Origin of the sequence: Saccharothrix luteola (assembly GCF_020859565.1) — a bacterium.
In the GTDB taxonomy this organism is placed as follows: Bacteria; Actinomycetota; Actinomycetes; order Mycobacteriales; family Pseudonocardiaceae; genus Actinosynnema; species Actinosynnema luteola.
The window spans coordinates 1-115343 of the sequence record NZ_JAJHUO010000029.1 but is presented as its reverse complement, the minus strand read 5'-3'; the positions used below and the strand labels follow the sequence as shown (position 1 = coordinate 115343).

Genomic DNA, 115343 nt, shown 5'->3' with positions numbered 1-115343 from the left:
ACCGCGTGCTGCTGGACGGGACGCGGTTGATCGAGGCGATAGCCGAGTCGGCGTGAGCTACCAGGCGTCCTCCGGCCCGTCGTCGGGCAGCGGCACGACGCGGTTCTGGTCGGCGACGTCGGCCGGGTCCGCCTCGGGCACGTCCGGCGGCTCCGGGGCGCTCGCCCGGCCGACGGCGGCCTCCTCGTCGACGATCCCGGCGTCGGGCTCGGGCTCGACGGTCCGCAGCTGATCGGGCACGTCGTTCCACGGCTTCTCGGTCACGGTGATCCTCCACAACGGTGCGGGCAGGACGGTGCCCCGCTGCGACAAGCGTCGCAGCGGGCGGGCGGGTACGACGTCCAGCAGGGGATTCACACACCATCGGGGGACTCAAACCCGTGGTGCTCGCCCAATCGCGTCACGAGACGTGGGTCGACCGAGGGCTGGACGGAGCACGGCCGGTTCCCGCAAGGGGGCGGTGTTCCGGGCGCGCTCGGCGGGTGCGGCGGTTCCGGGTCAGGTGGTCCAGTCGGCGGGCAGGCCGGAGACCGCGACCTTCTCGCCGGTCGCGCTGATGTGCGCGGTCTCGTCGCCCAGCCTGAGGTCGGTCAGGGTCAGCTCGCCCCAGCGCGGGGGCAGGTGCGGATCGGTGGTCAGCGTGCGGTGGGGGACGTGGGGCTCCAGACCGAGGCAGGAGCGGACCAGCAGGAGCGGTGAGGCGCTGGCCCACGCCTGCGGCGAGCACGACGTCGGGTAGGGCACGGGTGGGCTGAAGTCGTCGCGGGAGAAGCCGCAGTACAGCTCGGGCAGGCGTCCGCCGAACGCGGCGGCGGCGTCGAGCAGGCCGTCCGCCAGGCGGTGGGCGAGGTCGACGGCTCCGGGCAGGTGGGCGTAGCGCAGCAGCCCGGCCACCGCGATGGCCGTGTCGTGCGGCCACACGGAACCGTTGTGGTAGCTCATCGGGTTGTAGGCGCCCATCGAGGACGCGAGCGTGCGCAGGCCGTAGCCGGTGTCCATGTCGGGCTCGGCCAGCCGCCGGATCACGGTGGCCGCGTGCTCGTCGGTCGCGATGCCCGACCACAGGCAGTGGGCGATGTTGCTGGTCAGCGCGTCGACCGGCTGCTTGCGGCCGTCGAGCGCGAGGGCGTACCAGCCCCGGTCCGGCAGCCAGAACGCCTCGGCGAACCGGTGGCGCAGCTCGTCGGCGCGGTGGCGCAGGCGGGCGGCGGTGACGTCGTCGCCGAACCCCTCGGCCAGCTCCGCCCGCGCCCGCAACGCCGCGTACGCGTAACCCTGGACCTCGCACAGCGCGATCGCCGGGACGGCCGGTCGGCCGGAGGCGTCGTTGATGCCGTCGGGGCTGTCCTTCCAGCCCTGGTTGACCAAGCCGCGGTCGGTGGCCCGGCGGTACTCCACGAACCCGTCGCCGTCGCGGTCGCCGTACCGGTCGACCCACGCGAGCGCGGCGTCGGCGGCGGGCAGCAGGGAGCGCACCACCTCGGGGTCCGCGCCCCACCGCCAGCACTCGGCCAGCAGCATCACGAACAGCGGCGTGGCGTCGACCGTGCCGTAGTAGTGGTTGCCGCCCAGCACCGCCGTGCTCTCCGGTCCCCGGCGCAGTTCGTGCAGGATGCGGCCGGGCTCCTCCTCGGTCAGCGGATCGACCACCTCGCCCTGGGTCTCGGCGAGGGTCTGCACCGTGCCCAGCGCCAGGCCGACGTCCAGCGGCAGGGCCATCCACGCGGTCAGCAGGCTGTCGCGGCCGAACAGCGTCATGAACCAGGGCGCGCCGGCGGCGACGAACGGCCGGCCGTCGCGCGTCGGGTCGTGGATCCGGAGCGCGCCGAGGTCGCTCCCGGTGCGGCGCAACACGCCCGTCAACACCGGGTCGCTCGCGGTGACGAGGGTGCCGGCCGCTCGCCACGCCCGGATCTCGCGCGCGGGCGCGCTGGCCTCGAACCGCTCGCCGGGGCGGAACCGGGGCGGAACCGGCCGACCGGACACGGTCGGCTGCACGGACACCTCAGTGGACCACCGGCCGCCCGCGGGCACGACCACGTGCCAGCTCAACGCGCCCGGCGCCACCACGGGCTCGGCGGTGGCGGTGACCAGCACCCCGCGCGAGCCGTCCTTCCGGTCGCGCAGCACGAGTTCCGACCCTGCGGCGGTGGCGTCCGCGCCACCGTGCGCGGCCCGGCCCTCCTTGACCGCGAACAGGTCGGCGAAGTCGGCGTCCACGTGCAACTCCAGCCGCACGGCGGTGGCCTCGCGGCCCAGGTTGTCGACCGTGATCGTCTCGCGCATCCCGTCGCCGACCAGCCGTTCGCGCACCAGCAGCAGGGTGCTGTCGGCCAGGCCCGCGGCGGGTGGGCGGCGCAGCGCGAACCGCGCGGCGAACGCCTCCGGGTGCGAGACCGACAGCGGGTGCGGCGGGCGGCCGTCCAGCCGGAGCTGCCACCGCGACACGACGCGCGCGTCGCGGAAGAACAGGCCGTGCGGCGTGCCGGGCTCGATGTCGCCGGCGCCGGTCGAGAGGCAGAACGTGCTGCCCTCGACCAACGTCGTGGTGCCGCCGACGTCGCCGGTGAACGCCGGTTCGCCCGCGTTGAACGGCTCCGGGGGCAGGTCTGCCGTCACGTCCACCACCGCCTCCGGCACCGCGCCCGCCCACGACGCCTCCACCGGCGTCGCGCGGGCCATCGCCTCGATCATCACCACGCCGAACGGCTCTTCCCAACGGATCGGGAGCAGAAGACACCGTGCGGCGGAGAGGGGGTTGCGCCTTTCGGTCGCATCAGCGACGACTGCCGCCACGCCGCCGCAGGCCTGGGGTGGCAGGTCCGAGCACTGCTGGTACTCCTCGACCCGGAGTGCTAACAAAGATCGTGAGCGGTGCGCGACACCCGCCGCCGCGACCACGACGTCGATCACGGGAGAGGCGATGGCGGTGGACGGGGACCTGGTGCCGTTGCGGGCGGACTTCGACGTGGTGTGGCGCGGGTACGACCGCGGCCACGTGCGGCGCTACGTCGAGGGGGTCGAAGCCGAACTCCGCGTGCTCGCGGTCGATCGCGACGCGGCCGAGGCCCGGGCCGACGACCTCGCCAGTCAACTGGAGACCGCCCGCGCGGAGATCCGCGTGCTGCGGGAGCACATCGACCGGATCTCCCGCACCCCGATCGAACCGGACGCGCTCACCGAGCGGTTGCGGCGGATGGCGGAGCTCGCGCACGAGGAGGCGGCCGAGATCATCACGCGGGCGCGGGCCGTCGCCGAGAACCACTGGGCCACCGCGGAACGGGCCGCGGCGCGGGTGCGCGAGCGGTCGGAGCGGCTCGTCGCCGAGCTCGACGCGCAGCGGCGGCAGGCGGAGGCCGAGCACCGGAGGTCGATGCGGGAGGCCGGTGAGCGGATCCTGGCCGTGACGCGGCAGGCCGAGCAGCGCAGGCGTGAGCTCGACGAGCGGGCGGCGGCGGTGCGCGAGGACGTCCGGGTCGACTTCGAGCTGGCGATGAGCGCGCGGCGGGCCGAGTCGATGGCGGCGATGGCCGCGCGGGAGGCCGCCGCCCGGGCGCGGGCGGATCAGCTGGTCCGCGCGGCCGAGGACCACGCGCGGCGGATCGTGACCGAGGCGCGGCAGCGGGTGGACGAGCTGCGCGCCCGCCGTGACCGCATCGCCGCCGGGTTGCGCGACGCGCGGGCGCTGCTGGCCGAGGCGAACCCGTTGTTGCACGCGCCGCTGGACGAGATCCCCACCCAGCGGACGAGGTCGACCCTGCCTGAAAGTACAGCCGAGGCTGTATAGTTCGGCAAGTGCTGACGTGTGAAACGCGCGAGACCGCGCTCGCCCGGCTCGGTCGGGCGTTGGCCGACCCGACCCGGTGCCGCATCCTCGTCGCGTTGCTGGACGGTCCCGGCTACCCGGCGCGGTTGGCCGAGCAGTTGGGCCTGACCAGGTCCAACGCCTCGAACCACCTGTCGTGCCTGCGCGGCTGCGGGCTCGTCGTGGCCACCTACGAGGGCCGCCAGGTGCGCTACGACATCGCCGACCCGCACCTGGCCCGCGCCATCGGCGAGCTGCTCGACGTGGTCCTCGCCGTCGACCCGACGGAGGACTGCGTGGACGACGCGGTGGTCGCACGATGACCGCCGAAACGTCACCGACGTCCACGTCCACGTCCACGTGCGCGGACGGCTGCTGCGCCGCCGAGCCCGCGCCGATCCTGGCGCCGGACCGCCGTGCCGCGCTCACCCGCCGGGTCCGCCTGCTGGTGGGCGCCACGATCACCTACAACGTGGTCGAGGCCGTGATCGCGATCAGCGCCGGCACGATCGCCTCGTCCACCGCGCTGATCGGCTTCGGCCTCGACTCCGTGGTGGAGGTCGCCTCCGCCACCGCCGTCGCCTGGCAGTTCTCCGCCAAGGACCACGAGGCCAGGGAACGGGTCGCGCTGCGCGTGATCGCCCTGTCGTTCTTCGCGCTGGCGCTCTACGTGACGGTCGAGTCGGTCCGCGCCCTGCTCGGCGCGCAGGCCGCCGACCACTCCACGGTGGGCATGGTCCTCGCCGCCGTCTCGCTGGTCGTGATGCCGGTCCTCTCGCGCGCGCAACGCAAGGCGGGTCGTGAACTCGGCTCGACCAGCGCCGTCGCCGACTCCAAGCAGACGCTGCTGTGCACGTGGCTGTCCGCCGTCCTGCTGGCCGGGCTGGTCCTCAACAGCACCCTGGGCTGGTGGTGGGCGGACCCGCTGGCCGCGCTCGTCATCGCCGCGGTGGCGGTCAAGGAGGGCCGCGAGGCCTGGCGCGGCGACCACTGCTGCTGATTCGACGCGAGAGGTCCCAGCGGTCCGGACCCGCGACTTTCACTGAACCGGGATTCCCGGTCCGCCGACCCATTGATTCGGATTCCCCCAGGTCGGCCTGCTCGCGACTCGACCCGCGAGAACTGCTGTCGTCAGGCCTGCACCCGCTCACGGCGACGGCTGGGTGGCCACGGGTTGTGCCGCGCTTCACGCCCATCAACCAAAGTCGATCTTCCTTCGTGACAGAGGGTGTGGTTGAGCAGGCCTCACAGTCACCGAAGGCCCGCATCACCGCACCCTCTGTCGAGTTCAGCCCTAAGAGTGAAGCCGGCTAACCGCAGCAACTCTTGCTACCGAACGTGACGACTGGACCATGTGGATGCAGACCTTTCGGTATCTACACCACGCCAGCAAGCGTGCCGATACCTACCAAAGCGGTAGCCATCGTTCTGCTATCCGGTAACGTGGACCTGCCCCGCCGCGATGTCTACGTTGCCATGTGGCAATATGCCATGTCACGGAGGACAAAATGAGCCAACAGGACACGCCCATCGTCCACCAGCGCCGACTGCGGGCGGAGTTGCGCAAGTTCCGGGACGCGGCAGGGGTAACGCAGAAGCAGGCAGCCGAACGACTCGACTGGTCGATTTCCAAGGTCATCCGCATCGAGAACGGCATTACTAATGTGGGCATCACCGACCTACGTGCCTTACTCGCGCTTTATTCGGTCGTCGACGAGGTCAAGGTCGAAGAGCTCGTCGCCATGGCCAGGGCAAGCCGGAAGAGCGTGTGGTGGACCGGATACCGACAGTTCATAAACCCACAGTTGTACGCCCTCATCGGTTACGAGGCGTCAGCTTCCGCCATCCGCCAGTTCCAAGCACAGACGTTGCCCGGCCTGTTGCAGACGGCAGGCTACGTCCAAGCGCTCGCCATTGCGTTTGACATCGACCCGGAAACCGCGCGGATAGGCGCGGAGATCAGGGAGAAGCGTCAGCAGATCATGGTCGACGAGGGCCCTGACATGGTATTCATCCTGGACGAGTCGATCCTGCGGCGCGGGGTCGGCAACCTCGAAGTCGCGCGTGACCAGTTGCAGCGAATCAAAGAAAATTCCATGCTGCCCAACATTTCCATACGAGTGCTGCCATTTTCGGCAGGCGAACACCCCGGCCTCAGGGGATCATTCTCGATCCTCGACCTCGCACCCGACGGATCCGAACAGGTGCTCGTCCTCGAAGAGCAGTCGAGAGATTACGTGATCCGGGACAACGACGATGAGGTGACCCGACACCTGAACCGATTCGATCAGCTCTTGAAACTTACCTGGAGCGAATCGCGGACACTCGAGTTCATCGACGAATTGATCACCGAAACGACGCACTGAGATCAGCGTCGCGAAATCGCTATTGACCTGGTCGGCCGATACGCGCGGCAGCATTCAGCCCACCTGGTGACCACAATATTGCGGTCGCCGGATCGACCGGGAGTGCACCCGCTCGTTCCGGAGTGATCCCGGCACCTGATCCGATCGCTCAATTGGCGGTAGAGGACCGACCGCCGCAGCGGTTTACTCGGGAAGTACCGGTCAGCACCTGTCTGTCCTTTGCGTCCCCAAGTCCTGGCGGTCACCGCAGGTCAGTACGGCGGGCTTCGGACCGGACAGCTAGTGGAGGGGGCGGTATGAGACGAGTGGGGAAACCGCAACCGGTCGGCACCGATTCCACCGGGTTGTCGTGGTTCAAGAGTTCGGCGAGTGGACCCAACCCGACCGAGACGTTGTGCGTTGAGGTAGCCCACCGGACGAGCGAGGTCCTGGTCCGGAGCTCGCGGAACAGGCAAGGCCAAGTGCTCGTCTTCCCTCGGCAATCGTGGGAAGCGTTCATGGCCGGCCGGGTGACGGGCCAGTGATCCCCCGGCCCTCGCGGGCACAGGGCGAGACCGCTTCACCAACTCCCTCCGAAACCCACAACGGACTGCACTCGTCCTCAGCGGATGCGGTGGTGCAGGCGGGGGTCGTGATCGGAGACGTCAACTTCTTCCACGAGCGCCGCGTCGCGTCCGGTGTGCCGAGACAGCTGCCCGTTCCGCCGCGGTGGCTCGTCGGACGTGCGCGCGAACTCCGCGAGTTCGATGACGCGCTCGCACGCGCACGCGCGAACCAGGAGATGGTGGTCCTGGCGGTCGAGGGCGCCGCAGGAACCGGCAAGACGGCGCTGGCGCTGAGATGGGCCCACGACCACGTCGACGACGAGTTCCCCGACGGTCAGCTGTTCGCAGACCTGGGCGCGCCCTCGGCTCCACGAACAGACGCTTCGACCTTGTCCGTGCTGCACGGATTCCTGGTCGCGCTCGGCGTGGACCCCGGCCTCGCGGGTGGCGACGTCGACACCGCCGCGTCGCTGTACCGCAGCGCCACGGCGGGCCGTCGGATGGTCGTCGTGCTCGACAACGTGGTCCACGCGGAGCAGATCCGCCCGCTGATGCCGGGATCGGCATCGTGCGCGGTGATCGTCACCAGCCGCACCCGGTTGTCGGCCCTTCGGATGACGGGCACCGCCGCGTGCACGCTCGGCATGCTCGGTCGCACGGATGCCCGTTCGCTCCTCAGCCATCACTTGGGTGAGGCCGCCGTGAACTCCGACCCCGCGGCGGTCGACGTGTTCCTGGACTGCTGCGACGGCCTGCCGCTGGCCTTGGCGATCGTGGCGGCACGAGCCGCGGCCCACCCGGACTTCCCGCTCAGGTCGCTGGCGGACGAACTCGACGATATCCCGGCGAGGTTGGACGCGTTGGAAACAGAAGACGGTGGTACCGGTTTGCGCGCTGTGCTGTCGTGGTCCTACGCCGCGCTCGCCGACGATGAGGCGCATGCGTTCCGGATGGCGAGTTCCGCACCGGTCACCGAACTCACCTCCCAGTCGTTCGCGAGCCTGACGGCCGTGCCGCCGCGACGGGCGGGCAAGCTCCTGAGGAGGCTGGAAGCCAGGAACCTCCTGTGGCAGCGGGCGCCGGACCGGTTCGGGATGCACGCCTTGGTCCGCCTGCTCGGCCGCGAACTCGGCTCCGCAGAGGACACGCCCGACGAACGATTCGAGGCCGTGCGACGACTGGTCGACTTCTACACCCGCACGGCGCACGGCGCCGACGCGCTGCTCTACCCGCACCGGGCCGTCCTGGAGCCACCCTCACCCGTGCCGGGCTCCGCACCGCTGACGTTGCCCGACGAGGCCGCGGCGCTCCGCTGGTTCACCGCCGAGCACCAGCAGTTGTTGGCGCTCCAGGAGCACGCCGAGCGACAGGGGTGGCTGGAACACGTGTTCCACCTGTCGCGTTCGCTCGACACGTTCCACCTCAGGCACGCACGTCTGAGCGACAACCTCCGCACGTCGAGGGCGGGAGCGGCTGCCGCGGACCGAATGGGCGGGGCGCGGCCGCGCGTGCTAGCACACCGCCAACTGGGCCGAGCGCTGACGAGGTCGGACCACTTGGAGGACGCCCTGCGGTCGTTGGCACGAGCTTTGGCCGTGGCGGCGGAACTGGGCGATCCGTCGGAGTCCGCGCACACGCATCACGACATCGCCCGGGTCCACTCCCGACTCGCCGACCACAGCCAGGCGCTGCACCACGCCTCCCGGGCGTACGCCCTGTACGAATCGGTGGCGAACCCGATCGGCCAGGCGCACGCGGCGAATGCCTGTGCCAGGTGCCACGCGGAACTGGGCGAACTGGACTTGGCGGAGCGGTGGTGTGAGTCGGCGCTGGAGTTGCACGTCCGCCACGGCAACAGCGGCGGGCAGGCGGTAGCGCTGGACAACTTGGGGTTCATCGCGGAACGCGCTGGTCGACCGGACGACGCCGTGCGCGCGTACCAGCACGCGCTCGTGCTCTGCGAGGAAGTCGGTCACTCCTTCTACGCGCCGGTGGTGGCCGAGCACTTGGGTGCGGCCTTGGCGGCGCAGGGCGTCGACGGCGCTCTCGACGCCCTGCGGCGCGCTCATGAACTTTATGCGGCTCAACACCGCTCGGCGGAAGCCGAACGCGTGCGGAGCCTCGTCAGTTCTCTGACTCGCTGAACCTGTCCGATCGGTGCCGTGCCCGGACGCGTTCGACGACCTCACGCCATTCCCGACGCCGCCACCACCTCCTGCCGGTCAGCTCCCGTTCCAACCGCTCCATCTCCTCGACGGCCGGCAACCGGTGACGGGGGTCGGGGCTCAGCCTCTCGATCACGCGCACGTCCCAGCGGGACAAGCCGTGACCGCGGTCCCTCGCCACCAGGATCCACCGGCACTCCGCCGACCCGCGCTCGAGACCGAGCCGTTCGAAGATCCCCAACGCCGTCCGCACGTCGCCCGTCGTGTCGATGCGCCGGGTCCGGTAGAACACCTCCGCGCGGACCAGGTGCGCCCGGGCGAGCAGTTCGGCGTAGGACGCACCGGACTCCGCGCGCTCGGTCAAGGCGCCGACCGCACTGTCCGCCAACGCCATGGCCTGGCAGACGCGCTTGCGCGCCAAGGCGATCTCGGCGCGGAGGATCTGCAGCTCGCGGTAGTCGCGCACCCGGTCGCGGGCGGGCGACTTCACCGACTTGACCGCCTCGTCCGCCAACACGCTCGCTTGCCGCAGGTTGCGGCGCCCTTGGCCCAGCCGGTACCTCGTGTACGCGATACGCGCCCGCACCACCAAGCACACGCCGACCTCGTCACCGTGGTGCGGCAGGTGCGAGAACATCGTCAAGGACTCGACGGCGAACCGGTCTGCGATGGCCAGGTGCTCCTCGCGGGCATCGGCGTCGGCTTCCTCGGCGAGGCCGCGGTGGATGCGCGCGAGACACCTCTTGCCCAGCGCCACGAGGCTCTGGTCACCGCACTCCACCGCGAGGGCGACGCCCCGGCTCGCGGCCCTCAAGGCGCCGTGCAGGTCGCCACGCCTGCGGAGATACCACGCACGGCCGCAGATGAAGATGCGGGCCTTGACGCGCTTGTCCGCCTCCAGCAGGCCCGGCCCCCGGAGCAGGTCGAGGCACCTGTCCACCACCCGGAGCATGAGGTCGACGTCCCCGGCCGATTTCACGATGCCCTCCACCGCGGGGAAGACCGCGGTGGCGGACGGGTCGGTGTCGAGAGCCGCGAGCCACTCGTCGACGAGCGACCTCGCCTCCGGTGAAGAGGGATCGGCGGTCTCGAGCGCGCGCATGAGGGACACCATCCGCGGCTCGGGACGCGGTCGACCCGGTGCCCCGTCGCACCCCGGCCGCGGCTTCACCCCGGACTGCTCCGGCGTCGGACTTCCTTCCTGGTCCGGCCGACGTCGGGCCTCCCACAACGCCCTCAGGCGATCGAAGAACTCCTGCACCCCGTGCCCGGTCGCGGGGTCGATCTTGGCGATGCGGAGGCGCTTCAAGGCGTGCGGTGCGGAGTCGACCAGGAAGTCGCGCATCGCGACCGGGATTACCGGGCAGTGCTCCAGTTCCGTGTGGTCGAAGAGCTTGCCCAGCACGGCGCGGCTCTCGAACAGCGTGCCCGTGCGCTCCGACGACTCGGACCCGCGACCGAACCTGCGCGTGTAGTCGGGGGACATCACGCAGGCGACCGGGTAGTCCTCGATGTTGTTGGTCATCCACTCCTGGATCGACACCGGGTTCACCATGTCCCGATCCCACAGCAGTCGCGCGTTGTGCTTCGGAGCCTCTGACACGAGGTACTCGGCGAGGGCCTTGCCCTCCGGGTCGTGGGAGTAGCTCACGACACCGATCACCAGTTCATCCAACGAAATCCGCCGCCGCTCCAAGACCGCACCGCCGCACCGGGTGGCCCCTGCGCGAGGAAGACGCGCGGCACCGCGCACCGTCGTATCGGTACGCACCGGGCCGGGTTGAGTTGCCCGTCGGCCTCATCGACACCTCTCTGGTCGTCCACCAAGTGACACCTGTCAGATCGATGACGTCACTTGGAGCTTGTCTTCCTGATTGCTCGCGTCAGGCTAGTAGCTTGATACAACTCACCCTGCGGCACCCCCTGCGGTACGCACCCCGTGCCACAGGTCCACATCGGCACGTTTGCGCAGATCAGGACTGGGAACGCTCCCAGAGCGGGCGGCTGGACTGGATGGATTGTCCAATCTCTGGACTTTGTGTCTAGACTGCGGGCATGACGGCGGATGCGATCCTGGAGGCGCTCAAGGGCGTGGTGCCCGGCTTGGCGGCGACGTTCGGGCGGTCGTGCGAGGTGGTGTTGCACGACTACCGGCAGCCCGACCACTCGGTGGTCGCGGTGGCGGGTGGGGTGACCGGGCGGCGCGTCGGCGGGGCCATGAGCGAGATCGGGCTGGCCGTGCTCGCCGCCGGCGACGAGGCCGTCGACGAGCTGAACTACCTGACCCGCACGCCGGACGGGCGGTTGGTCAAGTCGTCCACGATGCCGTTGCGCGACGAGCACGGCACGGTGTTCGGCGCGCTGTGCGTGAACCTGGACGTGACGGCGTTGCGCCAGGTCGGCGACCTGCTCGCGGACCTGGCCGGTGGTGGGGGCGCGCCGACGGCCACGACGTTCAGCGACGACGTCGAAGAGGTCGTCGACGCCGTGGTGCGCGCCGAGGAACTGGCCCTGGCGAAACCGGTGGCGGGCCTGGGCAAACCCGAGCGCCTGCGCCTGCTGCGCGCCCTCGACCGGCGCGGCGTGTTCCACCTGCGCGGCGCCGCGCCGAAGGTCGCGGCACGGCTCGGCATCTCCCGCGCCTCCCTCTACGCCGACCTGGCCGCGTGCCGGACCGAACCGACCGATGAGGAGCGATGACCCCCTACCTGCTCGTGGACGAGGCGAAGGTGCGGCGCAACGCCGACCGACTGCGCGCCCACCTCGACGCGCTCGGAACCCCCTTGCGCCCCCACGTGAAGACGGCCAAGTCTGTCGACGTGGCCCGGTTGGTGTTCGACGGCGGCACGGGGCCCATCACGGTCTCGACGCTGCGCGAGGCCGAGGCGTTCGCCGACGCGGGGTTCACCGACATCGTCTACGCGGTCGGCATCGCGCCGGCCAAGCTGGACCGGGTACTGGCGTTGCGGCGGCGCGGCGTGGATTTGGTGGTGTTGCTGGACAACGTCGCACAGGCCCGTGCGGTGGCGGAGGCGTCGGCCGCGTCCGGGATCGCGATCCCGGCCCTGATCGAGGTCGACTGCGACGGCCACCGGGGCGGCGTGCTGCCCGGCTCCCCCGACGTCGTGGAGATCGCCGCCGCGCTCGACGGCGCGGAACTGCGCGGCGTGCTGACCCACGCGGGCGAGTCGTACTTCTGCTACACCCGCGACGCCCTGGTGAAGGCGGCGGAGGCCGAACGCGCCGCCGCCGTCCGCGTGGCCGAAGACCTGCGCGCGGCGGGGCACGCGTGCCCGGTGGTGAGCATCGGCTCGACGCCGACCGCGCACGCCGTCGCCGACCTGACCGGCGTGACCGAGGTCCGCGCGGGCAACTTCGTGTTCTTCGACCTGGTGATGGCGGGCATCGGCGTGTGCTCCGTGGCCGACCTCGCGCTGTCCGTGGTGGTCACGGTGATCGGCCACCGACCCGGCAAGATCATGACCGACGGCGGCTGGATGGCCACCTCGCGCGACCGCGGCACGTCCCGCCAGCCGGTCGACCAGGGCTACGGCCTCGTCGCACCGCTGGACGGCCCGCCGTTCGACGACCTGCTGATGACCGACGCCAGCCAGGAGCACGGCACCCTGGCCATGCGGTCCGGCAGCGACCGGCCGCTGCCGGACCTGCCGGTCGGCACGCGGGTCCGAGTGCTGCCCAACCACGCGTGCGCCACGGCCGCGCAGCACGACACCTACCGGCTCGCCGGCGACGCGGGCACGACGTGGCGGCGGGTGAACGGCTGGTGATCTTCCTGTCGGAGGAGGAGACGCGCGCGCTGGTGAGCCGGGAGCTGGCCTACGAAGCCGCCCTCTCGGCGTTGCTGGAGGCGGCGGACGGCGGTGTGCAGTTCCCGGCCGTGGTCGGTCACGGGTCGTCGCCCGCCAACCGGTTCACGGTCAAGTCGGCCGCCGCGGCGCAGGCCGCCGGGGTGAAGATCGGCAGCTACTGGCCGGGCAACACCGAGCGCGGGCTGCCCCGGCACAACTCGGTGATCCTGCTGTTCGACCAGTCCGCCGGCCGGATCGCGGCGGTGATCGAGGCGGGTTTCGCGAACGCCTTCCGCACCGCCGCGGCCGACGCCGTGGCCGCCGACGTGCTGGCCCGCCCGGACGCGCGGTCGTTGGCGGTCTTCGGCACGGGTCCGCAGGCGTGGCACGAGTGCGTGGCGCTGGCCCGGGTGCGCGACCTGTCGGTCGTCCACGTGGTGGCGCGCGACGCCGGACGGGGTGCGCGGTTCGTGGCCGACCTGGCGGCGGAAGGGCTGTCGGCGGTGCTGACCGGGCCCGAGGAGGCGTGCCGGTCGGCGGACGTCATCGTCACGGCGACGACCGCCCGTGCCCCGTTGTTCGAAGCTGGGTGGGTGCGGCCGGGCACGCACGTGGCGAGCATGGGCTCCGACGGCAAGGGCAAGCAGGAACTTCCGGTGGAGCTGCTCGCGTCCGCCCGGCTGTTCTGCGACTGGCCCGCGCAGTCCGTGGCGATCGGCGAGTTCCAGCACGTGCCCGACGCCCGGCCGACGGCGGTGGGCGACGTGCTCGCGGGCCGGGTGGAGGGCCGGTCGTCGCCCGATGACGTGACGGTGTTCGACAGCTCGGGCATCGCGTTGCAGGACCTGCACCTCGGCGTGGCCCTCCTGCGCGCCGCCGGGCTCACCCCGCCGCCGGCTGGGTGATCGTGCGCGTCTGCGGCAGCCCCCTGGTATGTCCATTGTGGATGGGCAAGCGGTGCTGCGTCGACCGCGTGCGACGTGGTTGGCAGGTTCCGGCCGCAACGGGGCAGGTCGCCGGAAACCTGCCACGCTTGACGGCATGACACCATCCACTGTGGACCGGCTGCTGCTCGCCGGTGGGTTGCTCGCCGCGCTGGCCACGGCGGGCTGCGGCCCCGTGTCAGGCACCGCCGTTCCCGCTCCGATGACCAGCACTACGACCACGACGACCACCACCACCACTCCCCCGGCTCCGACCGCCGCGGACGGCGCGAACTACGCGGCCTGCGCGGACGGCACGTGCGAGGTGGCGTTGTCCGGCCCGGTGGACATCCCGCTGGGCGGGGCGGCCGGACCGGGCACGTTCGCCGTGCGCGCGGTGCTGGCGGACGGGATCGAGTTCGAGCTGACGTCGGCCATCGGCGGTGGCAGCGGTTCGCTGAAGGGGCACTGCACGGCCACGTTCGTGCCGGGTGGCGGTGGCATGTCGTGCTCGAACAAGCCGTCACCGCCGCCCGAGCCCCGCGCGGGTGTGCTCGCCGTGCAGATGGTCGGCGTCACGGACGGGACGGCGGTCGTGCGGCTGGTCACCGGGTGACGCGCGGCTCAGCCGAGCTGGTACCCGACCTGCCGCACGGTGTGGATGATCGGCGGCTGGCGCAGCTTCCGGCGCAGTCCGGCCATCAGCACGTCCAGCACGTTGGTCGCGGGCTGCGCCATCTCGTCCCACGCGTGCCGGATGAGGTCGGCCCGTGACACCGGCCGCCCCGCGTTGGCCAGGAGCAGCTCCAGCACCAGGTACTCGCGCCGGGTCAACGTCAGCAGCACTCCGGCGCGCCGCACCTGGCGCGCGCCGGCGTCCAGCTCCACGTCCGCGTGCCGCAGCACGGCGGGCCGCTCGATCTCGCGGCGGTGGCACAGCAGGCGCACCCGCACCACCAGCTCCTCCATCGCGAACGGCTTCACCAAGTAGTCGTCGCCGACCTCCAGGCCCTCCACCCGGTGTCCCACGCCGTCCAGCGCGGTGAGGAACAGCACCGGCACCCGCAGCCCGGCCTGCCGCCGTTGCCGGACGTAGGCCAGGGTGTCGACGCGGCCCGACGTGCCGCGGCCGGGCACCATGCGGTCGAACACCGCGCAGTCGTAGGAGTTGACCGCCAGCGCCTCGTCCGCGCTCGCCAGGTCCGCGACCGCGTCGACCGCGAAACCCGCGCCGCGCAACGACACCGCCACGGCGAACAGCAGGTCCGTCTCGTCCTCGGTCACCAGGATGCGCACCCCACCACCGTAGTCATCCCGCGCGTTGCAGCAGCCAGCCCCGGTCGGCGGCCTTGGCGCCCGCCTGGAACCGGCTGCGCGCGCCGAGGCGGTTCATGATGTCGGCGACCATGCGCCGGACCGTGCGGACGGAGACGTCCAGCCGCGCGGCGGCGGCCTCGTCCGTGCTGCCGGCGAACAGCAGCGTCAGCAGCTCCTGCTCGCGCCGGGACAGCTCGCAGTCGCCGGCCACGTCGTACGCGGCCACCGCCTCCGGCCAGACCCGCTCGAACAGCTCGACCGCCGCGCGCACCACGCTGGGCAGCCGGAACACCGCGACGCCCTGGTCGGCCGGCAGCACGGCCGCGACACCGTCGACGACGACCGCGTCCATCGGCACCTGCGGCAACGTGCGCACGTCGCACGGCGCCAGGGCCAGCGCCGAGGGCCGCAGCGCGTCGGGCAGCAGGACCCGGTAGCGCACGCCGCGCCGCAGGTTGGCCTGGTCGATCCGGCGCAACGACATCCCGCCGGTCGCCATCACGACGACTTCGGCGCGGGCCTTGGCGAGCAGCGCGTCCACGCCGGTCGGCAACACCTTGATCACAGGACACCTCCGATGAGCAGCGAGGCGGCGACGCCCCGGGCGTGCAGTCCATCCAGTCGTTCGAGTCGTACGTGTGCGGAGAGCATCCCGACGGCCGCTTCCACGGCGGCCTCGGCGGCTCCCGCGATGCGCACCACGGCGTCGTCCGCGGTCAGGGCGACGGTCACCGCGACGCCGGGCGCGGCGGTGAGCAGCCAGTCGACGGCGGTTCGGGCGGTCGTGCCCGGCAGTCGGAAGCAGGCCTGCGCGACGGGCCCGCTGTGCCAGTACCGCCAGTCCTCGCGGACTTCCCGGTGCCCGGTCACGTGACCGAGCGCGGCGATGGTGGTGAGCAGGTCCTCTTCGGCGAGCAGGTCGGCGGTCACGCCGCGGCGGCGCAGCTCGCGGCGGGTGCGGCGGGTCGAGTTGCCGAGCACGCGGACGACTTCGTCGTCGTGCCAGAGCTCCGGCGTCCGCTTCGCCTGCACCGCGACCCAGGCCCGTGGCCGGCGTATCTGGCCGCGCCCGACGTGCAGGACTACCCGGACGTCCGGCCCGGCCAGCCCGGCGAGCACGCGGGGTGCGGCCAGCCGTGGTCGCAGCACGGCCACCACCCCGCCGGGCCCGTGCACGTGGTCTCCCTCCACCCACGCGCCGGGCGCGACGACCTCCAACAACCCACCGCCGCGCCGCCGCCGGACCCGGAACGCCACGTACCGCCCGGCCCACTCGGACACCCACCGCCGCCGCCACCGGCCCAACGCCAGGACCAGCACGACCGCCGCGGCGACCCACAACGGCACCGCCACGGGCCACGGCGACCCGACACCGAACAGCACCGCGAGCACGGCGAGCTGGGCGCACACGAACCTGGTCATCGCGCTCCCCCCGACACCCGGACCCGGTTCGCACGACCAGGACCGACGCCCGGCCATACGCCCAGGCGAACGCCCGGCGAGCGGACCGCCCCACCCGAACCGGCCCTGAGGTCCAGCCCGCGCACCACGCCACCGCTATCCGAACCGGCCCTCGTCCCCGAACCGCTGCCCGGCACCGACGACAGCCCGACCGTCCATCCCGAACCGACGCCGAACCCGGCACCGGCACCGGCACCGGCACAGAACCCGCCACCCGAGCCGCCCATCACGCGGCCACCTCCCGTCGCGCCCGAACCAGCTCCGGCCCCGGCTCGACACCCAGCTCGGCGGCCAGGAAGTCGCACACCCGCTGGTACTCCGACAGCGCGTTCGCCCGCCGACCGGCCGCGTGCAGCGCCCGCACCAGCCGCGCCCACGTCCCCTCCCGCAACGGGTCCGCCGCGGTCAGCGCCCGGAGCACGGCGATCGCCTCACCGTGCCTGCCCACCGCCGTGTACGCGTCCGCCAGCCGCTCCCGCAGCTCCCACCGCAGCTCGTGCAGCCAAGCCGTCGCCGTCATCGCCGTCTCCGCCCGCAACTCGGCGAACGGCGTGCCCCGCCACAACTCCAGCGCCGACGTCAGGCAGCCGACGGCCTCCGCACCGGTCACCCCTCGAGACCGGTCCAGCAGTGAACGGGCGACGTCGGCGTCCACCTCGCCCGGCGCGACGTGCAGCCGGTAGGACCGCGGCCTGGCGTCGATGCGCCCGGCGGGCACGACCTGCCGGAGCTGCCAGACGTACGTGCGCACGTTCCGCGAGGCCGACGCCGGGACGGCCTGTTCCTGCCAGATCTCGTCGATCAGCTCCTCTAGGCTGACCCAGGCGTTAGCGTGCAGGAGCAACGTGGCCAGCAGGGTGGCGGGCTTGCGCGGCCCGGCTTGCGGGCCGAGGACTCGGAAGATCACGCCACGAACGATCCGTCACGACACATGAGGTTCTGATGACATGCGGGTGATGGTGGTGGAGGACGACGAGAACCTCCGGGTCGCCGTGGCGGCCGAGCTGCGCGGCTCCGGGCTGGACGTGGACACGGCGGGCGACATCCCCGCCGCCGACCGCGCGTTCGCCCGCACCGACTACGCGTGCGTGGTGTTCGACCGGATGCTGGGCGACGACGACGCCATCGACTACGTCCAGCGGCAACGCGCACGCGGCTGGACGACGCCCGTGCTCTTCCTCACCGCGCGGGACGCGGTCGGCGACCGGGTGGCGGGCTTCGCCCACGGCGGTGACGACTACCTGGTCAAACCGTTCGCCGTCGAGGAGTTGACCGCCCGGGTGCACAAGTTGTGCCGCCGCGCGGGCGTCGGGCGGCCGACCGTGCTGCGGCACGCCGACCTCGAAGTGGACTGCATCCGGCACGAGGTGCGCCGCGCCGGCGTGCTGCTGTCGTTGTCCGGTCGGGAGTTCGCGGTGCTGGAGTACCTCGCCGCGCACGTCGGGCAGGTGGTCACCCGCACCGACCTGATCGAGCACTGCTGGGACGACGAGCCCATGGCCAACGTGGTGGAAGCCGTGATCAAGAGACTGCGCCGCAAGCTGCACGGGCCGGAGCTGATCCACACCGTCCACGGGCACGGCTACCGGCTGGGCGCCGCATGAGCGGCGGCATGAGCGGCTCCGCGGCGCGGTTGCGCACCCTCCGACGGCTGCTCACCGTCCTGTTCACCGCGATGAACACCGCCGGACTGCTCGTGTTCGCCATCCTGGTGATCGAGAACGACGGCGACCAGGGCGTCGACAAGCTCGACGCCGAGCTGCACCGCGTCACCGACGTGGTGAGCCGGCTCATCGACTACGACGACTCGCTGATCACCGCGGACCTCGTGGGCGACCCGGTGAACCGCAACTGCCCCCAGTTCGTGATCCTGCCCGGCGGCGCGACCCGCGAGTTCGGCAGCCACCGCAGCGAACGCACCTGCGTGAACGCCGACATGGGCGTGCTCAGCGCCCTGGCGACCACGGCCGTGAGCCAGGAAGCCCTGGTGACCGGTCCGCGGGACGGCCTGCGGGTCCGCGCCCAGCCCGTGAAGACCGCGGACGGCGAGGTGGTCGGCGCGATCGTCGCCTACACCGACCTCGCCCCCGAACGAGCGCGCCACCTCGGCACGGTGTGGCGCGTGGTGGGCGGCTGCCTGGTCCTGGTGGTCGCGCTGGGCCTCGCCGGGCACGTGCTGTCGGGCCGCGCGATCCGGCCCGCCGCGGCGGCGTTGGAGCAACAAGAGGTGCTGCTCGCCGAAACGGCACACGACCTGCGGACACCGGTGGCCGCGCTGCGCGCCTTGGCCGAGACCGCGATGCGCAACCCCGACCAGCACGCCGAACTGCTGCCGCGCACGGTCGGGCTGGCCGCGCGGATGGGCGGGATCATCGACGGCCTGCTGGTCCGGGCCCGGCTGGCGGCGGGCGTCGAGCACCTCGCGATCCAGCCGATCTGGCTGGACCAGCTGGTCGCGGTGGTGGTCGAGGAGACGCCCGCGCCGGACGTCGAGGTCACCGTCGCCGCCGCGCCGACCATGGTCAACGCCGACCCGACCCTGCTGCAACGCGCGATCGGCAACCTGCTCGCCAACGCCCTGCGGCACGGTCGCCGCCCCGACGGCGACGCGAAGGTGCACATCACGGTCGCGGGTGGCCGGGTGACGGTGGCCGACAACGGGCCGGGCATCGACCCGGAGGCGGCCGAGCGCGTGTTCGACCGGTTCACCACGTCCGGCGCGTCCGCCGGGCTCGGGCTCGCGATCGTGCGCTGGGTGGCCCTGGCGCACGGCGGCACGCTGCGGGTCTACAACGCCGAGGAGGGCGGGGCGATCTTCGAGCTGTCCCTGCCGGTCAGCGGACCGTGAACGTCTCCCACGGCTTGAGCCGCACCCAGTCGTCGTCCACCTGGTACGCGAGGTAGTACGTGTACCGGCCAGGGGCGTCGAACGAACGCCGGAACGTGATCTCCTGCGTGGTCGTGCCGATCGCGTGGTCGCGCACCTCGGGGAAGTCGTGCGAGGTGTTGGTCGAGCGCTGCACGACCTGGACGGTGAGCGCGCGCAAGGTGATCGGCCGGTCGGCGGCGACGGAGGCGCGCACCACGACCTCGTCGCCCGCCTCGGGCAGCCGGGGCTCCAGGCTGAGCGTGGCGACGACGGTCGGCGTCGGCGGCAGGTCGGCGACGGGCACGTCGCGCTCGCCCGTCAGCAGGACCGCGAGGACGAGCACCACTACCAGCGCCGGCACGCCGAGGAGCAGCAGGAACCGGGAACGAGACAAGGGCTGGACCGTTTCTGTATCGGGTGCCATACGCTACGTGATCGCAGACTAGGGGGTCGGTGTTATGGGGATTTCCGCGAAGTGGCGTGGCCGCGCGCCGGTGGCCTTGCTGACCGCGGGCAGCCTCACCGTGGTCGGCTTGGCCATCGGTGGCGCGTCCGGCGTGCCGGAGCTGGAGTTCCTGAAACCGGGGCACTGGGTGCTGAACTCGGCGCTGGGCAAGGTGTTCCACGTCGACGGCTCGACCAAGCAGGTCAACGCCGAGGTCGCCGTGCCGGGCGCCGACCGGGGCAGCCTGGTGGTGCAGAGCGACACCAGCGGCTACGTCGTCGGGCGCGGCAAGTACACCGAGTTCGGCAAGTCGACGCTGCGGGTGGAGGGGACCACCGCCGCGCCGTCCGACGACGAGGTGCCGGTCGCGCTGGAGGTCGCGGGCGGCCCGTACCTGGTCTACCGCGAGGCGGGCAAGGTGGTGCGGCTCGGCACCGACCACGCCGAGCCGATCTCGACCAACGAGCGGCTGGGCAATCCCGTGGCCACCCCCGACGGCACGGTCTGGCTGCACTACACGCAGAGCGGTCGGCTGTGCCGGTTGTCGCCGGGCACGACCGCGCCGTCCTGCCCGGCGACGGTCGCCGAGGGGCACACGGGCGCGCTGTCCGTCGTCGCCGACAAGCCGGTGTTCATCGACACCACGTCCGACACGATGCACCTGGCCGAGGACATGAGCCGGATGAGGCCGCTCGGCGCGGACGTGCCCGACGACGCGAAGATCGGCCCCGGCGACGTGGCGGGCCGCGTGCCGGTGCTCGACCCGAGGGGGAAGCTGCACCTGGTCGACAGCGCCGACGTGGTCGGCGACCGACCGCCGGCGGAGACCGTCGTCGTGCCGCTGGAACCGGGCGACTACAGCGAGCCGCTGTCCACCGGCACCACCGTGGCGGTGCTCGACCAGCGCAACGGCACCCTGCACACCTTCGACAGCACCGGCGGCAAGCACCAGAAGACGCCCGTGCCCGCCGAGCGCGGCACGCCCCGGTTGACCAAGGGCGACGACGCGCGCGTCTACGTCGAGGGCGGCGAGGGCAAGCACGTGCTGGTCGTCGACCCCGAGGGCAAGGTGACGCCGGTGCCGGTGAACGGCACGCGGCTGTCCGCGTCCCGAGGGCAGTCGCCGACGGAGACGACGACCCAGACGACCGACCAGCCGGTCGGCACCCAGCCGCAGGCCCCGCTGCCGACCACGCAGCAGTCGACCCGCCGGCAGACGCCGCCACCGCCACCGGTGGTGCCGGCCAGCCCGCCGGGCGCGCCGGGCGGCCTGACCGCCACGGCGGGCAGCGGCACGGCGTCGCTGGCCTGGGGCGCGGCTCCGGACAACGGCGTGCCGGTCACGGCCTACCACGTCTCGTGGAACGGCGGCGCGGTCACGCTCGGCGGCGGTGAACGCGGCTTCACCGCGACCGGCCTGGCCAACGGCACCGCGTACACGTTCACCGTGGTGGCCCAGAACGCGGCCGGGCGGGGGCCGGGCGCGACGGCGAGCGCCACCCCGTTCCAGGTGCCCACGATCACGATCTCGCGCGGCGCGGACAGCAACGACGGCTGCGAACCACCGGACTGCTCGCTGATCCACATCGAGATGCGCGGGTTCGCGCCGAACACCGACTACGACATCATCCCCTACTCCACCAGGTGGGGGCAGTTCAACACCGGCCACGGCACCCGCACCGACGCGCAGGGCAACAAGACGACCAGCCGGTTCGCCTTCAGCGGTGTCGGCCAAGAGGTGTGGGTGGTCGCCGGTGGCGTCACGTCGAACCGCTTGTACTGGGAGGACAGGTGAACGCGCCCAGGTCGACACTGGCGTACCAGGCCATCGCGGACAACGTGCAGCGCGTCGTGCGCGGCAAGCCCGAGGTGGTGCGGCTGGCCGTGGCCGCGTTGCTGGCCGAGGGGCACCTGCTCGTCGAGGACGTGCCCGGCCTGGGCAAGACCACGTTGGCGCGGTGCCTGGCGCGCAGCGTCGGCGGCACGTGGAACCGCATCCAGTTCACCCCCGACCTGCTGCCCGGCGACGTCACCGGCGTGACCGTGTACCACCAGAAGACCGAGCGGTTCGAGTTCCACCCCGGCGGCGTGTTCGCCAACGTGGTGCTGGCCGACGAGATCAACCGGGGCACGCCGAAGACCCAGTCGGCGCTGCTGGAGGTGATGAGCGAGCGGCGGGTCACGGTCGACTCGACGGCGCACGAGGTGCCGCACCCGTTCCTGGTGGTGGCCACCCAGAACCCGATCGAGATGGAGGGCACCTACCGGTTGCCCGAGGCGCAGCTCGACCGGTTCCTGATGCGGTTGTCGGTGGGGTACCCGGACCTGGCCGCCGAGGTGCTGGTGGTGATGAGCGACGCCGCGCGGGTCGGGCCGGACGACCTCCAACCGGTGATCGACATCCCCGCGCTGCGCGAGGCGATCACCGAGGTCCGCGGCTCGCACCTCGCGCCCGCGATCGTCGAGTACGCCGTGCGGCTCGCCGCGGCCACCCGCGAGCACGCCGCCGTGCGCTGGGGCGCGAGCCCGCGCGGCAGCATCGCGCTCGTGCGGGCCGCGCAGGCGTTGGCCGCGACCGAGGGTCGGCTGTTCGTGACGCCGGACGACATCAAGGCCGTGGCCGAGCCGGTGCTGGCGCACCGGTTGGTGCTGACCCCCGACGCGGAGCTGAACCAGCGGCGGCCCGCCGAGGTGGTCGCGGAGGTGCTCGGCACGGTCGCGGCACCGCTCGCGGCGGGCTGACCGGTGCGGTTGACCCGGCGCGGAGTCGCCGTGCTCGTCGTGGCCCTGCTGTGCGGTGTCGGCGGTTTCCTGGCCGGCTACCCGGTGTTCCAGGCGTTGGCCGGGCTGTCGGTGGGCGCGGTGCTGGCGGCGTTCCTCGTCGCGGCCCGACGTCCGCGCGTCGACGTGCGGCGGGACGTCTACCCCGACCGGGTCGAGCGCGGCAAGCCCGCGTTGGCGCGGCTGGACGTGCGGCACGCGGGCGGCGGCTTCACCGCGCGCGACCGGTGTGGTCCGCACGTGCGCGGCGTGGTCGTGCGGGCGGACGCGGTGTACCGGTACGAGTTGCCGACCACGTCGCGCGGCAAGCACACCGTCGGCCCGCTGGCGATCGAACGCGCCGACCCGCTCGGCCTGGTGCGCAACCTGGTGGACACCGGCGACACGGTGACGCTGTGGGTGCACCCCCGGCTGCACCCGGCGCGGCCGTTCGCGGGCGGCTACCGGCGGCACCACCACGACGGCCCGACCACCGACCAGTCGCCGCGCGGCTCGCTGGACCTGCGCGAGGTCCGCGAGTACGTGCCCGGCGACGAGGTGCGGCTGGTGCACTGGAAGGCGACCGCGCGGACCGGGAAGCTGATGGTGCGCGACTACGCCGACCCCGACCAGCCGCGGTTCACGCTGCTGCTGGACACCCGGCACGCCGAGGGTTTCGAGGAGGCCGTGGAGATCGCCGCGTCCCTGCTGCACGCGGGTGTCGTCGCCGGTCGGCACGGCCGGCTGCTGACGCCGTGCGGCGCGGACGTGACGGTGCGGGGTGGCGTCCTGGGCGCACGGCGGTTGATGGACGAGCTGTGCGTGCTGGAGGTGCGGCCCGGTTCGGCGTTGCCGTCGCGTCCGCCCGGCAGCCTGGTGGTGGTGACGGCGGGTCCGCTGGACGCGATCGCGCCGTTGCGGCCTGATGTCGTGTTCTCGCTCGGCGGTCCCGGCGAGGTCGCCGACGCACGGGTGATCTGGGCGCCGGACGCCGAGCGGGCGGTGCGGCGGTGGAACGAGGCGGTGGGGTGAGCGTGGCCGTGCGGGGATCGGTCGCCGTGTACGCGGCTGCCGCGGTGGCGGGTCTGCTGTTCGGGCCGGTGTTCGGGGTCGGCGCGTTGCTGCTGCCCGTCGGCGCGGCGGTGCTGCCCGCGTTGGGCGTGACGTTGTGGCTGCGGTCGCGCGAGGCGTGGCGCGCGGTGGCGGCGGCCGTGGCGGGGCTGGCGGGGTTGCTCGTGGCGTTGCGCGCCGACCCGACGGCGGTGCTCTCGGGCGTGACCGAGTCGTGGCGGCTGGCGTTGCAGACGACGTGGCCGGCGCGACCGGAGCCCGAGGTCGTCGTGTTCGTGCCGCTGCTGGTGCTGGCCGCCGCGGTGTTCGGGGTCGAACTGCTGCTGCGGCTGCGTGCGCCGCTTGTCTCGCTCGTGCCCGCGTTGGGTGTCGTGGTGTTGAGCCAGGCCTACGCCGCGGCCGGTGGGGTATCGGCGATCCTGGCGGCGCTGGCGTTCGCGGCGTGCGGGGTGGTGGTCGTGGCGCGGGACGTGCCGTGGGCGGCCATCGCGCTGGGCGTCGTCGGCGCGGTGGCGCTGGGTGTGGTGTCGCCGGGTCCGGCCTGGTCGTTGCGGACGGGCGAGTCCGCGCCGCCGGCGTCTCCGAGGGTGGCCAGTCCGCTGGACCTGCTGGCGTCGCGGTTGGCCGACCCGTCGACGCCGGTGTTCGAGTACGCGTCGGCCGACGCGGAGCCCGTCGACCGGTGGCCGATCGCGGTGCTGGACGAGTTCGACGGCGTGAACTGGACGCCTGGCGGCGAGCTGCGCCGGATGGGCGCGGGGCTGCCGGACGGCGTCGGCGGTTCGGTCTCCCGGTCGGCGCGGGTGGAGCTGCTGGGGTCGTTGGGCGGACCCTGGCTGCCGAGCCAGGCGCGCCCGGCCGCGGTGGACGGGGTGGACGCACTGGTCGACCCGGCGCGCGGCACGTTGCTGGCGGAGCACGCTTCGGCGTACACGGTGACGTGGTGGGAGCCTCGGGTCGAGCCGGAAGCGTTGATGGGCAAGGCGATCGACCCGTCCGCGCCGGGCGGGTTGGCCGGTGTCGGCGAGGTGCCCGCCGAGGTGGCGACGTTGGCGAAGGACGCGGTGCAGGGGATGCGGTCGTCGTTCCAGACCGCGTTGGTGCTGGAGCAGTTCATGCGCCGCGAGTACGAGCTGGTGACGTCGGGGAACCTCCCGGTCGGGCACGGTTGGCCGCAGTTGGAGCGGTTCCTGCTGGCCGACAAGCGCGGGACGAGCGAGCAGTTCGCGGCCGCCTACGTGGCGATGGCGCGGGTGCTGGCCATCCCGGCGCGGCTGGTGGTCGGGTTCGCCGGGTCGGGTGACGGGTCGGTGGTGCGCAACGGTGACGCCATGGCGTGGCCCGAGGTGGCCGTGGCGGGCGTCGGGTGGGTGGCGTTGGACCCGACGGGGTCGGCGCGGGTGTCGTCGGCGTCGGCGGGGTTGTCGGAGGTGACGGAGGAGGCGCGCGATCAGCTGCCGCCGGTGGAGGACTTGGCGCCGCCCATGCTGCCGCCACCGGGTGACGACGACGCCGACCAGCCGGTGCGGGTGCCGTGGGTGGCGTTGCTGTGGCTGGTCGTCCTGCCGCCGGCGGGGTGGTTGGTCGGCGTGCCGCTGGTCGCCGGGGTGCGGTCGTGGCGTCGGCGGCGTTCCGGGACGGTGGCGGACGCGTGGGCCGAGGTGCGCGACCGCCTTCGTCGGCACGGGGTGGCGGTGACGTCGGCGATGACGGTCCGGGACGCCGCGGTGGCCGCGCGGCCGGTCGTCGACCGGTCGACGGTGGAGGCGCTGTCGGGCCTGGCGATGGCGGTGGACGCCACGATGTGGTCGGGTGCGCCGGTCGACGCGCGGGCGCACGCGTGGGCTTCGGCGCGGGCGGTGCGGTCCGGATTGGCGCGCCGTCCCGTGAAGGCGCGGTTGCGGGCGTTGTTCCGGTACTGAGCTACCTGCCGCAGACCGCGTCGCGGATGCCCTTGGGCTCGCTGACGTAGACGTTGTCGCGGTCGGTGCCCTGGACCTCGAAGCAGTACTTGCGGCCGGGCTCGACCGGGACCTGCGTGGTCTGCTCGCGCCCCTGCACCGTGGCCCGGTTGGGTTGTCCTTCGGGCGCGACGATCACCACGTAGTCCAGCTTCGCCGAGCTGCGCCAGGCGAGCCGCACCTGGTCACCGGTGTCCTCGACCACTTCCAGCTCGATCTGCACCGCGCCGTTGCCGTCGGGCGGGTTCATGGTCGGCGCCGCGGGCGCGGGCGGTGGTTCGTCCTCGCCGAGGAGGAGGAACGGCGCGGCGGCGAACAACGCCAACGCGCCCACGACGCCCGCCACCAACCCGAGCCGCCCGGTCCGATCGGCCTTCTTGCCGGTCGGTTTGACCTCGGCGAGGGGCATCCGCACCGGTGGCGCGGGTGGCACGGCCAGGTAGGTCTCCGGCGGCGCGTCGTTCGCCGGGAGGTGCGGGGAGGGGCTCGGCGCTGGGCCGAAGGGAACCTCGGCTGATGGGGCGGGCGGAACCTGGCTCAGCGGTGGGGCGAACGGCGGTGCGACCGGCACCGGCGTGGACCCTGGGCTGACCAGCGGCGGCGCAGGCGGCGTGTGGCTCGGCGGCGCAGGCGGCGTGTGGTTCGGTGGCGCGTAAGGCGAAGGGGCCGGTGGTGCGTAAGGCGAGGGGGGCGGTGGCGGCGCGTAAGGCGATGAGGTCGGTGCCGCCGGTGCGGTGGTGGGCACCGTGAACGGCGGGTTGGGGGTCGGCGCGTAGGTGGTGTCCGCGAAGTCGTCGAAGCCGACACCGGCGATGGCCGCCAGTCGTGCCGCCACGTCCGTCGGGCGGGCGTCCGGCTCCTCCGCCAGCAGCGCGCGCACCAAGTCCGCCAGGCCCACGGGCAAGTCGGCGCGCGTCACCTCCGGCACCGGGGCGCCCAGCACGCGCAGCAGGTGTTCCTCGGCCCGCTCCCCCATCCGCCCCGGGTACGGCACCTCGCCCGTCAGCGCCAGGTACAGCACGGCCCCCAAGCCGTACAGGTCGGTCCGCGCGTCGCGCACCGCGTCGCGCACGGTCTCCGGCGCGGCGAAGTCCACCGGCGGGTCGGCCGGGAACGCGCGGCGCGCCACCAGCCCGCCGTCGGCCAGCACCGGCTCGCCGGACGCGCGGAACAGGACGTTCGTCGCGGTGACCCCGCCGTGCACGAGGCCGGCGGCGTGCGCGGCGGCCAACGCCTCCGCCAGCACCTGCCCCAGGTCCAGCACCTCGGCCACCGGCAACGCGCCCTCGTGCCGCACCCGCGCCGCCAGCGAGTACCGGCACAGCTCGGAGTACACCGCCGTCACACCGTCGGCCAGCTCCTCGACACCGCGCACGACCGGGGTGAACGGCACCCGCCGCCACTTCCCGATCTCACGTTCCAGCGCGACCCGCGTGCGGCGGTCCAGCGCGACCGGGAACACCTTGTACGCGGTCCCGGCGCCCGCGTACACCGTCGCCACCGGGCCGTTGCCCAGCGGTACCAGGTGGTTGCCTCGAGGATTGGCCATCGCGGTGCTCATTGTCCCCACGGTGCCGCAGCACGTCCAGCCGCCACGTCCCGTGTCCGGTAGCTGCCGCACGACCACCACGGGCGGCACGGCCGGTCCATCGTGACGCGCATGAACACCACAGGGCTGGTGCGGGTGACGATCGCCGCACCCCACCGGCGCATCGACTTGGCGCTGCCCGAGCACTCGTCGGTCGCCGAAGTGCTGCCGGGACTGGTGAAGCACGCGGGCGAACCTCCCGCCGACGACGGCTGGCTGCTGCGCAGACCCGACGGGACCCCGCTGGAACTCGGCCGCACGTTCGCCGCGCACCGCGTGCGCGACGGCGAGGTGCTGCACCTGGCGCACCGCCGCACGGAGTGGCCGGAGCTGGAGTACGACGACCTGGTCGACGTGATCGCGTCCGGTCTCGGCCGCACGTGGGGTCCCCGGCACACCCGGCGGGCCGGTCTGCTCGCGGGCGGGCTGCTGGTGCTGCTCGGCGTCGTGCCGATGGCGGCCCTGGGTTCGCCGTGGTGGTCGTGGGGTCTGGCCGCGCTGCTGGTGACGGCGGGCGTCACGTGCGCGCGGGCGTTCGGCGACGCGGGTGCGGGTGCGGTCGTGGCGGCGACGGCGTTGCCGTTCGCGGGGCTCGGCGGCGTGCTGTTCGTCGGCGCCGGACCGGGCCTCGGCGCGCCCCACGTGCTGACGGCGTGCGCGGCGGTGGCGGTGGCGGCGGTGCTCGCGTTGATCGGGGTGGCGGAGCAGGCGACGTGGTTCACCGGCGCGGTGACGGCGGCGCTGCTCGGCGTGGGCGGCGCGTGGTTGGCGGCGGACGTGCTGACCGGCGTCGAAGCGGCGGCGGTGGTCGCGGGGGCGGCGCTGGTGTTCTCGCCGCTGTGCGCGCCGTTGGCGATCCGGCTGGGCCGGGTGCCGTTGCCGACGTTGCCGCGCACGCCCGCCGACCTGCTCGCCGACCCGCCGCGACCGGCGCGTGCGGCGGTGCGCGAGGCGGTGGTGCGTGCCGACGGGCTGCTGACCGGGATGCTCGCGGGCTGCGCGGTCGTGGTGGTGGCGTGCGCGGTCCTGCTGACGCGCGGTGACGTGTGGGCGCTCGTGCTGCTGGGAGTGCTCGGGGTGGGGCTGTTGCTGCGCGCCCGGCTGTACCCGGCGGTGCGGCAGCGGGGGCCGCTGCTCGGCGCCGGCCTCGCGGTGCTGGCGGGTCTGCCCACGGGACCGGCGGTGATCGGGATCGGGGCGCTGGTGCTGGTGGTGGGTCTGGCCAGGGTGGAGCGGAACGCGCGGTTGTCGCGCTACGCGGAGCTGCTGGAGGTCGTCGTGGTGATCGCGGTGGTGCCGGTGGTGTGCGCGGTGCTCGGTCTGTACGGGTACCTGCGCGGGTTGGGGGGCTGAGGCGTGGCGTCCAACCGGGATCAGGTGCAGGCGCAGCAGTTCCTGCTGCAACGCGTGGTGTCGGCGCTGGTCACCGGCGAGAGCGATCCCGAGCAGCCGCCGTTCCGCCGGTCGGTGGTGGCGGCGTTCGGGAGCATCGCGATCGCGGTGGTCGTGCTGGCGGGGTTCGGGGTGTACGGGATGGTGTCGCCGGGCGGGAGCACGGCGTGGCGCGGCGAGTTCGTGGTGGTGGAGGAGGAGACCGGCGCGCGGCACGTGTACCTGGACGGTCGGCTGCACCCGGTGGCGAACTACGTGTCGGCGTTGCTGGCGTTGGGCAAGCACGCGGACACGCGCGCGGTGTCGCGCGAGTCGTTGGCCGGTGTGCCGCGCGGTCCGCGGATCGGGATCGAGGACGCGCCCGACTCACTGCCCGGTCCGGCCCGGCTGCTCACCGGCGGCTGGACGATGTGCTCCCAACCCCGGCCGGACGTCACCGGCGCCACCGTGAACGACTCGGTGCTCGTCGTCGGCGGTGACGTCCCGGGCGGGCGGCCGCTGGCGTCGGAAGCGCTGTTGGTCGAGGTGCCGGACACCGGTGACCAGTACCTGCTGCTGCGTGGTTTCCGGCACCGGATCAAGGAGGCCGACACGGTGGCGGTGGGGCTGGCGCTGCGGTCGCAGCCGCGGGCCAGGGTCGGTTCGGCGCTGGTCGACGTGCTGCCGGCGGGCGAGCCGATCGCGCCGATCGCGTTGCCGGACACCGGTGCGGCGTCCAAGGCGGTGCCGGGGGCGCGGATCGGCCAGTTGCTGGTGGTCGAGACGTCCGGTGGCGAGGTCCAGCACTACCTGACCGAGGCGGAGGCGCTGAGGCCGATCTCGGAGTTGCAGTACGACGTCCAACGGGCCTTCCCGCCGACCGCCCAGGCCTACGACGGCGGGCAGCCGGTCGGCATCCCGCTCGGTCTCGTGGTGGCGGGGCAGGCGAAGCAGGGGCCGCCGGTGGCGACCGGGCCGGGCAAGCCGCCCACCGCGCGGCCGGAGTTCGCCGCGGTGGACGGCTCGGCGGTGTGCGCGGAGTTCGACGGCGAGGGTTCGCCGCCCACCCTCGTGGTGGGCCCCGACCTGCCGGCCCCCGATCCCCTGATGACCGCCACCGCCCGGCGCACCGGAACGGGGACGCCGCTCGCCGACCGCGTCGTGGTGCCACCCGGCCGGGCGGCGGTGGTCGAGGTGATGCCGGGTCCCGACGCGCCCGTGGGCACGGTGGCGCTGGTGACCGACCAGGGCCGGGCCCACTCGCTGGCGAGCCGCGAACTGCTGGAAGTGCTGGGGTACAAGGACATCACGCCCGTGCGCCTGCCGGTGAGCCTGGTCTCCCGCGTGCCGCACGGCTCCCCGCTGGACCCGGCCGCCGCCCTCCGCCGAACGACCTGAGTCCGCTGGACACCCCCCCTCGACCCGACCGCCGGACCCGAGTCCCGACGACAAGACACCGCACCGCCCGTCGCTCGTGGCGACGGGCGGTGCGGTGCGTCCCGGGTCAGCGGCCGGTCAGGGGCGACCTCGGCCCCTCCGTCTGCCACAGCTCCTCGTCCAGCGCCTCCGCCTCCGCGGTCCGACGCCGGTCGGTCCGGGTCGGCAGCACACCACCCGTGTTCACCCTGCCCCGCAACGTCTCCGGCACTCCCGGCGTACCGACGCGGTGCCGTCCCCGACCCGCCGGCGGGCGCTGGGCCTCGCCCGGCTTCGGCTTGCCGGAAGCGGGCTGCGCCGCGCCCGACATCGGCGGCACCATCGGCGGCACGCCGCCCCGCGTCGTCGGCTGGGACGTCGACGCCCCGCCCGCCGCCGGCAACGCGGGTGGCGGCGGCGGGGTCAGGGCGGCGGCCGAGAGGGTGCCCGGCTTCGCCGCCCGGGGGATCATCGGCACGCCCGACTGACCGGTCAGGCCCGCCCCTCCGATACCGCGCCCGCCGACACCACGTGCGGACAACGCCGTCGAGACGCCCGGCGTGCCCACCGGCGGCGCGACGGGGAGCTGCGGCAGCGCCGTGGACGGACGGGCCTGCGGCACGTCGACCGACGGCGCGGACGGCAACGTCGGCGGCACCACCGCGCCACCGGACAGGGCCGGACCACCAGCCGCGCCACCAGCCGCCGCGCCACCAGCCGCACCGCCCGCGGCACCACCGGCCGCGCCACCCGCCGCACCACCGGCAGGACCACCCGCCGGACCACCACCGGGGCCACCGGCCGCACCACCACCCGGGCCGCCACCGGCCGCCTCAGGACCGCCGCCACCGCCCGCCGACGTGACGCCCGCGCCCTGCCCGGCCTCCTGGACGGCGCTCGTCGCCTCCGTGAAGAACCGGGCCAGCACCTGCATCCGCGCCGCCGCCCGCCGCTGCAACTCCGCGTACTGCCCCTCGACCGACCCGGCGCCCGCCGAGTTGACCGCGGCCATCAGCTGCTTCTGCGTCGCCAGGAGCAGCTCGATGAACTCCTTCGCCTCCGGGATGTCCTTCGCGAGCTCGTCCAACGCCACCCACGGCTGCGCCGAGTCGATCCGCGCGACCCACTCGGCCATCCCGCGCTCCGCCTCGGCCGCCCGCGCCGCGAACAGGTCACCGGCCTGGTCCGTCCACTGTGGAGCCAGCGTGGCGATCTCACGGCGCAGCGACTCGCCGGACAACGCCAGCTCGTCCCGCGCCTCCCGCCACATCCGGCTCGCCCGCCGCAACCGCGGCACGTGGCTGACCTCGTTGCGCACCATCTCGGCCATCTTCTCCAGCGACATCCCCGCGTAGCTCATGCCAGCGCCTCCAACTCCTCGTTCGGCCCACGACGGACGGCGCGGGACCGACGGGCCGCCTCGGCGAACACCGGCGCGGGCCCCAGCGGCGCGGTCTCGCCCGCCCGGACCAGCGCCTGCGCCCCGGCGCCGTCCGCGCGCAGGTAGTCGTCGGCGCACGCCACCGCGATCTCCCGGCACCGGGCCAACTCCTGGTCCACGGCGGTCAGGTACGTGGTCAGCGCGGTGGTCGACGCCTCGTCGGCCGTGCGGAACGGCGAGCACTCCGGCACACCTCCGCCGCACCCGCCCGGCGCGGCGTACGGCGCCACTCTCGTCAGGTCCAACGGACGCGGCCGGAACGCGGCCATGTCCTCGGTCATCCCCTCGATCACTGATCGCTCCCTCGGTCCGGATCTGCCACTTGCACCAGCGACGGCGCGCGCCGCCGGTCGACCAGCCGGCCGCGCCCCGGTGGCAGCGGCTCGGGCTTGAGACCGCCGAGCAGCGGCCCCTCGTTGCGGTCGCCGGACAACATCAGCCCCGGCGAACCGACGTCGCGCAGCCTGGCGACGAACGTCTCGAACAGCGCGCGCCCCGCGCCACCGGTCCGCCGCGTGAGCACGACGTGCAGCCCGATGTCACGTCCCTGCGGCAGGTACGGCAGCAGCGCCAGCAGCGGATTGTCCAAGCCGGTCGCGACCAGGTCGTAGTCGTCGACCAGCACGAACAGCTCGGGCCCGGTCCACCAGTTCCGCGCGCGCAACCGCTCCGCCGTCACGTCCGGGCCCGGCAGCCGCGCCGCCATCGCCCGCGCCGCCTCCGACATCAGGTGCGCGGTGGTCGTCGTGTCACCGCCGAAGCCGAGCAGGTGCGTGTCCGGCACGTCGCCGACCAGGCCGCGCCGGTGGTCCACCACCAGCAGCCTGGCCTGCTCGGGCGTGCGGTTGGCCACGATCCGCCGGGCGAGCAACCGCAGGAACGACGTCTTGCCGGACTCCGCGTCGCCCAGCACCAGGAAGTGGGCGTCGGCCGCGAAGTCCAGGTGCACCGGCCCCAGGTCGTGCTCGGCCACGCCGATCGCGAACCGCAGGTCCGCGTCGACCGCCGGCAGGTCGGCCTCCGCCACCCGTCCGGGCAGCAACCGCACCGGGGGCGCCGGCGCGCCCGGCCAGGCCGCGGCCACCGCGTCCACCAAGTCGCCGAGCGCGGGAGTCGCGCTGTCCACATCGGACTGCCCGTCGATCCGCGGCAGCGCCACCAGCAGGTGGTGCTTGCCCGGCGTGATGCCGCGCCCCGGCGCGCCCTCGGGCACCGCCGCCGCGCTCCGCCGGTCCACCACGCTGTCCATCGGGTCGCCCAACCGCAGCTCCAACCGGCTGCCGAACAGGTCCCGGATCCCCGGCCGCAGGTCGAACGGCCGCGCGCACGCGCCCACCACGTGCACCCCGAACGACAGCCCGCGCGTCGCGATGTCGGAGACCACGTCCTCCAGGTCCTCGAACTCCTTGCGCAACGTCTGCCAGCCGTCGATCACCAGGAACACGTCGCCGTGCGGCTCGTCCGCGAACCGCCCCTGGCGCCGCAGCGCCCGGAACCCCGCGATGCCGTCCACGTCGTGCTCGGCGAACAGCCGCTCCCGCCGCTCCAGCACCGCGGACACCTCGGCCACGGTCCGCCGCACGGCACTGGCCTGCTGCCGGCCCGCCACCCCGCCGACGTGCGGCAGCCCGCGCAACGCGCCCAGCAGCCCGCCACCGAAGTCCAGGCAGTAGAACTGCGCCTCCGCCGGCGTGTGGGTCAACGCCAGGCTCGCCACCACCGTCCGCAACGCCGTGCTGCGCCCGCTGCGCGGGCCGCCGACCACCAGCACGTGCCCGGCCGCACCGGACAGGTCGAGCTCCAGCAGGTCGCGCCGCTGCTCGAACGGCCGGTCCACCAGCCCCACCACCGCGTGCAGCCCGCCGTTGCGCCGGGCGTCGACCGGGCACAGCCCGCGCACGGGATCGGCGCCCAGCTCGCCCAACAGCTCGTCCAAAGTGGACGATTCGTCCAGCGGCGGCAGCCACACCTGGTGCGCGGGAGTGCCGCGGCCGGCCAACCGGTCGACCAGGATGTCCAGCAGGCTCTCACCCACCGCGTCCTCGTCCACCGGGTCCGCCACGGGCACGACGGGCGGCGCCGCGTAGTCGGTGGTGAACAGCGCCATCCCCGGCACGTCCACCGAGCCCGTCGCGACACCTGTCCCGGGCCTGCGGTGCACACCCGACACGTACGCCGACCGGAACCGCACCATCGGCTCCGTGCCGAACTTCAGGTAACCGTGGCCGGGCGCCCGGGGCAGGCTGAACGCGTCCGTGACGCCCAGCACGGTCCGGCTCTCCAGCTCGGAGAACGTGCGCAGGCCGATCCGGTACGACAGGTGCGTGTCGAGCCCGCGCAACCGGCCCTCCTCCAGCCGCTGGCTGGCCAGCAGCAGGTGCACGCCGAGCGACCGGCCCAACCGCCCGATCTGCACGAAGATGTCCACGAAGTCGGGCTTGGCCGACAGCAGCTCGCTGAACTCGTCGCACACCACCAGCAGCGTCGGCACCTCGGGCAGCGGCGCGCCGGCCGCACGTGCCCGGTCGTAGTCGCGCAGCGAGGCGAAGTTGCCCGCCGCGCGCAGCAGTTCCTGCCGGCGCACCAGCTCGCCGTTCACCGCGTCGGCCATCCGGTCGACCAGCGGCAGCTCGTCGACCAGGTTGGTGATCACCGCGCTGGTGTGCGGCAACCGGTCCAGGGTCGCGAACGTCGCGCCGCCCTTGAAGTCGATCAACGCGAAGTTCAGCGACTCGGGCGGGTGCGTCAGCGCCAGCCCCAGCACCAGGGTGCGCAGCAGCTCGCTCTTGCCCGACCCGGTCGCGCCGATGAGCAGCCCGTGCGGCCCCATGCCGTCCTGCGCGGACTCCTTCAGGTCCAGCTCGACCGGCGTGCCGTCCTCGCGGATGCCGAACAGGATGCGCAGCCGGTCCCGGTTGGGCCGCGGCTGCCAGTTCTCCCCCGGCTCGTACGAGTACACCTCGCCCAGGTCGAGCAGGTCCTCCAACCCGGTGTCGCCCGCCAGCGGCTGCTCGCCGGCGCTGCCCGCGGTCAGCCGCAACGGGGCCAGCTCACGGGCCAGCGCCTCGGCGGACGGCCGGTCGAGCACGTCGGCGCGCCCCAGCTCGACGTCGCCCTCCACCGTCCGGGCGCTCAGCACGCCGTCCCCGGAGACCTCCAACGCCAACGTCCCCCGCTCCGGCACGCGCGGCAGCGGCGACGACAGGTCCAGCACGGTCACGCCCTCGACACCGCCGCCGGTCATCAGGTGGTCCGAGCCCGCGACCGCACCGCCGTCCAGCACCACCACCAGGTGCGGCCCGGCCGTGCCGCGCGCACCGTCCGGGTCGAACCGGGGCCGGTCGGCGAGCAGGTCGTCCAGCAACGCCTCCAGCGCGACCACGCCCGAGGTGACCAGTCGCACCGGTCCCACCGCGTCGGCGCGGTCGGGGTGCAGGGCGTGCGGCAGCCACTTGACCCACTCCCACGACGGCCGCCGGGCGTCGTCCGCGCACACCGCCACCAGCACGTCGTCCGGCGCCTGCAACACTGCCAGCTGCGCCAGCACCGCCCGCGCCAACGCCGCCGCGCGGTCCCGGTCGCCGCCCACGTGGATCACGCCGAACCCCGCCAGCGCCAGCGCCAGCGGCAGGTCGGCCACGGTCGCGTAGGTGGTCAGGAACCGCCGCAACGCCAAGGCGGACAACGGTTCCAGCCGCTCGAGCGGCACGGTGTCCGGCGGCACGAGGTCCAGTGCCGGGCTCTGCGGGCCGAGTCCGACGCGCACGACGGCGAAGTCCGCGTCGGACCGGCGCCTCTCCCACCGCCGGTCCGACGCGGCGAGCGTGAGCAGCGCGTCCGGCTCGGGGTGCAGGTGGGCCAGCGCGTCGCGCTGGCGGCGGATCGACCGGGTGACCCGCACCCGGTGCTGCGCCAGCTGCCGCAGGTACGACCGCCGCGCGTGCGCCATCTCCCGCTTGCTCGGACCGCTGTTGTTCAGCAACGACACCAGCACCATCGCGAGCATCGCCACGCCGAAGAGCCCGAAGACGACGAACCGCAGCGCGCCGGTCGTGCCGCCGCCGAACACCAGCAGCATCGCCGCCATGATCGCCACCATCGGCAGCACCACGACCAGTTGCGTCCACGCGCGGGCGGCGGGCTCGGGCAGTTCGGGCGGCGCCTCCAGCACGAGCTCGCCGGACGGCATCTCCGGCGCGGGCCTGCGTCGGGGCCTCGTCACCACCACGGTCGCCACGCCGGCTCCCCCTTCTTCGGTGTCGGGACCGATGGTGGTGCCGGGCGGGCGGTCGGCGGGCGGTGGTGGCAGGAACGTGCCGCCTCCCGCCGCCGCCCCGGGTCCGCGCGGTTCGCTTGGCAGCGCCGACCGGCAACCAGGGGAAAGGAGAACCGGAGTGCAGGACCAACTTCACGGTGTCACCGAGACACTGGAGCGCGCCGCCGCGATGGCGGCCACCGTGTCCGGTGACATCGAAGGGCACCGGGCGTCGCTGCGTCCGACCGTGGACGCGCTCAAGGGCGCGTGGGAGGGCACCGCGCGGCCCGCGTTCGACTCCGCGCACGCCCAGTGGGAGGCGGGCATCGCCCGGCTCACCACCGCGCTCAACAGCCTCGGCGAGAACACCAGGTTCTCCTCGAACACCTACCTCAACGCCGACCAGGCCTCGGCGTCCGGGCTGAACGCCGTGCAGGGCGCGAGCCCGTTCGGCGGCGCGCTCGGCTGACCGCCGGGCCGGACCAGGAGAGGAACGACATGCTCATCAAGGGCAACTTCGCCCAGCTCGAAGGGCTCGCCGCGCAGATCGCCTCGACGGTCGCCAGGGTCGAGCAGGAGATGGACACCTGGCGCACCACCGCCGGCGCCACCTCCGCGGACTGGCTCGACCAGGCCGGTGGCCAGTTCAGCGAGATCAGCGCCGCGTGGCACCAGGTCTCGACCGCGCAGCAGGCCATGCTCCAGGCGCTGCGCGGCGGCGTGGACAAGGCCAACGCCGAACTCCAGCAGGCGCTCGGCTCGGCCGTGGCACGGGTCGGCAGCACGGGGATCTGAGCAGGTACGCGAGAAGGCCCCGACGCCCACCGGCGTCGGGGCCTTCTCCGCTGCTCAACGGCCTTTCCCGGGCTCAGCGGGTGAACAGGAACACCTGGTCCGGCACCTCCGCCGGGGGCGGCCCGCCGGGCAACGGGTCGAGCCTGGTCGGCGTCCACCGCCGACGGCGGCCGTTGACCAGCACGAACGCGAGCACGCCCGCGGCGGCCACCGCCCCGGCGGCCACTACGACGTGCCGGCGCGCGTCCGCCACCGCGGCACGCCACCACGCCCGTTCCCGTGCCGCGCCGACGTCCTCGACCGGCTTGACCACCACCGGCATCACCTCAGGCTGCGCCGCGGACAGCCCGTCGGTGACCGCGCGGTACGGGTTGACCACGCCGACGCCGTACGCGGCGGCCTCACCGCGGGCCGGGCTCGCCGTGGCCAGCAGCCGACGCGCCACCTCCGGCGCGGTCAGCTCCGGCCACACCGCCCGCACCAGCGCGGCCGTGCCCGCGACGAACGGCGCGGCGAAGCTCGTGCCCTGCCAGTAGGAGTGCCCGCCGGCCCTGGTCGCACCGGCCACCTCCTTGCCCGGCGCGACCAGGTCGACGTAGTCACCGAGCTGCGAGCCGGGCACCCGGTCGCCCGCGATGTCGATCGCGCCGACGCCGAGCACACCGTCGTACGCGGCCGGGAACGACGCGAGCCGGGCGTCGCCGTCCTGCTGCCGGTTCCCCACCGCGGCCACCACGACCGCGTCCTTCGCCACCGCGTGCGCCACGGCGTCCCGCACGTCCTTGTTGTCCTCCTGCCCGGACATCGACAGGTTGATCACCTTCGCGCCCTGGTCGGCGGCGTACCGGATGCCACGCGCCAGCACGACGGGGTCGAGCGCGTTCACCGCGCCCGTGTCGTCCAGGTCCCGGTCCGCGACCCGCACCGGCAGCACCCGCGCACCGGGCGCGACACCGTGGAAGCCGACGCCCGCCACCGGGTCGGCGGCGATGATGCTCGCCACCGCGGTGCCGTGCGAACCGCAGTCGAAGTCGCCGGGCAGGTCGCCGACCAGGTAGAAGTCCTCGCCGCGCGCCACCTTCCCCGCCGCGCCCAGCTGCGGGTGGTCGCGGTCGACCCCGGTGTCCACGACGGCGACGAGCACGCCGCCGCCGGTGCTGTGCGGCCACGCCCGCGTCACGTCGAGCGCCTGGTGCGCCCAGGGCAGCTCCTTGATCGGCGGTCGCGCGGGCTCGGGGTCGCGGCAGGCGCCCGGCGGCGGCGCGGCGTGGGCGTCCGGTGTGGACAGTGCCACGAACGCGACGGCCGCGAGCGCGGCGCTGAGTCGTCTCACGGGCCCATCGTCGGCACCGGGCCCGTGACCGGTTCCCCCCTGGCCGGAAACGGCCACGCACCAGACGACATGGGCACCGCCGCACCGAGCAGCCGAACCGCCCTTTCAGGCCCCCGGGCGCACGTCACCCGACTCGCCGGTCGACGTCCCGGATGAGCAGCAGGCGCAAGGTGAACAGCGTGGTGAGCACCACCAGCGTGGCGACCTCCACCGCGCGCTTGCGCGCGGGCAGGTTGAACGCGAACGCCATCACGGTGACCGCGAGCGTGATCACCATGAACCAGTAGAGGATCTCCAGGATCGCGGGCACCGACTGCGCCACCCGCTCGCTGCGCGCCTCCGAACGCCGCGCGTCCATCTCGACCAGGGTCTCGAACACGGGGTCCGCCGCCCCGATCTCCTCGAACACCGCGCGGAACCGGGTGCTCCAGACGCTCGGCTTGGGCGACGTGCCGCTGCCCTCCTCCATGTTCGGCCACTCGTGGGCCGGCACGGCGCGGGCGTAGCAGACGGTGGAGCCCTGCAACACCCGCGCGGCGGGCTCCGGCGCGAACTCGGAGACCTCGAAGAAGTGGTCGACGACGTTGGCCTCGACGCGCGCCGCCTCGTCCGCCGCGCTGTACGACTCGGCGGCCACCACCAGCACGAACGCCAGGAGTAGCACCGCCGGCGTCTCCATCGGGCTGGTCAGGTCGCTGTTCGTGATCGGCTCGCCGGGCTCGATGTGGCGGCGGCGCTTCAACAACCAGGTGAAGAACAGGCCCAGGGCCAGCGCGCAGACCGCGGCCACAACGGTGGTGATCACCGGTCCAGAGGTAGATCCGGCCCTGGTCGCCCACAAACCGAACGACCACAACCACCCGTCCAGGTAACGACCGCATCACGAAACGGTGCCCGCACGCGTGACCGGGGGTTGTGATGCAGCTCATCAGGACGCATGCTTGCGGCCGGTTGGGAGCGCTCCCAGGCAGCGCTTCCGTGAGGAGCGGACGAGTGAACAACGGACCGAGACGACGGCGCGTCGGGCTGACCCTGGCGGCGACCGCGGCGTGCGTGTTGATCGGCGTGAGCGGCGCCGGAGCGCAGGGGACGGTGACGGCTTCGGGACCGCCGCACCTGCCCAAGGGCACGGCGTTCTACGTCGAACCGGACAGCAACGCCGCGCGGCAGGCCGAGCAGTGGCGAGCCGAGGGGCGCACCGCGGACGCCGACCTGATGGCGGACCTGGCCGCGCAGCCGACCGCGATCTGGTTCACCACGGCCGGCGCGGAGCAGGTGCGGCAGAACGTGCGCGACGTCGTGCGCGCCGCGCGGGCCAAGGACCAGGTGCCGGTGCTCGTGGCGTACTTCGTGCCCTACCGGGACTGCTCGCAGTGGTCCGCGGGCGGCGCGCGCAGCGAGCAGGAGTACAAGGAGTGGATCGACGCGTTCGCCGCGGGCATCGGTGACGAGAAGGCGGTCGTGGTCGTCGAGCCGGACGGCTTGGCCCTGCTGACCAGCGAGCCGTGGTGCACGATCGGGCCGGACGCCGAGCTGGTGCCCCAGCGGTTCCGCGAGATCAACCACGCCGTGGACGCGCTCAAGCGCGGCAAGCACACCCGCGTCTACCTCGACGCCGGGCACTCCGCGTGGCAGGCGCTCAACGACTACGACGCGGGCTACGGCGAGCCGCGGCAGCAGCTGGGCATCGTCAACCGCCTGCTCCAGGGCGGCGTCACGCGGGCGGACGGTTTCGCGCTCAACACCTCGAACTACCGCTTCACCGAGGACCTGGTGCAGTACGGCACGCGCGTCTCCAAGTGCATCCACCTGCGCACGAAGGCGGGCGCGACCACCTGCCCGGCCAACGACGTGCTGGACGCGATGCCCGTGCACAAGCCGAAGATGACGCACTTCGTGCTGGACACCAGCCGCAACGGCCGCGGCCACTACACGCCCGGCGAGGGCGAGACCGACTGGTGCAACCCGCCTGGCCGCGGCCTCGGCGAACGCCCCACGGCGAACACCGGCGTCCCGCTGGTGGACGCGTTCCTGTGGATCAAGCGCCCCGGTGAGTCGGACGGCGAGTGCCAGGGCGGCCCGGCCGCCGGGCGCTGGTGGCCCGAGCAGGCGCTGGAACTGGCGGAGCTGGCCTCGCCGCCGCTGCGCTGACGTCCGACGTCGGGGCCACCGGCCGCTGGTGGCCCCGACCCGGCAAACCCCTGGCCGCGGGTAACCTGTCCGCAACGGACATCACGGCGGACCAGGGGTGACAGTGTTCAGCGTGCCCGAGGCGCGGGAAGAACTGACCAAGCTCCTGCCGGTGCTCACCGAGATCGTCGAGGTCCGGGCGGACGCCGCCGAGCTGGCCGCCTCGCTCGACGGCGGCGGCCCCACCGATCTCGGCGGCCTGCCCGAGCTGAAGGCGGCGCAGGCCCGGCTGGACGACCTGATGACCACGGTGCAGGCGACCGGCGCCGAGCTGAAGGGCTTCGCACCCCTGCTGGTCGACTTCCCGTCCGAGCTGGACGGCGTGCCGGTACTGCTGTGCTGGATCGAAGGCGACCAAGGCCTCGACTGGTACCACCGGACGGACCTCGGGTTCGCCGGCCGACGCCCCCTACCCTGACCGCTCAGCCGCTGCGGTGCGCCCCCGCAACAGCGACCCGTTCCCGCTCGCGCAGGGCGAGGACCCCGCCACGCGCGACACCAACTCGACCTCGAACCACTCGCGCGGCTCGGCGGCGATCGGCCCACCACCTCGTCCGGGCGCGAGCGACGGAACTCCGCGACCCGCCACGTCGAGTGCACGACCAGCCGCCCGGCCGCCACGCAGAGCGCCAACGGCAAGTTGCCGCACAACGCCGCGATCCGATCCCGCCGCCGCACCACCACAACGGACCCGGAACCACCCCACCGAGGCCCGATCTGACATGGGTTCGGGTGCCATAGGCTGGTCGAATCGAGCCGGCCCCAACCCGAAGCAGTCAACTGAAAGTCGACCCCGACCAGCCCCCCGGGATCAGAACGCGATACCCCACCCGTCGATCTTCCCGGTGTCGTACGTGTACACGTCCTTCACCCGCAACTTCCACGTCCCGTTCATCTCCTCAGCCGACGTGTCCACCTTGAACGTCTCATGGATCCCGTCCGCCGAGTTCTCCCCACCCGACCTCCGCAGCACGAACACCGCACCGCTCGGACCGACCAGCTCCACCGCCAGATCAGCGGTGTACGGGTGCACGATGTCCACCTTCACCGAGGTCGTCGCCGTCCCGCGACCGTCGCACCCGGACACCACGATCTCCGACGTCACGGCCTCACCGGCGTCCGGGATCGCCACGTCCTCGTCGTTGGTCCCACCCTTGCACGTCGGCGGGTTCGGGTCGCCGCCGTTGATGAACCCCGTGTACAGCAACTTGTTCGGCGTGCCGGGGCCGGAGTTCTTGACCACGCCATCGGTCGCGTTGTCGATCAACGCCTTCGCCACCTCCGCCGGGGTGGCCGCGGCACGACCGGGGTTGGCGCTCAAGTACAACGCCGCCGCGCCCGCCACGTGCGGTGACGCCATCGAGGTGCCGTTGATCGTGCGTTCCCCGCCGTCGTTCCACGTCGACGTGATCTTGGTGCCGGGGGCGAAGATGTCCGTGCAGCGGCCGAAGTTGGAGAACGACGACCGGGTGTCCGTGTTGTCCGTCGCGTTGGTCGTGATCGCTTCCGGGGTGCGCGCCGGCGAGGTGTTGCACGCGTCGCGGTTGTCGTTGCCGGAGGCCACGGCGACCGTGACACCGGCCGCCACGATCTTCTTCACCGCGTCGTCCACCGCCGTGCTCGCCGCTCCACCGAGGCTCATGTTGGCCACGGCCGGCTTCGCCGCGTGCTGCGCCACCCAGTCCAGGCCGCCGATGACCTGCGACCACTGGCCGGAACCCTGGCAGTTGAGCACCCGCACGCCGACCAGCTTCACGGCCTTGGCCACACCGTAGGTGGTCGACCCGATGGTGCCCGCGACGTGCGTGCCGTGGCCGTTGCAGTCCTGCGCCTCCGCGTCGTCGTCGATGAAGTCGTGCCCGTCGGCCGCACGACCGCCGAAGTCGCCGTGCTCCTTCTGGATCCCGGTGTCGACCACGTACGCGGTCACGCCCGCGCCGGTGCTGTTGTAGGTGTACTTCTTGTCCAGCGGCAGGTCCTTCTGGTCCACCCGGTCCAGGCCCCACGTCGGGTTCTCCTGCGTGTCGGTGGCGTACGCGAGGGCGTCCTGCTCGACGTACTCGACCGCCGGGTCGGCGGCCAGCCTGCGCGCCTGCGCCGCGCTCATCGCGGCGGCGAACCCGCGCAAGGCCGCGGTGTAAGTCCGCTTGACCTCGCCGCCGTACGTGCCGACCAGGGCCTGCGCCGTGGCGGGCGTCTGCTGCACGCTCACCGCGGTCTCCCGCAGCGCGACGATGTAGCTGTCCTTCACCGCGCCCGGCCGGCCGGCGCCGAGGACGTCGCCCTCGGGTCGCCACCCCGCGACCTGGCCCTGGCCGTAGCCCGCGCAGGCCAGCAGCAGGGCCGATGTCGCCAGGGTTGCGGTGACGACCCGTCGTCGGGTCGAGCGGTCGTGTCGCATCGGTCGTTCTCCGTTCACTCGGCCGCCCAGCAGGGGTGTCGGTGAAGACTGACGGCCACGTGGACCAACCCTCCGGTGACGACGGACGTCCGACGACCCGGACGCGGCGCGCAGGCCTGCGCGAACCCGAGGCGCAACGGCCTGGAGGACCATGACCAGCTCGTCACCACTCGACTACCCGGCGCAGTCCCCCGTCATTCCTCCGGGGCAGTCACCGGATCGGGCGATCGGCCGCGCCGACTACCCCGATAAGCCCTCTCCCGCGCCCGGGCGAGGGCCGCCGGCGCCAGGTCCAGCCCCGGCGGGCGGTGGCGGATCGGGTCGAGCGCGGGCAGGTCCCGGTCGACGTCCTGCGGTCGGACCACGAGCCTGCCGACCGGCCGCCACGGCGCGCCGATCTCGAGCGTGAACCCCAGTTCGGCCGGCAGTCCGGCCAACGACGCCGAGCACGGCCGACGGTGATCGGGGACCGCGGCCAGCCAGACCAGCCGGTCGCGCCAGCGGAACGGGGTGATGCTGCCGTACCGGGCGCTGGTCCACGTCCGGGCGGGCCGCGGCAGCACGCGGGCGACGCACGTGGACAGCAGCACGTCCCACGGCCCCGGCAGTCGGAACGCCAACCCGAGCACGTCGGGCAAGCCACCCGGCGTGCCCACTCCCTTGGACAGCCGACCGGACACCTCCGTCACGCCGACGGGCAGCGGCAGCCCGGGGTCGAACGTCACGGTCACCGTGCCGTCGAACCACCGGCCACGCGGGTGGAACGCCTTGGCGTCCCGCGCGCCGGCGAGCACGCGGAAGGCGGGTTCGACGAGGTCAGGCACTGCGCGCATGCGGATTGCCCTTCAGCGCCGAGCCCAGCGCCACCATGCCGAGGCCGAGCCCCAGGTGCAGCCAGTCGTCGGCCGCGTCGACCGGCACGAAGTTCGCCGCGCTCCCCTTGTCCACGACCAGCCCGTACAGCCACAGCACCAGGTACACCGCGCCGCCACCGATCAGGAACGCCCGCGCCGCCGACGCCGTGCGCGCCATCGCCAGGCCCACCACGCCGAACAGCAGGTGCACCAGGTTGTGCAGCACGGACACGTGGAACACGCCGATCAGGTGCGCGCCGGATCCGGGGCCGGCGAACGTGATCTCGTCCAACCCGGTGGTGATGCCCGGGACGAACCCGAGCACACCCACCAGCAGGAACACGATCGCGACCGCCATCGCCGCCGCGCGGACCGGGTGCGGCAAGTGCGTGGTCGCACTCATAGCGGATCACCTCGCCTGTGACGGTGGCTCCCGCACGACTACCCCTCGCCGACCACTCGAAACAGCGCGTCACCCGGCAAACAGCGCGTCACCCGGCGCTGACGGGCCCCTCGTCGGCACCGGGTCCTTCGCCGGCACCCGACGCCGCACGCCCTCCACGCGACACCCGCCCACCACGGGCAACCGACCGCCCGTCCCGCGCCACCGCACCACCGCCGGCCGCACCTCCCGCCACCGCACGACCATCCACCGGACGACCATCCACCGCACCACCCGCCACACCGTCCACCGCACCACCCGCCACACCACCGACCGCGCCCCGCTCCTCCCCGCTCGCCACCGCACGCCCCGTCGCCGCCGACGCCACGTCCGGGTAGCGCGGGAACAACCGGTCCAGGTCCGTCCGCTCGAACACCCGCCGCACGTGCGGCGGCACGGCGGCCAACCGCAGCCAACCGCCCGCCCGCTGGGCCCTCGCCCTCGTGCGGACCAGCGCGCTCATCGCCTGGGCGCCGCAGAACGCGACCCCCGACATGTCGAGCACGATCCGGTCACGTCCCTCGCTCACCAACCGGTCCATCCGGTCCAGCACCCGGCGCGCACCCGCCAGGTCCAACTCCCCGGTCGCCACGACCACCGCGCACCCCGTCCGGTGAGCCTCGACCGACAGCGCCAGCATCCCGATCCCTTCACGCCACCCGGCAGTACTCGTCGTCATCGCCGCCCGCGCCGATCAGGGAGAGCAGCAGCCCCTCCCTGGTCGACCAAGGGCAGATCTCCACCTCGTCGTGCCCCGTGGCCACCATCAACGCCTCCGCCACCAGGGCTCCCGCCAACGACTGCTCCGCACGGTGCCGGGAGATGCCCGGCAACCGGGCGCGCCGGGGCACGGGCATCCGGGACAGCCGGGGTATCCAGCCGCGCAGGTCGGCCAGGCGCAGGGAGCGCGGCACGAACGGTCCCTCCCGCTGCGGTCTCGCCCCGGCCAGCCGCGCCAGCTGCTGGAACACCTTCGAGCAGCCGACGGCCCGGTGCCCGGCGACCGACGTGCCCTCCAGCGCGGCCACCACCCGGTCGTGCACCAGCACCTGCTCCCGGGCCAGTCCCCGGTGGTCGCGCGGCGCGGTGCGGTTGAGCGCGAGCCGCCGGGTCGTGGTGCGGGCGCCGAACGGCAGCGAACGCGTGAACGACGGCTCCACGTCGTCACCGACGGCGAGCTCCACCGTGCCGCCGCCGACGTCGAGCACCAGCAGCGGGCCGGCGCGCCAGCCGAACCAGTGCCGCGCGGCCCGGTAGGACAGGCGGGCCTCCTCCTGGCCGGGCAGCACGCGCAACCGCGTGCCGGTGCGGCGGGCGACCTCGGCGATGACCTGCTCGGCGTTGGGCGCGTCGCGGATGATGGAGGTGGCGAAGGGCACGATGGCGGAGACGCCGGCGCGTTCGGCGATCCGGTGCGCGGCTTGGACGGCGGTCACAACCTGTTCGACGCCCTCCGGGCGGAGTCGGTTGTCCCGGCCGAGCGCGCGGTCGAGCCGGAGGCGGGTCTTGTGCGAGACGACCGGGTGCAGCGGCGAGCCCGAGACGACGACCAGGTTGGCGCTGAAGCAGCCGACGTCGAGCACGCCGACGTGACCGGGTCGTCCGGACATACGTCACCACCATCCGAGTGAGAGAGGTACCGAGAGGGGTGCCCAATTTCGCATCGGGTGAAACCGGATTGGGTGATCCGACTCCGGGTAGTTCGTGGTCATGAGTGCTTCGGAGAGGCCGTTGGCGGTGGTGACCGGCGCGTCCAGCGGGATCGGGCTCGAGCTGGCGAAGGTGTTCGTCGAGCACGGGTTCGACCTGGTCGTGGCGGCGGAGAACGACGTGGTGCACGACGTGGCACGGGCGTTGGCCGCCGGTGGGGCGCGGGTCGACCCGGTGCGGGCGGACCTGGCCACGTTCGAGGGAAACGAGGACCTGGTAGCGGTGGTCGAGGCCGCGGGACGGCCGGTGGACGCGCTGGCGGTCAACGCCGGTGTCGGTGTCGGCGGTGATTTCGTCGACGACAGCGACCTGCGCAGCCACCTGCGGGTGGTGGACCTCAACATCTCCTCGGCCGTGCACCTGGCGAAGCGGCTCGTGCCCGCGATGGTGGAACGCGGCGCCGGCCGGGTGCTGTTCACGTCGTCGGTGGCGGCGACCGCGCCCGGGCCGTTCCACTCGGTGTACGCGGCGTCGAAGGCGTTCCTGGCGTCGTTCTCGCAGGCGTTGCGGGAAGAACTGCGCGACAGCGGCGTGACGGTGACGGCGCTGATGCCGGGCCCGACGGACACCGACTTCTTCCGCCGGGCGGGCATGACCGACACCAAGGTCGCGACCGGGCCCAAGGACGACCCGGCGGACGTCGCGCGGGCGGGGTTCAAGGCGCTGATGGACGGCGACGACCACGTGGTGGCCGGTTCGCTGCGGAACAAGGCGCAGGCGGCGGCGAGCCGCGTCCTGCCGGACCCGGTGAAGGCGCGGGCGATGCGCGCGATGACCGAACCGGGCTCGGGGAACACCTGACCGGAGCCGCCGGGGAAGAACCGCCGACCTCGGCTCGGAACTCCGGGATCTCAGGCAGGATCAGAACTCCGGGATGTCGGGCACCCGCCTCCTCGACCTCTCATCAGACTCACCCGGCTCACCCGTCGCCGGTGCCGCGCGGTGATCGCGCGTCACACCGGGCTCCGGCGTCTCGTCCCCGATCAACGCCCGGTACTCGTCGACCTCCTGCGGGGTCGGGTCGATCGGCGCTTCCGCCGCGATCTCGTCCGGGTCAACCGGGTCAACCGGCTCTTCGACCCGCCCCCGGGGCTCCGCTGGTTCCTGTGCTGCGGTCATGACCGCTGGTTACCCAGTGTGCGGATGCTCGAACGGGGTAACCGTGACGCCGTGACCATCCACGCGAGACGAGACGTCCCCGCCCTGCCCGACCTGGTGTTCAACGCCGCCGCCGACCCCGTCCGCCTGGCCTCCTGGCTGCCCGACCCCTACCAGGTAGTCGGCCGCACGGACGACGTGCTGATCCTGCGCGCCAACGACGAACCGCACCAGGTCAGCCTCGCCGCCGACTACGACCAGCTGCTCCTGACCTGGACGCCGCTGGCCGAGCACGGCTGCCGGGGCGAGCTGCGCGTCTCGCTGGCCGGGGTGGCGGGCAGCGTCGCCGAGCTCCGGGTGGACGACTGCCCCGACGACCAGTTCCCGTCACGCCTGCTCGAAGCCCTCGGGAACGAAGTTGAGCGGAACCTCACCGCCGGCTGATCATGCGCCGGTGGACATCCGCACCGCCCGGCCGGACGAACTGCCGCTGCTGCCCCCGATCGAACGGGCCTCCGGTGAGCCCTTCCGCGATTTCGGCATGCCCGAGATCGCCGACGACGACCCGATGCCGTTGAGCGCCCTCGCCGGGCTGCACGTCTGGGTGGCCGTCGACCCGCACCCGATGGCCTGGATCGCGGTCGAGGTGCTGACCGAGGACCGCGCGGCGCACGTCGAGCAGGTCTGCGTGCACCCCGACCACGCGCGGCGCGGCATCGGGGCGGCGCTGCTCGACCACGTCGGGCGCTGGGCCGCGGCGCGCGGGCTGGACGCGTTGACCTTGACCACGTTCCGCGACATCCCGTGGAACGGCCCCTACTATCGGCGGCTCGGGTTCCACGAGGTGGCCGACCTCTCGCCGGGTCTGACGGTCGTCGTGGCGGCGGAAGCCGCACGTGGCCTGGACCCGGCGACACGCGTTTGCCTGCGCAGGTCGCTTCCGTGACGGTGATCGGGCGCGATACTGAACGGGCAGGCCTCCCCCGCCAGCAACCGTTCGGAGGTTCCCCCGGTGGTCGACTTCGTGCACGAGGCACTGCTCTACCGCGACGACGAGGAGTACCTCGCGGGCACAGTGCCGTTCGTGCGCGACGGCGTCGCCGCGGGTGAGCCGGTGCTGGTGGCCGTGCCGCAGCACGGCATCGGCCTCCTGCGGCGCGCGCTGGGCGGGCTGGCCGAGCAGGTCGAGTTCCTGGACATGAGACGCGCGGGGCGCAACCCGGGCCGGATCATCCCCGGCGTGCTGACCGCGTTCACCGACAACCACGCCGCCACCGGCCGGGTGCGGATCATCGGCGAGCCGATCTGGCCGGGTCGCACGGAACTCGAGTACCCGGCCTGCGTGCAGCACGAGGCGCTGATCAACACCGCGTTCGAGGACCGGCCGGCCTGGATCCTGTGCCCGTACGACACGGCGAACCTCGCGCCGGAGGCGCTGCGCGACGCGGAGAGCACCCACCCGGTCGTGGTCGAGGGGCAGCAGCGCAGGCCGAGCGCCGGCTACCGCGAGCCGTTCATGATCGCCGAGGAGTTCAACCGGCCGCTGCCGTCGCCGCCACCGGACGCCACGACCCGCCGGTTCGACCTGGACGCCCTCGGCGCCACCCGGCGGCTGGTGGCCGCGTTCGCCGTCGAGGCGGGCCTGACCGCCGACCAGGTGGAGGACCTCGTCCTCGCGGTCAACGAGCTGACCACGAACAGCGTGGTGCACGGCGGCGGCTTCGGCACGCTGCTGCTGTGGCGCGAAGGCGGCGCGGTGGTGTGCGAGGTGCGTGACGCGGGCCGGATCGCGAGCCCGATGGTGGGCAGGCGCAACCCCGGCGCGAACCCCCACGGCGGGTACGGCGTGATGCTGGTGAACCTGCTGTGCGACCTGGTCCGCGTGCACACCCACGAGGCCGGCACGGCGATCCGCGTGTACGTCGGCTGACCCGCACCACCCCCTCCGCGTGTGTGCTTGCACACCAACCGACCGCCGTCGCCGGATTCACGCTGGTCACGAATCGCCCTTCGCGCGCAATTCGTGCCGCCGCAGGCGTGTCGCCCGGCAGAATCGGCCCCGTGACTCCCGCACTTCTGCTCGCCCACGGGGCCGGTGGCACGGTCCGCGCCAACTTCAGCCCGCTCATCCCGCGGCTGTCGCGCAAGCGCAGGGTGCACGCGGTGGACTTCCCCGGCTCCGGGACCACCCCCCGCGCGACCGGGCCCCTCGACCTGGACGACCTCGCCGACCGGCTGGTGGCCGCCGCCGAGAGCGAGGAGCGGTTCGCGGTCGTCGGCTACTCGATGGGCTGCGCGGTCGCCGTGCGCGTGGCGCGACGGCACCCCGAACGCGTGACCGCCCTGGTGCTCACCGCCGGGTTCGCCCACCTCGACGACGAGAGCCGGGAACGGGTGCGGCAGTGGCGTCGGCTGCTGGACGCCGACCGCGCCGAGCTGGCCCGCTTCATGCTGTCCGTCGCGTTGGGCGAGCCGTTCCGCCGGCGGCTGACCGCCGAGCAGACCGCGGGTTTCCTGGAGCTGATCGCGCTCACCATCCCGCCCGGCACCCCGGACCACGTCGACCTGGTGCAGCGGATCGACCTGCGTGACGAGCTGCCGACGCTGAGCGTGCCGACGCTCGTGATCGGGGCCAAGCACGACCGGCTGATCGCGCCCGACGCCACGCGCGCGCCGGCCGACCTGATCCCCGGCGCGCGGTGGGCCGAGCTGGACAGCGGCCACTCACCCGCGGTCGAGGCGCCCGCCGAGTGGGCTCGGCTGATCGAGGAGTTCCTGGACTCCCTGCCCGTCCGCGGCTGAGCGGCGCCACTCGCCCGTGCACCGCGAACCGCCCGTCCACAACAGCTTCGACGGCACGGCGACGTTCGTGCTCCAGGCCCGCGACGTGCACGGCGACGTCCACGTCCACCTGCCGCCCGGCGCCGAGCCGGTCGACCTCGCCGCGGCGGAGCTGGCCGCGCTCGTGCTGGCGCAGTGGCGCGACGAGTCCGCCGCCCGCGACGTGTTCGACCCCGCGCCGCTGCCGGTGCTGTGGCGCGCGGGCCGCGAGCACGCCGACCACCAGGCGAACATCGGCGGCGCGGCGCCCGAGGGCGACGACCTGGCGCGGCTGGCCGAGGCGTTCCGCGCGCTGCCACGCGGCAGGCTGGTGGTGCTCGGGGAGCCGGGCTCGGGCAAGACCACGTTCGCGATGCTGATGGTGCAGCAGCTGCTGGTCGACCTGCGCGAGCGGCAGGCGGTGCCGGTGCTGCTGTCGGTCGCGTCCTGGGACCCGGTCCGCGAGCGGCCCGCGGAGTGGTTGCTGCGCCGGATCACCGAGGAGTACCCCGGTCTGCACGTCACGCACGGCCGGGCCGCGGTCGAACGGCTGGTGCGCGACCGGCGGGTGCTGCCGGTGCTGGACGGGCTGGACGAGCTGCCCGCGCCGGTGCGCGGCCGGGCGCTGGCGGCGTTGCACAAGGGGTTCGGCGAGGTGATCGTCACGTCCCGCGCCGCCGAGTACGCGGCGGCCGTGGCCGGCGGCGAGGTGCTGCGGTCGGCGGCCGTGCTGCGCGCCGCGCCGCTCACCCCGTCCGCCGTGGTCGCGCACCTGCGCACCGCCGTCACACCGGGCCGATCACCCGCCTGGCGCCCGGTGCTGGACGAGGTCGAGGCCCACCCGGAGGGCGACCTGGCCGCCGCGCTGTCCACCCCGCTGATGGTGTGGCTCGCGCGCCGCGTCCACCGCTCCCCCGCCACCGACCCCGCCGTGCTGACCCGCCTGCCCGACCGGGCGGCGATCGAGGAGCACCTGCTGGACGGGCTGATCCCCGCCGCGTTCGACGACGAGGACCGCGGCCGGTGGGACGTCGAGCAGGCCACCCGGTACCTGCGGTTCCTGGCCGACCACCTGACGGCACGCCGCGAGCAGGACATCGCCTGGTGGCGGCTGAGCCGGGCGCGGCCGGCCCGGGTCGCGTTCCTCGTGCTGGCCTCGCTGGTCATCGGGGTGGTGCTGGCGGCCCTGGTGGTCGCGGACCTCAACTTCGCCCGCCTCGACCAGCTCGGCTGGTTCGCGACCGCGCTCGGCTTCCCGGTGGGCGTGGTCGTCTGGCTGCTCGTGGAGATCACCTCGGGCGGGATGGCGGTCGACGGTCGGACACCCACCGGCAGGCCGGGCCGGACCGCGTGGCACAGGCGGATCCGCGCGCTGGTCCAGGAAGCGCGGCACCGACCGCGCCGGGCCGCGCTCGCGGTGGGCGGCTGGGTGGGCGGCACGGCGTTGATCGGCGGGCCGCTGGCGGCGATCGGCGACAACTCCGGGTGGTTCCTGCTGCCTGCGGCCCTGCTGCTCGGGTTCGGCAAGTCCGTGCTGATGTCACCGGTCGACGCGGACCGCGCGGTCGACCCCGACGCGCTGCTGCGCGGCGACCGCAAGGCGGTGCTCGCGGTGCTGCTGTTCGTCGCGCCGCAGGTCGGCTCGCTCATGTACCTGCCGACGCTGCACCAGGGCGAACCCGTCGTGGTGCGACTGCTGCTCGGCGCGGTGTTCATGATCGGCTCGTGGGCGGGGTGCGGTGCGGTCGCACTGCTGCTCAGCGCGTCCGGCCGGTGGGTGGTGACCAGGGCGGGTCTGGCGCTGACCGGGCGGCTGCCGTGGGCTGCCCTGGCGTTCCTGCGCGAGGCGCACCGGGCGGGCGTGCTGCGCCGGGTCGGCGGCGTCTACCAGTTCCGGCACGTCCGGCTGCGCGACCGGCTGGCCACGGTGCCGCCCACGCCCGAACGCGGCCTCACCACGGTGCCGGTCCGCGGCAGCGAGGTGCTGTTCCGGCAGGCGAACACGGTCCCCGGGTCCCGTGCGGCGCTGTCGATCGGCGGTGCGGTGGCGTTCGCGGTGTTCGCGGTGTTCGGCAACATGATCCGACTGATCGTCCCCGCCTGGGTGCCGTGGGCCGTCCTCGTCGCGAGCCTCGCGGCGCTGCACTGGCACGTGCGCGGCGTGCCGTGGCGGCCCAACCGGCTGCGGGTGGAGCCGACCCGGCTGGTCGTGTCGTGGCACGGCTACTCGCGCGAGTTCACCGCCCGCCAGGTGGACCGGTTGGAGATCCGGCTCATCGACGACCGGACGTACGGCCTGCGCCTGCGCACGCGGGCCAGGATCCGGCCGGCCGGCGACGACGGGTGGCTCGTGGTGTGGCCGCTCGGCGACACCGCCCGCGGGCACCCGGACCTGGAACGGGCGCTGGCGCGGTTCGCGAGGTCGGCCGGTTTGCGGGTCGCGCGGCCGGGCTAACCAGGCCCCATGACCAACACGCTCGTCCTCGACGTGGACGGCACGCTGGTGGACACCAACTACCACCACGCGGTGGCCTGGTTCCGCGCGTTCCGCCGCTTCGACCTCACCGTGCCGACCTGGCGCCTGCATCGGGCCATCGGGATGGGCGGTGACAAGCTCGTCGCCGCCGTCGCGGGCGAGCACGTGGAACGGGAGCACGGCGACGACCTGCGCAAGGCGTGGGAGGTGGCGTTCGAGCCGATGCTGGCCGAGGTCAGGCCGCTGGAGGGCGCGCACCGCCTCATCTCCTCGGCGCTGGAGCAGGACTTCGCGGTGGTGCTGGCCAGCTCCGGCAAGCGCCACCACGTCGACCACTACCTGAAGCTGATCGACGCGTCCGGCCTCACCTCGACCTCGTCGGACGACGTCGCCGACAGCAAGCCCGCGCCGGACCTGATCGAGGTGGCGTTGCGGCGGGTGGACGGCGGCGGCCGGGCCGTGGTCATCGGCGACTCGGTGTGGGACTGCGAGGCCGCCGCACGGGCCGGGCTGCCCGCGGTGTGCCTTCGCACGGGTGGTTTCGGCGAAGCCGAGTTGCGCGACGCCGGCGCGTCGGCAGTCTACGAGGAACTCGACGAGTTGCGGGCGGACCTCACCGACCTGCCGATGGCGTAGGAGGAATCGTGCGGATCGGCTACACGCTGATGACCGAGCAGGCCGGGCCACGGGAGCTGGTCGAGCACGCGGGGCTCGCCGAGCAGGCGGGGTTCGACTTCGAGGTGATGAGCGACCACTACTCGCCCTGGCTGGACGAGCAGGGCCACGCGCCGTACGCGTGGAGCGTGCTCGGCGCGGTCACGCAGGCCACCGAGCGGGTCGAGCTGATGACGTACGTGACCTGCCCGACCGTGCGCTACCACCCGGCGGTGGTGGCGCAGAAGGCGGCGACCGTGCAGCTGCTGTCGGGCAACCGGTTCACGCTCGGCATCGGCGCGGGCGAGAACCTGAACGAGCACGTCGTCGGCCGCGGCTGGCCGCCGGTGAACGTGCGGCACGAGTTGCTGCGCGAGGCCGTGGAGATCATCTCCCAGCTGTTCGACGGCGGATACGTCAACTACTCCGGCCAGCACTTCCGGGTCGACTCGGCGAAGCTGTGGGACCTGCCCGAGCAGCGCGTGCCGATCGCGGTGGCGGTGTCCGGCGGGCAGTCGGTGCGCACGTTCGCGCCGCTGGCGGACGCGATGGTGGCGACCGAGCCGGACGCGTCACTGAGCCGGGAGTGGGACGTCTTCCAGGGCAAGAGCTCGCGCAAGATCGGCCAGCTGCCGATCTGCTGGGATCCCGACCGCGACGCGGCGGTCGAGCGCGCCCACGAGCAGTTCCGGTGGTTCGCGGGCGGCTGGAAGGTCAACTCGGAGCTGCCCGGCACGTCCGGTTTCGCCGGCGCGACGCAGTTCGTGCGGCCGGAGGACGTGGCCGAGCGGATCCCGTGCGGCCCGGACGTCGGCCCGGTGGTGGAGGCGGTGGCGAAGTTCCGCGAGGCGGGCTTCACCGACCTGGCGCTGGTCCAGATCGGCGGCGACCACCAGCGGGAGTTCCTGGACTTCGCCAAGGGCGAGCTCCTACCGGCCCTCCGCTGACCCGACAGCGCCCACCGACAGCGCGCCCACCGACACCTTCCACCGGCAACACCGAGCGGGCCGCCGGGTCGGGTCAGCCCCGGCCGGACGAGGCGCCGCGGTCCCTCGACGGCGGTCCGGTCACCACCGTGGGCGGCCCGGGGTCGGGCACGATCACGACCGGCGCGTTCGACGGCACGACCGGCGTCTCCCTCGCGGTCTTGGTGGTCGTCGTCGTGCCGGGGGTCGTTCGCACCACCGTGTTGCCGCCGCCGGCGGCGTCGTCCCCGGAGTTCCCGGTGTTCCCGGTGTTCCCGGCCGGTAGCTCCGGCGGCGGCGCGCCCTCCAGCACGGTCACCGTGGAGGGGTTGCCCGGCACCGCCGCACCGGTCTGCGGCGCCTGCTCGGCGATCGGCTCGGCCGCGGTGCTCGTCGCCGGTCGGCCGACGCGCTCGCCGGGCCGGGGGTCGAACGGGTCGCTCATCGCCAGGAAGCCGACCGCGGTCAGCACGACGGCCGCGGCGGCGGCGCCCAGCAGCAGTGGCCGGTTCTCGGACTTCGACTCGGGCTCGACCACCTCCGGCCGGTCCGCCACAGCCACCTCGACCAGTGGCGACAGGCCGGCGCTCGCCCGCTGCGCCGCCGCGAGCAGCCGCTCGCACTCCGCCGCCGACGGCCGCTTGGCCGGGTCGGACGCGGTCATCGCGGTCAGCACGTCGACCCACGGGTCGGGCAGGTTGGCCGGGATGCGCGGCTCCCGGTGCAGCCGCGACAGCGCCGCCTCCGTGTCGCCGCCCGGGTACTCGGGCCGCCCGGTCAGGCACTCCAGCAGCACGAGGCCGAGCGCGTAGACGTCGGCGGCCGGCAGCACGTCGCCGCCGCGCACCTGCTCGGGCGCGAGGTAGCCGGCCGTGCCGACCAGGATCCCCGACCTCGTCACGCGCGTGACCTGGGCCTGCAACGCCAAGCCGAAGTCGGCCAGGTACGCCCGCCGGCCGGTCGTGTCGAGCAGGATGTTGGACGGCTTCACGTCCCGGTGCACCACGTCGTTGGCGTGCACGTGGGCCAGCACGCCGGCGATCTGCGACCCGATCGCGGCGACCACCTCGGGCGACATCGCGCCGCGCATGCGGCGGCGCAGCGTGCCGCCGTCGACCGGCTGCATCACGAAGTACGGCCGGCCGCGGAAGCTGCCGGTGCCGTACACCTCGACCAGGCCGGGGAACTGCATGGCGCCGAGCACCTGCGCCTCGCGGTCGAGCCGGATCCGGTCCTCGCCGGAGGCCTGGCCCAGGAAGAACTTGACCGCGACCTTCCGGTCGAGACGGGTGTCCACCGCCCGGTACACCTCGGCCATGCCGCCCGATCCGTACAGGCTGCCGAGGGCATATCTGCCGTCGACCACCTCTCCGGTCAGGTCACCGTCCCACATCCGGTTGAACCTCCGCTGTGTCGACGACGTCGGCCCGGACGCCGGAAGCTACCTGTCCTTCGGCACGGTCAGCCACCCGGTTTGCCCTTCCGCGTCCACCTACCCGTAACACTGCGGCCACAAACCACCGATTTCTTCGGGATGCCGAACCCGCGATCGACGAGTTCGTCGACGACCCCGACGAAGGGTACGAGCACGGACCGGTGGACGGCACCGAGCCGACCGACTGAGCGCCGAAGACCACCCGGTTGAGTGACCTTCGGCGCACGGTCGAGCGAGATCCCTCACCCGTTACGGCAAAGCTGTCGCGCAGGTCGCCGTCGACGGGGTCGTGGTGGTGGTAGAGGGCAGGGTGGTCACCGGCGGACCGGCCGACGCGGGCCGGGTGCCGCTGCAGTAGTGCGACTCCACCCGGCCGTCGGACACGTCGCCGTGCGCGAACACGACGTACTCGGTGCCCTGGTAGAGGCTGATGCCGCACATCGCGCCGCTGGCGGGCGTGACGATGTCGACCCGGGACGGCACGTAGGCCTTGTAGACCCGGCCGACGTCGACGGTGTAGCGGTACTTGTCGTCGTAGGTCACGGACGGGTCGCCGGCCTCCAGCGTCTTGCTCAGCACGACCGCGTCGAAGACGTAGGTCGCCTGGTGGAAGCGCTGCCCCTCGGTGCTGGGCAGGCAGCTGCACGCGCTGGCCGGGCTGGTGAACACGGCGGTGAGCAGGGCGGCGGTGACGGTGACGACACCGGCCGCGTGGGCCAGGAGCCTCAAGCGCGCCATGGGTTCCCCCTGGTGGTCGAAGGAGAGCGCACCGCAGCGCGATCTCCGGTGGATGGGCGGCGGGTGGTCACGGCGCTGGTCACGGCGCGGCCGTCGTGCAGGTGGTCGTGGGCGGCGAGGTGCCCGACCACGGCGAGGTGGTCGTCGGCGGCCCGGCCGCGGCCGACCGGGTGCCGCTGCAGTACTCGGTCTCCACCCGGCGGTCGGACACGTCGCCCTTCGCGAACACGACGTACGCGGCGTCGACGGTGAGCCGGATCCCGCAGGAGTGGTTCCGCGGTGACAGCACGTAGACCCGGTGCGGGACGTCACCCTTGTACTCGGTGTCGACCTCGACGGTGTACCGGTAGAAGTTCTCCTCGGCCTTTTCGTGGACCACGACGCCGGAGAACACGTAGGTGGCCTGCTGGTAGCGCAGGGCCTCGTTGGCCGGCATGCAGACGCAAGCGCCGGCGGGGTTGACGAACACGGCGGTGAGCAAGGCCGCGGTGACGGTGACCACCGCCGCCGCGTGGGCGAGTAATCGGAAGCGCGCCAAGGGATCCCCCTCGTCATCAAGGAGCGTCGGCGGCGGTGTGCGCCCAGCGTACGGTCAGGCGTGCAGGGCCAGCCAGAGTTCGGCGCGCACGCCTGCGGATTCCAGCGAACGCCCGAGCAACCGCTCCACCCGCTTGAGCCGGTTGCGCACGGTGTGCCGGTGCACGCCCAGCCGGGCGGCGGCCGGGTCGGCTTGGCCGTGGCACGCGAGCCACACCCGCACCGTCTCGCGCAGCACGTCGTCCAGCGGCGCGAGCAGGGCGGCGGCGAACTCCGCCGCGTCCGGCGCGAGCAGGCCGGACCCGACGACCTCCTCGAACGTCTCCACGCCGGCCTCCAACGCGCGCAACGCCTCCCGGTAGCCGCGCGCGACGCCCGCCGCGTCCACCGGGCTGGACGCGGCGGCGGGCACGTCCACCTCGCGCGCCAGCACGACGACCCGACCGTCCACCTCCGCCCAGAACCCCGCCGGCTCGGCCCGCTCGCGCAGCACGAACACCCGGAACGCCCCGTCCGGCACCCCGTCCACCGGCACGCCCGCCAGCACCAGCCGGAACCGCGCCTCCCGCAGCTCCCGCCGCACCGCGTCGACCTCGTCCCACCGGGCCAGGGCCACGGTGAGCAGCGACGCGGCGGTGTTGACCACGCCCGCGTCCAGCGGCGCGCCGGCCGCCACGGCGAGGTAGCCGCGCCGGCCCAGCACCTGCATGGCGACGTGCCGCCCGCCCGACTGCCACGCCGCGCCGGCCGGTCCGCCCGCCGCCGCGAGCCGCCGCACGTGCCCGGCGAGGTCCGGCAGCGAGCCGACGACGTGCACGGGCGTGCCGTGCGGGTCGAGCAACGCCGCCGCGCCGTCGATGAGCCGGGCCAACCGCCGCACCACGCCCGTCGGCCCGTCGGCGACCGCGGCACGGGTCAGCGCCCGCTGCGCCGCGCCGGTGCGCGCCAGCGCCGCGTACTCGTCCGCCGCGACGGCCCGCGACACCGCCTTGGTGATCGCGATGAACGGCGTGGCCCGCGGCACCTCCAGCAGCGCCAGCCCGGCGTCGCGAGCGGCCCGCACCAGGTCCGCCGGCACGTGGTCGTGGCTCAGCCCGGTGCCGAACCCGAGCCCCACCGCGCCGGCCGCCACCAGCCGCCGCACGTACCCGTCGTGCGGCCCGAGCGCGATGCCGGTGGTCAGCAGCAGCTCGCCGCCCTCCAGGAACGGCGTCGGGTCGGCGAGCTCGGTGCTGTGCACCCACGCCACGACCCGGTCCAACCCCGCGTCCACGTGCACGGTCAACCCGACCTCGCGGGCCAACGCCCCGACCGTCAACGACATGGACACTGTGTACAGCCGACGACACCGCATCCACCACTCCGGACACTGTCCCCGGACGCCGGACCGGTCGATGCTGGAGCCATGGCCCGACTGCGCACCGAGATACCCGGACCCCGGTCACGCGAGCTGGCCGAGCGGCGCAAGGGCGCGGTCGCGGCGGGCGTCGGCTCGGTGCTCCCGGTGTTCGTCGACCACGCCGAGCCGGGCCTGGTGGTCGACGTCGACGGCAACCGGCTGATCGATTTCGGCTCGGGCATCGCGGTGACCGGCGTCGGCAACCCCGCTCCGCGCGTCGCGCGCGCCGTGCACGAGCAGGTCGACCGGTTCAGCCACACGTGCTTCATGGTCACGCCGTACGAGGGCTACCTGGACGTGTGCGAGCGGCTGGCCGAGCTGACGCCCGGTGAGCACGACAAGCGCTCGGTGCTGCTGAACTCCGGCGCCGAGGCGGTGGAGAACGCGGTCAAGATCGCCCGACGCGCCACCGGGCGGCCGGGTGTGGTGGTCCTCGACCACGCCTACCACGGCCGCACGAACCTCACGATGGCGATGACCGCCGACGAGCTGCCCTACAAGCGCGGCTTCGGCCCGTTCACGCCCGACGTCCACCGGATCCCCGGCTCCTACCCCCTGCACGACGGCCTGACCGGCGCGGAAGCCGCGCGCCGAGCCGTCGCCGCGATCGACCGGCCGGACGGGATCGCGTGCGTGGTGGTCGAGCCGATCCAGGGCGAGGGCGGCTTCATCGTGCCCGCGCCGGGCTTCCTCCCGGCCCTCGCCGACTGGTGCCGGTCGCACGGCGTGCTGCTGGTCGCCGACGAGGTCCAGACGGGGTTCTGCCGCACGGGCGACTGGTTCGCGTGCGACCACGAGGGCGTGGTGCCCGATCTGGTGGCCACGGCGAAGGGCATCGCGGGCGGGCTGCCGCTGGCCGCCGTCACCGGGCGCGCCGACGTGATGGACGCCGTGCACGCGGGCGGGCTCGGCGGCACGTACGGCGGCAACCCGATCGCCTGCGCCGCCGCCGTCGCCGCGATCGACACCATGCGCGAGCTCGCCCTCGACGCCGCCGCCCGGCGCATCGAGGCGATCGCGCTGCCCCGCCTGCGCGCGCTCACGTCGGACGCGGTCGTGCAGGCGCGTGGCCGCGGCGCGATGCTGGCCGTGGAGCTGACCTCCGCCGAGGAGGCGGCCCGGGCCGCGGCCACCTGCCACGCGGCCGGGGTGATCGTGCTGACCTGCGGTGCCCGTGGGAACGTGATCCGCCTGCTGCCGCCGCTCGTCATCCCGGACGAGCTGCTGGCCGAGGGCCTGGACGTGCTTGGAGGAGCTCTTCAGTGACGACGACGCCGTACTGGGTCGCGGGACTGCCCGCGACGAGCGAGGACCTGGTCGAGATCCGCACGCCGCACGACGGCGCCCTGGCCGGCGTGACGTCCAACGCGACCGCCGGGGACGTGGAGCGGGCCGTCGCCTCGGCGCACGCCGTGGCCGACGAGTTCGCCGCCCTCCCCGCGCACGCCAGGGCGGCGGCGCTGGACCACGTGTCGCGCCGGCTCGCCGAGCGGGCGGACGAGGTGGCCGCGCTGATCACGGCCGAGTCGGGCAAGCCGGTGAAGTGGTCGCGGATCGAGGTCACCCGCGCGGTGTCGACGTTCCGCTGGGCCGCCGAGGAGGCGCGCCGCTTCTCCGGCGAGTTGCAGCGGCTGGACACCGACCCGGCGGCGGACGGCAGGCTGGCGCTGGTGCGGCGGGCGCCGCGCGGCCCCGTGCTGGGCATCGCGCCGTTCAACTTCCCGCTGAACCTGGTGGCGCACAAGGTCGCGCCGGCGTTGGCGGTCGGCGCGCCGATCGTGGTCAAGCCCGCGCCGACGACACCGCTCGTGGCGCTGCTGCTGGGCGGGCTGCTGGCGGAGACCGACCTGCCCGCCGGTTCGTGGTCGGTCTTGCCGGTGCCCAACGAGGTGGCGGGCGCGCTGGCCGAGGACCCCCGGCTGCCGGTGGTGTCGTTCACCGGTTCCGGCCCGGTCGGCTACTCGATCCTGGACCGGGTGCCGCGCAAGCACGTCGTGCTGGAGCTGGGCGGCAACGCGGCGGCCGTCGTCTGCCCGGATTGGACGGACCTCGACCGGGCGGCGCAGCGGATCGCCACGTTCTCGATGTACCAGGGCGGGCAGTCGTGCATCTCGGTGCAACGCGTGTACGCGCACGAGGACGTGTACCCGGCGTTGGCCGAAGCCGTGGTGTCGCACGTGCGCAAGCTCGGCACGGGCGACCCGACCGACCCGGCCACCGACGTCGGCCCGCTGATCAACGAGGCCGCCGCGCGGCGGGTCGAGGCGTGGGTGGACGAGGCCGTCGCGGCGGGCGCGCGGGTGCTGACCGGCGGGCGGCGGGCGGGCGCGACCTACGAGCCGACCGTGCTGGCCGACGTGCCGCCGGCGTGCAAGGTGGTGGACGAGGAGGTGTTCGGGCCGGTGGTGGTGCTGGACTCCGTGCCGTCGGTCGACGAGGCCTTCGACCGGGTGAACGCGTCCCGGTTCGGGTTGCAGGCGGGTCTGTTCACGCACGACGTCCGGCTGGCGTTCCGCGCCGCGAGGCGGCTGGCCGTCGGCGGGGTGATCGTGGGCGACGTCCCGAGCTTCCGGGCCGATCAGATGCCGTACGGCGGTATCAAGGAGTCGGGAACGGGCCGCGAGGGGGTGCGCGCGGCCATGGAGGACCTCACCGAGCAGCGGGTCCTCGTGCTCACCGGACTGGAGTTGTAGAGCTTGCCGCCCGACCGGGTTCACGCGTCCCGCCGTCCCGTCTGCTCCTGCGCCGAATCGCCGGAGTCGCCCAACCGGAACCCGTCGAGCGTGCGGCGAACGGCCCCGGTGCGATCGGGTCGGACCGCTGCCGCGGTGGAGGGGCATGAGCCCGGAACGAGGTGCCGCGGGACGCACGCCGGTACGGTCGCGGATCGTGGACAGGGTGCGGGTCAGGTCGGTGGCGGAGTTGGGCGGCGCCGGGTTGCCGGTCGGGCGGCCGGTGCTGGTGCTGGTCGGCGGCGCCGCCGGGATGGACCGGGGCGGGCTGGCGGCGTTGGGTGTGGTGCTGCGCGAACTGGTGCCGCTGCTCGACGCGTGCGGCGCGGTGGTGGTGGACGGCGGCACGGACGTCGGCGTGATGCGGGCCGTGGGTCGGGCGCGTGCGGCGGCGGGCGGGCGGTTCCCGCTGATCGGGGTGGCCGCCGAGGTGGCGGTGGACCTGGCCGCGTTCGAGCCGAACCACACCCACCTGGTGCTGGTGCCCGGTGACGCGTGGGGTGACGAGTCGCCGTGGCTGGCCGAGGTGGCGGACGTGGTCGCCGGACCGGAGCCGTCGCTGACCGTGCTCGTCAACGGCGGGCCGATCACGTTCGACGACGCCGAGCACAGCCTGGGCCGCAACCGGCCGCTGGTCGTGCTGCGCGGCAGCGGTCGGACCGCGGACGCCATCGCCGAGGGCGCGGACGAGCGGTCCACCGCGATCGCCACCTCGCCGTTGACCACCGTGCTCGGCCCCGACGAGCTGCGCGCGCACGTGGAACGGGTCTTCCGACCGGAGGGGGAGCGATGACGGCGAAGGGGTTGGGCGACGACGACCTGCCGGGCCTGTTCGAGGCGGCGGACAGCGCGTCGCTGGACGGGCAGCACCGCTACGTCCGCGCGGTCCGGCTGCGGCTGCTGCTCGCCGTGGCCGCCGCCGCGACCGGCGCGGTGCCGTTCGTCCTCGGGCGGGTCGACGTGGCCGCGATCGGCACCGCCATCGCGTTGGCCGCGGTGTCGGTCACCGAGCTGAACCTGAAGTCCGCGCGCCCCGAGGACCGCTGGTACGACGGCCGGGCGCTGGCCGAGTCGGCGAAGAGCCTGGCGTGGAAGTTCAGCGTCGGCGGCCTGCCGTTCGACAAGGCGGGCGGCGAGCCGGAGACCGAGCGCCGGTTCATCCAGCAGATGCACAAGCTGCTGGAGGACGCGCCGGCGACGAGCATCCGGCCGTCGCGGCGACCCGTCGTCACCGAGGGGATGAGGACGCTGCGGGCCGCGCCGTTCGCCGAGCGCAAGGCCGCCTACCTGGAGGCGCGGGTCGCCGACCAGCAGCGCTGGTACACGGCCAAGGCCGCGCGCAACGAGCGGCTGGCCGGGTGGTGGCGGGCCGGGTTGCTGTCGATCGAGGTGATCGGCATCTGCGCGGCGTTGGGCAAGGCGATCGGCGCGGTGCGGTTCGACCTGGCGGGCGTGGTGGCGGCGGTGATCGCGGCGGGCACGGCGTGGATCAGCCTGCGCCAGCTGTCCACGCTCGCCCGCGCGTACACGTTCGCCGCCAACGAGCTCGCGATCGTGCGCAGCCGGTTGGAGCTGGTGGAGGACGAGCCTTCGTGGGCGAGCGAGGTGGCCGACGCGGAGGAAGCGGTGAGCCGGGAGCACACGATGTGGCGCGCTTCCCGGACCCGACCGTCCAGCTGACGGCGTCCGGGCCGGGCCGGCGACGCTGAGGGCGGCACCGGCCCGACGACCGGGCCTCACTTCAGGTGCCGGGCGAAGAACCGGTTCCCGTCGTCACCCTCGAACCGCGGGACACCGGTGTGCCCGCCCGTGTTGGCGTGCAACGTCTTCTCCTCGGAACCGAAGGCGTCGAACAGGTCCAGGGCCATCTGCCGGTCGTTCCCCTCGTCGTCCCACTGCAGCAGGACCTGCAACGGGATGGAGACCTGCCGGGCCTCCTCGACCACGCTGCGGGGCACGTAACTCCCGGAGAACAGCAGGGCGGCCGAGATGCGCGGCTCGACCACCGCCAGCCGGACGCCGATGGAGATCACCCCTCCCGAGTACCCCACCGGGCCGCCGATCCCGGGCAGGGCGAGGAGCGCGTCCAGCGCGGCCCGCCATTCCGGGACCGCCTGGTCGACCAGCGGGAGGACGAGCCGGTCGACGATCCCGTCGTCGACCGGCCCGCCGGCCTCCAGCGCCCGGCGCAGGTCGGCCCGGGCCTGCTCGACGGCGGCGAAACGGGGCCGGTCACCGCCACCGGGCAGTTCGATGGTGGCCGTGGCGAAGCCCTCCGCCGCGGCGTGCCGGGCCCGCGCCACCAGCCGCGGGTACATCCTGGGCAGCCCGCCGGGGTGGCCGAGCAGGATCAGCGGGGCGGGCGTGGACGCGGATCCGGGCGTCCACAGGATGCCGGGGATCCCGTCGAGGGTGAACTCGCGCTCGAGGACGCCGTCGTCGAAGCGCTGTTGCGAGGTGAACCGCATGGTCGTGCCTTTCGGGAGTGCTCGCGGAACGGGCGCTCCCGGACGACCTACCGCCCGACCACGACCCCGGAGGGGAGCACCCATGTCGACACGTTCACGGGTACCACCTCCTCGATCTCTCGCGCGGTCGCCGGCAACGTAGCAGTGCTCGCCGTTGCCCGCCAACGGGTTTAGCCGGGCACCTGTCCCGGCGACCGCCCGTCCGGCGGGTTCAGGAGCCGCTCGGCGTGGCTGTAACCGATCCGCGGCCCCGATGCCGGCCGCGCTGCCCGGCTCGGTGGTTGGTAGTAGTACCCGAGGCCACGCGCGGTGACGATCGCGCTGGGGTCGAGACCCGCGGTCGCGAGCTTCGTGCGCAGGGTGGCCACGACGACGGCCAGGTTGCGCTTCAGGTGGACCGCCACCGCGGATTCGCCCCACACGTGGGCGACGATCGCGTCGATCGACTGGACGGAGCCCGCGGACCGCACCAGGATCTCGAGCAGTCGGAGCTCGCGGGGCGAGCAGGGCGCTTCGGCGTCGCCGACGCGGACCTCCGGCCGCCTGAAGTCGACGCGGAGGACCCCGTCGTCGTAGACCTCATCGGCCGGGGCGGCCCGCTGCCGCATGGCCCGGCGCATGCGGGCGACGAGTTCCCCCAGGTCGAAGGGTTTGACGAGGTAGTCGTCGGCGCCGATGTCGAGGCCGAGGGCGATGTCGTCGACCGTGCCCCGCGCCGTCACGACGATCACCGGGACGTCGCTCGCGCCGCGGAGCTTGCGCAGCAGGGTGAGGCCGTCCATCTCGGGCAGGCCGAGGTCGAGCAGCACCACGTCGGGGCGCCGCGTGATCGCCTCGCGCAGCCCGTTCCTGCCGTCGCGGGCCGACACGACCTCGTACCCCCTGCGTTGCAGGGACCCGATCAGCGCCTCGGCCACGCGGTCGTCGTCCTCGATGATCAGCACCTTCCCCCGACCGGGAGGGCGGGGAGCGGTCCGCGTCGGTTCGGTGCCCGGTTCGGTGCTCGGTTCGGCGATGGGCCTGATCTCCACCGCCGTCGCGGACGCGCCCTGGCCCACCAAGAACGCCAGGGCCAGTTCCCGGCACGCGGGGCAGACCTTGAGCTGCCGCCCGTCCACCGCGAGCGCGAACACCGCGGTCCGCTCGCACCGGTGCCCGGCGACCTCGACGTCGCACTGCCGCGCCAGCCGTGCCGTGGCCCGTTCGGTCTCGTGCTTCCGGACGCGGTGGGCACGGGAGCGGCACCGGTCCGAGCAGAACTTGCGCGGGCGACCGGTCTCGGTCGAGAAGGGCAGGGGCCCGCCGCAGCCCTGGCAGGTCGGTGTCGTCACCGAGGACTTCCCCCTCCCGATTCGCCGGAACGAAACCACTTTCGTGTCGCCGCCGCGATAGTGACGCGGAGGCACGCCTTGGCTTGCGCCGATCGGTGCTGTTCCCTGTAAGGGAGGCGGTCCGGCCGCCTCTCGACGGCCGGACCCGGGTTCACGATCGCTTGTGCCTGCCAGCGTCGACGATCGCGTCACCCACCACGAGGAGCGCCCTCGCCGTGATGGCGAGGGCCACTTCTCCCTTGAGCGGCGCCACGACGCCCTCCAAGACCAAGAGGGCCACGCGCACCACCTTCCAGATCCTCGGCGCCCGGTTGCGACGCCACCGAGCGACCCGGCGGAGCGCCGTGCGGACCCGAGTGGTGCGCACCAGCGGTGTCGACCGAGCCGTCCGACTCGAAGGAACGACCACCTCGACGACCTCCTCTCGACAGCGGACGCGACCATCGCGGGCTGTCGCGACGAGCCCCGCGGCAGCGCAGCTGCGGGAGAAGACCGTCGGAGAGCGGCCACTCCCCCGTCACCGGAGGTGTGGTGGATCAACCGTCGCGCGCCCCGGCCGAAGCGCGCAAGATCGCGAAAACAACATAACGAGCCGGCCGCGTCGCCAGACCTGTCGTGGGGCGGTCGGTCAGCACGCTCCTGACGACGCCACGCTGTGCGACTGGTTCCTGTTGTTGTGGACGCCCAGGTCCGGGACCTGCTGCCCCGGTTGGATGACCCACCGCTGGTCGCCCTCGCAACCCGGGAGGATGTAGAGGCGGACGGTTCCGGACCTGCGGTTCCAGGCCGACGTCGCTTCCTGCTTGACGCACACGCCACTACCGGTGCCGGTGCCCTTGAACTCCCAACAGGTCGGCTGGCTGGAACCATACTCCGGGATGGAGGTGGTGTGGTCCGACACCGCCGAGCCCCTGGCCCAGCCGTAAGTGGTGTAGTACAGGCAGAACTCGCCTACCTCGCACACCCCGTTGCGGGTAGGCGCCGCGGCGGCGACACCTGCCGGCGGGACCACCATCAGGGCTCCCGCCGCGACGGCGACCAGCGTGCGGACGAGCTTCTTCCCCTTACCGCCCATGCCTCGTTCTCCCTCCGCGATCCGACCCCTTCGGCCCGAGCGTTCGATCGTCGTGCACGACCGGCGACCAGGGCGGTCGAACGAGCCGCCGTCACTCGTATGCCGCGCGACACCCTCCAGCGCGGCGGAGTGTGCGCTTGGCGGAGACCTCGGCGCAGGCAGCAGCTGTCCTGTCCGGCCAGATGCCACCTGGGCCGGCCGGCGACGGACCCGCCGCCGGACGTTCGCTCATGCCGAGGTCGGGCGGGAGCTGGGCAAGCCGGTGCTCATGACGTCGGAGGGTGGAAGCCCGGCCCACCCGGTCCCTGGGTTCGATCCGGTGTTCGACCGAGTGGTGTTGCCGGCTGATCCGCTGGTCCGCCGAGTTCCGACAACGGACTCCGACGTGCGGGCTCGGTGGCATCCGCTCGTGCCGCTGACCGGGTTGGGCACGATTCGGTGGCGAAGGCGCGTTGGCCGTCGGGGCCGCGTGCGACGAGGCGTCGCCGGTGCGGTGAGCCGATCGGTTCGGCGAGGGCGACAGCTCCGGGGTAGGTGCAGGCGAACAGTCGCGAGGTGCTCGTGGCTCGATCCGGTCTGCCGAGCGGATGTCGAGCACCGGCGCGGAGCCGTCGGCCAGGCGAGCGAAGTAGTCCGGAGCGTGCGAGCAGGACAACAGCGGGTGTCAGGTGCGGTTGACGGTTGTCACGGGGCAATCACAGAGAGTATGGTCTAGACCTGCCGCCGCGTTTGGGTGAACGCTCCACCCAGCGCACTCGGGTTGGCGTTCGCCACAAGCGTTTCCGCCCATCCGACCAGAGGAGTCCACATGTCACTCCGCCGAAGGATCGCCGCGGTGGCGGCAGGCGTGCTCGCCGCGCCGCTCGTGACGGTCGCCCTGCCCTCGGCACCCGCCTACGCGCACGGGTACGTCTCGTCACCGGCCAGCCGTCAGGCGCAGTGCGCCCGCGGCGTCGTGTCGTGCGGCGACATCAAGTGGGAGCCGCAGAGCGTCGAAGGCCCGAAGGGCCTGCGCAGCTGCAACGGCGGCGTCGCCCGCTTCGCCGAGCTGAACGACAACAACAAGGGCTGGCAGGTCGCGAACACCGGCCGGACCGTCACCTTCACCTGGACCTTCACCGCACGGCACCGCACCGCGAACTACGAGTACTACGTCAGCGGCAGGCGGGTCGGCTTCGTCGACGGCGGCATGCAGCAACCCCCGGCCACCGTGTCGCACACGGTGAACCTGGGCGCGTCCGGCCGTCAGACGGTGCTCGCCATCTGGAACATCGGCGACACCTCCAACGCGTTCTACGCCTGCATCGACGTGAACGCGAGCTAGCCCAACCGCGAGAGTCCTACACCCGGCACGCGAGAGTCCTACGTTCGCGCACCCCGAGTTCAACGCCCAGGTTCCGCCGACCCTGCGCTGAGCGTTGAACTCGGGTGCCCTGAACGTAGGACTCTCGCGGCGTGAACGTAGGACTCTCGCGGCGGGTCAGGCGGTGAAGCCGCCGTCGACGTGCAACTGGGCACCGGTCACGTAACGGGCCTCGTCGGACGCGAGGAACGCCACCGCCGCCGCGATCTCCGACGGCTCCGCGTAACGCCCCACCGCCGTGAAGCCCCGCACGACGTCGGAGACCTCGCCGTCCGCCGGGTTCATGTCGGTGTCCGTCGCACCGGGGTGCACCAGGTTCACCGTGATCCCCCGCGGCCCCAACTCCCGCGCCAACGCCTTCGTCATCCCCACCAAGGCCGCCTTCGACGCCGAGTACAGCGAGAACCCGGGGAACACCGCCCGCTCGGCCACGTTGCTGCCGATGCCGATCACCCGCCCGCCGTCGCCGAGGTGCGGCAACGCCGCCTTCACCGCCAGGAACGCCGCCCGCACGTTCACGTCGAACGTCCGGTCGAACTCGGCCACCCCCAGCTCCTCCACCGGCCCGACGATGAACTCACCCGCGTTGTTCACCAGCACGTCCAACCGCCCCAGCACCGCGACGGCCTCCTCCACCGCCGCGACCACCGCCTCCGCGTCACCGCTGTCCGCCCGCACGGCCACGACCCGCCGCCCCAGCTCCTTCACCCGGTCGACCACGTCACCCGGACTGGTCCGGTAGGTGATCGCGACGTCCGCGCCCAACTCCGCCAACCGCACCGCGATCGCCGCGCCGATACCCCTGCTGCCGCCCGTGACCAGGGCGACCTTGCCTTCGAAGTTCATGCTGGGATCGTGTCGCGCCACCGCGGTCCAGTCCGGCGGGAATCAGACGCCGCGGTCGGGCCGGAATATCCGTTGCGGGCGTCGAGCGGCCTCGCATAGGTTCGTGGCACACGAGGAAGGAGGTGGTCCGAAGTTGAATAGCTATAGGACTCGTCGTGAGGTGGCTGTCCGCTAGGACCGACCTTTCCCAGGTGGTCTGGGCGAATCCCAGGCAGCCACCCGGCCCCCGTGACCCCGAGCCCAGTCCAGCTCGGCCCGCACCCCGTGCGGGAAGCGGTCAGGGGGCCGCTTCACGTTCACGGGCACGTCAGCCCAGATGGGCGCGCACGACCCGCAGGTCGGCGAGGAAGCTCCGGTACGCCTCGTCGCGGTCGGGAGCGCGCAGCACCGCCGACGGGTGCACGGTCGCGATCACGTCGTAGTCCTCGACCCGCTCGACCTGGCCGCGGCGTTCGGTGACCTTGAACGCGTTGCCCAGCACGGCCTTCGCCGCCGTCGCGCCGAGGCACACCACCAGCGACGGTCGGACCTGCGCCAACTCGGCGTTCAACCACGGCAGGCAGGCCACCACCTCGCCACGCGACGGCGTCTTGTGGATGCGCCGCTTCCCGCGCTCGGCGGGCACGAACTTGAAGTGCTTGACCGCATTGGTCAGGTAGACGCCCTCACGGGCCAGGTCGGCCTCGTCCAGCGCCTTGTCCAGCAGTCGGCCGGCGGGCCCGACGAACGGCTCGCCCTGCCGGTCCTCCACGTCGCCGGGCTGCTCGCCCACGAGCACCAGCCCGGCGTCGCCCGGCCCCGCGCCGAACACGGTCTGCGTGGCCGGCTCGTACAGCTCGCACCCCTGGCACCCGGCCGCGGCACGGCGCAGCGCCGCCAGGTCCGCGCCCTCGGGCACGAACGCGGCGGCGCCGGCGGCGTGTCTAGCGGTCGTCGCCACGGAAGGCGTCCTTGACCTTCTCCCCCGCCTGCTTCAGCGACCCCTTGGCCTGCTCGGTGCGGCCCTCGGCCTGCCACTGCTCGTTGTCGGTGGCGTCGCCGACCGCTTCCTTCGCCCGGCCCTTGAGTTCCTCGGCCTTGTTGCTGACCTTGTCGTCGGTCCCCATGACCGTTCCTCTCGTCGGCACTACTCCGTCCACAGACGGGTACCCGTCCCCCGAACGGGGAAACTCCGACGACATCACCGCGCACCTCCTCGCGATCGCCGCAGACTGCCCATCGGACCAGGTCAGCGCCGTGGAGGACTTCTGGTGCGCGGCTCTCGGGCACCGCGTGGCACGCTGCTGAAAGGAGCTGAACGAGGTCGGTTGCACCTAGTCGACGGGCACCGGCCCGATGCTCGTGCCACACCCCGTCACCGGCTGAGCCGTCGTCCGCGGAGAAAGGGCCTCCGACACCGTGTGCGCCGGCCCGGCGGGCGACGAGTTCGGCGTGCTGCCGCCGAGCTCAAACCCCACGGCGCGCCGCGCCGAAACCCCCTGCCAGTTGCACCGCGCCACCCGTCCTCTACTACGGTGATCGTCTACGCGGTTGAAAAGCCAGCCGCAAGCCACCCGGCGCCCGCGAGGGCACCAGGGTCAGCGAGAGCTGTCGGGCTTGCCGGGTGCTGGCACCCGCGTGTCCGGACGCTCTCGCACCGCTGGCCTGGCTGACCGGTACCGACGTGCGAGAGAGGAGCCCGACCGTGGTCGGGGACAACGGGCGTGACGATTCGCTGACCGCGCGGATCGCCAGCCTCGAGGCCGAGATCGTGGGACTGCGCAAAGCGGTGCAGACGCGCACTGTGATCGGGCAGGCCACCGGCCTGATATCCGCGGTGCAGGGCTGCACGCCCCAAGAGGGGTTCCAGCTGCTCGTGCGGATGTCACAGCACCACAACGTGAAGCTGCACACGATCGCGCTGAAGCTGCTCGACCTCTCCGCCGAGCTGGGACCGAGGCAGGCCGTGCGCGCCGTCCACGCCTCGGCCGAACCCGAACCCGAGCTCGAACCGGGGCTCGAACCGGGCGACGGCCACCTCGCCGTCGCCGAGTGGCCCGGTGTGGAGGTGGTGAACGCCGCACGCGGGCTCGTCGCGGCCTACGACGCGGCCGAGCACTCCGGCGACGACCGGCCGGAGGTGCGAAGACGGCTGGCCGACCAGGTCGAGTCGGCCGGTCGGCTGTTGGCCGAGAAGCTCACCGAGGTCGGCTGGCTCGCGCCCGGCCAAAGTGCGTGACCGAAGCGCGGTCGACGATGGCGAAGGAGTCGGCGGGCAGGTGCACCGCCTGCCCGTCCACTTCCACCTCCGCCGACGCGAGCAGCACCTCGCCCGGCTCGACGTCGAGCCGCACCACCGCGTCCTCCCCGAGGTTGCACAGCACCCGCAGTGAACCCCGGTGCAGCACGAGCACCGCACCCTCCTCGCGCACCACGAACCGGTCCAGCCGCGGATCCGCCAGCTCCGGGCGCGACCGGCGCAGCGCGATCAACGCCCGGTAGAGGTCGAACAGCTCCCGGTGGCCGGGCGCGGACACCTCGTCCCAGCGCAGCGCGGACCGCCGCACGGTCTCCGGGTCGATCGGGTCGGGCACCTCCGACTCGCCCCACCCGTGCCGGCCGAACTCGCGCCGCCGCCCCGTGCGCACCGCGTCGGCCAGCTCGGGGTCCGGGAACGACGCGAAGAACTGCCAGGGCGTGCTCGCCGCCCACTCCTCACCCATGAAGATCATCGGCGTGTACGGGGAGCAGAGCACGATCGCCGCGCCCACCGCCTGCCGCCGCCACGACACCGCGGCCGACAGCCGGTCACCGGTGGCGCGGTTGCCGACCTGGTCGTGATTCTGCAGGTAGGCGAGGAACCGGTAGCCGGGCAGCCGGTCGCGGTCGACTGGACGGCCGTGGCTCCGGCCCCGGAACGACGACCACGTGCCCGCGTGGAGGAACACCTCGCGCAGCGTCTTGCCCAGCGCGCCCTCGAAGTCCGGGTAGTAGCCGGACGTCTCCCCGCTCAACGCCACGTGCAGCGCGTGGTGCAGGTCGTCGTCCCACTGGGCGTGCAGGCCGTAGCCGCCGCCTTCCCGCGCCGTCACCAGCCGGGCGTCGTTCAGGTCCGACTCGGCGATCAACGTCAACGGCCTGCGCACGGCGGCCGACAACGCGTCCACCTCGACCGCCAGCTGTTCCAGCACGTGCGTCGCGCTGCGGTCCACGAGGGCGTGCACGGCGTCGAGCCGCAACCCGTCCACGTGGAAGTCGCGCAGCCAGCCCAGCGCGTTGTCGACCACGTACCGGCGGACCTCGTCGGCGCCCTCGCCGTCGAGGTTCAGGCCCGGTCCCCAGTCGTTGCTGCCCGCGAAGTACGGCCCGAACCGGTCCAGGTATGCGCCGGAGGGCCCGAGGTGGTTGTAGACCACGTCCAGCAGCACGGCCAGGCCGCGGGCGTGGCAGGCGTCCACGAACCGCTTGAACCCGTCCGGCCCGCCGTACGGCTCGTGCGCCGCGCCCCACAGCACGCCGTCGTAGCCCCAGCCCGCCGTGCCGTCGAACGAGTTCACCGGCATCACCTCGACGTGCGTGACGCCGAGGTCGACCAGGTGGTCCAGCCGCCGCACCGCGCCGTCGAACGTGCCGGCGGACGTGAACGTGCCGATGTGCAGCTCGTAGACCACCGCGCCGGGCAACGCGCGCCCGGTCCACGCCTGGTCGGTCCACTCGAACGCCGCGTGGTCGTAGACCCGTGACGGCGCGTGGACGCCGTTCGGCTGCCACCGCGACCGCGGGTCGGGCAGCACGTCGTCGGAGTCGCCCAGCAGGAACCCGTAGTCGACCCCCGCGACGTCCGAGTGCCACCACCCGCCGTCGCCGGCCGTCATCTCGTGGTCCCGACCGTCGACCCGCACCCGGACGCGCTCGTGCGCCGGCGCCCACACCGCGAAACCCACAGCTCTCCTCAGTCCGCTCGTCGGCTCAGTCCGATTCCCGGTTCGACCGGTCGTCGACCAGCAGCGCGACCGGATAGCGGTCCAGCAGGTCCGCCAGCCTGGTGGCCGCCGGGCGGGAGGTGAGCACGTCGGTCCACTCACCCGGCGGCAGCGGCAGCACCGCGTCGCCCCAGCCGCCCGCGTCCGCCAATCCCACCGGAAGCCGGGTCGCCACCGCGACCAGACCCGTCCGCTCGAACGCGACTACGTGCGGTGCGGTCCGGCCGGACGCCTCCAGCGGCCGGTAGCCGCGGAACAGCTCGGGCCGTTCCCGGCGCAACCGCAGCGCGCGCTGCACGACGAGCAGCTTGGCTGCGCCCGAGTCGTCCACGTCCGGCAGCCAGCCGTCCTCGATCCGGTCCAGCAGCCGCCGCCGCACCTCGTAGTCCACCGGTCGCCGGTTGTCCGGGTCGACCAGCGACAGGTCCCACAGCTCGGTGCCCTGGTACACGTCCGGCACACCGGGCGCGGTGAGCTGCACGAGCTTCTGGCCGAGCGCGTTGGACCAGCCGGGCGCGACGATCCGCTCCACGAACGACGCCACCTCGGCCGCCACCGGGCCGGACAGCACCTGCTCCGGCCACGCCGCCACGGCCTCCTCGAACGCCTCGTCGTGGTCGATCCACGTGGTGCGGACCTTCGACTCCTTGGCCGCCTTGTCCAGGTAGGCGCGCATCCGGTCGGCGGTGATCGGCCACGCGCCGACCAGCGACTGCCACGCCAGCATGTTCAGCGACGGCTCGTCGATCGGGTGCGCGGCCGTCCACCGGCGCACCGACTCGGCGAACTCCCCCGGCAGCTCGGCCAGCACCGCGAGCCGGGCGCGCACGTCCTCCGACCTCTTGGTGTCGTGCGTCGACAACGCCGTCATCGCCGCGGGCAACCCCGCCTCACGGGCCGCCGCACGCGCGTGGAACTCGGTCGGGGGCACCCCGAACCGGTCCGGCGCGCCGCCGACCTCGTTGAGCGCCACGAACCGCGTGAACCGGTAGAACGCCGTGTCCTCGGTGCCCTTCGCGACCACCATGCCGGACGTCTGCTGGATCCGGGTGGCCAGCTCGCCGTGCGGCTCGGCGCGGACCTGCCGGTCCAGGGCCAGGGCCGCGGGCGACGTCGCCGCGCTCACCGCCGCCGTCCACGCGTCGAGCCCCTCGGGCAGGTACGAGCGGTAGACCGGGAAGTTGACCATGACCTCGGCGACCGCGCGTTCGGCCTCGGCGCGGTCCGCGTCACGCACCAGGGCCGCGATCCGCCGCACCTCGGCGCGCAGGATCGTCCGGGTCGCCAGGTCGCGGCACTCGTGCTCGACCGCGGCGAAGTCCGTCGGCACGCCGAACTCCTCGGCCAGCGCGGTGAACGCCGCCTCACCCGCCGGGTCCACGAACAGCCCGCACACCTCGCGCAACGCGTCGTAGCCCGTGGTGCCGTCCACCGGCCAGCTCACGGGCAGCCGCTCGTCCGCGCCGAGGATCTTCTCCACCACCAGCCACACGCCGGCGCGTTCCCGGAGCCGCCGCACGTACCCGCCGGGGTCGGCCAGGCCGTCGGGGTGGTCGACGCGCAGGCCGGTCACCTCGCCCGCCGCGACCCACCGCAGCACCTCGCCGTGGGTCGTGTCGAACACCTCGGGGTCCTCCACCCGCACCGCGGCCAACGTGGTGATGTCGAAGAACCGCCGGTAGTTCAGCTCGGTGTTGCCGCGCCGCCAGAACACCAGCCGGTAGTGCTCGTGCTCCTCCTCCGACGCCTCGTCGCCGGCGAAGGGCAGCAGCAACGGCCCGGAGTCCCAGTCGACGTCGAAGAACTTGGCGTACCGCGACCCACGGCCGTGCCGGAGCACGTCCCACCACCACCGGTTGACGTCGTCGTGGCCGACCGCCATGTGGTTGGGCACGATGTCGAGCACGAACCCGAGCCCGGCGCGCCGCAGCGCCTTGTGCAGCGCCACCCGCCCGGACTCGCCGCCCAGCTCCTCGCGGGCGCGGGTCGGGTCGACCACGTCGTAGCCGTGCGTGGAGCCGGGCACGGCCTCCAGCACGGGTGAGGCGTACAGCGCGCCGACTCCCAGCGCATCCAGGTAGTCGACCACGGCCTCGGCGTCGGCGAAGGTGAAGTCGGGGGTGAACTGGACCCGGTAGGTCGACGCCGGCGCGCCGTCGGGCCCCGTCACTCCTGCTCCAGCCGCTGCAGCACCACGAGCGACCGCGCCACCAGCGTGAGCGTGCCGCCTCCCGCCACCACCTCGCCCAGCTCGGGCAGCGTCACGTCGCCCGTCGCCGTGTCGATCACGACCGTCCACCTCGCGCCGTAGCCCTCCTCGGGCAAGGTGACCTCGATGTCCTCGTGGTGCGCGTTGAACGCGAGCAGGAACGAGTCGTCCAGCACCCGCATCCCCCGCTGGTCGAGGTCGGGGATGCCTTCGCCGTTGAGGAACACGACGACGCAGCGGCCGAAGTCGTCGCCCCAGTGCTGCTCCGTCATCTCTTCACCCGAAGGTGTGAACCAGGCGATGTCGCGGAGTTCGTCGCCCTTGCGGATCGGCTTGCCCTGGAAGAACCGGCGCCGCCGCAGCACGGGGTGCTGCCTGCGGAACTCGGTCAACGCCGAGGTGAACTCCACCAGGTCCCGGTTCTTCTCCGCCAGCGTCCAGTCCACCCAGGACAGCTCGTTGTCCTGGCAGTAGGCGTTGTTGTTGCCCCGCTGCGTCCGCCCGAGCTCGTCGCCGTGCAGCAGCATCGGCACGCCCTGCGAGAGCAGCGTCGTGGCCAGCAGGTTGCGCCGCTGCCTGGCCCTCAGGTCGTTCACCTCGGGGTCGTCGGTCGGCCCCTCGACACCGCAGTTCCAGGACCGGTTGTCGTCCGCGCCGTCACGGCCGTCCTCGCCGTTGGCGTCGTTGTGCTTCTCGTTGTACGACACGAGGTCGTTGAGCGTGAACCCGTCGTGCGCGGTGACGAAGTTGACCGACGCGTAGGGTCGCCTGCCGTCGTCCTGGTACAGGTCCGACGACCCGGTGATGCGGGACGCGAACTCGCCCAGCGTCGCCGGCTCGCCGCGCCAGAAGTCGCGCACGGTGTCGCGGTACTTGCCGTTCCACTCGGTCCACAGCGGCGGGAAGTTGCCGACCTGGTAGCCGCCCGGCCCGACGTCCCACGGCTCGGCGATCAGCTTCACCTGCGAGACCACCGGGTCCTGCTGCACCAGGTCGAAGAACGTCGACAGCCGGTCGACGTCGTAGAACTCGCGGGCCAGGGTGGCGGCCAGGTCGAACCGGAACCCGTCCACGCGCATCTCGGTCACCCAGTACCGCAGCGAGTCCATGATCAGCTGCAACGTGTGCGGGCTGCGCACGTTCAGCGAGTTCCCGGTGCCGGTGTAGTCCATGTAGAACTGCGGCTCGTCGTCCACCAGCCGGTAGTACGCCTGGTTGTCGATGCCGCGCATGGACATCGTGGGCCCGAGGTGGTTGCCCTCGGCGGTGTGGTTGTAGACCACGTCGAGGATGACCTCGATGTCCGCCTCGTGCAGGGCGCGCACCATGCCCTTGAACTCCTGCACCTGGTTCGCCGACTCGGGCATCGCGGCGTAACCGGAGTGCGGCGCGAAGAACCCGATCGTGTTGTAACCCCAGTAGTTCGCGAGGCCTTTCTGCACCAGTCCGTGATCGGTGATGAAGTGGTGCACCGGCATGAGTTCGAGCGCCGTGACGCCGAGGCCCTTGAGGTGGTCGATCACCGCCGGGTGCGCCAGTCCCGCGTACGTGCCGCGCAACCGCTGCGGCACCTCGGGGTGCTGCATGGTGAGGCCGCGCACGTGCGCCTCGTAGACGACCGACTCGTTGTACGGCGTCTTCGGCGGTCGGTCGTTCGCCCAGTCGAAGAACGGGTTGACCACGACCGACAGCGGCACGTGGCCCGCCGAGTCGAGGTCGTTGCGCGCGTCCGGGTCGCCGAACCGGTACCCGAACAGCGACTCGTGCCAGTCGGCGTCGCCGGTGATCGCCTTGGCGTACGGGTCGATCAGCAGCTTGTTCGGGTTGCAGCGCAGGCCGCGCGCCGGGTCGTGCGGTCCGTGCACGCGGTAGCCGTACTTCTGGCCGGGACCGACGCCGAGGAGGTAGCCGTGGTGCACGAAGCCGTCCACCTCGGGCAGCCGCACGCGCGTCTCGATGCCGTCGTCGTCGAACAGACACAGCTCGACGTGGTCCGCGACCTCCGAGAAGAGGGTGAAGTTGGTGCCGACGCCGTCGTAGGTGGCGCCGAGCGGGTAGGGAGTTCCGGGCCAGGGGCGCACAGGGTTTTCCTCCGGACGAACTGGAACGATCCGACCCCTACGTTCTAGGTCGTTCTAGGTCAGGTCCGGCCGGCGTGCGACCTGACGAGCTGGCCGCGTGCCGCGACGAGGAGCAGCCTCGCTTCCTGCAGCTCGCCGTAGCGCAGGTGCTCGCAGGCGGCTTCCGCGCAGGCCACCGCCTGGGTCAGCGCGACGTCGGAGCCCGCGTCGGTGCGCCGCAGGGCGTCCCTCAGGGACTCCTCGGCGTGCCCGATCCCGGCGAGCGGATCGGCCAGGTTCGACGGCCGGACGTCCACCAGGACCTTCTCGACAGCCGTCTCCAAGGGGCCGACCGGGTTGCTCTGGGGAACCATCTGCTCCGGCACCAGCCCGGTGCGGGACATCAAGTCGGTGTTCACGGGTGACTGCCACCTCCAACCATGGCGCGGGTGACTGGCTGACGATACTCCGCGGCCGGGCCGCGCGCTGTGACGTGCATGTTCCGCTTCATCGCGCACCGGCCCCGCCCGCCGCGGCCGGGCGGGAGCCCGCCAGCGCGCCCGCGACCCGCCGCACGCCGGGGTCGTCGAACAGGTCGGCGAGCGCCACGGGCAGGGGGATGCGCCAGTTCGGGTACTGGTCGGTGGTGCCTGGCAGGTTCGGCTGGCGCGTCTCGCCCAGCGCGTCCTGCGGCGATGTCAGCACGAGCACGGAACGGACCTTCGCGAGCAGAGCGTGGAACGCGGTAACCAAGTCATCGGCAGGCACACCTTCCTGCTTGAGGAGTTCGAGCAACTCGGCGCGCTCTCGCTCGGCTGCCTGATATTCCCGGTCCACCGGCCCGTCAAACTGCCCCAGGTCGGCTCGCACCCGAACGTGTTCGGCGGCCAGGAACCCGGCCACGGTCGGCAGGTCGTGGGTGGAGATGCTCGCCATCGCCGACGCGGTCCACTTCTCCGGCGGGATGAGCGGGTGGTCCGGCAGGTCGTACTCGCGCTGGAACCACAGCACGGCCGAGCTGAGCATCCCGTGCTCGTGCAACGCCTCGGTGACCTTCGGCTCCACCGTGCCCAGGTCCTCGCCCACGACCACGGCGCCGGCCCGGTGCGCCTCCAGCGTCAGCACGGCCAGCATCGCGTCCGGGTCGTAGTGGACGTACGTGCCGCGCCCGGGCGCCTCGCCCGGCGGGATCCACCACAGCCGCCACAGGCCGGCGACGTGGTCGATGCGGATGCCGTCCGCGTGCCGCAGCACGCTGCGCACCACGGCCCGGAACGGTTCGTAGCCCTGCTCGGCGAGCCGGTCGGGCCGCCAGGGCGGCAGGCCCCAGTCCTGGCCGAGGCGGCTGAACGCGTCCGGCGGCGCGCCGACCGTGACGTCCGCGGCGAACGCGTCCCTCACCGCCCACGTGTCCGCGCCGCCGGGGTGCACGCCGACCGGCAGGTCGTGCACGACGCCGACGGGCATGCCCGCGTCGCGCGCGGCCCGGCGCGCGGCGGCCAGCTGCTGCTCGCACAACTCCTGCAGCCACGCGTGGAACGCCACCCGTTCCGGGTCGGCGGTGGCCGTGGCCGGGTCGCGCTGCGCCGGCGGCCACTCGCGCCAGTCCGGGCCGTGCGCCTCGGCCAGCGCGCAGAACCGGGCGAAGTCCAGCAGGTCGCCCTCGGGCGCGCGGTGCTCCTCGTGCCGCCAGAGCAGTTCGAGCGCCTTGGCCTTGGCCGTCCACACCGCGTCGTAGTCGATCAGCTCGGTGTCGTTGGGCGGGCGCAGCGCGTCGATCTCCGCGCGGGTCGCGTCGTCGGCGGCCCGGTAGGCCGGGAGGTCGGAGATCCGCAGGTAGAGCGGGTTGGCGAAGCGGCGGCTCGACGGCGAGTACGGCGAGCGCTCCACCGGCAGGGTGGGGCTGATCGCCTGCACCGGGTTGACCAGCAGCACGCCCGCCCCGAGCTCGGCCGCGCTGCGCCGGGCCAGGGTCGCGAGGTCGGCGTAGTCGCCCATGCCCCACGACTCGGCCGAGCGCATCGCGTAGAGCTGGAGCATCCAACCCCACGACCGGGGGACGGGCGGGAGCGCGCGCGGCGCGACGATCACGGTCCGCGCACCGAGCCGGTGGTAGCCCAGGGGCAGCGCGGCGGGCAGCTCGACCCGGCCGCCGTCCTCCAGCTCGACCGTGCCGCTCTCGTCCAGGACGTCGCCCTCGCGCAGGACGACGGTGCGCGGCGGTGGTTTCGGCGCGGCGAGCGCGCGTCGCACCGCCTCCGGTGTGGAGGCGTCCACGTCCAGCTGCGCGAGCACCGCGACGACCACGTCGGGGTCGACGTCCGCTCGGCGTTGGGTGGCGTCCTCGTAGTGGGTGGCCACGCCGTGGGCCTCGGCCAGTGCCGCGAGCTCGTCGTCCACGTCGGACAGCTTCGCCTTCCCCGTCGGTTCGAATCCAGACCGGTGACAGGTGGTCACCCGAAGGTTGCAGGAAGTTTCGCGTGGTTAATAACCCAGGCGAGTGATGTCCAAACCTCGATGCTCACACTTCGCGTGCCGGACCGGTCGACTCGCGCACCACGAGCTGCACCGACGGCGGCTCGGTCTCGTCCGACTCGCCGCGCAACCGGGCCAGCAGCACCTCGACGGCGTGCTCGCCGCGCTCGCGCCACGCGCCCTCCACCGCCGTGATGCCCACCGCGCGCGCCAGGTCCGTGCCCTCCAGGCTGACGATCGACACGTCGCCGGGCACGTCGCGCCCGTCGCGGCGCAGCCGCAGGAACACGCCAAGCGCCACCTCGCCGCTCGTGCTGATCACCGCGGACGGCAGGCGCTCGCCGTCCAGCAGCGCGTCCACCACCTGCTCGCCGCCCGCCACCGTCGAGGACGACCACAACGTCCACTCCGGACGGAGCGGCAGGCCCCGCTCGACCAGCACCTCGTCGTAGGACTCGTCGATGTCGCCGGCCAGGACCAGCGCGACGTCCCGGTGACCCGACGCGGTGAGGTGGCCGACGGCCAGCCGCAGCGCCTCGCGCAGGTCGCCGTCCCACACCGCGACCACCGGCACGTCCAGGCCCGCCAGCGCGGCGTCCTCGGCGTCGGTGAGGTTGACCGCCAGCGCCAGCACGCCGTCGACCCGGCGGGCCAGCGGCAGCTCCTCGAAGAACCGCCGGCGCGCGTCGGCGTCGCGCAGCACGTAGAGCAGCACGTCGTACCCGGCCTGCCGCAACGCGCCCTCCGCGCCGGCGAGCAGGTCGCCGCGGCCGACGTCGGCGGTGAGCACCGCGACGGCGTACCGGCGCCCGCCCGCGAGGCTGGAGGCGTCCCGGGCGATCGCGTACCGCATCCGCTTGGCGACCTCGGTGACGTACCGGCGGGTCGCGTCGGACACGCCGGGCTCGCCGCGCAGCGCGCGCGACACCGTCGCCGCGGACACCCCGGCGGCCCGCGCCACGTCGGACATGCTCGTCAACTCACACCTCCCGGCCTGGTACGAGATTAGCGAGAACCGTACGGTTGCCTCGTCGCGAGCACCCTGCGAGACGTGATCGACACCCTGCGGAAGGACTGCCATGAAGGCCGGCGACCAGGCACCCGACTTCACCCTGCCCGACCAGGACGGCACGCCGCGCGCGCTGTCCGAGCTGCTCGCCGACGGGCCGGTGGTGCTGTTCTTCTACCCCGCCGCGATGACCGCCGGGTGCACCGCGGAGAGCTGCCACTTCCGCGACCTGGCGACCGAGTTCGCCGAGGTGGGGGCGCAGAGGGTGGGCATCAGCCCGGACTCGGTGCAGCGGCAGAACCAGTTCGCGACCTTGAACGACTTCGACTACCCGCTGCTGTCCGACGGCGACGGCGCGGTGGCCGCGGCGTTCGGAGTGAAGCGCCGCTTCGGCCCGCTGCCCGTGAAGCGGCACACGTTCGTCATCGACACCGACCGCACCGTGATCGAAGTCATCAAATCCGAGTTCGCCATGAACGCGCACGCCGACAAGGCGCTCACCGCGCTGCGCGAACGGGCCAACCGCGCGAGCTGACCGCCGCCGTCACGGCCGCAGCCCGGCGAGCACGAAGTCGGCGATCTCGGTGCCGAGCCGGGTCGGCGACTTGGGCCCGTCCGGCCGGTACCAGGTCGGCAGCTGGTTGACCACGCCCAGCGCGATCAGGACCACGGTGTCGGCGGGCACGGCCGAGCTGAACCCGCCGTCCCGCTGCGCCTGCTCGACCACCGACCGGAACGTCTCGTGGTAGCGCCGCCGCTCGGACCGGAACGCGGCCATCCGGTCCGCGTCGAGCCGGTGCATCTCGCGCACGAACACCGCGGTCTCGTCCACGCTCGCCGCGGTCGTCTCGACCAGGCTGACCACGATCCGCCGCACCGTGGTGGCCGCGTCCAGCCCGGCCGCCACGATCCCGTCGAGGTCGGCCATCTGCCGCCCGATCAAGGAGCGGTAGATCTCGAACAGCAGGTCGTCCTTGGAGCCGAAGTAGTGGTAGAGCGCGCCCTTGGTGACCGAGGCGGCGTCGACGACCTCCTGCACCGTCGTCGCGTCGAACCCCTTCGCGGCGAACAACCGCACGGCCGCGCCCACGATCCGCTCGGGCGTCGCCCCGGTCCGCCGCGCCACGGTCAGGCCCCCGGCGCCAGCGCGCGCACCAGGTCGAGCTGGTCCGCGCCGGTGGGCAGCAGGGCGATCACGGGCGTGTCGACGCCGTTGGACGCGTACTCGGCCACGCGCGCACGGCACTCGTCCACGCTGCCGTGCACGATCAGCGCGTCCACCACCTCGTCCGGGATGAGCGCGGCGGCGCCACGCCGGTCGCCGGAGGCCCACGCCTCGTGCATCGGGCGCAGCGCCTCGCCGCGGCCGAGCCAGTCGTGGAACGCCGCGTACACGGGGACGGTCAGGTAGGTGCTGATCAGCATGCGGCCCAGCGCGCGGGCGGCGCCGGCGTCCTCGGTCGGGCACACGAAGATCCGGGCGGCCAGCTCGCCCCCGGTCATCTCGGCACGCACCTTGGGCACGTCGGCGGCGGCGAGCCAGTTGGTGATCGCGCCGTCGGCCTCGCGCCCGGCCAGCCGCAGCATCCCGGGGCGCAGCGCGGCCAGCATGATCGGCACCGGGTGCTCGGGCGCGCGCTCCAGCTTGAAGCCGCGCACGGTGAACGTCTCGTACTCCTCGGACACCTTCTCGCCCGTCAACGCGGCCTTGAGGAACCGCAGCGTGTCCCGGGTCCGCTTGAACGGCTCGGTGAACGGCACGCCGTTCCACCGCTCGACGATCGCGGGCGAGGACGCCCCGATGCCCAGCACGAACCGCCCGCCGGACACCTCGGCCAGCGTCGCGGCGGTCATGGCCAGCGTCGCCGGCCCGCGCGTGTAGACGGGCGCGATGGCGGTGCCGAGCCGGACGCGGTCGGACCACTGCGCGGCGAGCGCCAGCGGCGTGAAGGCGTCCGTGCCCGCGGTCTCGGCCGACCACACGTCGGTGTAGCCGAGGTCGGCGAGCTCGGCCACCAGCGCGCGGTGGTCGAGCACCGGCACGCCCGTCAGCGGCAGGGTGATTCCCCAACGACCCACGATCGCCTCCCTGAAGGTGTCCGGCCGCCACCGTACCTCAGGTACCGACCAGTCGGTATGCCGTGGGCGCACGGCCGGGTGACGCAGCACACGTGTCACCCACCCCGGGGGCCGGGTAACCGGTCAGTGCGCAGACCGCCTCTGTACGCCGTTCTGCCCCGCCGGAGTGAGCCCGGCGGGGCAGAACGTGGTACGCGCCGACCAGCCCGTCGTGCGTGGGCCCAGGCGCTGGGTTTGCGCTGCTTACAGCTTCAGCGCGCTCGCCGCGGTGCGCGAGGTCTCAGAGGGAGATGCCGCGCTCGCCCAGCCAGCCGACCGGGTCGATCTTCTGCGAGCCGTTGATCCACACCTCGAAGTGCAGGTGGGGGCCGGTGGACTGGCCGCGGTTGCCCATCGTGGCGATCTGCTGGCCCGCGTGGACCTGCTGACCGGCCGACACGAGGGTCTCGTTGACGTGGCCGTAGATGGTGATCGTGCCGTCGTTGTGCTGCACGCGCACCCACAGGCCGAAGCCGGACGCCGGGCCCGCCTCGACCACGACGCCGTCCATCGCGGACAGGATCGGGGTGCCGATGTCGTTCGCGATGTCCACGCCGTAGTGCGTCGTGCCCCAGCGGGCGCCGAAGCCGGACGTGAACGAGCCCTCGGCGGGCTTGGCCACCGTCGGACGCCTCGCCGCGGCGGCGGCAGCCTCCTCGGCCGCCTTCTGCTCGGCGGCCCGGGCCTGCTCCTCGGCGATCCGGGCGTTCTCGGCGTCGACGCGGGCCTTCTCGGCCGCGGCGGCGTCCTGCTGCCGCTTCTGCTCGGCCTGCCGGGCGGTGAAGCCCTCGGACGCGTGGCGGATGGCCTGGTCGACGTGCTGCCGGACGAGGAGCCCTTCGGAGCGCATCAGCTTCGCCGCCTCGAACGCGGGGTCGACGGCGTGCACCGTGCGGACGTCGGCCTGTCGGGGGGCCGAGGTGTGGACGAGCGCCGCCGCCAGGTCCGAGCTGGCGCCGACCGGGAGGAACCGGGTGTCGCCGCCGTCGAAGCCGCCGCCGGCGGCGCCCACGCCGGTGGCGAGGGCGCCTGCCGCGACCACTGCGGCCGCGACCCGGCCACTGACGGGCTTCCGATCGCACTCGGCGCGATGGGAGCGGTTGCGGGACGGGGTAAGGGGCGCGAGGAACGCGCGTCGACCGTCCGCTTTCGTGTGCCGTGCCAAGGTAGTGCCTTCCTGCATCGGGGAGCACGGCCCGGTCACAGGGACACCTGGCGGGGGATCCAGGCTGGCGGCGCTTTCGGGGAGCGACGCCGTGTCCCTATGGTGACCGAACCGTGACATGCGGCCGGGACCGTAACCCGATGTAACAAGAAAGGGCAAGCCTCAGCACTACGACTAGTGCTTTTTGGTGACACACCCCACTGATCGTCACACTACGTGTTCGAGTAACCGTAAGTTCCGTATCAGGCCGTTATAAAAGCCCAGGTCAGAGGCGACTTTAGGCGTGACGTAACCCGTGACGAAGGTCGACTACCGGTAGCGCGGGTCGACCGGCGGCAGGTCGGCCGGCGGCTTGCCCTCGTGGATCACCCGCATGGCGTTGAACCACGTCGGCGCAGCCACCTGACCACCGTAAACGCCGCCGGCGTCGTTCGTCCCGCACAGCCTCGGCGGGGTGCCGTTGCAGATCACCTGCGGCGCCACCCCATCGGTGAACGTCATGACCGCCCCGGCGAACTGCGGAGTGGCGCCGATGAACGCCACGGACCAGTGGTTCTCGGTGGTGCCGGTCTTGCCGATCATCGGCCGGTTCCAGCCGGACGCCGCGCCCGCCGCCGTGCCGCCGGACTTGGTGTCCGCGCTCATGCCGGCGGCCAGCGCGTTGGCCACCTCGGGCGCGACGGCCTGGTCGCACGGCGCTTCCTTCAGCTGCACGGGCCGGCCGTTGCGGTCGACGACCTTCTCCACCGGCGTCGGCGGGCACCACTTGCCACCGCTCACGATCGTCGCCGCGACGTTCGACAGCTCCAGCACGCTGGTCGGGCCCGCGCCGAGGGTGAACGAACCGCTGTTGTCCCGCTTGTAGACGTCGCCCTGCGACGGGCCGTTGGAGCCGTCGGCCTTGAGCGGGTCGCCGCGCCAGTCGACGCCCTGCATCGACTCGCGCAGCCCCAGCCGGTAGGCCATGTCGACCACGTTATTCAGCCCGGCCTTCTCCTCCAGGATGATGAACGCGGTGTTCGGCGACTGGGCCAACGCCTGGGTCAAGGTCATCTTCTCCGGGTAGTCGCCCGCGTTCTTGACCGTGTAGGGCTTGCTGCCGTTCTTGTAGACCTTCGACGTGTAGGTCTTCGGCACCTCGATCTGCTTGTCGATGCCCGTGACGCCGCGCTCCAGCGCCGAGGCGGCGGTGAACACCTTGTAGATCGAGCCCGCGCCGAACTTGGTCACCTCGGCGGGGATGGAGTAGGCGCTCTGCCCGGCGTCGGCGTTGTTGCCGAAGTCGCGGTTGGCGGCCAGCGCGCGCACCCGGTGCTTGTCCGCGCCCGGCTCCACCACGGCCATCGCGTTGGCGATGCCCGGCTGGGTCTTGGGCACCTGCGCCATGGCGGCGTCCTTGGCCGCGCGGGTGGCGACCGGGTCCATCGTGGTGGTGATCGTGTACCCGCCGCGCAGCAGCTCCTCGGTCGGGAGGCCCGCCTTCTCCAGGTAGTCGATCAGGTAGCGGCAGAAGAAGCCGTAGACCGGGCCGTCGCCCGCGCCGACGCAGCCGTTGGGCAGCAGCTTCAGGTCGGGCACGACGCCGATGTCGGCGGCCTTGTACTCGGCGGCCTTCTCCTCGGCGACCTTCGCGTCGGGGCCGAACGCGCCGTTGTCGCGCATCCGGTCGATCACGGTGTTGCGGCGCTTGATCGCGGCGTCCACGTCGGAGCCCGGGTTGAGCCTGCTCGGCTCGTTGACCAGGCCGGCGAGCATCGCGGCCTGCGGCACGGTCAGCTTGTCCGGGGTGGTGTCGAAGTAGGTGCGGGCCGCCGCGCCGACGCCGAACGCGCCGTTGCCGAACGGGACGACGTTGAGGTAGGCGGTGAGGATCTCGTCCTTGCTCATCTTCTGCTCGAGCTGGGTGGCGATCCGGGCCTCGCTGATCTTGCGGCCCAACGTCACCTCGGTCGCCTTCTCGTAGGCCTCCTCGGAGCCCTTGCCGACCACGAAGGCGAGGTAGTTCTTCACGTACTGCTGGGTGAGGGTCGAGGCGCCCTGGGTGGTCTCGCCGTCGACGCCCGCCTTGGCGGCGGCGCGGGCGATGCCCTGCCAGTCGACGCCCTTGTGCTCGAAGAACCGCTTGTCCTCGATCGCGATGATCGCGGCCTTCATCGTGTCCGCGATGCCCTCGGACGGCACCGGCACGCGGTACTGGTCGTAGAGGTAGGCGATCGGCTGGCCGTGCATGTCCAGCACGGTCGTCACCAGGGGCAGCTCGGCCTTGGTCAACTCACCCGAGGTCTGGTCCACCGTGTCCGCGGCCCGGTTGGACGCGAGGCCCAGACCCCCGACCACCGGGAACAGCACCGCCGCGACGAGCACGCCCGCCATCAGGCACAACCCCACCAACTTGACCAGACCTGTCGCGCGCGCGGCGAACACCGACCAGCAACCCCTTCCACAACCCCGCGGGAACCCCCACTGACTAAGTCGCACGAAGAGCACCACGGGTTGCTCCGCGAGGAGCAGAAGTTTCGGCGCGATCTTCGACGACGGTTGTCGAAGTTACTCCTGCCCACCGGAGACCGTGGTCAAACCCCACTGGGCCGGACGGCGGAGCCCGACAGGCACGGGGAGGTGATCAGCCTCACGCCCGCCCGGCGGCACGGCCACCCTCCTCGGCAACGGGGTCCGATCGGCGCGGCGACAAGTCCATGATCGAACAGGTGTTCGCCGCCGGCAAGATCACGATCGGGTGGTCTCGGCGAGCGTGCCGGCGTGTCGGCGGAGGCGCGCTCAGGCCGGGTGATCAGTCGGAGGCGCGCAGGCGGATCGTCGCGCTGGCCCGCCGGACCTCGACCCCCGTGTGGTTCGGCAGCACGTCCTCCAGGAACCCGTACCCCTTGAGCTCCTCGTCCGGCCGCCGCGACACCGTCCGCCACCACGTGGCGATGTCCACCCACCCCGGCGCCGACAGCGACCCGCCGAAGTGCTGCACCGACAGCGCGGCGCACAGGTTCGCGAACCGCACCCGGTCCGCCAGCGGCCAGCCGGACAGCGTCCCGAGCACGAACCCGGCGCCGAACACGTCGCCCGCGCCGGTGGAGTCCAGCGGCGCGACGTTCAGCCCCGGCACGTCCACCACCTCCCCGGTGGCCGAGTCGACCGCCACCGCACCGCCGCCGCCCCGCGTCACCACCACCACGGGCACGTGCTCGGCCAGCGCCATCGCAGCGCGCTCAGGCGTGTCGCACCGCGTGTACCGCTGGGCCTCGGCGTCGTTGGGCAGGAACACGTCGTACTGCTCCAGCCGCCGCAGCAGCTCGGGCGCCCACAGCTCGGTCCGGTCCCACCCGATGTCGGCGAACAGCAGCGCCCCCTGCTCCTTCGACTGCGCCACCCACCGCTCGTCCTCCGCCCCCACGTGCACGAAGCACGCCCGCGTCCGCGGCGGCGGGTTCAGGATCTCGTCGGCCGACACCGGCGGCCGGTGCCCGTGCGTCACCATCGACCGGTCGCGGTCCATCGCCATGGAGACGGTCACCGGCGAGTGCCAGCCGTAGTACCGGCGGCAGTAGGTGAGGTCGACGCCCTCCTGCTCGGCCAGCACCTCCCAGCAGAAGTCGCCGTAAGCGTCCTCGCCGAACGCGGCGGACAGCGCGGTCCGCAGCTGCAGCCTGCTCAGCGCCACGGCGAGGTTGGCGATGCCGCCGGGGCACGAGCCGAGCCCCTCGGCCCAGACCTCGGTCCCCGGCGCGGGCGGCCGGGGCAGGCCGGTGAAGATGATGTCCAGGAACACCGTCCCGGACAGCAGCACGTCGAACGCCGGCGCGGAACCCCTCCCCGGCGCGGGCGACGAAGCCGACGAGTCCGACGGCGGCACGAGCGGTGGCACGAGCGGAGGCGTGGCGGCCATGACCCAACGATGCCAGGCCGGGTCAGCCGTCGACAGCCGCGAACATCTCGCGCATTCGGGCCAGCGCACGGTGCTGCGCGACGCGCACCGCGCCCGCCGTCGAGCCGACGGCCGCCGCCGTCTCCTCCGCCGACAGCCCCACGGCGACCCTGAGCACCAGGATCTCGCGCTGCCGTTCCGGCAGCTTCTGCAGCAGCTGCGCGACGTGGCCGATCAGCTCGCCGGTCATCGCCCGCTGCTCGGGGCCTGCCTCCAGGGTCGGCGTGTCCGGCAGCTCGGGCACGACCTCGGCCCGGCTGCGCACCGCACGTCTTCGCGCGTCGGCCACCTTGTGCGCGGCGATCCCGTACACGAAGGCCAGGAACGAGCCCGGCTCGTAGCGGTACGTGCCCAGCGCCGACACCACGGCCAGGCAGACCTCCTGGGCGATGTCCTCGGCCGAGACGAGCGTGCGCTCCCTCGACCCGACCCTGGCGCGGCAGTAGCGCAGCACCAGCGGCTGGATGCGCGCCAGGAGCTGGCCGATCGCGCGCGGCTCCCCGAGCAGCGCCTCGTCGACCAGGTCGGACAGCTCGGCCTCCGCCAGCCACTGGGCGGTCACCTGTCGCTGCCCCTCGCCGACGACCAGCCTGACCTCGGGACGACCGGGCACGTCAGCGGCGTAGCGGACCGCGCCGACCCCCACCTCGACGTCGGCTCGCACGGACGTGTGCTGCACCATCCGGCGACCTCCTCACCCTTAGTCAGACCTCCGGCGATCCCGGCTCACTGATGAGGAGCACGCAGCGGCGCTCCTGATACGGGATAAACCAAAGCCGACCACGATCCGACGCAGCGTGGTCGGCACAGCACCCGACCGTTACGGCGGACGAGCCGTTCGGCCCAGTGACAGGGCCCCGCTACTTCACCGCGGCGAACTGGCGGACACCCGGGTAGCCCACCCGGAAGCCCGCTTCGGAGTAGGCCAGGTAGAACTCCCACATCCGCCGGGACGTGTCGTCGCGTTGACCACGTCGTTGCCGTCGGAGGCGGGGTGGCGGCGTTCGACCCAGCGGCGCAGCGGCTGCAACACCGGCGGGACCAGGGTGGTCGGCTTCGCCGCGAACGCGGTCAGCAGGTCGGCGAGCGCGGTGGACGTCCAGTCGCCGACCACGTACGCCTCGCCGAACCCGATCTTGACGTCCACGCCGAGCCGGCGGAAGAACGCCTCGGGCCGGTGCACGCGCATGTCGGGCGCGCCGGGACCGCCCGCGCCGAGCACGTGCCCGCCGGGCAGGACCACGCGCACCGGCAACGCGCGCACGGCGCGGCGGAACAGGGACTCGGCGATCCGGGCCCGCACGACGGACCGCGGTGGGCTCCACAGGCCGGGCCACCCGCCCTGGCCGGGTCGGGGCAGGTCGAGGGGACGACGGCTGGTTCCGGGCATCGGCCACTCCTGGGACTGCCGGCGCGCGGTGCCCACAACGCCGTGGATCGTCAGCGGCCGTCGGACGGGTGGTCGGCGTCGGCTCACGCGTGACCGGCGCCCTTTCGTGGTGGCACCGCCGGTGGCGCGGGCAAGTCGGTGCCGAACCGGCGGCCCGCCGCGACTTCGGCGTGCCGCGGCGCGCGAGAATGCGCGCCGGAACACGTGGACCGGTCGAGGGATGGGACTGAAGATCACCGTGATCGAACAGCTGAGCGTGCGGACCGACGAAGGCGACTTCGACGCGATCGCGGCGGGCCCCGAGGACGGCCGGCCGGTGTTGCTGCTGCACGGCTTCCCGGAGGCCGCCGTCGAGTGGGAGCACCAGGTGGCGGTGCTCGGCCGCGGGGGTTTCCGCGCGGTGGCGTTCGACCAGCGCGGCTACTCCCCCGGCGTGCGACCGGAGCGCGCGACCGAGTACGGCGTCGACGCGCTGGTCGGCGACGTGCTGGCGGTGGCGGACTCGTTCGGCTGGTCGGTGTTCGACCTGGTCGGCCACGACTGGGGCGGCGCGGTGGCGTGGTGGACCGCGGCCGAGCACCCCGAACGGCTGCGGAGGCTGGCGGTGGTGTCCACGCCGCACCCCGGCGCGTTCGCCGAGGCCCTGCGCACGGACGAGGACCAGCACCTGCGGTCCGGGTACATGACGGACTGGCGCACCAGCGACACCGAGCGGCGGATGCTGGCCGACGACGGCGCGGCGCTGCGGCAGATGTTCGAGTGGCGGGTGCCGCCGAGCCGGGTGGCCGAGTACGTGCGGCGGCTGTCCGAGCCGGGCGCGCTGACGGCCGCGCTGAACTGGTACCGCGCCGGGCGTCCGGGCGGCAAGGCCGGGAAGGTGTCCGTGCCCACGATGTACGTCTGGAGCACGGAGGACGTGGCGTTCGGGTCGACGGCGGCGTTGAGCACCGGCGACTGGGTCACCGGCCCGTACCGGTTCGAGATGCTGGAGGACGTGTCGCACTGGGTGCCGGAGGAGGCGCCGGAGGCGTTGACGGCACTCCTTTTGGAGCATCTCTCGTCCTGATTGAACCGCTGCCGCGGTGCCGCACGTGTTCTCGCGTATGACGGAGTTGACCTACTCGGAGCGCAGGGTCGCCACCCTCGCCGCGCTGGGCCACAGCAACCGGGCGATCGCGCTGCGGTTGCACATCACCGTGAGCACGGTGGAACAGCACCTGACCAGGGTCTACCGCAAGCTGGCGGTGGCCAGCCGGGCGGAGTTGAGGGGGCACGAGGCCCTAGTGTGACCGCATGCCGGTCGCGGGGTTGCTGCTCGCCGCGGGCGCCGGGCGGCGGTTCGGCGGGCCCAAGGCGCTGGTGTCGGACGGCGGCGTGCTGTGGGTCGACCGGGCCGCCGCGGTGCTGCGGGACGCCGGGTGCGCGCCGGTCGTCGTGGTGCTCGGCGCCTCGGCGTCGTCGGTGCGCGCGCGGGCGGCGCTGGACGGCTGCGTCGTGGTGGACAACCCCGACTGGGCCACCGGCATGGGCTCGTCGCTGCGCGCCGGGCTGGCCGCGCTGACCGGTGCGGTCGCGGACGCGGTGGTCGTGCTGCCGGTGGACACGCCGGGCGTCACGGCGGCGGCGGTCGAGCGCCTGCGGGCGCTGGCGTCACCGACGGCGCTGGCGCGTGCCTCGTACGACGGCGCGCCCGGCCACCCCGTGCTGATCGGCTCGGAGCACTGGGCTGGGGTGGCCGCCTCGGCGGTCGGTGACGCGGGCGCGCGGGACTACCTGCGGGCGCACGGTGCGCTGGACGTACCGTGCGGCGACGTGGCGGACGGCGACGACGTGGATCATCCGCGGGACCTGCCCCGGTGAGGCGCGCGTTGTGCCAAGGTCGGCCTCATGGGGCTTCTCCGTGTGGTCGTGGGCGCGGCGGCGGTGTGCGCGGCGGCCGGGTGCGGGACGCCGGCACCGGCTGAGCAGGCGGCGCCGGGGCCGACCGCCGGCTGCGCGACCACGTACGCGGTGACGGACGTGGGCGAGCCGGTCGGACCGACGTCCTCGCACGTCGAGATCCGCGAACTACCGCTCGACCCGGCGGAGGAGGACCGGCTGGGGAAGCTGCGCCTGCCGCTGTCGGCCCGCGATCACGCGGCCGCGCTCGAAGCGGCCGGGCGGGTGCGGCCCGCGTTGGAGCTGCTGTGCGGCGCAGGCGAGTTCGGGCTGACGGCGGCGCGCGATGCGGTCACCGGCGTGGGCTACCCGGCCAACGACGTGTACGTGCAGCCGTTCCCGCCGTCCGCCGACGGCGCCACACCACCCGGCGTCGCCTACACCCTGCACGTGGGCGACCGGGCGTGCGTGACGGGGCACGTCCGGCCGGGCCAGGTCGTGATCGACGTCGACGGCGCCACCCGCGACGGGTCCTGCGCCAAGGTGTCGTACTGATCCTCGGGCGCCGTGTCGTGCCGACCCCCTCAGGCCGACGTCGGGCGTTGCTCCTCGGCGTCCGGCTGCACGACGGGCAGCGGTCCGGAGATGATGCGCGGCAGCGGCACGTCCAGCGACGGCTCGGTGTCCGCGGTCCAGCGGTCCGGCCCGTCCACGTGGCCGGCGAGCAGGGCGCTTGCCTCCGAGGTCGCCTGCCGCACGATCTCGCGGGCCCGCTGCTCGGCCTCGGCCAGCCGCCGTTGCGTCTCCTGCTCGGTCTCGTCGAGCAGCACGGCCTGCTGCCGCGCCACCTCCTCGGCCCGCTTGAGCATCTGCTCGCTGCGCTCCCGCGCGTCGGTCTCGAAGGCGTCCGCCTTCTGCCTGGCCACGTGCATCAGGTAGCGGATGCAGCCGGACACGGCGTTGTCCTTCGAGTAACCCGCGTGCAGCACCCGGTACTCGCCGAGCTCGCTGCGCGCGTCCTCCAGCTCCCGCATCAGGTCGTCGGCGGTGGCCACGGCGCCGTCCCGGTCCGTCCGCAGCACCTCCAGCTCCTCGCGCAGGCGGGCCAGCTCCCACCGCGTGCGGATCAGCTCCTCGTCCACTTGTCGCCGGTCGTAGCCGCGCCACCGCACGGGGAAGGGCGTGCCCTGGGACTTGTCGATGTGCATGGCTGCCGCCGTTCCGGACGACTCAGCCCCGGGCCAGCGCCACGAGGTCGTCCATGGTGCCGTTGAACAGGTTCTGGTCGATCGGGGTCGACGTGTGCTGCCAGATCGCGTGCGCCGACCAGCGGTGCGGCAGCGGGCCCACGCTCTCGGCGTAGCGGGCCACCCACACCGGGTTCGTCGCGGTGAAGTCACCGAGGCGGCCCGTGCACAGGTCCCACCACGTGGTGGACGTGTAGATCATCGGCCAGCGGCCGGTGCGGTAGTGGTAGGTCTCGCTGAACTGGCGGATCCACCCGACCATCGCCTCGGGCGCGAGGCCGTAGCACTTGTCGTCGCCGTACGGGTTGTACTCGACGTCGAGGGCGCCGGGCAGCGTGCTGCCGTCGGCGACCCAGCCGCCGCCGTGGTCGACGAAGTAGTTCGCCTGCGCCGCGCCGTCGGACCTGTCGGGCAGCGCGAAGTGGTACGCGCCGCGGACCATGCCCACCTGGTGCGAGCCGCCGTACTGCTGGCCGTACTTCGGGTTGACGTAACCGGTGCCCTCGGTGGCCTTGACGTAGGCGAACCGCATCCCCTGGCCCCACCAGTGCGGCCAGTCGACGTCGCCCTGGTGGCTGCTCACGTCCATGCCGGGGACCGTCGGGCCGGTGAGCACGAGCTCGTCCGCGTCGACCGGGTTCGCGCCCTCGTGCTCGGCGATCTGCGAGCCCGCGGCGTGGTCGGCGGAGCCCTCGGTGCTCGGCTCGGCCCCCGTCGCCGGCACGTGCAGGGCGGCGAGGCAGAGGAGCACCACCGCCGACGCGGTCGTGCGGGACGGCCACTTGTGGGATCGCGCCGGCATTGGACTTCCCTCCCCGTCACCCCGCCTCGGCGGAGCCGTGCTCGACCAGGCGACTCGCGGCGGCTCGGCGCCGACCGCGGCCGTGGCTTTCTGCTCGAACGGCTACCACCACTCGTGCCAGGACAACCTGAAGATGTTGTTTCCACCTGAACGAATGACAGAAGCCGTCTTTCGCGGCACGGCGCGTGATCAATTGGTGCGCGTCGGTGACGATCAATTCCTCGGCCGCCGGGAAAGCCGGCATGAAGTGCCACTTCCGGGGGCACTCACCCGATGAGCGCGACGCACAGAAGGTGAGAACCATGACCTCGACCCCGGTGGATTGGGAGCCGTTCATCGAATCACTGCACGAGGCGGCCGGCCTGTGGGACCGCGGCCTCGCGTGCCGGGCCAGTCGGCAGCAGGTCGACGAGGACGTCGACGAGGACCCGCCGCGGGTCGTGCCGATCACCGAAGCCGAGGCGGAACGGCTGATGAGGGCCGTGGCGTTCCTCGCGCGACGGCTGAGCGTGGCCGCCGAGTGCGTCGTCTACGTGACCGCCGAGTCGAGGCTGGAGCCCACCGAGGGCGATCCCGGGGCGCAGGCCGACGCGTTGTCGCTGACCGCGCTGCACGCCGCCGCGATGCGGCACGCGGCCGACCTCGCCAGCGCCGCCTTCACCCGCTCCGACGCCCACTCCGACGCCGCGTAGTGCGACCGTGAGTAGAAACGTCCACGAACGGGTGAACAATGCCGGGTTAAACGCCGGACCGCCATTGTCCGTACGTTGCGGTGAACCGGTGTTTCCGCCGCCCGTCCGAGCGTAACTCCCCAGTCATGCGCACCGCCTCCCTCGCGAAACTCATCGGCCTCTGCCTGGTGGCCGGGGTGCTGCTCGCCGGGGTGGCGATCCCGGTCGTCGGCGCCGTCGGTCTGGTGTCCAACCGGATGAGCGACCACGTCGCGGCCACCACGGTCAACATGCTGGACTCCCCGCCGCCGTTGATGACGACGATCACGGACAAGGACGGCGTCCCGTTCGCCTACCTCTACGACCAGTACCGCGTGCTCACGCCGCCGGACAAGGTCGCGCAGGTCATGAAGGACGCGCTGGTGTCCGCCGAGGACCGCCGGTTCTACGAGCACCAGGGCGTCGACTGGCTGGCCACGCTGCGCGCCGCGCTGCGCAACCAGTCCGAGGGCAGCACCACGCAGGGCGCGTCCACGATCACGCAGCAGTACGTCAAGAACCACCTCGTGCACGTGCTGGAGCGGGAGGACGTCAGCGGGCAGAAGAAGGCGCAGGAGCAGACGATCGCGCGCAAGCTGCGCGAGGCGCGCATCGCGGTGCACGTGGAGTCCCAGCTCAGCAAGGACGAGATCCTGTCGCGGTACCTGGACGTGGTGCCGTTCGGCGGCACGATCTACGGCATCGCGGCGGCGTCCCAGGCGTACTTCAACACCACGCCGGACGTGTTGACCGTGCCGCAGGCGGCGATGCTCGCCGGGATGGTGAACAGCCCGACGTTCCTCGACCCGGAGTCCCGGCCGGACAAGGCGGTCGAGCGGCGGAACATGGTCATCGACCTGATGGTGGAGAACGCCAAGCTGTCGCACGAGCAGGCCGAGGTGCACAAGCGCGCGCCGCTGGGCCTGGCCACGCCGGTCCGTCCACTGTCGACCGGGTGCGTCGGGTCCGGTGTGGAGTTCGGGTTCTACTGCTCGTTCGTGATCAACCACCTGACCCGCAACGGTTACTCGCTGAACGAGTTGAAGATCGGCGGCTACACGATCCAGACCACTCTGGACCGCGACCTCACGCGGCAGGCGAAGCAGGCGGCCGAGGCGCAGGTGCCGAAGACGACGGAGGGCATCGCGAACACGGCGGCGGTCGTGCGGCCGGGCAAGGAGCGGCACGAGGTGGTGGCGCTGGCGGCCAACCGGGACTACGGGCTGCACAAGGACCAGTTCCAGACGCAGTTCGACCTGCCGAGCGCGGTGGAGAACAAGTTCGGCGCGGGGTCGGTGTACAAGGTGTTCACGGCCGCGGCGGCGTTGGAGAAGGGCGGGCTCGGGATCGAGAGCATCGTCGAGTCGCCCGGTTCGCACACCTCGCGCGTGTTCCGCGGTGGCGCGCCGGGGTGCCCGGGCACCGGCGAGCCGTTCACGTACTGGTACTGCCTGCGCAACCACGACGGCAGCTACCCGCCCCGGATGCCGTTGAAGGAGGCGCTGGCGACCTCGCCGAACACGGCGTTCGTGATCCTGGAGGAGCGGGTCGGGTTGGACTCGGTGGTCGACATGGCGTACCGGCTGGGGATGCGGGACACGTTGACGACGAACATCGCGGGCGTGCCGCCGGACCCGAAGTCGAAGCAGAAGGAACTGCGGGTGACGCAGGCGGACTTCTACAAGGAGGCCGGGAACGCGTCGTTCACGCTCGGCCCGGCGCCGGTCAGCACGCTGGAACTGGCGAACGTGGCGGCGACCCTGATGTCGGGCGGCGTGTGGTGCCCGCCGACCCCGATCATGAAGATCACCGACCGGCACGGCAAGGACACGGGGTACGCCGACCAGCCGTGCGAGCAGGCCGTGGAGGAGCCGTTGGCGAACGCGCTGGCGGTCGGGTTGAGCGAGGACGACCAGGGTCGCGGCACCGCAGCCGCGGCGGCGAAGGAGTTCGGGTGGACCCGGCCGGCGCTCGGGAAGACCGGGACGACGGAGGAGTACAAGTCCGCGGCGTTCCTGGGCGCGACGGCCGACTACGCCGGCGCGGTGCAGGTGTTCAACGACAGCACGTCGCCGCGCGGCATCTGCGTGAAGGCCGGACCGCCCCGCTTGTGCGGCGAGGGTGACATCTACGGCGGCACCCTGCCCGCGAAGACGTGGTTCGACTTCATGACCAAGGCCCACGCCAACCTGCCGGAAAAACCCCTGCCCCCAGTGGAACCGCGCTATCGTGGCCGCTGACCGGGCCGGCCACGCCATCACCACCTGCCCCAGCCACCCGCCGTCACACCATCGGGTGATCATCGCCCGAAAATGTACGGAAACACTGTTACCACACCTCGGTTGATTATGACCGAGCGCCGAACCACCCCGCCCCTGCCGCCACCACCCGGACCCCACTCGCAGGTCCCACCCTGGAGCCCGCCACCCGGACCCCTCTTCCTGAAGCCCACCCGGACCCACTCCTGGATCCCACCCCGCCGCCCAGCACCCGCCGCCCACGCCCCGGACCACCCCGACCATCCGCCCCACGCCGCGAGCCCCGCGAACGACGCCCACGGCTCCCGGCCGGCCCCGGCAACGGCGACGCCGCCCCGTACCCGACGAACAGCGCCGGCCCGACCCGCCTGCCGCCCCCACCGCGCCGCCCCACTGGCCGAAGCGTGAGCGTCAGACGAGCCTCACCTCCACCCCGGCCTCACGAATCCGGCTCACCTCCTCCTCCGGCGCGTCGGAGTCGGTGACCAGCACGTCGATCTCGTCCACCGGGCACACCCGGCCGAACGCGGTGCGCCCGAACTTCGAGCTGTCGATCGCCGCGATCACCCGCGCCGACGCCTCGACCGCCGCCTTCTTCACCGCACCCTCGGCCAGGTCGTGCGCCGACACACCGTTGCGCGCGCTCAGCCCGCAGCTGCCGAGCACCATCGTGTCGAACCGCATCACCTCGAACGCGTGCTCGGTCAACGGCCCGACGAACGCCAGCTCACCGGGCCGGATGTCGCCGCCCGGCAACACCATCCGCACCTGCTCCGCCCCCCGCAGCTCGTCCGCCGAGTGCAACGACAGCGGCAGCACGGTCAGCCGCCGGTCGATCAGCCGCCGTGCCACCTCCACCGTGGTGCTGCCGCCGTCGAGCACCACGGTCTCGCCGTCGTCCAGCAGACCGGCCACCGCGCCACCGATCCGCCGCTTCGCCTCCAGCCGCTGCCGCGACCGTGCCGCGTAAGGCGTCTCCTCCCCCGTCAACATGCTCACCGCCGCACCGCGCACCCGCCGGAGCAACCCTTCCCGCTCCAGCACGTCGAGGTCGCGCCGCACCGTCATCTCCGACGTGCCCACCAGTTCCGCCAGGATGCCGACGGACACCCGCTCGCCGCCCTGCAAGCGGTGGAGGATCTTCTCGTGACGCCAGGACACGTCCATGGCGTTCATTTGAACACCGGGAATGTTCGGTGGTCAACACCCTGGCGGGTGATGGGACGATCCGGTAGGACTTGGCACCGGCACCGTTTGGTATAGACCACTGGAGGACCGCATGACGACCGAGCCCGTGACCGACACCGACTACGGCGACGTCGTGCGCACCCACCTCACCAGGGTGGAGCAGCAGAACGCGGCGGCCTTGGACGACGTGGCCGAACTGGTGCTGGCGAGCGTCCGCGCGGACGGCATGGTGCTCACGGCGGGCGCGGGCCACTCCCTCGCCGCCGTCGCCGAGACGTTCTACCGCGCCGGCGGCCTCGCCTGCGTCCGCCCGATCTACCACCCCGAACTGCTGCCCATGCACGGTGCGGTGAGCAGCACGTCCGCCGAACGCCGCTCCGGCCTCGCCGCCGAGGTGCTGCGCGAAGCCGGCCTGGCCGCGCACGACGTGCTGTTCGTCTTCTCCACCTCCGGCGTGAACCCCTACCCGGTCGAACTCGCCGTGCTCGCGGCCGACGCCGGCTGCCCCGTGGTCGCGGTGACGTCGGTCGCGGCGAGCGCGCTCGCACCGCGCCGTGCGGGCACCACGCTCGCCGAGAACGCCACCGTGGTGCTGGACAACATGGTGCCGCCCGGCGACGCGACCTACCCCCTCGCGAACCCCGTCACCGCCGCCGTGTCCACGATCGCGACCGCGTTCCTGTGGAACCTGCTGATGGTGCGCCTGTTCGACAAGGCCTCCGAGGCGGACGTGCCGCTGCCGCTGTGGCGCAGCGCGAACGTCGAGGGCGGCGACGCGGCCAACGCCGACCTGCTGCGCAAGTACCAGACGCGGGTGCCGCAGCTGGGCTGAGTCGGCTTTCACGAATTCTCCACACGTCCGGGTTAATCTCCGGCACCAAGGGGGGAATTCGTGAACAAGAATACGAAACGCTGGGTGTTGGCAGGTGGGGGCGCCGCGGCGGTCACGGCGATCGTCGCGGGCGTGCTGGTGCTGTGGTCGGGCGACGACCCCGTGGCCGAGAAGCAACCCGAACGAGTGGCTCCGGGCGTCGTCGCCCAGCAGTTCTTCACCGCGATGGCGTCCGGCCAGGCGGGACAGGCGGCGGCGGTCACCGACGCGGCGGACGTCGCCGGCGCGGTGATCGCCCGCACCCAGCAGGGCATGCCGGGCGCGTCGTTCCAGGCGCAGCTCGGCCGATTGCCGCAGGTCGTCGACGGCGTCACGACGGCCGAGGTGGACGCCAACGTCACGTGGACGTTGCCGGGCGGCGTCCCGCTCAAGTACGCGACCAAGGTCGAGCTGCGACTGGTCGACGACCGGTGGCGCGTGCACTGGTCGCCGTCCGTGCTGCACCCGCAGCTCGCCGAGGGCCAGAGCCTGGCCTACACCACGACGCCCGCGGACGGCGAGCTGTTCGACCGCACGGGTCGGCCGGTGCCGCCTGACTTCGCACCCGTGGTGATGAACTCGGTGCGGCAGGCCGTCGGCACGGTGAAGGGCACGCCGGGGTGGCAGGTCGCCGTCGTGGACGCGGCCGGGACGGCGGTCGCCGTGCTGCAGGAGCAGAAGGCGCAGGCCGCGCAGTCGATGACGGTCACGCTGGACCCGAAGACGCAGGCCGCCGCGCAGGCCGCGGTCGACCAGGTGGGCGGCCAACAGGCGATGCTGGTGGCACTCCAGCCGTCGACCGGCGAGATCCTGGCGGTGGCGCAGAACGCGGCCACCGGCAACGACCCGCTCGCGCTCTACGGCCGCTACGAGCCGGGGTCGACGTTCAAGGTCGTCACGGCGACGGCGGCGATGACCGGTGGCCTGGCGACGGCGGACACGCCGGTGGCGTGCCCGGGCAAGGCGACCATCGGCACCCGGCAGATCACCAACGACGACTCGTTCGAGCTGGGCACGGTGCCGTTGCACCGGGCGTTCGCGGCGTCGTGCAACACCAGCTTCAGCCAGCTCGCGGCGAGCATGCCCGCGACGGCGCTGCCCCAGGCCGCCGCGTACTTCGGGCTGGCGTCGGACTTCACGGTCGCGGGCATCACCACGAACACCGGCAAGATCCCGCCCGCCGAGTCCGTGCCGGCCAGGGTGGAGGCGGGCATCGGCCAGGGCGAGATGCAGGCGACGCCGTTCGGCATGGCGCTGGTCGCGGCCACGGTCGCCAACGGGCGCACGCCCGTGCCGCAGCTGATCCGCGAGATCCCGACCGAGGGCCAGGCGCCGGCGGCGTTGCCCGGTGGGGTGGCGGGGGCGTTGCGCTCGATGATGGCCGAGGTCGTGACCAGCGGCACGGCGCGCGAACTGGCCGGCTACGGTGCCGTGCGCGGCAAGACCGGCACCGCCCAGTTCGGTGACGGCACGCGGTCGCACGGCTGGTTCATCGGGTACCGGGGTGACCTGGCGTTCGCCGTGCTGGTGGTGAACGGCGGCTCGTCCAAGGTCGCGGTGGCCGCCACCGGCACGTTCCTCGGTGGCCTCTAGCGGCACGTTCAGGCGACACGTGATCACCACGGGGCGTGGTCAGACGGCGGTCTCCAGGTCCGCGGCGGGCGCTTCGTCGAACTGCGTGCGGTACAGCTCGGCGTAGCGCCCCTCGGCGGCCAGGAGTTCGGCGTGCGTGCCGCGTTCCACCACGCGTCCGGCCTCCACGACCAGGATCTGGTCGGCCGCGCGGATCGTCGACAGCCGGTGCGCGATCACCAGCGCCGTCCGGCCGCGCAACGCCTCGGTCAGCGCGACCTGCACCGCGGCCTCCGACTCGGAGTCCAGGTGCGCGGTCGCCTCGTCCAGGATGACCACGCGCGGCCGGGCCAGGAGCAGCCGGGCGATGGTGAGCCGCTGCCGTTCGCCGCCGGAGAGCCGGTAGCCGCGCTCGCCCACCACGGTGTCGAGGCCGTCGGGCAGTGATTCGACGAGGTGGTCCAGGCGGGCGCGGCGCAACGCGTCCCACAGCTCGTCCTCGGTCGCCTCCGGTCGCGGGTAGGCCAGGTTCGCGCGGATCGTGTCGTGGAACAGGTGACCGTCCTGGGTGACGACGCCGACGGTCTTGCGGATCGAGTCGAACGCCAGCTCGCGGACGTCCACCCCGGACAGCCGGACCGCGCCGGAGTCGGTGTCGTAGAGCCGCGGCACGAGCGATGCGATGGTCGACTTGCCCGCGCCGGACGACCCGACGAGAGCCACGAGCTGACCGGGCTCGGCGCGGAAGCTGATGCCGTGCAACACCTTGTCGCCGCCGCGTGTGTCCAATGTGGCCACTGATTCCAATGAGGCCAGTGAGACCTTGTCCGCCGCCGGGTAGGCGAACCGGACGTCGTCGAACTCGACGGACACCGGGCCGTCGGGCACGCGGCGCGGTTGGTCCGGTTCGGCGATCACCGGCTTGAGGTCGAGGACTTCGAAGACGCGTTCGAACGACACGAGCGCGGTCATCACGTCGACCCGCGCGTTGGCGAGGGCGGTGAGCGGCGAGTAGAGGCGGGTCAGCAGGAGCGCGAGCGAGACGACGGTGCCCGCGGCCAGCTCGCCGGTCAGCGCGAGGTAGCCGCCGAGGCCGTAGACCAGGGCTTGGGCGAGGGCGGAGACCAGGGTCAGGCCGGTCATGAACCAGCGGGTCGCCATCGCCGTGCGGACGCCGATGTCGCGGACGCGCGCGGCCCGTTCGCCGAACTCGGCGCTCTCGGCCTCCGGTCGGCCGAACAGCTTCACCAGCGTCGCGCCCGGTGCGGAGAACCGCTCGGTCATCTGGGTGGTCATGCCCGCGTTCAGGGTCGAGGCTTCGCGCTGGAGGTCCGCCATCCGGTTGCCCATGCGCCGTGCGGGGATCACGAACACGGGCAGCAACACCAGGGCGAGCGCGGTCACCTGCCACGAAAGGGTGAACATCACGCCTAGGGAGAGCCCCAGTTGGATGACATTGGTGACCACGCCGGAGAGCGTCGAGGTGAACGCCCGCTGCGCGCCGATCACGTCGTTGTTCAGCCGGCTGACCAACGCGCCGGTGCGCGTTCGGGTGAAGAACGCGATGGGCATGCGCTGCACGTGCTCGTACACGGCGCGCCGCAGGTCGTGGATGAGTCCTTCCCCGATCCGCGCCGACTGCCACCGCTCGACCAGCCCGAGTGCGGCGTCCACCACCGCGATTGCGGCGATCACCACGGCCAACCACACGACCACGGACACGTCCCGGCCGCCGACGATCGCGTCCACCACGCGTCCCGCCAACACCGGCGTGCTGACCGCGAGCACCGCCGAGACGACCGTGAGCAGCAGGAACACGACCAACTTCGCCCGGTGCGGCCCAGCGAACCCCAACACCCGCCGAAACGTCCCGCGCCGCACCGCCGTCGGCGCGTCCGACGCCCGCATCGCGCTGCGCATCAATCCCCAGGATCCGTCCACGACAGACGGTAACGCCCCCAGCCCGGTCGACGTTCCCGTTCGCGCGGGGACTCAAGCGAGGGAAGCGTTTGCGACCCAGGCGGGGCCGCGGGTGTCCGTCATGCGGGCGCTGCGGGCAGCGGGGCCGGAATGTGGCGGCGGGCGGGGCGTGACGGCGGCTGAGTGAGGTGTGGCGGCGGCTGGGTGGGGCGTGGCGGCAGGTGGGTGAGGTGTGGCGGCAGGTGGAGTGTGGCGGTGGTGGTGGAGTGGCGAGGCGGGATGGGGCGGCGAGGGGGGATGGGGCGGCGAGGGGGGATGGGGCGGCGAGGCGGGGTGGTTCGGGGCTCGGTCATATCAACCGATGTACGAGAACAGTGTTTCCGTACATTTTCGGCCCGATCTCACCCGATCGTGTTCGACCTCATGTCAGCCCTGGCCGCCGATCAGCGCGGTCAGTTCGGCGAGTCGCCGCAGCTGCGCCTCACGCTCGGCCCGCAGCTGCTCCTCCTCCGAAGCACCGTCCGCCGCCGACGCCAGCAGCGCCAACGTCTCCCGCACGGCACCGGGCATCGGCTGCAGCACTTGGCCGACCAACGCGTCGACCGCACCGTCCAACCCGTCCACGGGCACGACGGCGTTCGCGAGACCGATCCGCAACGCCTCCTCGGCGCCGACGCGCCGTCCCGTCAGGCAGATCTCGGCCGCGCGCGAGTACCCGACCAGGCGCACCAGGGGCAGCGTGCCGCCCAGGTCGGGCACCAGGCCGAGCGACGTCTCGGCCATGCAGAACTTGACGTCGTCGGCGGCCACGCGGAAGTCGCACGCCAGGGCGAGCTGGAAGCCCGCGCCGATGGCGTGCCCGCGCACCGCGGCGATCGTCACCCGAGCCGGGTCGCGCAGCCAGCGGAAGCCCTCTTGGAACTCCGCGATCAGCGCGGCGCCTGCTTCGGGTCCCCGTCGCGTGATCTCCGGCAGACCCGGTTCGCCCTCCACCGGGGCGCCCGTGAACATGCGCCGGTCGAGCCCGGCGGAGAAGGCGCGACCGGAACCCCGGACGACCACGACGCGGACGTCCGGGCCCAGCTGTTCACCGATCGTCCGCAACGCCACCCAGGTCGACGGCGTCTGTGCGTTGAGCACATCGGGACGGTCGAGCGTGATCGTCGCGCGCGGTCCGTCCACGACGAGCCGCACGCCTCCGCGTTCCAGCAGGTCGGCGTCGATGGTGGTCGGTGCCGACATGCGTGAACCTCCGGGTTTCGTCAGACGCCGTCTCTCCCCGACGCCATGTGTTACCGGAGGGTAGCTTACTTCTTCTTCGTGCGGGTGGCGCCACCGCGACCGCGAAGCTGCACACCGGACTCGCTGAGCACCCGGTGCACGAAGCCGTAGGAGCGCCCGGTGGACTCGGCCAACGCCCGGATGCTCGCGCCCTTTTCGTACTTCTTCTTCAGGTCAGCGGCCAGCTTGTCCCGCGTGGCGCCGGTGATCCGGGCGCCCTTCTTCAGGTCAGCCACCTTGTCCCGCCTTCCGTAGACAGCAGGTCGGGCCTTCGAAAGCCCCTGTCGTCGCAATGATCGAACACGAAGACCAAGAACGCCAGGTGATCAAGCGAAATGATCTGCGAGCGGTCGTCTGATCACGCAGAGTCGATCAGTGCTCACGTTCGGGTGAGAGAGGCGAAACCCGTTGCCTCAGGCCAACTGCACGAGCTCCAGGTACTCCTGGGACCAGTGATCCTCGGTGCCGTCGGGCAGCAGGATCACCCGCTCGGGCTCAAGGGCCTCCACCGCGCCGGGGTCGTGCGTGACCAGGACGACCGCGCCCTCGTACCGCCGCAGCGCGTCGAGCACCTGCTCGCGGCTGGCCGGGTCGAGGTTGTTGGTCGGCTCGTCGAGCAGCAGCACGTTCGCCGCGCTCGACACCAGGCCGGCCAGCGCCAACCGGGTCTTCTCGCCGCCCGACAGCGTGCCGGCGGGCTGGTCGAGCTGCTCACCGGTGAACAGGAACGTGCCCAGCAGCGAGCGCAGCTGCTGCTCCGGGGTGTCCGGCGCGGCGTGGCGGATGTTCTGCCACACCGTGGCCTCGTGGTCGAGCGTCTCGTGCTCCTGGGCGAAGTACCCGAGCTTGAGGCCGTGGCCGGCGATCACCTCGCCGCTGTCCGGGCGTTCCATCGAGCCGATCAGCCGCAGCAACGTGGTCTTGCCCGCGCCGTTCAGCCCGAGGATGACCACGCGTGAACCGCGGTCGATGGCCAGGTCGACACCGCTGAAGACCTCCAGCGAGCCGTACGACTTGCTCAGGCCCTCCGCGGTCAACGGCGTCCGGCCGCACGTGGCCGGCTGCGGGAAGCGGATCTTCGCGACCTTGTCCGCCTGGCGGGTGTCCTCCAGGCCGGACAGGAGCTTCTCGGCGCGACGGGCCATGTTCTGCGCGGCGACCGCCTTGGTGGCCTTCGCGCGCATCTTGTCGGCCTGCGCCATGAGCGCGCCGGCCTTCTTCTCCGCGTTGGCGCGCTCGCGCCGGCGGCGCTTCTCGTCGGCGGCGCGCGCTTCGAGGTACTTCTTCCAGCCCATGTTGTAGATGTCGACCTCGCCGCGCGTCGCGTCGAGGAACCACACCTTGTTGACCACGTCGTCGAGCAGCTCGACGTCGTGGCTGATCACGACCAGGCCGCCTTCGTGCGACTTGAGGAACCCGCGCAGCCACGCGATCGAGTCGGCGTCGAGGTGGTTCGTCGGCTCGTCGATGAGCAGGATCGTGCTGGACTTCGTGCCGACACCGCCCTCGGAGGCGGCGAACAGGATGCGGGCCAGCTCGACGCGGCGGCGTTGACCGCCGGACAGCGTGCGCAGCGGCTGGGCGAGCACGCGGTCGGCCAGGCCGAGGTTGGCGCAGATGCGGGCGGCTTCGCTCTCGGCCGCGTACCCGCCGAGGGCCGCGAACCGCTCTTCGAGGCGGCCGTACTTGCGCACAGCGGCCTGCAGCTCGGCGTCGTCGACCAGCTCCGCCATCGTCGACTGCATCTTCTCCATGTCGCGGAGCAGCTGGTCCAGGCCCCGCGCGGACAGCACGCGGTCCTTCGCGATGACCGACAGGTCGCCCTCGCGCGGGTCCTGCGGCAGGTAGCCGAGCTCGCCGGTGCGGCGGATCTCACCCGCGTACGGCTGGCCCTCGCCCGCGAGGACGCGCAGCGACGTGGTCTTGCCCGCGCCGTTGCGGCCGACGAGGCCGATGCGGTCGCCCGCCTGGACGCGAAGGGTGGCGTCGGACAACAGGATGCGCGAGCCCGCGCGCAACTCGAGATCGGTTGCGGTGATCAAGTTCTACTCCGGGTGTGTGGTCAGGCGAGGTCAACGGCGCGGCTGGCGCGGGACCTACTCGATCAGGATGACCACGACACCCAGTCTACGGGGTGGGCGCCACTGGATTCGCAGTGTGTGTCCACCGGCATACATTGCCCGGTATGACTTCGGACTTCACGGGCAGGGCGGCCCTGGTCACGGGCGCCAGTCGGGGTATCGGGCACGGCATCGCGCTGGAGCTGCTGACGCGCGGCGCGTCGGTGGCGATCACGTCGCGCAAGGCGGAGGCGGTCACGGCGGCGGCCGAGTCGCTGGCGACCGCGGCAGGCGTGTCACCCGATCGCGTGCTGGCGGTGCCGGGGAACGCGGGCAACCCCGAGGACCGCGCGGAGGCCGTCGAGTCGACCTTGGAGCGGTTCGGGCGGCTGGACGTGCTCGTGAACAACACCGGCATCAACCCCGTGTTCGGCGCTCTGATGGACGCGGACCTCGACGCGGTGCGGAAGATCTTCGACGTCAACGTGGTCGCCGCCCTCGGGTTCGTGCAGCTGGCGTGGAAGGCGTGGATGCAGGAGCACGGCGGCGCGGTGGTGAACATCGCGTCGGTGGGCGGGATCCGGTCGACCGGGGTGATCGGGGCGTACGGGGCGAGCAAGGCGGCGCTGATCCGGTTGACGGAGGAGCTGGCGTGGCAGCTGGGGCCGAAGGTGCGGGTGAACGCGGTCGCGCCGGCGGTGGTGAAGACCCGGTTCGCCGAGGCCCTGTACACGGGACGCGAGGAGGAGGCGGTGGCCGGATACCCGATGAAGCGGCTCGGGACGCCGGAGGACGTCGCGCGGCTGGTCGCGTTCCTGGCTTCGGACGCGGCCGAGTGGATCACCGGGGAGACCGTGCGCGTGGACGGCGGCCTGCTCGCCACCGGCACGTTGGCGTAGGTCGGCGGGTCGGCGGGTCGGTCGGTCGACTGGTCGAAGGCGGATGACGGCGGGGCTCAGGCCGGACGAGCCCTGCCGTTGGTGTCGGTGGGTGGTGAGACCACCGCGTGAGGCGGGCGGCGATGCCGGGCAGGTGTGGTCGAGGCAGGAGGCGGCGGGCCACGCGGCTCGGCAACAGGGGCGGCAGTGGTGCGGCTCGACGGCCGCGCAGTCCGGGCGGGCAGCCCCGGCGGGCGGTCCCGGCGGACGGTCCCGGCGGACGGTGCGGCTTGGCGACCGGGTGGTGCACGGCGGGTGGGGTCGGCGGTAGGTCGTGGGAATTGGTCAGCGGGTGGTTCGCAGGGGTTCGGTGCCGGTGGATTGGGCCGTGGTGCCGGGGCTCGTGGTTCTCGTGGTCGTCGTGGTCGGGGACGTCGTCGTCCCGGTGGAGCCGGGGCTGGTCGTGGTGACGGTGGAACCGGGTCTGGTCGAGGTGGTGTTGGGAGTGGTGGACGCCGGGGGCTCCGATGACGAAGGGCCGACGTCCGTGGTCGTGGGGCTGGGCTGGGTCGGGCTGCTCGTGGTGGGGATCGGCGGGCCCGCCGGGCTGTTCTCGTCCTGGCTCGGGGGCTGGTTCAGGGCGAAGGCGACCACCACCGCGACCACGGCGGTACCGGTGCCGGTCGCGGCCACGGCGTAGGTGCGCCGACGGCGTTTGACGGCGGTGCCGCGGTGGACGATGTCCACCGCCCCGAACGTCCGTGGCTGCGGCTTGATGTTCAGTTGTTCGAACGTCTTTCTCAGCTCGTCCTCAAGCACCCCGCGACACCTCCTGCCACAACTCGCCGAACTCCGGTCCCAGCCTCTGCCTCAACGCCTTGAGACCGCGGCTCGTGTTGCTCTTCACCGTGCCCACCGAGCAACCGAGGGCCGCGGCCGTCTCCTCCACCCCCAGGTCGTGCCAGTACCGCAGCACGAGCGTCGCCCGCTGCTTCGCGGGCACGGCGCCCAACGCCTGCCACACCACGAGCCGGTCCTCGCTCAACTCCCCCGCCTCCGGCACCTCCGGCATCGCGTCGGTGAGCTTCTCCCGTTTCCACCGCACCCGGCGGCGCTCGGCCAGGAACGTGCGCACCACGATCTGCCGGAGGTAGCCGTCCAGCCCGTCGCGCTGCACCAGCTTCGGCCCGGCCAGGTAGAGCTTGAGGAACGCGGACTGCACCACGTCTTCGGCCTCGTGGTGGTTGCCGCACAACAAGAACGCGGTGAAGCGCATCGAGTCGGCACACCGGTCGAAGTAGTGGGTGAACTCCGCGTCCCAGCTCACGCCGTCAGCGCCTCGTGGTGGCCGTCGAGGTCGGCAGCGGCGTCGGCTGCGGCGGCCTCGTCGTCGTGGTCGTCACCGGGAACGACGCACCCGGAGACGTGGTCACCACGGTCGTGGTCACCGGCGGCTGGGACGAGGTCGGTTCCGGCCGCAGGGTGGTCGTCGTCGGCCACGGCCCGGGGCTGGTGCTGATCGGCGGCTGGGTGACCGTCGACTGCGGCGAGGTCTCGATCGGCGAGGTCGACGGCGGCGAGGTCTCGATCGGAGACGTGCTGACCGAGGTGGCGGGAGGCTTGGTCGTGGTCGACGCGGGCGCTTCGTCGCCACCGCCGGACGCCAGCGCGGTCCCGGCCACGGCGATGCCGCCGAGCACGACGGCCCCGGCCGCCAGCACGAGTCGTTTGCGCAGCAAGACTGCTCCTCGGGTTCGTGAGGCCACCGCGGTTCGGCGCCCCCTCACCCTTATCAATGCGGTCGGGTGCGGCCGGGGTTGTCACGAGTTCTGTGGACTTTCCCGGACTACTACCTCCACCGCCCGCGCCCGCACGGCGGCCTCGTCCAGCACCGCCCGCCGAGGCTCCGGCACATCCAACACGCGCGGCGACGCCAACGCGAACACCTCGCCCAGCCGAGGGTCACCCCGAAGGGCCTCCAACGCCTGACGGTCACCACAGAGCACGACCGCGTCCAACTCACCGAGCCGAGGTGCCAACACCCTCACCGCGTCGTCCGCCGCCGCCTGGAGCGCGACCCGCGCCTGCCCCTCCCGACGCCGCGCGAACCGCTGCTGCGACCACCCGCCCGCCTTGTTGCGCCCGTGCACCTGACGGCTGTCCGTGGTCGACACCACCACGACGCCGTCCTGAGCCACCCCGATGCTGTGCCCGCCGAGCCGCACCAGCAGCAGCCCGATCCGGCGCGACACGAGCGCGTACGCCAGCAACGCGTCCAGCACCAGACCTTCAGACTCACCCTGAGGGGTGAACTCACCGAACGCGGCCGACACCGAGGCCGTCGCCCCGTCCACCGCCGTGACCAGGCAACGACCAGGCGTCACCGACGTCGAGACCACCCCGCCGTGCCGCGCGGCGAACCGCGAGAACCACCCCTCCAGGCGTTCGGGCGGCACCTCGACCGCCCGGCCGCCCCCGGAGACCGGGCGGACCTTGGTCACGGCGGCGCGTCGTTCATGCCGGCGCGACCGCGACCCAGACCGGCAGCGGGTGCCCGCACTCGGCGGGCGAGAGCCGCTGCACGGCGCCGAACCCGGCATCGGACAGCGAGGCGGAGATCTGCTCGGGCGACAGCACGCGGTGCCGGGTCGACACGGTGTTCGCCACCTCCCACGTCTCCGCGCCGCGCACCAGCCGCACGACCTCCAAGGCGTAGGACTCGCCGTCGGCCGCCCAGTCCCACAGCTGCACGGTCACCTGCCGCTCCGGACCGCGCCCGGACACCTTCGGCGGCGGCGCGGTGGGCCGGAGCCGACCGAGCTTGTCCAGCTCGGGCACGGCGGCGACGAACAGGCCGCCGGGTCGCAGCGCCTGACGGGCCAGCAGCAGCGCCTGGTCGAGCGCGTTCTCGTGGGCCAACCGGGGCAGCAGGTCGTCGCCCGCGCGGACCACGTCGACGAGCGGCCCGCCGTGGTGGCGCACGACGTCGAGCAGGTCGAGCACCACGTGGTGGCCGTCGCCGAGCACGGCGGCGGCGACCTCCGTCAACGGGTCCTCCGGCAGGGGCACGAGGTCCTGGGCGGCGGTCACCGGGCACACAGTAGGCCCAACGGATCAACGACCGCCAACGGCGTGTGGCCGCTGGGGCGTGGGACGAGAGGCTCCGCGCGCCGGTCGCATAGCAGTACCGAAGGGGCCGACGCCACGACCCCGAAGCCGCCGTTGCACAATGTTACCGGCGGGTTTACAAAGGGAAGAGCACGGATGTTCACCACTTGACAGAACGATGCCCATCCCAGTGAACTCGTAACCCGTACGGCCCAATCAATGACTCCACCTGGAAGGCACCAACGCCCTGCGTTGGCGGGTAGGGTCACTGGGGCGTGATCTCATGACAGCGGGGAGTCACAATGACCAACGCTGCCGGTCGACCCAACCTGTCCGTCGACGAACTCGACTCGACGGGCCACGGCAGTCTTGCGCAGCTTCTCACCACGGGACCGTTCCCCGAGGCGCTGAGAGCCGCGATCAAAGCGAGCAGGCTGAGCCTCGACCGCATCCAGCACCGGCTCGCGCTGCGCGGGGTCACCATCAGCGTCGCGACGCTGAGCTACTGGCAGTCCGGCCGGCGCCGACCCGAGCGACCCGAGTCGCTGGAGGCGCTGCGCCACCTGGAGACCGTGCTCGGCGTGCCGCAGGCCGGCCTGTCGGCGCTGCTCGGTCCGCCGCGCCCGCGTGGCAGGCGGTCCCGACCGACGACGATGATGCCGATCGACGCCCTGTGGGCGCGTCGTGAGCGGGTGGCGAACCTGCTCACGAAGGTGGACACGTCGTCGGACGTGAAGCTGGGCCGGATCAGCCAGCACGACCGGATCGAGATCGCCGCGGACGGCGGTCAGCGCTCGGTGTGGGTGCGCCAGATCCTGCGCGCCGAGCAGGACGGCCCGGACCGGTGGGCGCTGGTGTTCGAGACCGAGCAGGCCAACGTCCTGCCGCAGGTGGTGAACCTGCGCAACTGCCACCTCGGCCGCGTGGTCGAGGACACCGAGGCCAACATCATGGCCGCGGAGATGATGTTCGACCGACCCCTGACCAGGGGCGAGACCATCATCATGGAGTACGAGCTGCTGTTCGCCGAGGGTCACTACCCGGCGGGCAACAACACGTTCGCCCGCAAGTTCCGGCTGCCGGTGCGCGAGTACGTGATCGAGGTGCGGTTCGACCAGTCGAACCTGCCCGCCCGCTGCCAGCAGTTCAGCGTGCCCGCCGGCGACGACACCCCGTCCCGGCGTCGCAACCTGGCCCTGGACGCGGCGGGTGGCGTGCACGCCGTGGCGCTCGGTTTCGGGCCCGGCGTGTTCGGCATCCGCTGGGAGTGGCCGAAGTAACACGTGAACAGAAGGGCCCCGGGAGCGTGCTCCCGGGGCCCTTCTCACACTCGGGTGAACCCTAGACGTAACCGTTGATCTTCAACGAGACCGAGCGGATCGAGCCGCGGTCGGACGAGGCGCCGTCCGCGACCTTGAACGTCCACGTGCCGTCCACCGGCTCGGCCAGCAGCGCGCCGAGCGGGGTGGTGGGCCGCCACGTGCCGGTGAACGGCGCCAACGCGCTGGTCACCGACGAGAACGGCTGCGCGGCGGTGTCGTCGAACACGACCTGGCACAGGTTGTTGCCGGTCGCGCCGTTGCGCTGGAACAACGTCGCCGTCGCGCCGGACGGCGAGGTCAGCGTGCCGACCAGGTCGCCGACGAACGAGTGGTCGATGCCGACCGTGGTCGCACCCGTCGTCGAGCTGCACGTGTCGCCGTCGACGGAGAACACGATCCTGGAGCCGCGGCCGATGCCGCTGACCGGGATCTCCACCGAGGCGCCGGTGGCGTCGTTGTCCGGGATGGCCACGACCGGCCCGGCGTAGGCGAACGTCTTCGTGTCGCGGGACGGTTCGCCGACGTTGAGCGTGAACGCGCTCGTGGTCGGCGAGGTGGAGCCCGCGAACGTCACCCTGGCGTCCAGCCGCACGGCCGAGCCGACGCCCATAGACGCGGGCACGGTCACCTTGAACGTGTTGGTGACCGTCTGGCCGACCTCGACGTTGCCGTAGGACTTCGACCGCGGCGCGATCGTCACGCCCGCGGTGGGCGTGGTGAGCACGAGGCTGGTCGACGCGGCCGTGCCGTCACCGGAGTTGACCACCGGCACGGTGACCGTGGCCGTGGTGCCCGGCTTGAGGTACTGGCTGCCGTCGGCGTCGTTGACCACGGACGGCTTCGCCGCCTTCGCCAGCGGCTGCGGCGAGGCGCCGGTGTAGGCCAGCACCAGGTCGGCGCGCACGACGCCCGCGCCGGTCCGGTTGTCCGCGCCCGCTTCGGCGATGTCGATCGCGGTGGCGGTCATCGCCTCGCGCACCTCGGCGGGCGACAGGCCGGGGTTGCCGGACAGCACCAGGCCCGCGATCGCGGCGGCGTTCGGCGCGGACGCCGACGTGCCGAAGAACGGGTTGAAGCCGGACACGCTGGTCTGCACGCCGTCCGCCGCGGTCAGGTCGGGCTTCTGCCTGACCTCCTCGCGCGGGGTGCCGTCGGGCGCGAAGAACACCCGGCGAGGGCCGTCCGAGGTGAACCGCTCGGGCTTCTGCGTGCCGTCGAACGCGTTCGGGTACGGGCCGCGCGGGTTGGCCGGGTCACCCGGCTCCAGGTCGAACGGCAGCGGGTTGTTCGCCGGCGCCGCCGCCACGCTGATCGCGCCCTTGGCCGCGGAGTGGCCGCGGGTCACGCCGGGCGTGGCGAACTTCTTGAGCCCGTCGGAGGAGTCCTTGAAGCGACCGCCCAGCGCGGTCAGCGCCAGGTACTTGTCCTCACCGCGGAACTTGACCACGGCCAGCCGCAGGCCGAACGCGGACGCCGGCGTGTTGAGCCGCTCGTACGGGTCCTGGCTGCCGTCCTGCACGCCCTGGCTGAACGCGACCACGTTGCCCTGCGAGTTCGCCAGGTACAGGTCGTAGTCGTTGAACGACGAGGTCAGCGGGTCGGACCAGAACAGCGTCACGGGCACGTTGGCCGAGCTGTCCGACAGCGGGTTGAACACCTGCTTGGCGTCGGGAGAGGGGTTGAAGTCGTGCGCGGTGCCGGCGAACTTGCCGACGCCGACGCCGGAGTCGACGAACTGGCCCTCCCAGTGGCCCGAGGTGCCGTCGGCGACGTTGCCCTCGTTGCCGGCGGAGGAGAAGAACAGCGCGCCGTCGGCGGTGACCGCGTCCACGGCCTGCGCGATCACGCCGTCCTGGAACGGCGACTCGTTGAAGTAGAGGATGTCGTCGACGATGACGTCGCAGCCCAGCTGGAAGCGCAGGGCGCGGATGTTGTCGGCGAAGCTCGCGTCGCCGTTGACGGCCGTGGCGAAGCCGAGGCTCGCGTTCGGCGCGATGTCGTGGAGGATCTCCAGCATCGCGGTGCCCTCGTTGCCCGTGCCCTCCTGGCCGGCCAGGACCTCGACGGCGGCGGGCAGCTCGCCGGCGGTCTGCGAGAGCCTCAGCGAGTCGACGCCGTCGGACAGCGCGCACAGCTTCACGCCGGTGCCGGTGACGCGGAAGTCGTCCCGGGCGGTGTCGGCGGCGTGCGCCCGGTCGCCCTCGCCGGTCCGGATCGCCTGCGGCGCGATCAGGGCCTCACGGGTGCGGGCCTCGATCTCCCTGGCCTTGTCCTCCTTCGAGGGGGCCGGGTCGGCCTTGCGGTCCCGCTGGTTGAAAGTCTTGTACTCCACCGCGGTCTCGACGCGGCGGACGTCGCCGCGGGCGGACAGCTTGGTCAGCGAGCCGAGCGGCAGCTGGGCGCGGACCGTCCGGCCCTCGGTGGAGACCGAGCGGATGGCGCCGCCGGCCGCCTTCACGGCGGCCACCAGGTCGTCGGTGACCTTGAACGCGCGGATGTCCACCACGACGGTGTTTCCGCTGTGGACCTTCACACCGGTCTGGAGGGCGGGGAGCTTGTTGAACGTGGTGGCGTTCGACCGGCGGCGCTGCTCGACGACGAGCGCGCTGTCCACTTTGGACTCGGCTTCGGTGAGGGACCGCTTGATGTCCTGCAGCGCGGCGATCTGCGCCGCGGTCTTGTCCTCGACGCCCTTGGACGCCTTGGTCGGATCGGCGGAGGCGGGCGAGACCGCCCCCAAGGTCAACAGCACCGCGGCACCCGCCGCGATCAGGGCGTTTCTTCGCAAACGACGTTTCGGTGAGCGCACAGGCGTCTCCCCCAGATCTTGCGTGCCCCCGACGCACGCGGCCTGCGGTCGGATGTCTCCGGCCGAGGGGTCAACGTATTGCGCACGGACAAGTACCGTCTGCCACCGTTCGGCCTACTTCTCAGACGGTAGATCCATCACATTTCACAGTACAAAAGCATCTGTCCACAGCTGACCGGTTCGTCCGGACAGTGCGTCGAGCAGCGCCGCCGCCTGGTTGTCGGTGAGCGAGGCGATGAAGTCGACCACCGCGCGGCCACGCGCCAGCGCCCGGACGGCGTCCGGACCGGACGGCACCTCCCCCGTCGCGCCGACCAGGACCGACGGGTCCGTACGCGCCAGCGCCGCGTACTCCTCGCCCGCCAGCTCGACCAGGTCGTGCAGCCGGCGCGGCAGCCGGTTCGCCTCGTGCCGGTCGGTGACCCACTGCTCCAACGCCTCGACCAGCGCCGTGAGCAGCCGCGCCTGGCCGCGCTGGTGCAGCGCCAGGTCGGGGCGCAGCAGCACGAACCGGCGGTGCACGAACTTCAGCACCTGCACCTCGTGCCACTGCGGCACGGCCGGCACCACGTGCCCGGAGCGGGTCGTGGGCTCCTCGACGACGCCGACCGCGTCGACCAGGCGGCGCGTCCAGCGGGCGGAGAACCCGGCCACGGCCTGCTCCGCCTCCACCGAACCGTCGAACGGGACCGCCAGCAGGCCGTCGACCAGCTCGGCGCGCACCTTGGCCACGGCGTGCGCGAACGCGTCGTCGTGCACCGCCCACGAGTCCTTGGCGTGCAGGCGGCGGCGCAGCGCCTCCAGCGAACGGCCCGGTCGGCGTTCCTGGGCGGCGAGGTCGGCGGCGCTCAGGCCCGCCAGCTCCACCGCGTGGTCCAACCAGGTGTTCAGCTCCGTCGAGACGGCGGCGTGCTGGAGCACGCCCACGCGGTGGAAGTCCTCCAGGTCGTGGATGGCGTAGGCGATGTCGTCGGCCGTGTCCATGACCGACGCCTCGACCGTCTGCTGCCACGGCTCCACCCTGGCCGTGTAGAACGCGCGGGACTGCTCGACGTCGTCCAGCTCGGTGACGTACGCGGAGAACTTGCTCGACCCGGTGCCCGGCCCATCGGCCGGTTCCGCGGCGCCACGCGGCGGGGCGGGGAGGTCCCTCGGGTGCGGCTTCGGGTAGGACAGGCGCGTCCACGGGTACTTCAGCATCGCCGCGCGGACCGCCACCGTCAGGTCGAGCCCGACCGCCGCCGGCCCGCGCACGTCCGTCGTCGTGACGATGCGGAACGACTGGGCGTTGCCCTCGAACCCGTCCGACAACCCGAACCGGTGCCGGGCCAGCCGGTCGAGGACCTGCTCGCCGAGGTGCCCGAACGGCGGGTGCCCCAGGTCGTGCGCCAGCGACGCCGCCTCCACCACGTCCGGGTCGCAGCCGCCGAGCTTGTCCAGCAGGTTCGTCATCTCGGGCCGGGTGTTGAGGCGCTCGGCGATGGCGCGCGCGGCCTGGGCCACCTTCAGGCTGTGCGTGAGGCGGTTGTGCACCAGCAGGCCCGACCCGGTCGAGCTGACGACCTGCGTGACGCCGCCGAGCCGGGCGAAGAACGGCGAACTGGCCACGCGGTCGCGGTCGATGCGGAACGGACTCGTGGCCAGGTCCGCTTGGACGGCGGCGGAGTTCCCGCCGGAGCGGCGCCGCGTTCGGGGGTCGGGCTCATGGTGCATGGTCGAAAAATAGTCGCACCCACGCGGCTCGGCGCGTGACCGGTAGCGGTCACGGCCCGCCGCGCCCGGACGCGTTGCGCCACCTTGGGCGCCATGGGTGGATTCGCACACATGCAGGTGGACGGCATAGAGCCCGCGCTGCACCGCCTCACCGGCACCGGCGAGACGCTGGCCGCCACCTGGCGGGACGGGCAGTCCGGACTGGTTGCGGGCGAGGCGGGCATCGGCGCGGACCCGTTGGGGCAGGCGTTCCGCGCCGTCTACGACGCCGACGCCGCCAAGGTGCGCCAGGTCGCGGACCTCGTGCCGGAGCTGCTGCTGACCGACGGCCGGGTCGGTCACGACGCCGTCATCGACTACCTCGCCGCCGACGTGCGCTCCAGGGGCGCGTTCCCGGGTGGTGGCTGAGGTGGCCATCCCCGAACCGACCGCCGAGCTGTGGGCGCGCGCGAAGGCCATGGGCGCCACCTGGCCCCTGTCGAACGAGGAGACCGCGCACGCGCTGGCCGACAGCTGGCGGCGCACCGGCGCCGAGTACGGCAAGGCGGCCGAGCACAGCCTGAACTCCGTGAACGCCGACTGGCCCGACGCGGCGGGCGCGGTGTTCACCGGCATGGTCCGGCACCACCTCCAGCGAGCCGGCACGACCGCCGCCGACATGGCCGAGCTCGCCCGACGCGCCGAAATCTTCGGCACCGAGGTCGCCACCGCCAAGGACGCGATCGTCAAGCTCCTCGACGCCAACGCCGAGCGGTACGCGGACATCACCGGCATCGGGGAAGACCTCCAGCGCAACGCGTTCGCCCAACAGCTCGCGGCCGAGGCCACCAAGCTGGTCGCCGAGGCCGCCGGGCGGATCACCGGTGGCCCGCCGGTCGGCCAGACGCCCGGCCCGCCGCCGGGCGCGACCCCGCAGGAGGTCCACACCTGGTGGCTGTCCCTGGGCCAGGGCGAGCGCGACGAGGTCGTGCGGAACAACCCCGACCTGGTCCGCAACCTCGACGGCATCCCCGCCGAGATCCGCGACCAGGCCAACCGCGCCGTGCTCGACCGGGAGATCACCGCGCTGCGCGCCGAACGCGACCGGCTCGCGGACGAGCTCAACCGCAACCCGGGCCTGTGGGAGCAGGAACACGAACGCCTCACCCAGCTGAACGACCAGATCGCCACGCTGGAGCGCTTCCGGCCAGGCGGCGACCTCGCCGGTGCCGACCCCGAGAACAAGGCCAACCGGTACTACCTGCTCGGCCTCGACACCGCCGCCGACGGCAAGATCATCGTGTCGTACGGCAACCCGGACACGGCGCGCAACATCGCGACCTACGTGCCCGGCACCCTGGCCGAACTCGACCAGGTCGGCGGCGACATCGACCGGGCGAGGCGGATGGCCCTTTCGGCCGGCGAAGGGACCGCCGTGATCGCTTGGGTCGGCTACGACGCACCCGACAACATCTTCCCCGCCGCGGCGAGCCCGATCTACGCCGACAACGCCGAGCAGGCACTCGACCGGTTCCAGGACGGCCTGCGTGCGACGGACACCGGGGAACGGGCGCACCTCACCGTCGTGGGCCACAGCTACGGCACGACCGTGGTCGGGCAGACCGCTCGCGACCACGGTCTCAACGCCGACGACGTGATCCTCGTGTCGAGCCCCGGCGCGGGCACCCAGCACGTCAGCGAACTCAGGCTGGACGGGATCGACCCCTCCCAAGCCGGTCAGCACGTGCACGCCACGACCGCTCCGGGCGACCTGATCGGCCTCGCCAACCCGGAGTTCCCGGAGGAGAACCCGAACATCTTCGAGAATCGGCCACCGTCGCACGACCCGTTCCACGGCCGTGACCCCGCCAACCCGGACTTCGGGGCCCGGGTGTTCGACTCACCGCCGGACTGGGTGGGGGCCGACGGCGTCCGTCCCAACCCGCACAGCGCACCGCTCGAACAGGGCCATCCCGCGATCGACGAGATCGGCGCGATCATCGCCGGGGAACGCTGAAACGCCTCAAGGGGGCGCTCGAGATGAGCGCCCCCTTGAGGGAATGATTGTTCGGCGGCGTCCTACTCTCCCACACCCTCACGAGTGCAGTACCATCGGCGCTGGAAGGCTTAACTACCGGGTTCGGAATGGGACCGGGTGTTCCCCAACCGCTATGACCACCGAAACACTATGA

The 115343-nt window shown here is 72.8% G+C and carries 108 protein-coding genes, 1 rRNA gene and 1 pseudogene (1 of these 110 running past the window's edge); 52 read left to right on the top strand and 58 right to left on the bottom strand.

What is annotated here, in order from left to right; translation table 11 throughout:
- Window positions 1-56, top strand: the 3' portion of a protein-coding gene (locus LNK82_RS35145) for an alpha/beta hydrolase (RefSeq protein WP_230571238.1). 745 nt of this gene lie to the left of the window's left edge; only the last 56 of its 801 coding nucleotides appear in the window; its start codon lies beyond the left edge, outside the window; the stop codon is at window positions 54-56.
- A 1-nt stretch (window position 57) separates the two neighbouring features.
- On the opposite strand, the gene LNK82_RS35140 is transcribed toward LNK82_RS35145, so the two are convergent.
- Together LNK82_RS35140 and LNK82_RS35135 are read right to left on the bottom strand one after the other, a co-directional pair.
- Window positions 58-264: a hypothetical protein gene (locus tag LNK82_RS35140; RefSeq protein WP_230571237.1), complete on the bottom strand. Its 207-nt coding sequence runs from the start codon at window positions 262-264 to the stop codon at window positions 58-60.
- Between the two features lie 234 nt (window positions 265-498).
- Window positions 499-2607 (bottom strand): amylo-alpha-1,6-glucosidase, encoded by a 2109-nt coding sequence (locus LNK82_RS35135; RefSeq protein WP_372470729.1) that lies wholly within the window; start codon window positions 2605-2607, stop codon window positions 499-501.
- Window positions 2608-2923: 316 nt separating this feature from the next.
- On the opposite strand from LNK82_RS35135, the gene LNK82_RS35130 reads away from it, so the two are divergent.
- From LNK82_RS35130 to LNK82_RS35105, 6 genes are all read left to right on the top strand, one after another.
- Window positions 2924-3787, top strand: coding sequence for a coiled-coil domain-containing protein (locus tag LNK82_RS35130; RefSeq protein ID WP_230571236.1), 864 nt, complete (start codon window positions 2924-2926; stop codon window positions 3785-3787).
- Between the two features lie 8 nt (window positions 3788-3795).
- Window positions 3796-4128, top strand: coding sequence for a Cd(II)/Pb(II)-sensing metalloregulatory transcriptional regulator CmtR (gene cmtR / locus LNK82_RS35125; RefSeq protein WP_053720720.1), 333 nt, complete (start codon window positions 3796-3798; stop codon window positions 4126-4128).
- On the top strand, window positions 4125-4805 hold the full coding sequence (locus LNK82_RS35120; protein WP_230571235.1) for a cation efflux transmembrane domain-containing protein: 681 nt from the start codon (window positions 4125-4127) through the stop codon (window positions 4803-4805). The genes cmtR and LNK82_RS35120 overlap by 4 nt, the downstream gene beginning before the upstream one ends.
- A 508-nt stretch (window positions 4806-5313) precedes the next feature.
- Complete coding sequence (locus LNK82_RS35115) at window positions 5314-6171, top strand: helix-turn-helix domain-containing protein (protein ID WP_230571234.1); 858 nt, start codon at window positions 5314-5316, stop codon at window positions 6169-6171.
- 296 nt (window positions 6172-6467) lie between these two features.
- Window positions 6468-6695 (top strand): DUF397 domain-containing protein, encoded by a 228-nt coding sequence (locus tag LNK82_RS35110; protein ID WP_230571233.1) that lies wholly within the window; start codon window positions 6468-6470, stop codon window positions 6693-6695.
- A gap of 107 nt (window positions 6696-6802) precedes the next feature.
- Window positions 6803-8860 (top strand): tetratricopeptide repeat protein, encoded by a 2058-nt coding sequence (locus tag LNK82_RS35105; RefSeq protein WP_230571232.1) that lies wholly within the window; start codon window positions 6803-6805, stop codon window positions 8858-8860.
- Here LNK82_RS35105 and LNK82_RS35100 read toward each other — a convergent pair.
- Window positions 8841-10544 (bottom strand): tetratricopeptide repeat protein, encoded by a 1704-nt coding sequence (locus tag LNK82_RS35100; protein ID WP_230571231.1) that lies wholly within the window; start codon window positions 10542-10544, stop codon window positions 8841-8843. The genes LNK82_RS35105 and LNK82_RS35100 overlap by 20 nt on opposite strands.
- A 392-nt stretch (window positions 10545-10936) precedes the next feature.
- Here LNK82_RS35100 and LNK82_RS35095 point away from each other — a divergent pair, with 392 nt between their 5' ends.
- From LNK82_RS35095 to LNK82_RS35080, 4 genes are all read left to right on the top strand, one after another.
- Window positions 10937-11581, top strand: coding sequence for a helix-turn-helix transcriptional regulator (locus LNK82_RS35095; RefSeq protein ID WP_230571230.1), 645 nt, complete (start codon window positions 10937-10939; stop codon window positions 11579-11581).
- Window positions 11578-12669 (top strand): alanine racemase, encoded by a 1092-nt coding sequence (locus tag LNK82_RS35090; protein WP_230571229.1) that lies wholly within the window; start codon window positions 11578-11580, stop codon window positions 12667-12669. Before LNK82_RS35095 ends, LNK82_RS35090 begins: the two co-directional genes overlap by 4 nt.
- Window positions 12666-13595, top strand: a complete 930-nt coding sequence (locus LNK82_RS35085; RefSeq protein ID WP_230571228.1) for an ornithine cyclodeaminase family protein — start codon at window positions 12666-12668, stop codon at window positions 13593-13595. The genes LNK82_RS35090 and LNK82_RS35085 overlap by 4 nt, the downstream gene beginning before the upstream one ends.
- 136 nt (window positions 13596-13731) lie before the next feature.
- The gene (locus LNK82_RS35080; RefSeq protein ID WP_230571227.1) at window positions 13732-14229 is read left to right on the top strand and encodes a hypothetical protein; all 498 of its coding nucleotides are present in this window, start codon (window positions 13732-13734) and stop codon (window positions 14227-14229) included.
- Between the two features lie 8 nt (window positions 14230-14237).
- Here the strand turns inward: LNK82_RS35080 and LNK82_RS35075 are convergent, their stop codons facing one another.
- From LNK82_RS35075 to LNK82_RS35060, 4 genes are all read right to left on the bottom strand, one after another.
- Entirely contained in the window at window positions 14238-14909 is a 672-nt protein-coding gene (locus LNK82_RS35075) for a response regulator transcription factor (RefSeq protein WP_230571226.1), read from the bottom strand.
- A 13-nt stretch (window positions 14910-14922) separates the two neighbouring features.
- Complete coding sequence (locus LNK82_RS35070) at window positions 14923-15495, bottom strand: helix-turn-helix transcriptional regulator (RefSeq protein WP_230571225.1); 573 nt, start codon at window positions 15493-15495, stop codon at window positions 14923-14925.
- On the bottom strand, window positions 15492-16352 hold the full coding sequence (locus LNK82_RS35065) for a type VII secretion protein EccE (RefSeq protein WP_230571224.1): 861 nt from the start codon (window positions 16350-16352) through the stop codon (window positions 15492-15494). Before LNK82_RS35065 ends, LNK82_RS35070 begins: the two co-directional genes overlap by 4 nt.
- A 265-nt stretch (window positions 16353-16617) precedes the next feature.
- Window positions 16618-17298: an AfsR/SARP family transcriptional regulator gene (locus LNK82_RS35060; protein ID WP_230571223.1), complete on the bottom strand. Its 681-nt coding sequence runs from the start codon at window positions 17296-17298 to the stop codon at window positions 16618-16620.
- Between the two features lie 40 nt (window positions 17299-17338).
- Here LNK82_RS35060 and LNK82_RS35055 point away from each other — a divergent pair, with 40 nt between their 5' ends.
- Together LNK82_RS35055 and LNK82_RS35050 are read left to right on the top strand one after the other, a co-directional pair.
- Window positions 17339-17995, top strand: coding sequence for a response regulator transcription factor (locus LNK82_RS35055; protein ID WP_230571222.1), 657 nt, complete (start codon window positions 17339-17341; stop codon window positions 17993-17995).
- Window positions 17996-18003: 8 nt separating this feature from the next.
- Complete coding sequence (locus LNK82_RS35050) at window positions 18004-19239, top strand: sensor histidine kinase (RefSeq protein ID WP_230571221.1); 1236 nt, start codon at window positions 18004-18006, stop codon at window positions 19237-19239.
- Here the strand turns inward: LNK82_RS35050 and LNK82_RS35045 are convergent.
- A complete protein-coding gene (locus LNK82_RS35045) occupies window positions 19226-19654 on the bottom strand; it encodes a hypothetical protein (RefSeq protein WP_230571220.1) in 429 nt (142 codons plus the stop codon). The two genes, LNK82_RS35050 and LNK82_RS35045, sit on opposite strands and share 14 nt — an antisense overlap.
- A gap of 64 nt (window positions 19655-19718) precedes the next feature.
- On the opposite strand from LNK82_RS35045, the gene LNK82_RS35040 reads away from it, so the two are divergent.
- Genes LNK82_RS35040 through LNK82_RS35025 form a run of 4 tightly spaced genes read left to right on the top strand, consistent with a single transcriptional unit; the run spans window position 19719 to window position 25458 of the window.
- Complete coding sequence (locus LNK82_RS35040) at window positions 19719-21500, top strand: fibronectin type III domain-containing protein (protein WP_230571219.1); 1782 nt, start codon at window positions 19719-19721, stop codon at window positions 21498-21500.
- The gene (locus LNK82_RS35035; RefSeq protein WP_230571218.1) at window positions 21497-22447 is read left to right on the top strand and encodes an AAA family ATPase; all 951 of its coding nucleotides are present in this window, start codon (window positions 21497-21499) and stop codon (window positions 22445-22447) included. Before LNK82_RS35040 ends, LNK82_RS35035 begins: the two co-directional genes overlap by 4 nt.
- 30 nt (window positions 22448-22477) lie before the next feature.
- On the top strand, window positions 22478-23497 hold the full coding sequence (locus LNK82_RS35030; protein ID WP_230571217.1) for a DUF58 domain-containing protein: 1020 nt from the start codon (window positions 22478-22480) through the stop codon (window positions 23495-23497).
- Window positions 23494-25458 (top strand): transglutaminase TgpA family protein, encoded by a 1965-nt coding sequence (locus LNK82_RS35025; RefSeq protein WP_230571216.1) that lies wholly within the window; start codon window positions 23494-23496, stop codon window positions 25456-25458. Before LNK82_RS35030 ends, LNK82_RS35025 begins: the two co-directional genes overlap by 4 nt.
- Window position 25459: 1 nt before the next feature.
- Here LNK82_RS35025 and LNK82_RS35020 read toward each other — a convergent pair whose 3' ends face one another.
- Window positions 25460-27046 carry a protein kinase domain-containing protein gene (locus LNK82_RS35020; RefSeq protein ID WP_230571215.1) on the bottom strand — a complete coding sequence of 529 codons (1587 nt, stop codon included), beginning with the start codon at window positions 27044-27046 and terminating at the stop codon, window positions 25460-25462.
- 111 nt (window positions 27047-27157) lie between these two features.
- Between LNK82_RS35020 and eccD the strand changes: the two genes are divergently transcribed.
- Both eccD and eccB read left to right on the top strand, forming a co-directional pair.
- A complete protein-coding gene (gene eccD / locus LNK82_RS35015) occupies window positions 27158-28438 on the top strand; it encodes a type VII secretion integral membrane protein EccD (RefSeq protein WP_230571214.1) in 1281 nt (426 codons plus the stop codon).
- Window positions 28439-28441: 3 nt separating this feature from the next.
- A complete protein-coding gene (gene eccB, locus LNK82_RS35010; protein WP_230571213.1) occupies window positions 28442-29854 on the top strand; it encodes a type VII secretion protein EccB in 1413 nt (470 codons plus the stop codon).
- 106 nt (window positions 29855-29960) lie between these two features.
- On the opposite strand, the gene LNK82_RS35005 is transcribed toward eccB, so the two are convergent.
- From LNK82_RS35005 to eccCa, 3 genes are read right to left on the bottom strand one after another with little or no spacing between them, the layout of a single operon-like run.
- On the bottom strand, window positions 29961-31232 hold the full coding sequence (locus tag LNK82_RS35005; RefSeq protein WP_230571277.1) for a hypothetical protein: 1272 nt from the start codon (window positions 31230-31232) through the stop codon (window positions 29961-29963).
- The gene (locus tag LNK82_RS35000) at window positions 31229-31606 is read right to left on the bottom strand and encodes a hypothetical protein (protein WP_230571212.1); all 378 of its coding nucleotides are present in this window, start codon (window positions 31604-31606) and stop codon (window positions 31229-31231) included. The genes LNK82_RS35005 and LNK82_RS35000 overlap by 4 nt, the downstream gene beginning before the upstream one ends.
- Window positions 31603-35550: a type VII secretion protein EccCa gene (gene eccCa / locus LNK82_RS34995; protein WP_230571211.1), complete on the bottom strand. Its 3948-nt coding sequence runs from the start codon at window positions 35548-35550 to the stop codon at window positions 31603-31605. Before eccCa ends, LNK82_RS35000 begins: the two co-directional genes overlap by 4 nt.
- Before the next feature lie 157 nt (window positions 35551-35707).
- Here eccCa and LNK82_RS34990 point away from each other — a divergent pair, with 157 nt between their 5' ends.
- The gene (locus LNK82_RS34990) at window positions 35708-36037 is read left to right on the top strand and encodes a WXG100 family type VII secretion target (RefSeq protein WP_230571210.1); all 330 of its coding nucleotides are present in this window, start codon (window positions 35708-35710) and stop codon (window positions 36035-36037) included.
- Between the two features lie 29 nt (window positions 36038-36066).
- Window positions 36067-36363 (top strand): WXG100 family type VII secretion target, encoded by a 297-nt coding sequence (locus tag LNK82_RS34985; protein ID WP_230571209.1) that lies wholly within the window; start codon window positions 36067-36069, stop codon window positions 36361-36363.
- Window positions 36364-36436: 73 nt separating this feature from the next.
- Here LNK82_RS34985 and mycP read toward each other — a convergent pair whose 3' ends face one another.
- Together mycP and LNK82_RS34975 are read right to left on the bottom strand one after the other, a co-directional pair.
- Complete coding sequence (mycP, locus tag LNK82_RS34980) at window positions 36437-37696, bottom strand: type VII secretion-associated serine protease mycosin (protein ID WP_230571208.1); 1260 nt, start codon at window positions 37694-37696, stop codon at window positions 36437-36439.
- 124 nt (window positions 37697-37820) lie between these two features.
- Complete coding sequence (locus tag LNK82_RS34975) at window positions 37821-38501, bottom strand: bestrophin-like domain (protein WP_230571207.1); 681 nt, start codon at window positions 38499-38501, stop codon at window positions 37821-37823.
- Between the two features lie 188 nt (window positions 38502-38689).
- On the opposite strand from LNK82_RS34975, the gene LNK82_RS34970 reads away from it, so the two are divergent.
- Both LNK82_RS34970 and LNK82_RS34965 read left to right on the top strand, forming a co-directional pair.
- Window positions 38690-39847 carry a glycoside hydrolase family 6 protein gene (locus tag LNK82_RS34970; protein WP_230571206.1) on the top strand — a complete coding sequence of 386 codons (1158 nt, stop codon included), beginning with the start codon at window positions 38690-38692 and terminating at the stop codon, window positions 39845-39847.
- A 97-nt stretch (window positions 39848-39944) separates the two neighbouring features.
- Window positions 39945-40304 (top strand): DUF2203 domain-containing protein, encoded by a 360-nt coding sequence (locus LNK82_RS34965; protein WP_230571205.1) that lies wholly within the window; start codon window positions 39945-39947, stop codon window positions 40302-40304.
- Window positions 40305-40697: 393 nt separating this feature from the next.
- On the opposite strand, the gene LNK82_RS34960 is transcribed toward LNK82_RS34965, so the two are convergent.
- From LNK82_RS34960 to LNK82_RS34940, 5 genes are all read right to left on the bottom strand, one after another.
- Window positions 40698-42287: a S8 family serine peptidase gene (locus LNK82_RS34960; protein ID WP_230571204.1), complete on the bottom strand. Its 1590-nt coding sequence runs from the start codon at window positions 42285-42287 to the stop codon at window positions 40698-40700.
- 194 nt (window positions 42288-42481) lie between these two features.
- Complete coding sequence (locus LNK82_RS34955; RefSeq protein WP_230571203.1) at window positions 42482-43120, bottom strand: hypothetical protein; 639 nt, start codon at window positions 43118-43120, stop codon at window positions 42482-42484.
- A complete protein-coding gene (locus tag LNK82_RS34950; RefSeq protein WP_230571202.1) occupies window positions 43104-43544 on the bottom strand; it encodes a DUF4383 domain-containing protein in 441 nt (146 codons plus the stop codon). Before LNK82_RS34950 ends, LNK82_RS34955 begins: the two co-directional genes overlap by 17 nt.
- Window positions 43545-43632: 88 nt before the next feature.
- Window positions 43633-44223 carry an STAS domain-containing protein gene (locus tag LNK82_RS34945; RefSeq protein WP_230571201.1) on the bottom strand — a complete coding sequence of 197 codons (591 nt, stop codon included), beginning with the start codon at window positions 44221-44223 and terminating at the stop codon, window positions 43633-43635.
- Window positions 44224-44233: 10 nt separating this feature from the next.
- The gene (locus LNK82_RS34940; RefSeq protein WP_230571200.1) at window positions 44234-45193 is read right to left on the bottom strand and encodes a Ppx/GppA phosphatase family protein; all 960 of its coding nucleotides are present in this window, start codon (window positions 45191-45193) and stop codon (window positions 44234-44236) included.
- Window positions 45194-45293: 100 nt separating this feature from the next.
- On the opposite strand from LNK82_RS34940, the gene LNK82_RS34935 reads away from it, so the two are divergent.
- A complete protein-coding gene (locus tag LNK82_RS34935; RefSeq protein WP_230571199.1) occupies window positions 45294-46094 on the top strand; it encodes an SDR family NAD(P)-dependent oxidoreductase in 801 nt (266 codons plus the stop codon).
- Between the two features lie 60 nt (window positions 46095-46154).
- Here the strand turns inward: LNK82_RS34935 and LNK82_RS34930 are convergent, their stop codons facing one another.
- Entirely contained in the window at window positions 46155-46412 is a 258-nt protein-coding gene (locus tag LNK82_RS34930; RefSeq protein ID WP_230571198.1) for a hypothetical protein, read from the bottom strand.
- 51 nt (window positions 46413-46463) lie between these two features.
- Between LNK82_RS34930 and LNK82_RS34925 the strand changes: the two genes are divergently transcribed.
- From LNK82_RS34925 to LNK82_RS34895, 7 genes are all read left to right on the top strand, one after another.
- Window positions 46464-46835 (top strand): SRPBCC family protein, encoded by a 372-nt coding sequence (locus LNK82_RS34925; protein ID WP_230571197.1) that lies wholly within the window; start codon window positions 46464-46466, stop codon window positions 46833-46835.
- Between the two features lie 10 nt (window positions 46836-46845).
- Entirely contained in the window at window positions 46846-47337 is a 492-nt protein-coding gene (locus LNK82_RS34920; RefSeq protein WP_230571196.1) for a GNAT family N-acetyltransferase, read from the top strand.
- A gap of 66 nt (window positions 47338-47403) precedes the next feature.
- Window positions 47404-48321 (top strand): anti-sigma factor RsbA family regulatory protein, encoded by a 918-nt coding sequence (locus LNK82_RS34915; protein WP_230571195.1) that lies wholly within the window; start codon window positions 47404-47406, stop codon window positions 48319-48321.
- Between the two features lie 131 nt (window positions 48322-48452).
- Window positions 48453-49193 (top strand): alpha/beta fold hydrolase, encoded by a 741-nt coding sequence (locus tag LNK82_RS34910; protein WP_230571194.1) that lies wholly within the window; start codon window positions 48453-48455, stop codon window positions 49191-49193.
- A gap of 16 nt (window positions 49194-49209) precedes the next feature.
- Window positions 49210-51666 carry an NACHT domain-containing protein gene (locus LNK82_RS34905; protein ID WP_230571193.1) on the top strand — a complete coding sequence of 819 codons (2457 nt, stop codon included), beginning with the start codon at window positions 49210-49212 and terminating at the stop codon, window positions 51664-51666.
- 9 nt (window positions 51667-51675) lie between these two features.
- Window positions 51676-52323, top strand: a complete 648-nt coding sequence (locus tag LNK82_RS34900) for an HAD family hydrolase (protein ID WP_230571192.1) — start codon at window positions 51676-51678, stop codon at window positions 52321-52323.
- A gap of 8 nt (window positions 52324-52331) precedes the next feature.
- Entirely contained in the window at window positions 52332-53288 is a 957-nt protein-coding gene (locus LNK82_RS34895) for an LLM class F420-dependent oxidoreductase (protein ID WP_230571191.1), read from the top strand.
- 73 nt (window positions 53289-53361) lie between these two features.
- On the opposite strand, the gene LNK82_RS34890 is transcribed toward LNK82_RS34895, so the two are convergent.
- From LNK82_RS34890 to LNK82_RS34875, 4 genes are all read right to left on the bottom strand, one after another.
- A complete protein-coding gene (locus tag LNK82_RS34890; RefSeq protein ID WP_230571190.1) occupies window positions 53362-54699 on the bottom strand; it encodes a serine/threonine-protein kinase in 1338 nt (445 codons plus the stop codon).
- A gap of 291 nt (window positions 54700-54990) precedes the next feature.
- Window positions 54991-55479, bottom strand: a complete 489-nt coding sequence (locus LNK82_RS34885; RefSeq protein WP_230571189.1) for a hypothetical protein — start codon at window positions 55477-55479, stop codon at window positions 54991-54993.
- 79 nt (window positions 55480-55558) lie between these two features.
- Complete coding sequence (locus LNK82_RS34880) at window positions 55559-56017, bottom strand: hypothetical protein (RefSeq protein ID WP_230571188.1); 459 nt, start codon at window positions 56015-56017, stop codon at window positions 55559-55561.
- A 54-nt stretch (window positions 56018-56071) separates the two neighbouring features.
- The gene (locus tag LNK82_RS34875) at window positions 56072-57340 is read right to left on the bottom strand and encodes a PucR family transcriptional regulator (protein ID WP_230571187.1); all 1269 of its coding nucleotides are present in this window, start codon (window positions 57338-57340) and stop codon (window positions 56072-56074) included.
- Between the two features lie 81 nt (window positions 57341-57421).
- Here LNK82_RS34875 and gabT point away from each other — a divergent pair, with 81 nt between their 5' ends.
- The 4 genes from gabT (at window position 57422) to LNK82_RS34855 (ending at window position 61827) form a co-directional block, all read left to right on the top strand.
- Complete coding sequence (gene gabT / locus LNK82_RS34870; RefSeq protein ID WP_230571186.1) at window positions 57422-58681, top strand: 4-aminobutyrate--2-oxoglutarate transaminase; 1260 nt, start codon at window positions 57422-57424, stop codon at window positions 58679-58681.
- The gene (locus LNK82_RS34865) at window positions 58678-60108 is read left to right on the top strand and encodes an aldehyde dehydrogenase family protein (protein WP_230571185.1); all 1431 of its coding nucleotides are present in this window, start codon (window positions 58678-58680) and stop codon (window positions 60106-60108) included. The genes gabT and LNK82_RS34865 overlap by 4 nt, the downstream gene beginning before the upstream one ends.
- Window positions 60109-60304: 196 nt before the next feature.
- On the top strand, window positions 60305-60940 hold the full coding sequence (locus LNK82_RS34860) for a hypothetical protein (RefSeq protein WP_230571184.1): 636 nt from the start codon (window positions 60305-60307) through the stop codon (window positions 60938-60940).
- Window positions 60937-61827 (top strand): DUF4231 domain-containing protein, encoded by an 891-nt coding sequence (locus tag LNK82_RS34855; RefSeq protein ID WP_230571183.1) that lies wholly within the window; start codon window positions 60937-60939, stop codon window positions 61825-61827. The genes LNK82_RS34860 and LNK82_RS34855 overlap by 4 nt, the downstream gene beginning before the upstream one ends.
- A 56-nt stretch (window positions 61828-61883) precedes the next feature.
- Here LNK82_RS34855 and LNK82_RS34850 read toward each other — a convergent pair whose 3' ends face one another.
- The 4 genes from LNK82_RS34850 to LNK82_RS34840 all read right to left on the bottom strand — a co-directional run bounded on the left by LNK82_RS34850 (window position 61884) and on the right by LNK82_RS34840 (window position 65021).
- Window positions 61884-62615, bottom strand: a complete 732-nt coding sequence (locus LNK82_RS34850) for an alpha/beta hydrolase (protein ID WP_230571182.1) — start codon at window positions 62613-62615, stop codon at window positions 61884-61886.
- Between the two features lie 170 nt (window positions 62616-62785).
- A complete protein-coding gene (locus tag LNK82_RS34845; protein WP_230571181.1) occupies window positions 62786-63946 on the bottom strand; it encodes a response regulator in 1161 nt (386 codons plus the stop codon).
- A 151-nt stretch (window positions 63947-64097) separates the two neighbouring features.
- Window positions 64098-64226, bottom strand: coding sequence for a hypothetical protein (locus LNK82_RS47160; RefSeq protein WP_268997568.1), 129 nt, complete (start codon window positions 64224-64226; stop codon window positions 64098-64100).
- Between the two features lie 348 nt (window positions 64227-64574).
- Window positions 64575-65021, bottom strand: coding sequence for a peptidase inhibitor family I36 protein (locus LNK82_RS34840; protein WP_230571180.1), 447 nt, complete (start codon window positions 65019-65021; stop codon window positions 64575-64577).
- Window positions 65022-65829: 808 nt separating this feature from the next.
- Here LNK82_RS34840 and LNK82_RS34835 point away from each other — a divergent pair.
- Window positions 65830-66345, top strand: a complete 516-nt coding sequence (locus LNK82_RS34835; RefSeq protein WP_230571179.1) for a lytic polysaccharide monooxygenase auxiliary activity family 9 protein — start codon at window positions 65830-65832, stop codon at window positions 66343-66345.
- A gap of 156 nt (window positions 66346-66501) precedes the next feature.
- Here LNK82_RS34835 and LNK82_RS34830 read toward each other — a convergent pair whose 3' ends face one another.
- The 3 genes from LNK82_RS34830 to LNK82_RS34820 all read right to left on the bottom strand — a co-directional run bounded on the left by LNK82_RS34830 (window position 66502) and on the right by LNK82_RS34820 (window position 68336).
- Complete coding sequence (locus tag LNK82_RS34830; RefSeq protein ID WP_230571178.1) at window positions 66502-67230, bottom strand: 3-oxoacyl-ACP reductase family protein; 729 nt, start codon at window positions 67228-67230, stop codon at window positions 66502-66504.
- A 307-nt stretch (window positions 67231-67537) separates the two neighbouring features.
- Window positions 67538-68170 (bottom strand): UdgX family uracil-DNA binding protein, encoded by a 633-nt coding sequence (locus tag LNK82_RS34825; RefSeq protein WP_230571177.1) that lies wholly within the window; start codon window positions 68168-68170, stop codon window positions 67538-67540.
- Entirely contained in the window at window positions 68154-68336 is a 183-nt protein-coding gene (locus LNK82_RS34820; protein ID WP_230571176.1) for a CsbD family protein, read from the bottom strand. Before LNK82_RS34820 ends, LNK82_RS34825 begins: the two co-directional genes overlap by 17 nt.
- Before the next feature lie 578 nt (window positions 68337-68914).
- Between LNK82_RS34820 and LNK82_RS34815 the strand changes: the two genes are divergently transcribed.
- Window positions 68915-69448 carry an ANTAR domain-containing protein gene (locus tag LNK82_RS34815; protein ID WP_230571175.1) on the top strand — a complete coding sequence of 178 codons (534 nt, stop codon included), beginning with the start codon at window positions 68915-68917 and terminating at the stop codon, window positions 69446-69448.
- On the opposite strand, the gene treZ is transcribed toward LNK82_RS34815, so the two are convergent.
- The 6 genes from treZ to LNK82_RS34785 all read right to left on the bottom strand — a co-directional run bounded on the left by treZ (window position 69408) and on the right by LNK82_RS34785 (window position 78906).
- Window positions 69408-71153 (bottom strand): malto-oligosyltrehalose trehalohydrolase, encoded by a 1746-nt coding sequence (gene treZ / locus LNK82_RS34810; protein ID WP_230571174.1) that lies wholly within the window; start codon window positions 71151-71153, stop codon window positions 69408-69410. The two genes, LNK82_RS34815 and treZ, sit on opposite strands and share 41 nt — an antisense overlap.
- 25 nt (window positions 71154-71178) lie before the next feature.
- A complete protein-coding gene (gene treY / locus LNK82_RS34805; RefSeq protein ID WP_230571173.1) occupies window positions 71179-73362 on the bottom strand; it encodes a malto-oligosyltrehalose synthase in 2184 nt (727 codons plus the stop codon).
- Window positions 73359-75482 (bottom strand): glycogen debranching protein GlgX, encoded by a 2124-nt coding sequence (gene glgX / locus LNK82_RS34800; protein WP_230571172.1) that lies wholly within the window; start codon window positions 75480-75482, stop codon window positions 73359-73361. Before glgX ends, treY begins: the two co-directional genes overlap by 4 nt.
- A gap of 59 nt (window positions 75483-75541) precedes the next feature.
- Complete coding sequence (locus LNK82_RS34795; RefSeq protein WP_230571171.1) at window positions 75542-75880, bottom strand: hypothetical protein; 339 nt, start codon at window positions 75878-75880, stop codon at window positions 75542-75544.
- A gap of 88 nt (window positions 75881-75968) precedes the next feature.
- Entirely contained in the window at window positions 75969-77861 is a 1893-nt protein-coding gene (malQ, locus tag LNK82_RS34790; protein ID WP_230571170.1) for a 4-alpha-glucanotransferase, read from the bottom strand.
- A gap of 121 nt (window positions 77862-77982) precedes the next feature.
- Complete coding sequence (locus tag LNK82_RS34785) at window positions 77983-78906, bottom strand: LacI family DNA-binding transcriptional regulator (protein ID WP_230571274.1); 924 nt, start codon at window positions 78904-78906, stop codon at window positions 77983-77985.
- A gap of 109 nt (window positions 78907-79015) precedes the next feature.
- Here LNK82_RS34785 and LNK82_RS34780 point away from each other — a divergent pair, with 109 nt between their 5' ends.
- Entirely contained in the window at window positions 79016-79480 is a 465-nt protein-coding gene (locus LNK82_RS34780) for a peroxiredoxin (protein WP_230571169.1), read from the top strand.
- A gap of 9 nt (window positions 79481-79489) precedes the next feature.
- Here the strand turns inward: LNK82_RS34780 and LNK82_RS34775 are convergent, their stop codons facing one another.
- The 7 genes and pseudogenes from LNK82_RS34775 to LNK82_RS34745 form a co-directional block, all read right to left on the bottom strand.
- Entirely contained in the window at window positions 79490-80071 is a 582-nt protein-coding gene (locus LNK82_RS34775) for a TetR/AcrR family transcriptional regulator (RefSeq protein WP_230571168.1), read from the bottom strand.
- Window positions 80072-80073: 2 nt separating this feature from the next.
- Window positions 80074-81024 (bottom strand): LLM class F420-dependent oxidoreductase, encoded by a 951-nt coding sequence (locus tag LNK82_RS34770; protein ID WP_230571167.1) that lies wholly within the window; start codon window positions 81022-81024, stop codon window positions 80074-80076.
- A gap of 280 nt (window positions 81025-81304) precedes the next feature.
- A complete protein-coding gene (locus LNK82_RS34765; protein WP_230571166.1) occupies window positions 81305-82105 on the bottom strand; it encodes a M23 family metallopeptidase in 801 nt (266 codons plus the stop codon).
- Window positions 82106-82537: 432 nt separating this feature from the next.
- Window positions 82538-84652, bottom strand: a complete 2115-nt coding sequence (locus tag LNK82_RS34760) for a transglycosylase domain-containing protein (protein WP_230571165.1) — start codon at window positions 84650-84652, stop codon at window positions 82538-82540.
- A 367-nt stretch (window positions 84653-85019) separates the two neighbouring features.
- Window positions 85020-86126 carry a carbohydrate kinase family protein gene (locus tag LNK82_RS34755; protein WP_230571164.1) on the bottom strand — a complete coding sequence of 369 codons (1107 nt, stop codon included), beginning with the start codon at window positions 86124-86126 and terminating at the stop codon, window positions 85020-85022.
- Between the two features lie 22 nt (window positions 86127-86148).
- Complete coding sequence (shbA, locus tag LNK82_RS34750; RefSeq protein ID WP_372470728.1) at window positions 86149-86844, bottom strand: RNA polymerase sigma factor ShbA; 696 nt, start codon at window positions 86842-86844, stop codon at window positions 86149-86151.
- Between the two features lie 282 nt (window positions 86845-87126).
- Window positions 87127-87555: pseudogene (locus tag LNK82_RS34745) on the bottom strand (SAM-dependent methyltransferase); the annotation flags it as partial.
- 220 nt (window positions 87556-87775) lie between these two features.
- Between LNK82_RS34745 and LNK82_RS34740 the strand changes: the two are divergent.
- Genes LNK82_RS34740 through LNK82_RS34725 form a run of 4 tightly spaced genes read left to right on the top strand, consistent with a single transcriptional unit; the run spans window position 87776 to window position 89988 of the window.
- Window positions 87776-88621, top strand: coding sequence for an alpha/beta fold hydrolase (locus tag LNK82_RS34740; RefSeq protein ID WP_268997565.1), 846 nt, complete (start codon window positions 87776-87778; stop codon window positions 88619-88621).
- 37 nt (window positions 88622-88658) lie between these two features.
- Complete coding sequence (locus LNK82_RS34735; protein WP_443706270.1) at window positions 88659-88844, top strand: response regulator transcription factor; 186 nt, start codon at window positions 88659-88661, stop codon at window positions 88842-88844.
- A 4-nt stretch (window positions 88845-88848) separates the two neighbouring features.
- A complete protein-coding gene (locus LNK82_RS34730) occupies window positions 88849-89415 on the top strand; it encodes a nucleotidyltransferase family protein (protein WP_230571162.1) in 567 nt (188 codons plus the stop codon).
- Window positions 89416-89442: 27 nt separating this feature from the next.
- Window positions 89443-89988, top strand: a complete 546-nt coding sequence (locus LNK82_RS34725) for a hypothetical protein (protein ID WP_230571161.1) — start codon at window positions 89443-89445, stop codon at window positions 89986-89988.
- Between the two features lie 29 nt (window positions 89989-90017).
- On the opposite strand, the gene LNK82_RS34720 is transcribed toward LNK82_RS34725, so the two are convergent.
- Window positions 90018-90641, bottom strand: a complete 624-nt coding sequence (locus tag LNK82_RS34720) for a DivIVA domain-containing protein (protein ID WP_230571160.1) — start codon at window positions 90639-90641, stop codon at window positions 90018-90020.
- A 22-nt stretch (window positions 90642-90663) separates the two neighbouring features.
- Complete coding sequence (locus LNK82_RS34715; RefSeq protein WP_230571159.1) at window positions 90664-91482, bottom strand: lysozyme; 819 nt, start codon at window positions 91480-91482, stop codon at window positions 90664-90666.
- A 37-nt stretch (window positions 91483-91519) separates the two neighbouring features.
- Between LNK82_RS34715 and LNK82_RS34710 the strand changes: the two genes are divergently transcribed.
- The 3 genes from LNK82_RS34710 (at window position 91520) to LNK82_RS34700 (ending at window position 94432) form a co-directional block, all read left to right on the top strand.
- Window positions 91520-91759: a hypothetical protein gene (locus tag LNK82_RS34710; protein ID WP_230571158.1), complete on the top strand. Its 240-nt coding sequence runs from the start codon at window positions 91520-91522 to the stop codon at window positions 91757-91759.
- Window positions 91760-91784: 25 nt separating this feature from the next.
- Window positions 91785-92174 (top strand): hypothetical protein, encoded by a 390-nt coding sequence (locus LNK82_RS34705; protein ID WP_230571157.1) that lies wholly within the window; start codon window positions 91785-91787, stop codon window positions 92172-92174.
- 125 nt (window positions 92175-92299) lie between these two features.
- Window positions 92300-94432, top strand: a complete 2133-nt coding sequence (locus LNK82_RS34700; RefSeq protein WP_230571156.1) for a transglycosylase domain-containing protein — start codon at window positions 92300-92302, stop codon at window positions 94430-94432.
- A 429-nt stretch (window positions 94433-94861) separates the two neighbouring features.
- On the opposite strand, the gene LNK82_RS34695 is transcribed toward LNK82_RS34700, so the two are convergent.
- The gene (locus LNK82_RS34695) at window positions 94862-95626 is read right to left on the bottom strand and encodes a DeoR/GlpR family DNA-binding transcription regulator (RefSeq protein WP_230571155.1); all 765 of its coding nucleotides are present in this window, start codon (window positions 95624-95626) and stop codon (window positions 94862-94864) included.
- Between the two features lie 103 nt (window positions 95627-95729).
- On the opposite strand from LNK82_RS34695, the gene LNK82_RS34690 reads away from it, so the two are divergent.
- A complete protein-coding gene (locus tag LNK82_RS34690) occupies window positions 95730-96470 on the top strand; it encodes an SIS domain-containing protein (RefSeq protein ID WP_230571154.1) in 741 nt (246 codons plus the stop codon).
- Window positions 96471-96554: 84 nt separating this feature from the next.
- Window positions 96555-98102: a penicillin-binding transpeptidase domain-containing protein gene (locus LNK82_RS34685; RefSeq protein ID WP_230571153.1), complete on the top strand. Its 1548-nt coding sequence runs from the start codon at window positions 96555-96557 to the stop codon at window positions 98100-98102.
- A 39-nt stretch (window positions 98103-98141) separates the two neighbouring features.
- Here LNK82_RS34685 and LNK82_RS34680 read toward each other — a convergent pair whose 3' ends face one another.
- The 4 genes from LNK82_RS34680 to LNK82_RS34665 form a co-directional block, all read right to left on the bottom strand.
- Complete coding sequence (locus LNK82_RS34680; RefSeq protein WP_230571152.1) at window positions 98142-100022, bottom strand: ABC transporter ATP-binding protein; 1881 nt, start codon at window positions 100020-100022, stop codon at window positions 98142-98144.
- Between the two features lie 405 nt (window positions 100023-100427).
- Window positions 100428-101243 (bottom strand): enoyl-CoA hydratase/isomerase family protein, encoded by an 816-nt coding sequence (locus tag LNK82_RS34675; protein WP_230571151.1) that lies wholly within the window; start codon window positions 101241-101243, stop codon window positions 100428-100430.
- A gap of 65 nt (window positions 101244-101308) precedes the next feature.
- Window positions 101309-101518, bottom strand: a complete 210-nt coding sequence (locus tag LNK82_RS34670) for a helix-turn-helix domain-containing protein (RefSeq protein ID WP_015103570.1) — start codon at window positions 101516-101518, stop codon at window positions 101309-101311.
- 177 nt (window positions 101519-101695) lie between these two features.
- Window positions 101696-103324, bottom strand: a complete 1629-nt coding sequence (locus LNK82_RS34665) for an ABC-F family ATP-binding cassette domain-containing protein (protein WP_230571150.1) — start codon at window positions 103322-103324, stop codon at window positions 101696-101698.
- A 143-nt stretch (window positions 103325-103467) separates the two neighbouring features.
- Here LNK82_RS34665 and LNK82_RS34660 point away from each other — a divergent pair, with 143 nt between their 5' ends.
- Both LNK82_RS34660 and LNK82_RS34655 read left to right on the top strand, forming a co-directional pair.
- The gene (locus tag LNK82_RS34660) at window positions 103468-104241 is read left to right on the top strand and encodes an SDR family oxidoreductase (protein WP_230571149.1); all 774 of its coding nucleotides are present in this window, start codon (window positions 103468-103470) and stop codon (window positions 104239-104241) included.
- Window positions 104242-104596: 355 nt separating this feature from the next.
- On the top strand, window positions 104597-104920 hold the full coding sequence (locus LNK82_RS34655) for a hypothetical protein (protein WP_230571148.1): 324 nt from the start codon (window positions 104597-104599) through the stop codon (window positions 104918-104920).
- A gap of 111 nt (window positions 104921-105031) precedes the next feature.
- Here the strand turns inward: LNK82_RS34655 and LNK82_RS34650 are convergent, their stop codons facing one another.
- From LNK82_RS34650 to LNK82_RS34635, 4 genes are all read right to left on the bottom strand, one after another.
- A complete protein-coding gene (locus tag LNK82_RS34650) occupies window positions 105032-105547 on the bottom strand; it encodes a SigE family RNA polymerase sigma factor (RefSeq protein ID WP_230571147.1) in 516 nt (171 codons plus the stop codon).
- A 4-nt stretch (window positions 105548-105551) separates the two neighbouring features.
- The gene (locus tag LNK82_RS34645; RefSeq protein ID WP_230571146.1) at window positions 105552-105959 is read right to left on the bottom strand and encodes a hypothetical protein; all 408 of its coding nucleotides are present in this window, start codon (window positions 105957-105959) and stop codon (window positions 105552-105554) included.
- 81 nt (window positions 105960-106040) lie between these two features.
- Window positions 106041-106721, bottom strand: a complete 681-nt coding sequence (locus LNK82_RS34640; protein ID WP_230571145.1) for an acVLRF1 family peptidyl-tRNA hydrolase — start codon at window positions 106719-106721, stop codon at window positions 106041-106043.
- A 13-nt stretch (window positions 106722-106734) separates the two neighbouring features.
- A complete protein-coding gene (locus LNK82_RS34635; protein ID WP_230571144.1) occupies window positions 106735-107310 on the bottom strand; it encodes a hypothetical protein in 576 nt (191 codons plus the stop codon).
- Window positions 107311-107630: 320 nt separating this feature from the next.
- On the opposite strand from LNK82_RS34635, the gene LNK82_RS34630 reads away from it, so the two are divergent.
- Window positions 107631-108608, top strand: a complete 978-nt coding sequence (locus LNK82_RS34630) for a helix-turn-helix domain-containing protein (RefSeq protein ID WP_077005242.1) — start codon at window positions 107631-107633, stop codon at window positions 108606-108608.
- A gap of 61 nt (window positions 108609-108669) precedes the next feature.
- Here the strand turns inward: LNK82_RS34630 and LNK82_RS34625 are convergent, their stop codons facing one another.
- Together LNK82_RS34625 and LNK82_RS34620 are read right to left on the bottom strand one after the other, a co-directional pair.
- Entirely contained in the window at window positions 108670-111459 is a 2790-nt protein-coding gene (locus tag LNK82_RS34625; RefSeq protein WP_230571143.1) for a S8 family serine peptidase, read from the bottom strand.
- Window positions 111460-111603: 144 nt separating this feature from the next.
- On the bottom strand, window positions 111604-113172 hold the full coding sequence (locus LNK82_RS34620) for a deoxyguanosinetriphosphate triphosphohydrolase family protein (protein WP_230571142.1): 1569 nt from the start codon (window positions 113170-113172) through the stop codon (window positions 111604-111606).
- A 93-nt stretch (window positions 113173-113265) separates the two neighbouring features.
- Here LNK82_RS34620 and LNK82_RS34615 point away from each other — a divergent pair, with 93 nt between their 5' ends.
- Entirely contained in the window at window positions 113266-113580 is a 315-nt protein-coding gene (locus LNK82_RS34615; RefSeq protein WP_230571141.1) for a hypothetical protein, read from the top strand.
- Window position 113581: 1 nt separating this feature from the next.
- Window positions 113582-115168 carry a WXG100-like domain-containing protein gene (locus LNK82_RS34610; protein ID WP_230571140.1) on the top strand — a complete coding sequence of 529 codons (1587 nt, stop codon included), beginning with the start codon at window positions 113582-113584 and terminating at the stop codon, window positions 115166-115168.
- 49 nt (window positions 115169-115217) lie between these two features.
- On the opposite strand, the gene rrf is transcribed toward LNK82_RS34610, so the two are convergent.
- Window positions 115218-115334: ribosomal RNA gene (gene rrf / locus LNK82_RS34605) — 5S ribosomal RNA — on the bottom strand.
- Between the last annotated feature and the right edge of the window lie 9 nt (window positions 115335-115343).

Bases quoted from the DNA above. Each gene is read 5' to 3' on its own strand.
- LNK82_RS35130 (WP_230571236.1), top strand. From the start codon at position 2,924: ATGGCGGTGGACGGGGACCTGGTGCCGTTGCGGGCGGACTTCGACGTG.
- LNK82_RS35120 (WP_230571235.1), top strand. From the start codon at position 4,125: ATGACCGCCGAAACGTCACCGACGTCCACGTCCACGTCCACGTGCGCG.
- LNK82_RS35115 (WP_230571234.1), top strand. From the start codon at position 5,314: ATGAGCCAACAGGACACGCCCATCGTCCACCAGCGCCGACTGCGGGCG.
- LNK82_RS35110 (WP_230571233.1), top strand. From the start codon at position 6,468: ATGAGACGAGTGGGGAAACCGCAACCGGTCGGCACCGATTCCACCGGG.
- LNK82_RS35095 (WP_230571230.1), top strand. From the start codon at position 10,937: ATGACGGCGGATGCGATCCTGGAGGCGCTCAAGGGCGTGGTGCCCGGC.
- LNK82_RS35090 (WP_230571229.1), top strand. From the start codon at position 11,578: ATGACCCCCTACCTGCTCGTGGACGAGGCGAAGGTGCGGCGCAACGCC.
- LNK82_RS35080 (WP_230571227.1), top strand. From the start codon at position 13,732: ATGACACCATCCACTGTGGACCGGCTGCTGCTCGCCGGTGGGTTGCTC.
- LNK82_RS35065 (WP_230571224.1), bottom strand. From the start codon at position 16,352: ATGACCAGGTTCGTGTGCGCCCAGCTCGCCGTGCTCGCGGTGCTGTTC.
- LNK82_RS35055 (WP_230571222.1), top strand. From the start codon at position 17,339: ATGCGGGTGATGGTGGTGGAGGACGACGAGAACCTCCGGGTCGCCGTG.
- LNK82_RS35050 (WP_230571221.1), top strand. From the start codon at position 18,004: ATGAGCGGCTCCGCGGCGCGGTTGCGCACCCTCCGACGGCTGCTCACC.
- LNK82_RS35040 (WP_230571219.1), top strand. From the start codon at position 19,719: ATGGGGATTTCCGCGAAGTGGCGTGGCCGCGCGCCGGTGGCCTTGCTG.
- LNK82_RS35020 (WP_230571215.1), bottom strand. From the start codon at position 27,046: ATGGCCAATCCTCGAGGCAACCACCTGGTACCGCTGGGCAACGGCCCG.
- eccD (WP_230571214.1), top strand. From the start codon at position 27,158: ATGAACACCACAGGGCTGGTGCGGGTGACGATCGCCGCACCCCACCGG.
- LNK82_RS35005 (WP_230571277.1), bottom strand. From the start codon at position 31,232: ATGAGCTACGCGGGGATGTCGCTGGAGAAGATGGCCGAGATGGTGCGC.
- LNK82_RS34985 (WP_230571209.1), top strand. From the start codon at position 36,067: ATGCTCATCAAGGGCAACTTCGCCCAGCTCGAAGGGCTCGCCGCGCAG.
- LNK82_RS34960 (WP_230571204.1), bottom strand. From the start codon at position 42,287: ATGCGACACGACCGCTCGACCCGACGACGGGTCGTCACCGCAACCCTG.
- LNK82_RS34955 (WP_230571203.1), bottom strand. From the start codon at position 43,120: ATGCGCGCAGTGCCTGACCTCGTCGAACCCGCCTTCCGCGTGCTCGCC.
- LNK82_RS34950 (WP_230571202.1), bottom strand. From the start codon at position 43,544: ATGAGTGCGACCACGCACTTGCCGCACCCGGTCCGCGCGGCGGCGATG.
- LNK82_RS34945 (WP_230571201.1), bottom strand. From the start codon at position 44,223: ATGCTGGCGCTGTCGGTCGAGGCTCACCGGACGGGGTGCGCGGTGGTC.
- LNK82_RS34940 (WP_230571200.1), bottom strand. From the start codon at position 45,193: ATGTCCGGACGACCCGGTCACGTCGGCGTGCTCGACGTCGGCTGCTTC.
- LNK82_RS34935 (WP_230571199.1), top strand. From the start codon at position 45,294: ATGAGTGCTTCGGAGAGGCCGTTGGCGGTGGTGACCGGCGCGTCCAGC.
- LNK82_RS34930 (WP_230571198.1), bottom strand. From the start codon at position 46,412: ATGACCGCAGCACAGGAACCAGCGGAGCCCCGGGGGCGGGTCGAAGAG.
- LNK82_RS34900 (WP_230571192.1), top strand. From the start codon at position 51,676: ATGACCAACACGCTCGTCCTCGACGTGGACGGCACGCTGGTGGACACC.
- LNK82_RS34890 (WP_230571190.1), bottom strand. From the start codon at position 54,699: ATGTGGGACGGTGACCTGACCGGAGAGGTGGTCGACGGCAGATATGCC.
- LNK82_RS34885 (WP_230571189.1), bottom strand. From the start codon at position 55,479: ATGGCGCGCTTGAGGCTCCTGGCCCACGCGGCCGGTGTCGTCACCGTC.
- LNK82_RS34875 (WP_230571187.1), bottom strand. From the start codon at position 57,340: ATGTCGTTGACGGTCGGGGCGTTGGCCCGCGAGGTCGGGTTGACCGTG.
- gabT (WP_230571186.1), top strand. From the start codon at position 57,422: ATGGCCCGACTGCGCACCGAGATACCCGGACCCCGGTCACGCGAGCTG.
- LNK82_RS34855 (WP_230571183.1), top strand. From the start codon at position 60,937: ATGACGGCGAAGGGGTTGGGCGACGACGACCTGCCGGGCCTGTTCGAG.
- LNK82_RS34850 (WP_230571182.1), bottom strand. From the start codon at position 62,615: ATGCGGTTCACCTCGCAACAGCGCTTCGACGACGGCGTCCTCGAGCGC.
- LNK82_RS34840 (WP_230571180.1), bottom strand. From the start codon at position 65,021: ATGGGCGGTAAGGGGAAGAAGCTCGTCCGCACGCTGGTCGCCGTCGCG.
- LNK82_RS34835 (WP_230571179.1), top strand. From the start codon at position 65,830: ATGTCACTCCGCCGAAGGATCGCCGCGGTGGCGGCAGGCGTGCTCGCC.
- LNK82_RS34830 (WP_230571178.1), bottom strand. From the start codon at position 67,230: ATGAACTTCGAAGGCAAGGTCGCCCTGGTCACGGGCGGCAGCAGGGGT.
- LNK82_RS34820 (WP_230571176.1), bottom strand. From the start codon at position 68,336: ATGGGGACCGACGACAAGGTCAGCAACAAGGCCGAGGAACTCAAGGGC.
- LNK82_RS34785 (WP_230571274.1), bottom strand. From the start codon at position 78,906: ATGTCCGACGTGGCGCGGGCCGCCGGGGTGTCCGCGGCGACGGTGTCG.
- LNK82_RS34780 (WP_230571169.1), top strand. From the start codon at position 79,016: ATGAAGGCCGGCGACCAGGCACCCGACTTCACCCTGCCCGACCAGGAC.
- LNK82_RS34755 (WP_230571164.1), bottom strand. From the start codon at position 86,126: ATGGCCGCCACGCCTCCGCTCGTGCCACCGCTCGTGCCGCCGTCGGAC.
- LNK82_RS34740 (WP_268997565.1), top strand. From the start codon at position 87,776: ATGGGACTGAAGATCACCGTGATCGAACAGCTGAGCGTGCGGACCGAC.
- LNK82_RS34735 (WP_443706270.1), top strand. From the start codon at position 88,659: ATGACGGAGTTGACCTACTCGGAGCGCAGGGTCGCCACCCTCGCCGCG.
- LNK82_RS34730 (WP_230571162.1), top strand. From the start codon at position 88,849: ATGCCGGTCGCGGGGTTGCTGCTCGCCGCGGGCGCCGGGCGGCGGTTC.
- LNK82_RS34725 (WP_230571161.1), top strand. From the start codon at position 89,443: ATGGGGCTTCTCCGTGTGGTCGTGGGCGCGGCGGCGGTGTGCGCGGCG.
- LNK82_RS34720 (WP_230571160.1), bottom strand. From the start codon at position 90,641: ATGCACATCGACAAGTCCCAGGGCACGCCCTTCCCCGTGCGGTGGCGC.
- LNK82_RS34715 (WP_230571159.1), bottom strand. From the start codon at position 91,482: ATGCCGGCGCGATCCCACAAGTGGCCGTCCCGCACGACCGCGTCGGCG.
- LNK82_RS34705 (WP_230571157.1), top strand. From the start codon at position 91,785: ATGACCTCGACCCCGGTGGATTGGGAGCCGTTCATCGAATCACTGCAC.
- LNK82_RS34700 (WP_230571156.1), top strand. From the start codon at position 92,300: ATGCGCACCGCCTCCCTCGCGAAACTCATCGGCCTCTGCCTGGTGGCC.
- LNK82_RS34695 (WP_230571155.1), bottom strand. From the start codon at position 95,626: ATGAACGCCATGGACGTGTCCTGGCGTCACGAGAAGATCCTCCACCGC.
- LNK82_RS34690 (WP_230571154.1), top strand. From the start codon at position 95,730: ATGACGACCGAGCCCGTGACCGACACCGACTACGGCGACGTCGTGCGC.
- LNK82_RS34675 (WP_230571151.1), bottom strand. From the start codon at position 101,243: ATGTCGGCACCGACCACCATCGACGCCGACCTGCTGGAACGCGGAGGC.
- LNK82_RS34660 (WP_230571149.1), top strand. From the start codon at position 103,468: ATGACTTCGGACTTCACGGGCAGGGCGGCCCTGGTCACGGGCGCCAGT.
- LNK82_RS34630 (WP_077005242.1), top strand. From the start codon at position 107,631: ATGACCAACGCTGCCGGTCGACCCAACCTGTCCGTCGACGAACTCGAC.
- LNK82_RS34620 (WP_230571142.1), bottom strand. From the start codon at position 113,172: ATGCACCATGAGCCCGACCCCCGAACGCGGCGCCGCTCCGGCGGGAAC.
- LNK82_RS34615 (WP_230571141.1), top strand. From the start codon at position 113,266: ATGGGTGGATTCGCACACATGCAGGTGGACGGCATAGAGCCCGCGCTG.